Here is a 115,343-nt window from a genome sequence, read left to right as displayed (position 1 = left end):
GAAACTGTTACGGCCTCATCGGCGCCAATGGAGCCGGTAAATCAACATTCTTGAAAATTTTGTCCGGTGAAATTGAATCAAACTCGGGAGAGGTGCACATCACCCCGGGCGAACGTATGGCCGTTTTGAAGCAAAACCACTTTGAATATGATGAGTATCCGGTTCTCGAAACGGTAATTATGGGTCATAGTCGTCTCTATGCCATTATGAAAGAAAAAGATACGCTGTATGCTAAAGCAGACTTCACTGAAGAAGACGGCCTGCGTGCAGGTGAGCTTGAAGGTGAATTTGCCGAGTTGAATGGCTGGGATGCTGAGCCGGATGCAGCGGCACTCCTGATCGGTCTGGGTATCGACCGTGACATGCACGATAAGAAAATGAATGAACTAAGTGGTAACGAAAAAGTTCGTGTCCTGCTTGCACAAGCATTGTTTGGTCGTCCAAACAACCTGTTGCTTGATGAGCCTACCAACCACTTGGATCTCGAATCCATTCAATGGCTTGAGAACTTCTTGATGGACTATGAAGGTACTGTTATTGTGGTATCCCATGACCGTCACTTCCTGAACAAAGTATGTACGCACATTGCGGATATCGACTTTGGTAAAATCCAGTTGTACGTAGGTAACTATGACTTCTGGTATGAATCCAGCCAATTGGCACTTGCATTACAACGTGATGCCAACAAGAAAAAAGAAGAGAAGATTAAAGAGCTTCAAGCCTTTATTCAACGTTTCTCTGCGAATGCCTCGAAATCGAAACAGGCAACTTCCCGGAAGAAACAACTCGACAAAATCACGTTGGATGACCTTCGTCCATCGAACCGTAAATATCCGTTTATCAACTTCAAACCTGAGCGTGAAGCCGGTAAACAATTGTTGACCGTAGATCGCATCAGCAAATCCATTGATGGGGTAAAAATGCTGAATGATATCAGCTTTGTCGTGAACAAAGGGGATAAAATCGCATTTGTTGGTCCAAACGGGAATGCCAAGTCACTGTTGTTTGATATTCTTATGGGTGAAACGGAATTGGATAGCGGCGAATACACTTGGGGTGTAACAACAACTCAAGCTTATTTCCCGAAAGACAACTCCAAATATTTTGACGGTGTAGACATGACTCTTGTGGATTGGCTCCGTCAATATTCCAAAGATCAGGATGAAACGTATCTGCGTGGATTCTTGGGACGTATGCTCTTCTCAGGTGAGGAATCCTTGAAAAAGGCAAGTGTACTCTCCGGGGGCGAGAAAGTTCGCTGTATGCTGGCGAAAATGATGCAGACTGGTGCTAACGCATTGATTCTGGATGAGCCTACGAACCACTTGGATCTCGAATCCATTACAGCGCTGAACAATGGTATGATTGATTTTGACGGCACCATGCTGTTCACTTCCCATGACCATCAGTTCATTCAAACCATTGCTAACCGGATTATCGAAATTACGCCGAATGGCATCATTGATCGCCAAATGAGCTATGACGAATATCTGGAAAGTGACGAAATCAAAGAACTTCGCAATAAAATGTATCCGGTAGAAGCTTAAACTAAGGATTATCTACGGCACATTATTATAGGAACACCAAAGAACCGCAAGCCTCTGTGAATAGGGGTTGCGGTTCTTTTTGTAATTCAATGGGTTTCTCTGCGGGTTTAAGACCTAAGATCCACCAGTACGGCGACGTTGGTTGTTAGGCTTCTTGTTGTTTTGACTCTTCATCGCTTTAGGTCCGCCTTCAAAGTAGGCGCTGGATTGGTTACCGGAATTTGCTTGTTCTTTCTTCTGCGCCAGCTTTTGGCGTATAGCATCCTGCAAACTGACCTTTTTCGGTTCGTTATTTTCGCTCATCGTTATTTCCCTCCCGGTCTTACAGTGAGCCGTCCAGATTGGACGGGATGTACCTATTTTATACGTTTTACAAAAGCCCTACAAGGGCAACCTGATAAAATGCTCAAAACCTTTGGTTTTACCCAGGCCAACATTTTTTCTCATTAACTACAGCCCTGCCGTCTGGCAACTTTGTTTCGGCTTGCCTACAGCAATGCAGCCTGGCAACACTGTTTCTGTAGACCCACACGCTCCGCATTTGTTAACATGGAAAAACCGTAATACGAAACGTTAAAGGGGTGTCGCCCGGTTTGAACGCTTATGAAGAAATTCGAAAAGGGGAGCGAGGAGCTTGGGTTAGTATTGCAGCCTATCTCGTCTTGTCCGCCTTTAAGCTGATCTGTGGATATTTATTTGCTTCCAGCGCCTTGCTGGCCGATGGTTTTAATAACCTTACGGATATTGTGGCATCCATTGCTGTATTGATCGGGCTTCGGATCTCCCAGAAACCACCTGATTCGGATCATGCCTATGGTCATTTCAGAGCGGAGACGGTTGCTGCCTTGGTGGCTTCATTTATTATGGCTATGGTTGGGCTGCAAGTATTGGTTGAAGCCGTTCGCTCCTGGTATGAAGGAGCCTTTGTTGCTCCAAATCTGTGGGCGGCAGCGGTGGCTGTAGTCTGTGCTGTGGTGATGTTAGGCGTATATCGTTACAATCACCGTCTGGCTAAACAAATTAATAGTCAGGCTCTGATGGCTGCGGCGAAAGATAATCGTTCGGATGCCTGGGTCAGCATAGGCGCTGCAATTGGAATTATAGGTGCGCAGTTTGGACTTCCATGGCTGGATAAAGTAGCTGCCATTGCTGTAGGTCTGTTGATCTGCAAAACGGCTTGGGAGATTTTCCGGGATTCTACACATCGTCTTACCGATGGATTTGACCAGAAGGAACTGACGGATCTCAGATCCTCAGTAGCACGCGTTCCCGGTGTTGAGATGATCAAGGATGTGAAGGCACGTGTGCATGGCAGTCATGTACTTGTGGACGTAGTCATTGAAGTGGACGGAGGCCTAAGCTTGATTGAAGGCCATCAGATCTGTGACCGTGTTGAAGAGCGGTTGAAGCGATCGCATAACATCATGCATGTACATGTACATGTGGAACCAAAGACGGAAGAAGTCACAAGGAACCCTTGAACAGGGAGTGAACATCTTGGAAAATGAAAAGAGGACAGCCGCGATTGTGCGTGCTGTCCTCTTTACTTATCATTAGAACGATTATACGATGTTACTGAATGGCAACGTGGATCCACGCTTTGCCTTTCCAAGTGTATACTTGTACCCACTCGCCGCCATCGAATCCATCAACCACTTCACCTGTTGTATCGATGACTTGGGAGCCTAATGCACCGATTGGTTTACCATTAGGTGCATCATAGAACCAAGTGCGCTCCAGAAGGTTCAGCAACATCGTTGGTGCCAGTACTTCATCGCCTGGTTTTACGAGTGGCTCTTCAAACATTTTGTCATCTGTAGTCGTAGCTGGCGTTTCAGTTGTAGTTGAAGTACCTTCTGCACCTGTAGTGTCTGTTGTTGTGCCTGTTACAGTCTCAGCAGTACCTTCTACTGTGTCTACAGCAGGTTTGTTCACTTCAACAGCTGGAGTTGTTGTGGTCGTTGGCGTTGTTGTAGCCTCAGTTCCTGTTTCCGGAGTTACCGTTCCAGTAACCGCTTCCTCAGCACCTGCAGCGGCAGCCATCGAACCCATCAACGTTAAAGCAGCAGCAAAACTTACGATTTTTTTCATTTTCTTTTCCTCCTCGGTTTGTTATGTAATTTGTTGTCCTGTGTTAAAAGTAACCAAGCAAGCTACCTTATGAATCACAAATTATAACAATATTTTCTTGCATTCTCCAGTGTCAACTGGCTCATATGTGGGTATATAGCAAGCCTGTAAATATCATACTTCGGTGGGATAAAACCGGGTTGGCTATCTCAAAAAGGTCCTGTTTTTTTTGGGATTCATACGAGAGCGGATTGGAATAAAGCAGAAGGGAGTGCAATACATAATATAGAAAAGTTGACCTATGCCTGAACGCACAAAAGCCAATCGGCTTGGAAGCACGATCGGCTTTTGTATGTATTCGTTAGTAAACACTCAGTCATTTCAGAGCCTGAGGTTATCGCATTCGGCTGCGTCCAGTAATCAGGGAGATTACGAACAGTACAACAAAGATGAAGAAGAGTACTTTCGCGATTGAAGCAGCTGCTTCAACAATACCGAAGAATCCAAAAATACCTGCTACCAGTGCAATAATTAGAAATAATACAGACCATTTCAACATAAGTATTCATCCTTTCGTATAAATGATTGTGCAGTGAGTTGTGTTCACCTCACCGCCTTGTGTAGTCTAACTTTAACCGGGTGCTAACCGCTTGAAACATTGGTTTTTTTTCCAAGCGAGGGCATATATGAAGGGATATATAATATTGTTTCGTCCGGGAAATCGCCGGGTAACTATAGCAATAACAAACTGATGCACATATGGAAAGAGAGGTTCTTCTATGATCTATCAAATTAGCGTGGCCCTGATTGCAGTGGCATTTGCAGTACTGGTTTTCTTTTTAATTCGTACCTTGAAATCCGCTCAGGGTTCTTTGGACAATGTCTCACAGACACTGCAGGAGGTACAGAAAACCATTGATGAACTTAGTTATGAAGTGAAGCAGACGGTAAGGCATGCCAATGATATTACGGTGGATGTACAGCACAAAATGAAAAAAATTGATCCTGTTATGGAATCTGTTGAGAATCTGGGAGAAGTGTTGAACGAAGTGACGGCAGCAGCCAAACAAGTCTCCACAACGCTGATGGCGAAATTTCAGACTAAACGTAACAACGCTGAACAGACCAAACATGCTGAATCGGTTCATGTAACTGCACCGCCTGCTACATCAACGGATCGTACCCTGCAATCCTATGAAGCTACATATAATGGTGAAGCTAAGGGCGGGAAAAACTGGATGAAGTATATTGATGTTGCAGCGAATGTATGGCAACGGATGCGCAAGTAACATGACCGCTTTATAACCATGAAGAAGCCTTCAGAGCGGTGATGAACCTGATGAAAGGGTGAGAATCATGATGAAACTACTGCTTGTGATGTTTAGCGTAATTTCTCCCTTTTCCGTTCAACCGGCAGCGGTACCCGCTGCTCACGATATGCAATGGACGGTAATGGAAGAGAAGGCGTCAGAGGTAACTCTGGCTGTTGATCGATCCGAGACTTTCCAGCATTTTCGGACTCTGAATGGCATTTCTCTGGATGACACCATGGATGATTTGTTGGCCAACAAGGGCCAGCCGGGGCATAAGCAGGAAGATCCTTATCTGGGGTGTCCTGAATATCACTTTCATGATGTAAAGGTTGGTTTGTGTGAAGATACGGATGTTATTCAATATGTGCATATCGATGCATCTGAGAATCACATCATGTTAAACGGAAAGAGAATTGAGATGAATATTGAAGCGATCCATCATGCTCTCGGGAAACCTTATTATGTGGCAGAGGACGGAGAAGTGTTTCTCCGTGGAGACCAGGCTCTGAAAGTATATATGAAGTCAGGCTCTCAGCAGATTGAAGGCATTGATCTTTTTGATGACACAGTTTCCTAGGATTGGTTATTACCGAATCGTTTCAACCCCATATAGTATGGTTATATATTAAGTAGCTCGATACAGAAGATTAAATCAGAGGAGAGTGGAAACGATGAATTCAACCAATGAGCAAGCTTATGCAAAAGTGGTAGAAAACGGAGTCCAGGCGGTAGAAGCGGTGAAAGAATTGCAGATTACCGGATACCTTGCTGATCAAATCTTTGTTCTCGCCCATGAGAAGGATCGTACAGATCGAATTGCCGATACAGCAGATGCCAAAGAAATTGGCATAAAGGAAGAAGGCGTATTTGATTCCTTGGCGAATCTGTTCCGCTCACGTGGTGATGAACTCCGGGCCAAAATTGTTTCGATGGGCTTTACCGAAGCCGAAGCGGACTTCTACGAGAGTGAACTCGACAAAGGTAAAGTACTCGTTATTGCTAAAAAGAAAGATTAACCCGATATACGTTGCAAGTTGAAGTTTGCTGAACATAGACAAGCTTCTGAATCATTTATGTAAAATGCTTAATCAAAAACATAGATAAGGAATGGGGCTTTCCCCATTCCTTATCTATGTTTTTGCAAGTTTGGAAGCGGGATCAGGACGCTGCAAAAACAGGGTGGGTTGCGGGGAGAATCTCCAGCGATGGTGCCATTTACTGATAGAAGTTTTTTGTTTTTACGATTATAGTTATACTAGGAATTATTATGTCTACTGCCGTTTTGTATGCAAAATTTGTATAATCAACGTTTGTTTTAACCTAATAAGAATCGACAAACCCGGACGCCACAGATAAGGAGATATCAATGAGAATACTTATTGTTGACGACAATCCGACGAATGTCATTATCATTCGAGAAATTCTGAAAAAAGAAAACTATCGTGACATTGTAACGGCGAGTTCCGCCATGGAAATGTTTGAAGTGCTGGGAATTGGGGAGGAAAGCAACGAACTTCGTCCAAGACCGTCGGATATTGACCTGATTTTGCTAGATATGATGATGCCGGAGATGGATGGTATCGAAGCCTGCAGTATTGTGCAGAAATTTGAGAATCTGAAGGATATACCGATTATTATGGTGACTGCCATCGGAGATTCCAAGAAACTTGCCGAAGCATTGGATGCAGGGGCATCTGACTATGTGACCAAACCGATTAATAAAGTCGAACTGATGGCCAGAATTCGACTCGCACTTCGTTTGAAACAGGAGAAGGATTGGCACAAAGAGCGTGATCAACGTATTCAGGATGAGCTCAAGTTGGCAGCGATGGTCCAAAATGCTGTTTTAAGTCCGGCAATTAGGGACCCGCTGTTCCAAGTGCATGCCATCTATAAACCATCTTTTGAGCTTGCGGGTGATCTGTATTCTTGGTACCCACTTGGGGAAGGCCGTTACGGAGTTCTGCTGCTCGACATGATGGGACACGGGATATCTTCATCCCTGTTTACCATGTTTATCGCTTCTGTGTTAAAAGATACGGTTACCACTTATGTGGATCCAGAGAAGGTCATTCAAGAGTTGAACCGTCGTTTTAACCAGCTCCATCTGGAAAAACAATTGGTGCAGTATTATTTCACGGCAATTTATCTGGTCGTTGATACACGGATGAAGCGTATTGATTATGTTAATGCAGGGCATCCACCTGCTTTATTCTTCCGAAACGACGGCAGTGTCACCACATTTGACAGCGTCTGCTGTCCTGTTGGTTTATTTGACAAGATGGATATTGAACCACAAACGATCCATTACGAGGGTGACGGGCATATTGCACTATATACGGATGGATTATTGGAAGCTGTTCAGGGCGGGCAGGAAGAACAACATGAATTCCTGATCGAAAAACTGACCGGGTCACATCAGTGGAATGAAGCTGCCATGCAGGCCATGTTCTTTGACGACGAAATTCCCCAGGAGCGGGATGATGATAAATGTCTGGTCTGGATTACTTTGGATAAAGGGGCGGGGGATGAATGAAGATCAGGAATAAACTGCTGATTGGTTTTACCGCTCTGATGGCTATTTTGATCGTGCTCACGTTTGTGAGTTATGAACGGCTAAACAGCAGTAATAAACAGATTGATCAGATGTATCAGGAACGTTATCTCAAAGTAAGGTTCACTTCTGCTGTACGCGGAGAGGTCAATGATATTGCCAAAGTGCTGGCTAACTTGTTATTGAATCCGAACAATTCAATTAGTGCTGCTGAAGGTGACCTGAAGGAGATGAAGGATCGGGGGGATGGTTACCTCGTAGAAGTGAGAAACCGAGCAGACAGTGCACCTGAACATCAACTGGTGGATCGTGTGAATACTGCGTGGACTGCTTATACTTCCTATGCAACAAGACAGATCAACTTGATGTCCCAAAGCAGGGTAGAAGATGCGAATAACTACCGCAATGCAACAGGACTCGCGGTGCAAAAAGAAGCTGTGGATAGTTTGAATGCTCTTTCCCGTTATCAGGACCAAGAGATTGATGCCGAGATCAAAAACGCTAACGCAGCGTATACGAGAGCAGTACAGATCACGATAGGTATCATGATTGCGGGGTTGTTGCTTGCATTGGGTGTCATTATGTGGGTGCTGCCGAGTATCACACGGGGTCTGAACACGGTATCTATGATGATTACCAGCTTTGGTAAAGGGCGTTACCGAACCATTCGGCGCATACAGGTCAAATCAACCGATGAGATTGGTCAGATTGCCAGTGTGTTCAAGGATGTATCCAGTGATCTGGAAGAAAAACTGGAAATCGAGAGGGCTTATGTACAGGCTCAGCAGGATCAAAACTGGATGAGTTCGAATATCGCAAGAGTCCCGGAACTGCTTCGGGGGATTGGCTCCATTCGCCAAATTTCACAGATGTTTATCAGTGAGTTCACACCTGTGCTTGGCGCTCAGTTGGGTGTTGTCTATCTGATCGATGAGGAGAAACATCCCGACGAACTGAGACGTTACGGTGCATACGCATTTGAAGAGAACGAAGATGTTGGTAAAGAAATGTATCGCATCGGTGAAGGCTTGATTGGTCAAGCCGCGCTGGATATGACACCAATTATTCTGGAAAATACGCCTGAAGATTATGTGCATATTGGTTCAGCTTCAGGTTCAACACGTGCTGCGGGTATCATGATCTATCCTGTCGTGTTTGAAGATGAACTGATTGGTGTAGTTGAAATGGCTTCCTTTGAAGGTTTCAATGAACTTCACAAGCAGTTGTTCACACAACTGATTATGAACCTGGGCGTAATTTTGAACAACGTTCGACGTCGTTTGCGTGTGGAGGAGTTGCTGCGTGAATCCCAGGCACTGACTGAGGAACTGCAGGTTCAATCGGAAGAATTGCAGACACAGCAAGAAGAACTTCGTCGTTCCAATGAGAATCTGGAGGAGCAGACAGAGGCGCTTAAACGTTCCGAGGAATTGCTGCAGCGTCAGCAGGAAGAATTGGAGCATTTCAATACGGAACTCATTGCCAAGACGCGGGCGCTTGAAGAGCAGGTGCGTGAAGTTGAAGAGAAAAATGACGAAATTGAGAAAACGAAGACACAGTTGGAACAGCAAGCTACACAGCTGTCGATGACAAGCAAGTACAAGTCCGAATTTTTAGCGAATATGTCACATGAACTCCGTACACCATTGAACAGTCTGCTCATTTTGTCCCAGTTATTGTCGGAGAACAAGGGTGGGAATCTGACTGACAAACAGCAGGAATATGCGCAAACCATCTACATGTCGGGCGCCGATCTGCTGAAGATGATTGATGAGATTCTGGATCTGTCCAAGGTGGACGCAGGTAAGATGGATATCAATTATGAGACAGTTCGAATGGAAGAGCTGACCAGCTTTGTTCAGCAGAACTTCGGACCGATGGCGAATAAAAAGGAACTGAACTTGAATATCGATTTCGACAGCGATCTACCGGAATGGGTATACACCGACAGTCATCGCGTCAAACAGATTTTACGGAATTTGTTGTCGAACGCATTTAAGTTCACCAATCGAGGTTCGGTTAGTCTGATTGGACGACGAATGAAACCGGAAGAGCTGCCGGGTTATATGAACACCAATCAGGAATATCTCGGATTTAGTGTAAAAGACACCGGCATTGGTATTCCATCGGATAAGACGGATTTGATCTTTGAAGCGTTCCAGCAAGTAGACGGGACCACAAGCCGGAAATACGGTGGAACTGGCCTGGGATTGTCCATTAGCAGGGAGCTGGCACGTTTGCTTGGTGGCGCAATACAGGTGGAATCATCCGAAGGGGAAGGTAGCTGCTTTACCTTATACCTGCCGGATAATCATGAAGAGGAAGCCTTGGCAGAAGAAGGTGCTTCAAGAGAAGCGGCTGTATCCTCAGAGGATCTTTATGAACAGTCCATCGAAGCACGGACCATGCTTTCAAGTCATCAGTCCATTCTCTCTCCTGATCCGGAGCGTAGCGTGGGTAAAGATCTATCTCCTTCCCATACTCCAGATGTCACGCAGATCGAAGATGATCGGGAGAATATCATGGAAGGCGACAAAATCCTCCTCATCATTGAGGATGATGTGAACTTTGCACATATTTTGATGGATATGGCGAGAGGAAGAGGATTCAAAGCACTTGTTGCCCTACAAGGTGATAAAGGACTTGAAATGGCACGTCAATATTTGCCGGATGCCATTATCCTGGATATTCAATTGCCGGTAATGGATGGTTGGACCATTCTGGGCGAGCTGAAGAGCAGTTCGGCAACACGCCACATTCCGGTTCATGTGATTTCAGTTATTGATGATATGAAGCAAGGTCTGATGATGGGCGCCATTGCGTATCTGAAAAAACCTTCGAGCAAGGATTCACTGGATAAAGCATTCTCGCATATCAAATCATATACCGAGAATCAATTAAAACGACTGTTGATCGTCGAAGATGATGAGATTCAGCGTAAAGCCATTATAGAATTGATTGGTCATGATGATGTTGCAATCACTGCTGTATCGACAGGTAGTGAGGCGTTGAATGAATTACACAGCCAGCGTTATGACTGCATGGTACTGGATCTAATGTTAACGGATATGACCGGGTTTGAGTTGCTCGACCAGATTCGCGATGATGAATATCTGAACGATCTGCCGATTATAATTTATACAGGCAAAGAGCTGGATTCCAAGGAAGAAATGAAGCTGCGCAAATATGCGGAATCCATCATTATCAAAGATGTGAAGTCACCGGAACGTCTGCTGGATGAGACCACTTTGTTCCTGCATCGGGTAGAAGCCAATTTGCCGGAAGACAAGCGTCGAATCTTACAGAAACTACACAACAAAGAAACGTTGTTTGAAGGCAAAAAAATATTGCTTGTAGATGACGATATCCGTAACGTATTTGCCCTTTCAAGTGTCCTTGAAGGCTATCGGATGGATGTGACATTTGCGGAGAACGGCCGAGAGGCTTTGGAGATTTTGGACAAAAATCCTGAATTTGATCTGGTACTGATGGATATGATGATGCCAGAAATGGACGGTTATGAAGCAATGACACGAATCAGACAGATCCCGCAGTTTGAAAAGTTGCCGATTATTGCGCTCACGGCCAAAGCCATGAAAGAGGATCGCGGCAAATGTATTGAGGCCGGAGCATCTGATTATGTGAAAAAACCGATCCAGACAGATCAATTGTTATCCTTAATGCGCGTATGGTTGTATTCGTAAGTTCATTATTCGTATGTTGATTGTTTGGGTAATGAAAGACAATACGACGAATACGCAAGTAACAAATGAAGAAGTGGAGAGAACTTATGACACCGTGGGAACCTACCGAGACGGGGGCAGATTTGGTCCGTATGCCGCAAGATGAAGAACGTGAGCTGATCGAGATTGAGTTGCTGTTGGAAGGCATGCACCGTTTATATGGATATGATTTTAGAAACTATGCATTGCCATCCCTAAAACGAAGAATCTGGCATCATGCACATGCTGAAGGTGTTAAGAGCATATCCGGCTTGCAGGAGCGTGTTCTTCATGACCGTTCCGCGTTTGACCGTTTTGTACAGAACTTATCCATCCCTGTAACGGAAATGTTTCGAGATCCTTCGCTTTTCCGAATGTTTCGGGAACAGATTATTCCTATCCTGAGAACATACCCGTATATCCGAATATGGCATGCGGGATGCTCTACGGGAGAGGAAGTTTATTCCATGGCCATCATGTTGCATGAGGAAGGACTGTATGACAAGGCAAGAATCTACGCAACGGATATGAATGATCGCTCTTTGCAACAGGCCAAAGAAGGCGTATATGGTATTGAGAAAATGAAACTATTTACTACAAATTATTTGGAGGCAGGGGGTACCAGAGCCTTCTCCGAGTACTATACAGCGAAATATAATTCGGTGATATTTCATCCTTTTCTAAGGAAGAACATCATTTTCGCCGAGCACAACCTGGCAACAGACCGGTCATTTAACGAGTTTAATGTTATCTTTTGCCGTAATGTCATGATTTATTTTAATGATGAACTGCGGAACCATGTGCATGGGCTGTTTCATGAGAGCTTGAGCCACTTTGGTATTCTGGTTCTGGGGTCGAAAGAATCGATACATTTTACAGAGTTCAGTGATACCTATGAGCCGTTAGACCGGACCGAAAAAATATACCGGAAGATTAAATAGGGGGTTAGGGTTAGCCATGGGGCTCAATGAACCAATCCACATATTATTGGTAGATGACCGCCCTGAGAACTTGCTTGCTCTTGAAGCAGTTCTGGAATCGGAACAATATAAACTCGTTAAGGCAACTTCCGGAGAAGAGGCACTCCGCTGTCTGCTAAAAGACGAATTTGCGGTTATCGTTCTCGATGTGCAGATGCCTGGAATGGACGGAATTGAGACAGCAAAGTTAATTAAGGCACGGGACAAGTCCAAGGATGTGCCGATTATATTCATCTCTGCGAATAGTAGAGAAGCGGAGCACTTGTTTGCCGGATATTCAGCCGGGGCCATTGATTACATGGTTAAGCCATTTATTCCTCAGATTTTGAAATCCAAAATCGAGGGGTTTGTGGAGATGTTTATCACCAATAAACGTTTGAAGACACAGACCATGCTTCTTCACCAGAAGACACAGGAACTGGAGAAGATGAACCAACAACTCATTCAGGCCAAGGAAGAAGCAGAAATTGCAGCCAATGCAAAGACCGAGTTCCTGGCGATGATGAGTCATGAGATTCGTACACCGATGAACGGAGTTATCGGTATGGTTGATCTGCTGATGGAGACGGAACTGAGGGAAGATCAGAAGGAATATGCAGACATCGTTCGTCGCAGCGCGGATGCACTTGTCACGGTCATCAACGACATTCTTGATTTTACCAAGATGGAATCCGGCAAAATGGAACTTGAAGAGCATCCTTTTGAAATTGTCTCCTGTGTTCGGGAAGTGTTGGGATTGTTTGCTGCAGAAGCAGGCAAAAAGAACTTGGAACTGGATTATTTCCTGGAGGATTCTGTCCCTGAATTAATCTATGGAGATATGGCAAGGCTCCGTCAAGTTCTCTTAAATCTTATTGCAAATGCGATCAAATTTACCGATCAGGGTGGAGTGTATCTGATCGTGTCAGTTAAGGAAGAAAAGGATGGAGAAATGGCATTGGAGTTTGCCGTTAAAGACACCGGGATAGGTATCGCTTCAGACAAAGTTGATCGCCTGTTCCAGCCGTTTTCCCAGCTGGATACATCCATGACACGTAAATACGGTGGAACTGGCTTAGGACTGGCAATATGCAAGACTCTGGTTGAAATGATGGGTGGACAGATCTATCTGGATACAACAGAGCAACGGGGAGCAACGTTTGTATTTACAATTCAGGCGAAACGTTATGTAGAAACTGAACTGATCCAGAGGAACGGGGAAGAGAAGCCAACGGATGTGAAAAATGAGAATAAATATCCTACGGTATTAATCGTGGATGATCATCCTATTAACCAGAAGTTGATGGCGATTATGCTCGGTAAGCTTGGGTTGCTCTCAGACATTGCTGAAGATGGGCAGAGCGCACTCGATATGGTAAACGGCAGCCGTTATCCCTATGACTATGTGTTTATGGATCTGCAGATGCCTGTGATGGACGGTTTGGAATGCACACGGCGGATTCGAGAGAGCCTGTCCCAGTCTGATCAGCCAATCATTATAGCCATGACTGCTAACGTGATGGAAGGTATTCAGCAGCGCTGTATTGCTGCCGGCATGGATGATTATATTAGTAAACCGGTGAAAATGGGCAATGTGAAACAGAAAATAGCCCAGTTTCAGAAACAACGACAAATGTTAGATCCAGGCCCTTCAGCCATGAATCAGGCCAATTGAAACATTTTCCAAACTTCTTTCTGTTTCACTCGTGCTGAAGTTGGGTTATTAGGTAAGGAAACCATTGATCAGGAGAGAGATGTCTAATGAATACAAATAAAAATGAAAAATTCAATGCAAGAACTGAAACACAGGACGGCGTATGCACGGTGTATCTGACTGGCGAACTGGATTTGTCGGTTGCTCCTGACTTCCGCTTGGTGATGGAGCCGCTCGTGGATAACAAGGAACAGGATCTTGTGATCAACATGAAAGAATTGAAGTATATCGATAGTACAGGGATTGGTATCCTGTTATCTGTTCTGAAGGCAAGACATGGAATGGAAGCTCGCTTTGAAGTACAGGAAGTTCCTGCGCAGATTCAGAAACTTTTTGATATGACGGGCATTGCCAAATTCTTTGTCACACAGAAGAATTCCCAATAGGAAAGGATCGAAAAAGGAATGAATGCAGAAGTTCAAAGAGTCACCCTTAATTTACCTGCGACAGCTGATTACGTTGATATTGTAAGACTCAATCTCTATGGAGTAGCATCCAAAATGGGATTTTCTTATGAAGACATTGAGGATATGAAAGTTGCTGTATCCGAGGCCTGTAACAACTCTGTATTGTATGCCTACTCACACGAAGGCGGCATGGTTGAAGTTGTATTCGAAGTGGATGGCGAAACATTGTCCATTATTGTCAAGGACGAAGGTGCCAGCTTCGAGAACATGAACCCTGCTGTGTCACGTGCCGGTCTACACGACAAAGAACTGACGGAAGCACAGATTGGCGGACTTGGGTTCTACCTGATGCAAGCCTTGATGGACGATGTCAGTGTGGAAAGTGAGACGGGCAAAGGTACGAAAGTAGTACTCGTAAAACGTCTTGCAAGAAGTGAGGAGAAAGTATGAATGAAAAAGTGACTCCCCCAGAGTCCATGTCTGAAGCTATAGGTTTGATCTGGGAATACCAGCAGACCCAAGATAATGAAATTGCAACAGTTCTCATCCGTAAGTATGAACCAATGGTAAAGATGGCAGCAGGTAAAATCGCTCGGAATCGCCCCGATCTATACGAAGACTTGTATCAGACCGGGCAGATGGCTTTGATTCGTTTGCTTAAGCAATACGATATTAATCTAGGTATTCCGTTTGAACCTTATGCCATGAAGAGCATGATCGGTCATATGAAAAACTACTTGCGCGATAAATCCTGGTATATTCAGGTGCCCCGGAGGATTAAGGAAAAGGGAGCACTTGTGCAACATGCCATTGATGAGTTAACCGTTAAGCTGGAGCGCTCACCCGGTGTGAACGAAATTGCTGAATACCTTGATTTGACTGCAGAAGAGACGATTGAAGTTCTGGCTGGTCGGGAATGTTACCACTATGTATCACTGGATTCTCCTTTATCTCAGGATGACAGTGCAGCAACATTGGGTGAACTGATCAGTGCAGATGTTAATGACTATGATTCGGTCGAAAAACGGATGGACTTGCAACAGGCATTGGGACAATTGAAGGAACAAGAGCAGCAGGTACTTATTCTAGCATTCCAGGATGGCCAATCTCAGCGGGCAATTGCCCAGAAGCTTGGTGTTTCACAGATGAGTGTATCTCGTATTCAGAAGCGAGCTACAGAGAAATTGAAACAGATTATGTCTAATGCTTCAATGTTATGAAAAATGGAACCCTAATGTTGTTGAGTACGGCATAAAGAAGGACACGTCATTGCACTGAAATGCATACGTGTCCTTTTTGGGATCAAAAAGATGGGTATGTAATGAAGAACATGAGTGCAGGAGTGGATAAAGTGATTGTGAACCAAATCAAGTTGGAAGCTCGCCGTGACAAGTTATCTTGCTCGGACCATTGGCAATGGTGGGATTGGGTTGCACCTGACACCGATAGCATGAACGATGCTTTGGAGGAGCTGACAGAGGCGTTTCCGGATATGCGATATTGGCTTTATAAAATTCCGGAAGTCGAATCGAATTATTTGTCCGTCCGTTTCGTGAATGGTAAAGAACCAGTCATATTTGGTTCATTGTTGTATGCGATCAAGAATGAGAGAGATGACAAAAGAAAAGATAATCAGATGTTCTTTTATGTCGATCGTAATAACCTGGTTACCTTGAATATGGATGACAATACACGAGGTATTATGAAGACGGATGAACGTGCCCATATGTTACAGCAATGTAGTGAGGCCAGGGACGGGATGTTTGTACTTTTTCGAGCTATACTGCATTACTACCATGTGGGAATGGATCATTTTGAGATGAACCTGCGTGATCTGGAACGGAAGATGGAATCTCGCAATGCCCGCACCTTGATGGACCAGATTCTCGCCGCTCGATTTGAATTATTGTATTGGAGTAATCTGTTCATCCCTTACTCGGAACTGATGGCTGCTTCACATGAGGCTTACCTTGATGAAATAAATGAAAATCGATATTTCCAGCAGCTCCAACATCGAGTAGAGCGAATGGAACGTTTGTTTAGTCACTACGAGAAAGAGATCGATACGTTAATCTCCATTGATAATGCAATCTCCGGTGTACGTGGCAATGAGATCATGAAGACGCTGACCATTGTCACTGCTGTGTTCATACCTGCCACGGCAGCTGGCGCGATATGGGGGATGAACTTTGAGAACCTGCCCTTTATCGACAAATCATGGGGAGTTGTACTGGTCCTTGTTGTCATTATCTTAAGCATGATCAGCATGTATGTATGGCTGATGATGAAAGGCTGGACAGGAGATCTGCTCAAAGTGAAATCCTCACAGCCTTCAGCTGAAGAGACAGAGAAAAAAGGAGCTACGGAAAAACGTAAGGGATAGCCTACTATTGGTTAGTCCTCTTAGTTTTTGTAATCTTCAATATAACCAAGCAAGTCAGCGATATATTGGCCCACAATCGGCATATTCACGAATTGGCTGAGAATGAATGCCAGCAAACCGAGAACAACAAAGGTACCCACAGTCAGACCGAGACCTCGTGCCATGCCCGCTGTGAAATTGGTAATAATCCGCTTTTTGGGACTGCTGTAATTCTCAATAATATCCTTGATCTGTGCTCTCTCCAGACTGTCTGCAATCTGGTCCAGACGGGTGTTCAATCGCTTTACCTCATGACGCAATTCAAACGGATGCTCGCTTGTATCATACTGCTGTGCCGGTGTTCCTCCCGTAATTGGAGTATTACCGTTAATTGTAACTTTACTCATGTTATTCGTCCTCCTCAACTCGCATTGGATAAAAAATAGCCAGCTGGAGTGCAGCTGGCTATTGGTCACTCGATCTGTATCGCCTTACAGGCTAGTCGAGTTAAGTTCTTTGCGTGCATCTTCCTTCGCTTCAATGGAAGCGGCAGCCACTTCATCAGATGCACGGGATGCTTCGTTAGCCACATCAGCGGATGCTTTTCTCACAGAGTCCATTACATCATTGCGGCCTTGATTTACCGTTTTTGCAATGTCGGAAGTTTTGGAAGAGACCGTTTTAGCCAGTTCAGAGGCTTTGTCACCTACAACAGTTGCCACTTCTTTGGTGCGGTCAGTAACGATGCCCACTTTCTCGGAAAGGTCACCACGCAATTCACGTCCCGGTTTAGGCGCAAAGAGTAGTGCTGCTGCAGCTCCAAGTAAACCCCCGATGAAAATACCTTTTGCGAAAGTCGAACCCGTCTGTACAGGATATTGCTCTTCTGCTTTATTCATGTCTAATCACTCCTTCTTCAAATTAAGAAACAAATACGAAACAACGAACACCTTGTTGCCCGAATCAGGCAGCCTGTCTTAGCAGTCTGGACACAAGCCCCAGCAAGAAAACAAAGAGCGCTGTACCAATGATAGCAGGGATAATGGCAAAGTTACCGATAACTGGTCCCCAGTTACCAAGCAAAAGTGCTCCCAGCCAGGCTCCGGCAAATCCGGCAATCATTGCACCGATTATGCCTCCAGGCATGTTGTGACCGGCAAGTGCATCTCCGATCAAACCGATGATGACAGCCATCACAATGCTGATAATGATGCCCCACATAACAACCGCCTCCTTTAAACTTGATGTAGGATGTTGTCTGTTCGCGTTTGCTTACTTCGTATATAAACCCCGTGCAACCCTGTGAAACAATAAAGATGAGGATGAATGAACTGGAAATCAGAGGAATTCATTCTTTAGCGGCTTTGTTTAATGCCCTTAACCATGCAGAAGATCCATGCCAATCCAGCGGCAAATCCGGTAAATACATCCGTAGGATAATGAACGCCCAACATGATGCGGCTGAGGCCAATCAACAAAATAAAAATGATACCGCATAGGACAGGAAGCCACGCACCAGAAGATGTATGTCGCTGTTGCTCAATGGCCCAGATCACAAAGAGCATGCCGTAGAAGCCCATGGAGATCATGGCATGTCCGCTGGGAAAGCTGTACCCGTGAACGACCAGCAGATGATCCAGTTCAGGTCGGCTTCGTCTGAAAAATTCTTTCAATAACGTGTTCAGAATCCACATCATGGCAAAACTTCCCGTGATCGCATATCCATATATAATAAACCTTGGGCTGCGTTGTATGAAGAAAAGAAGAGCAAAACCTCCTGCAGCCACAGCAGAGATTTTGAATGAGCCCAGTGCGGTTATGAATGCAGTGTAAGGGAATAGATGAAGACGTGAATCTGAATTCAGATAAAATAATTGTTGAATTTCATCATCCAGACGAATAATAACTTCAGCACCCAACCAGGCACCCAGACCTGCCAAGATGAATACGACCGATGCGCTAAGGGCCAGACCAGCCAAACCCCAGTTGAGGAGTGGACGTAACAACGTGCCGGGAGTTGAACTGAATGAGTCTGTTGAATACGTTTTGCGCTGCATAATGAGTTTCTCCTTCAGTTATTGTAGTAGATGAACATAGATGATAAAGCTATACCCGAAATGCCTGTCGAAAAAACTGTAAAAACGTCGCTTTTGTACTATACTATTTAAGATATCCCATGCGGCGTCGTGACGCAAAGCAGAGATGAAATCGGGAGCACAAAGGAGAGAACTCGCATGGAGAGTGCCTTGTTAATTAAAGAATACCGTGCAGGCGTCATGGAATGCGCCCATTACGGACACATAAGTATTACGGATGAGTATGGCCGAATCGTATACTCGGCTGGTGACCCTCATTTTAGAGCGTTCACTCGTTCATCTGCCAAACCTTTTCAAGCCATTCCAGGTATTCGGGCAGGAATTGCCAGTCACTATGGCCTATCATCACAGGAGATCGCCATTATGTCCTCTTCGCATCGTTCGGAACCGGAACACATTCGGGTGCTGGAGCAGTTATCCGGTAAGATCGGATTGGGAGAAGAATGCCTGATCTGTGCACCAAGCTATCCGCTTAATGAAGAAAGCCGTAATCAATGGATACGTGGACAAGGGGAGAAACGCCGCATCTTGCATAACTGCTCCGGAAAACATCTGGGAATTCTGGGGTACAGTCAGATGAAGCAGGTTGATCTGGTCAGTTACGCTGAACCGGATCATCCGGTACAACGTGAAATTCTTGAAACCTTTGCTGACCTGGCAGGTATTGAGGAAAAAGAGATTGAGCTTGGGACGGATGGCTGCGGCTTTCCGGTATTTTCTTTGCCGTTGTCGGCATTGTCGAACGCTTATCTGAAGCTCGCCTGTCCGGATCTTATCGCTGATTCTTCCACAAGAACAGCTGTAGAGACCATAACATCAGCTATGAATGAATATCCGTTAATGGTAGGTGGCACGGAGCGTGTAGATTCAGTGCTGCTGGAAGATGATAACATTGTAGCGAAAGGTGGATTCAAAGGGGTATTCGGTTTTGGTCTGAAAAAAGAACGATTGGGAATCACCTTCAAGGTCCTTGATGGTTCTGAGGAAGAGTGGGCCTTTATTACCCAATCCATCCTGAAACAGATTGGTTACTCCAATGAGAGAACCATTGCGCGATTGGCTGAAGTATTCCCTTCGGACATCCGAAATGATGCGGGTACCCTTGTAGGTCATGCAGATAGTGAGTTCATTCTTCACTCACTTGAAGATAGCGTATAACCTTAAGAAGGGGCGTGATTAGAGTTGCCGGACCCCGGGTAAAGATGACATACCAACTGGTATTCATCTATACAATTCATATACACGCACGGACTGCCGCGGTAATGTGGCAGCTCTAAACCCTTGGAGGTGGATGAACATGATTAAAGTGGTGACATCGGAAGAAAGGCACACGTCGGATCGAGGTTGGATACACAGTGAATTCAGCTTTTCCTTTGCGGATTATGATGATCCAAGCAATGCCCATTTTGGCTGTCTGTTGGCTCATAATGAAAACACGCTGATGCCGCAAGAAGGCTTTAAGAAACATCCACATCATGATCTTGAACTTGTCAGTTATGTCATATCAGGTACACTCAAACATACGGATAGTATGGGAACAGAGCAATTGCTTGAACCGGGTACGGTCCAGGTGATGAGTGCGGGTACGGGAGTGGAACATTCTGAGACCAATCCGTCAGCGGATGAACCGGTACGTTTCCTCCAGATGTGGTTTTTGCCATCGGAGCGTATGCTGAAACCATCCTATACGAATCGGAGAATAGAGCCGCAGGAGCATTTGAATCGTCTATGTCCGATTGTATCCGGGCAAGGGGGCGAGGGAAGCGAAGGCGCATTGCCTATTTCCCAGGATGTAACCTGTTACCTCTCCCATTTGGAGTCCGGGAAAAAGTTGATGTACCCGCAACACGAAGATCGACGGACACATCTTTTCCTGATCAGTGGGCATGTAGAGATTCATTGTTCGGATGGTAACTTCAACCTCAAGCCGGGCGATGCCGCACGAATTCGCAAAAGCTGTGATCTGCAAATCACGAGCACAGACAGTGAACCTGCCGAATTTGTTTTGGTTGACCTGCCTTAAGGATGGGATGTATTCCGTTAAGGATAGTCTGGAAATATAAATATGTGAAAAAGGACCTGTTCCCACGGTGATGTGGAAACAGGTCCTTTTTAGGCTTGCTTTTGAATAGGACTTCATATAGAAGTCACAAATGATCAAAAGCAACACTTTGCTAAGATTTACGAAGATTACCCAGTTCCGAAGCGACAGCTTCCACTTCAGAGATACTGAGATGTTCCTTGCTCAAAATCATTTCATACAGGTCAAACAGATCTTCATATTTCTCAAGTGGGAATGAAGAAGCTTGCATGGCGGCACCACTTGCCATACGAAGTTTGGTTTTGATCGCTTCAATCATATATTCCATATTGGCTGCTGTTGCTTGTGTTAAATCCATCGTTAAGTTCATCCCTTCCGTATCGGAAACTCTTGTTATTGTATCATGATTGGAAGCGCTCAGGCTAATGCTTTTGCGAGGAAACCAAGCATCGGTTACAATGATGGATACAACAACAGGATTTCATGGAAACCTGAGTGTACTGGAGGGAATACAGCTTGGCAGCGTATAAGCGAGAAATGGTTCGCCATCAAGGAAGGGAAGTCCGTAAAGGCGTGCCTGCAGAGAATTTGATCTTATTTTTCAAAAACATCGTTCAACTTCATTCTCCAGCTGAAATCACGTTTGTCTGCATCGGTACTGATCGTTCCACCGGGGATGCTCTGGGTCCACTGACAGGAAGTTTACTGCAAGAGAGCGGAATGGAGAACGTTATTGGCACGCTGTCTTCCCCTTGTGATGCAGATACGCTGGAAAAGAAATTGGCACTTATTCCTGCACACCATGCCATCATAGCGATTGATGCATGTCTGGGTCCAAAGCAGGCGGTAGGTACATACTATCTCTCGAATAACCCACTCATTCCGGCCCAATCGGTCGGAGGCAAGCTACCTCCTGTTGGACAATACAGTGTAGCAGCTGTGGTTAATGCTAATGGACCAAGGCCCTATTCCATTTTGCAGATGACCTCGCTTCACCTGGTCATGGGGATGTCCCGAACGATTGCAGACGCCGCAATTGAAGCAGGGAAATGGAGACAAACGTTTCATTCATGATATGTAGGCTTAATAATATACAACCTGAATTATTTAATTCGCGCAGAGAGAGGGATTCATATGGAAAAAGTGATGTGTGATGGAACGACGATTTGTTATGCCGAACAAGGTAAGGGAGAAGCACTCATTTTGCTCCACGGATACTGTGGCAGTTCATCGTATTGGGATGAGGTCGTACCTGAACTGGCACGCAGCTATCGCTGTATCGTCCCCGATCTGCGTGGACACGGAAAAACAGATGCACCTGTAGGAAGTTATACCATCGAACAGATGGGCAACGATGTATTACAGTTGATGGATGAGTTGAATGTGGAAAAAGCGGTCCTTCTGGGACACTCGATGGGGGGATACATTACGCTCTCGATTGCACAGCGTCACCCGGAGCGTTTGAATGCATTTGGTCTGATTCATTCGACAGCCTATCCGGACAGTGAAGAAGCCAAGGAAAAACGCCTTCGTGCTGTATCCACCATTCAGACCGAAGGTATCGTGAATTTTGTAGATGGACTGGTTCCCGGACTTTTTGCACCGGAACATGTGGAATCGCTATCTACGCATGTAACACGTGTGAAGGAAATTGGTTACCAGACTGCTCCTCAAGGTGCTGTTGGTGCTGCACTTGCTATGCGAGAACGTCCGGATCGCCGCGATGTGTTATCGGCTACACCTTTACCTGTATTGCTGGTTGCGGGAGAGAAGGATGCTGTTATCCCGCCAGAACGTACATTTACAAGTGACAAGCCACATATCGTGCAAGCCGTGATTGCGGGTGCGGGTCATATGAGCATGTATGAAGCTCCTGAAGAATTAATTCAGGTCATTAAACAATTTATGGCTGGATTATCGAAGTAATTGATGAAGTAATTTATGTTGATTTCATTAGGGCGTGTCTGAAAACTCCGAAGGAAGTAGATTTTACTGAATTTTCGTTCCAAGCAAGGAAGTTTTCCGCAGGCGTGCCGGGGCACGTCAAGGGGAAGTGACGCAGCATGGGGCGAAAAGGCGGTAAAAGATGCACTTCAGCGAGTTTTGAGACACGTCCTAGAATATAGTTTGGTTTCTGGATGATTCAACCTCTTGTGGAGGAGGAGTTACCAGTTCCATTTCAACCGAGCCCCTGCCACGTCCCTTTGGGATAGGCAGGGGTTTAGTGTGTTCATGGCCAGAGCAAAGACACGCGTGTCTTGTTTTTGGCTTTTTGTCATGGCATGAATTAAAATAAATATAAAGGAACGATATGAGAACGATTGGATGTATAGGGTCGAATGATGAGGGGGCATACAGCATGTTCAGAAAAGATTATCTGCTCCGCATGATGGAGGAAATGACTGAAGCAATAGGCAAAGTGTTCACGCTCAAACAGCAACGTAAGCACACCGAGGCATTGTCTGAACTGGATGAGCTGATGCGCAGGCAGTTTGGGTTGAATTTATCTCTACTGAACTCATTGCCAGCGGAGGATGTTATTGAAATGTTCCGTTTTCGCGGAATGATTGAGGTAGACAATCTGCAGCAGGCCGCGAGGCTGATTGAAGAAGAGGCTTACATTTATCAAGAGAAGGCCAAAGTGGAAGGCATAGATGATCAGGAGAGAATGGACGCAGAGGATGAGGCTGTCATTCGATTGATGAGATCACTTCATTTTTACCTGTATGCATTGAATCATGGCGCTAATCCCAAGTTGTTGGACGCACCGGAACGGGTGGAGGGTGTGTTGGGGCTTACGAAAGAATATGAACTTCCTGCCCGGACTGAAAGACAGCTTGCCCTCTATCGTGAACAACAAGGACGTTACGACCAGGCAGAGAACAGTTGGTATCGATTGCTCCAGCTTGGTGATGAATTCCCGATGAGCTACCGAGATGATGTACAGGCGTTCTATGAAAGGTTGAGCCAACTCACGGATGAACAACTGGAGCAGGGCGGTCTGCCACGGAACGAAGTTGAAGAGGGACTAGCTGAACTAAGTCGTCAAGAGATGAACTCATAAAATATGGATTGGATCAAGGCTTGTTACATGCCTTTACTTGGAGAGGGAACGGAATTGTGGTATGGTAACGGTTGACCAAACCAAACCGAAAGTGAGATGTACCCCGTGGATTCATTGCGAAAGCTTATACAAGACATCTTTGAACAGAATTCGCTGATTACAGCGACCTGGAGCCAGCTGCGCAGACGGGACAATGTCTCGTATACCAAAGTGCAAGTCAAGCCGGTGACACTGAAGAATCAGCTGCATTATCAATTTGCATTTCATTATAACAACAAAGTGCTGCACGAGAATTTGACTCCGGCTGAAGCGGCTGAGCGCATGACTTTGTTATGCGAAGAGACGTTTCGTCAAGGCCTGCTCTGTACGACCGAGGCAGACTATCAAATTTTGATCAGCAAAAAATATAAAGTATCCATTCTTACCAAATCTGCTTCCAAAACTGCAGTGGATCTGTCGCATAATCGCAAGAAGCAATATGTATTGGAAGAGGGAGTACCCGTATCGTTCCTCGTTGAACTTGGTATTATGAACGAAGAAGGTCGTGTGCTGGCCCGTAAATATGACAAGTTCAGACAGATCAACCGTTTCCTCGAAATGGTGCAGGATGTCATTCCACATCTGCCGGAAGGACGTCCACTGACCATCGTTGACTTTGGTTGTGGCAAGTCTTATCTGACATTTGCGTTATATCATTATCTGTCTGTACAACAACGTCGTTCACTCAAGATTATTGGGTTGGACTTGAAGGCAGATGTAATTGAACACTGTAATGATCTGGCTAATCGATTGCATTATGGCGATCTGAAGTTTCTGGTTGGAGACATCGCGGACTACGATGAATTGAATGAAGTGGATATGGTTGTCACACTGCATGCCTGTGATACAGCTACCGATGCTGCTTTGGAGAAGGCAGTTCGTTGGGGAGCTTCTGTTATTTTGTCTGTTCCTTGCTGTCAGCATGAACTGTTTGATCAAGTAGAGGCCTCCGTGATGAATCCGTTGTTGTCCCATGGCATCCTCAAGGAACGTTTTTCTGCACTGGCTACGGATGGGATTCGTGCCAAGTTGCTTGATCTGATGGGATACAAGACACAATTGCTTGAATTCATCGATATGGAGAATACGCCTAAAAACATATTGATTCGTGCTGTTCGCGGTCAGGCTGGCGAAGTGACGGAGATGTGGAATGAATATACGGCTTTCCGTGATTTCATTCATGCCGATCCATATTTGGAGCGGGCTTGTGCCGATTTGCTTCCTGGCGATGGCAAGCAGGCCAACGGGAAATCAAAATCGAGCAAAGAAACCGTTCAAGATTCCGCAAATTGCGACCTTTGCTGAGTGTGCCAACGCCTATACAGGGACATACTACAGTTAGGGTCTCTGAATGTAAACTTCAATAGAGTGCACATACTTCGTAGCAAGCAACATCATAACTGTCAGATGTATATTAGGCAGAAGGACCCGTTATCGGGATCTTCTGTCTTTTTGTTATGCATATGGAGCGGTGGAAGGAAGGAGGGAGGGTGGAGATGAAGAATAGGAGAATGGATAAGGGAGTTCTAAGGTATAGACGAGGGTATGAGGCGAACGAGTTAATGGTGGAACAGGCGTTTGACGGGTCTCGCCATGCAGAGGGTACAGAATATGTAGATAACAGGGACTTATGTAATGGGGGCAAGAGGGACGGTAGAGATAGTAAGGGCAGTAGGGACAGTACATATAATAGGGAAGATACATACAACAAAGATGATACATATGGAGCTATCCAGACCGAAGTGTCAGGGAGTTTTTCTCAAAGTTTGAGGTGTAAACGTTATTCAGGATCGGGGTGGACTGTTGGGTCAGGCATACTCTCCATTGTCTTGCTGCTTGCAGGATGTCTGAGTGGGGGACTGTATTATTCGGCCGATCTGTACCCTGTCCTTTTGATCGCAGCAGGAAGCATATTGATCATGTTTTTTCTTTTCCTTGTAGGTATTTGTCCACAGAAGGCGAGTGAACGAATACCCGTGTCATTGGTACAGGGTCAGTGGAACATTGAACAAATCATTGAAAAAATATTTCGATTTCCGGGAATGTTGCGGGTATTGTGGCCGCTGGGGATGATGACATGTTTTGGGCTACATGCATGGGCAGGCTCGGTGAGTAAACAGGGCAGCATGGATGAGATGCTGCGGTGGAGCCTGCTTGTGCTGTTCACCCTGCTCACTGCAATACTGGCTGCGCGCACGGATGGTGCGCGTTGGTTAGCCTGCGGTTGGCAGATAGCGGGCGGCTTGCTTGTGCTCAGCGGCATCTTTGCCGTGTGCGGGATATTGCCGCTGCCCTTCGGGGTGATGCGGACTGCTGACCCCGAGATCAGCTCCGCCGGAGCAAGGCTCGGCGGATTATTGCAGTACCCGAATGCGTACGGTGCTATTGTTGGCATGTACGCATTGGAGCGGCTGACAGCCGCCGCGCGAGTCATAGCCCGGCCTGTGCCGGCGGGGCGACTCATCGCGGCAGTGCTGCCGCTCATGCCCGCGCAAGCCGCGCTCCTGCTGAGCGAGTCGCGCGGCGCTTGGCTGGCGACCGGCTGCGCCGCGGTCGCCGCCTTTGCTTTGCAGCGGCGAGGTGCCCGCCTGCCGCTGCTACTGGCCATGGCCGCGCCACTGGCGTGCGCGGCCTGGCTGTACCGCCAGCTGGCTGCTGCTCAGCTGGCTCCTGCACCCGTGCCCGGCCTGCTGGCACTGGCCGGGGCATGGGCAGCTGCGCTGCTCGGCACGCTGCTGCTGTGCCGTCTGTGGCACAGCGGCGCCGCCAAGGCTCCGCGCGCCGCTGCTTTGACGGCCATCGTGCTGGCGGGAGCCGCCGCTGCACTCATGGCCGTGGCCTCCACCGCCGATCGCCTAGCGGCAGGTGTCGGCACTGGGGTGTCCCGCCTACAGATGTGGCGGGACGCCCTCCAGCTGTGGACCGAGGCCGCATGGCTCGGCCACGGGGGAGACACATGGCGCAACATGTTTCGCGCCATTCAATCCTCGCCTTATGTTGGAGGCGAGGTCCACAACGGCCTGCTCGATCTTGCCCTGGACACGGGCATGATCGGCATCGTGCTTGTCGCAGGGTGGTTTCTCCTCACCCTGCGAAGCATCTTTTATTTTGCACCACAGCTCTTTCCATCCGTGCTTGTTTTTGGCCTGCATGGGGCGATGGACTTTGACTGGAGCTTCACATTATCTTGGATGCTCTTCATCTGGCTCGGTGCTTGGGCAGTCGCATTGAAGACGGAAACAGAGGGGGTCCAGCGATCCGGCGTAACTGTGAAATACACTCCCTTCAGATTCAAACTGAGATCTAAATCCAGATCTCTTTTCTTGCGATATTTACCAACCCAATCCCGTCCAGCTACTGTCCCGATGCGTTCCTTCTTTCATATTCTTCAGCGAGTAACTGCTCGGCTAATAAGGGTATCCACAGTGATGATCATCCTTTTCTGGCTTGGTGGAACAGTCTGGCTGACCTCCCGATATGCCGTAGCAGAAGTGCAGTACCGTCAGGCGATGTCTGAACCGGATGGCAATCCAGCACAGAAGGTGCATCTTATGGTTGCTTTTCAATCGAATCCGAATCGACCCGATATGGTGATATTCCTTGCACGATCTCTCCCGGGACGAGAAGCAGAATCACTTCTTTTGAACAGCTTGTCCCATTCCCCGATGCACCCTCAGATTTACATCGAACTGGGACGATTGGCAGCCCAATTCGGCGAAGGACAGCAGGCTGGGGAATATTTTGAACAAGCGATTGCATTGAATCGGTATGATGGTATTGGCCAATCCGTGGCTTTGTATTGGATGGAGCAGGCAGCGAGGCGGGAATGGAAGGCAGGATTCACGGATCGAGCCCGACAGACTGCCGCCGCTGGTGTCCAGATGTATGAACGGTATCAACTGCTGGCTGAGGAAGTGGAAGCAGGAAACGTTCGCAATGATCGTCGTTTTGTACTGGAAGAACATGCTCCAGGTTATGGAGAGAACCTGCGTAGGCTTGCTTCGGGTTCTTCTCCTCCGTTTACTCCAGAGTTGACCAAGCGGAGCCCTTAAATCACTGCTGGATCTTGACGTTTACCCATGCGATATAATGTTGGATGTCAGCGTCTAAAAAGTCTGGGAGTCCAAGCTGGCTGCTCCTTGCGGAGGGTATGCGATTTTCTAAGGAACACAGGACGTCTTATTTGGCCTCTAGCTCCTCTTTTTAAATTGTAAGGAACATCAGACACGTTATTTCCCGAAACTCCTAACAAAAACATTATAAAAGGCCAAAAATCCCGAGATAACGTGTCTCAGATTCCTTAGATTTCTAAAATTGCTTCAAATCCTTGAATAAGACGCCTCAGATTCGTTACCACTCGTGGGCTTGAGCATGAAAAATTACTCGGTGTTTATGTTCATACTCCCAGCTTATATTCATGCCCACCTGGAGGTCGGCTCCATGCTCTGCTCCAACCGCAAGGGGTCGCCCTCGAATCCCACCTAGAGTGAAGCTTTACATCGGAAAGAGAAAATCGCATTTTTGTTGTCTCTATCGCTTACTCGTACGTGAAGGACACTTTAACATCACACGTTAAGGACACAGTGCCCTTGACTGTTCCTAACATGTTCAGATTCGCTTTAGCTTTGCTGCGTCTTTCAGTAGGTTTGAAGACACACCTACCTGCCTCATTTTGCATTCCTACAGACGATAACCGCCAAATGCGTGCTGAAACGCATCTTTTAATGGTTCAACATCTACTTCCCACATCGCGGCGATCTCTGCACTGACATCCGTGTTCCACCACTCACATAATTTCTTGCGGTTGTCGCGATTCTCCCCAATCCAGAGCAGATTTGTGATCACCTTACCGTAATAATATTCTTCTGCCTGCTTCATCCGTTCGGGAGAGACATATACTTTTAGCCTTTTGGCTGTCCGGTACAATTCCTTGCTGCATGCTCTTCGAATTCCTCTGGCGGAAGGAAGGTTTTGACCGGATTGCGTATGTTTGACCGGCGGAGAACCGGGTATTGACTTGTGTGACATCTTCTCACGCTCCTCTCCCCATACCATATGCGGACTGCTGCGAACGGGACACTATCCCAACCTCGTGAAGTAGCAACGTCCACAGCCCTGTGATAAAATAGGGACGAACATCCATGGTGCGGAGGGGCACCGCCAATCAGGATGGAGAAAGAGGGTTGAGATGGACTTTATTCATAACCTTGTTGGCCAATTGTTCGATTGGATTCAAAGTCTTGGGTACTTTGGAATCATGCTTGGATTAATGTTGGAAGTTATCCCGAGCGAAATTGTGCTGGCGTATGGAGGTTTTCTCGTTTCACAAGGTAATATCAACTTTTTCGGTGCTATGATTTTTGGTACGGTGGGCGGTGTGATTGCCCAGTTATTTATCTACTGGATTGGCCGTTATGGCGGCAGACCTGTGCTTGAACGCTATGGGAAATACATACTCATCCAGAAAAAACACATCGACCATTCCGAGGAGTGGTTCCGCAAGTATGGTACAGGTGTCATTTTCACGGCGCGTTTTGTTCCGGTGGTAAGACATGCAATCTCCATCCCGGCTGGCATCACGAAAATGCACACAGGCAAATTCATCTTGCTTACTACACTCGCTGTTATACCTTGGACTGCATTGTTTATATATTTAGGGATGATTCTTGGAGACCAATGGAAGCATATTGATGAGAAAGCGGCACCATATGTTATGCCTATTTTGCTTGTCGCTCTCGCCCTTATGATCGTTTATGTACTTATTAAATGGATGAATGCTCGTAAAAAGAAAGGAAGTGTCTAGTCATGGGTAAACCCAACTTGTCTCACAAATTCGGTAAAGGTCTGCCACCGAAGGATTTTATTGAAAGTATGACCAAGAACCAAAGTGAATTCCAGGCCAATTATGATAGCTTTACTTGGTCGAACGAAGAGGATCGTGAGTTTTTTGAGAGTCTGAACCATCGCGATGATCTGCGTGTGTTAATTCTGGCTGCTGACTGGTGCGGGGATGTTGTCCGTAATATTCCGGTTGTGTTCCAGGCGCTTGAAATCTCAGGAATCCCAACTGAAGTTTTGATCATGGAGAACCATCCTGAAGTGATGGATGAGTTCCTGACGATGGGTGGCCGTTCCGTGCCAGTCGTTATTTTTGCAGATACAGGTGGACATGTGTTGGGTCAGTGGGGACCACGTCCGCAGCATGTCCAGGAAGTCATGATTGAATTCAAACGCCTTAATCCAGATCGTGAAGCAGCAGATTATCAAGAAAATTTGGCTGTGGCGCGTCAAGAGATTGGTAAACGTTATGGGGAAGGAACGGAGTCACATGCGGCCATTATCCGTGAGCTGCGTGAACTGATTTCGGGTTACTAAACCGATATGCTTAACATTCGTACGTTTACACTAGGCCCGCTTCAGACCAATGCGTATCTCCTACAAGGAGATGATCTGGGCAAAGCCGTCATTATCGATCCAGGCATGAATCCAGGGCCGCTGCTTAAGGCGATCCAAGACTTGGAGATTGAAGCCATTCTCCTCACTCATGCTCACTTTGATCATATGGGCGGGGTAGATGAGATCCGTAAATTGAAGGGATGTCCCGTTTATCTTCATGACTTGGAGAGCGACTGGCTTACCACCCCGAAATTAAATGGATCTTTGAATTGGCCGCAGGCGACACCACCGCTTTCGACAGATCCTGCTGAATATGCCATGGACGAAGGGCAGAAGCTGAATCTGATTGGTCATACGTTTAAAGTGTTCCATACACCTGGACATTCACCAGGCAGTATAAGTTTGCTTTGTGATAACGACCTGTTTGCCGGTGATGTGCTGTTCCGCATGGGTGTGGGCAGAACGGACCTGACAGGAGGGCGTGAACGGGATCTGATTGATTCAATCCAGAACAAGCTTTACACCTTTGCTGATGAAGTGAAAGTATATCCAGGTCATGGTCCAAAAACGACCATTGGTTATGAGAAACAGAACAATCCTTACGTGTCCGCAAGATAATCCGACATGATATGTGAAGAAAGTCTGGACAAGTGACAACTTTTTCATTAGAATAGCAATTAGTTGTTACAAGCGTTAAGGCATCATCTAACTGAAGCATTACCAAGAAACATCCAACCTCGCGAAGCACGCAGACTGTGGTCTATACCCGGTTTGCGTTCTTTTTTTGTTTTCAGCCCCTTTTTATCACAGAATTAGCCTTTTTTACGCTACATAGAGATGTAAGATGCGCTTCATCACAAGTCAGTTTGAGACCAATAGCAAGATAGCAACAAGCACAGATTGTTTAGAAATGATGAGTTTAAGAAAAATAGTATATAAGTTGAACTAATCATTTACACAATAACGGAGAGGACAGAAAAAAACTGAAAAAGCGAAGCTACAAGCTTTCTGCAAGAAAGCTACTTCGAAAGCATACACTTCGCCTAAAAGCTTTCTGAAAGAAAGCTGCATCGGAAGCATAAGCTATCCCCGGATTTTCCCTTTAAGAAAAGGGAATCAAAAAATCTGGGGATAACAGCGATTGGAAGGTTATTCTGTCATCCTAGTGTCAGTGTAAATAATCTTTAGTTCAACTTATATAGATCATGAGAGTGGGGAATATCAAAGTGGAGAAACCAAGAGTTATTCCGTTGAATCAGCGTGTCGAGCATCCGATCATTGAAGAAAACCGTCGTATATTGGAAAGTGGGAAAAGAGAACCGGGTACTGAGCGAGCTTTAATACATAACCCTAGCGTGGCCAATGAAATGATGAAGTCTCAGCAGAATATATGGACAAGCCGTGTTTTAAGAAACGGAGCCCGCAACCAACCATGGTTCGACAAGCTGCAAGATTACCGGAAACAAGTCTGATTGCCCGGGAAATTGTCGGGTTTTAATTTTTTTTGATTCCATTGAACGTTTCTGCAGAGCCTGTCGTATTAACTCCAGATTGAACGGGAAGCAGGTGATAATCATGATAAAGGCAGCTGAGCTTGAAGAGGTACGCAGAGCAGTATCGGGAGACGATAGCGCACTCGCAGCGTTGTTGCAACGTCACTACACGTTTGTGTATAAGTATCTTGTCAAAGTTACGATGGACGCTAACCTCGCAGAAGAGACGGTGCAGGATACGATGATTCGTTGTATGGAAAATATCCATCGATATGATGGCACGTCTGCCTTTTCATCATGGATGATCACCATTGCGACCCGCATCTATATCGATAAGACAAGACGTAAGAAGAGAGAACAGAACTGGCTTGCTCTCATCCGGGATCAGGCTGTACGTCGATTCCGCTGGCAGCTTGAGACTCGGAATGAAGAATGGACAGATGTCATGGATGCGATGACAAGACTGACACCCGAACATCGTGTTGCAGTGCTACTGAAGCATTATTATGGATACGGGTATGACGAGATCGGGGAAATGCTGGGTATTCCTGCGGGAACGGCGAAGTCACGCACAGCTTATGGTCTCCGTCAGTTAAGAAAGGAGCTGGAATAAGGATGAGCAGATCAGATGATGCACAAGAACAAGAAGTTGTAGAACGATTGCAGCAACACATGAAAGTGCTGGATGATGCATTTGAGCCGACAAGTATTCCTTCTTTGGGTGCACTTGAAGCCCAAGTCAGGGAACGGAGACAGATTAGACGTCGAGCCAATTGGATCGAGATGATATGTTTCTGGTTGGTTGGATTGCTTGCTATTACGTTCGGGGCATTATTGTTCGTATCTGCTCCAGCTCTATATTTGAGTATCCAGGCGCTTGGTACAGCAGTTGCCGTGATTTTAGTTGTGATCTGGGCAGGACGGCGTCGGAAGGAGGTTCATCATGAATAAAATGCATTATTCATTGGATGAAATTTCTCCACTATGGCTTATATTGCTTGGCATTTTCCTCCTGGTTCAAGGCACATGGATCTTTCAGGACGCACGCAGACGTGGACGTTTCCCTTGGTTATGGGGATTATGGGGAATCACCGGATTTCCCACGCCGCTCATTATTTACTGGTTTGTCGTGATTCGATCACAGCGCAAGCCAGGTGCACGAAATCAGAAATAACATCATTTTAAAAATGGAAAAAAAGATTTTGCACAAATATGTTGTTTAATTCTAGTATTCCTAGACATCGTTATTCTTTTCTAGTAGACTATACAAATAAATATTAATGATAGACTACCAGGAGGTTAGACGATGCTGCGATTAGGAGAGAAGGTTGTCATCGTCGCGGATGCGTTTGAGCAGAATCTTCCTGTGGGGGAATATGGTTTCATCATCGCTTATGACCGGAATCCGGACAATGCGTTCGATTACGTGCTTCGAGTGCCGCAGGTGAACCGGAACTTTTTTGTTCCATCCGGCGACGTCGATCTGGAAGAGGTTCTGCTGAAGCAGGAAGCTGAGCGGGTCGAGCGAGAAGCGTTGATAGATTACGCCCTTGCGACACACAATGAGAAGCTGTTTCATCATCTGATGAACGGAGATTTTCAAGCTGTGGAAGAGGAAGAGGAAACCGCGAACGATGTTATGTCACAGGCGGATTTTATAAAGCAGGTTAATCTGCGTGCATGGATTTAGAATTTTAAGAGTCGGCTGATGCCGGCTCTTTTTTATTTTATAAGTTTGATTTTAGCTTCCCGGAAGCCTGACAGGTCATTTGCATTGAATTGTCGAACTATCTCACCTATAATGAAAAAAGTTATCTTGAGACTTTAGCCCGTTAAACGAGCGATTCGTTTCAGGTCGTTTCGGGAATCAGAATGAATGAAGGAGGCATCCGCTAATGAGTATTTCGAATAATGACGTTCAGCATGTGGCCAAGCTGGCCCGGCTCAACTTGACTGCTGAAGAAGAACAGACCCTGACAGGTCAGCTGAACGCGATTTTAAAATATGCAGAAAAGCTGAATGAGCTGGATACAGAAGACATCGAGCCCACCACTCACGTTCTGCACGTAAGCAATGTTATGCGTGAAGATGAGACCAAAGAAAGCCTGTCGATTGAACAGGTGATGCGCAATGCACCGGAAGAAGAAGACGGGCAGTTTAAAGTGCCTGCAGTAATGGAATAACGGATAACCGGAAGGAGGACAAAAACTGTGAGTTTATTTGAACAATCGTTGCCTGAGTTACATAACAAGCTGCATGCCAAAGAGCTGTCGGTCAGCGATTTGGTGGATCAGGCGTATCAGAACATTGGCGCGCATGATGATAAAGTTAAGGCATATTTGGCACTGGATGAAGAACAAGCACGCGCTCGTGCACGTCAACTGGATGAACGTCTGGTTAGCGGCGAGGAGAAAGGTTTGCTTTTTGGTCTGCCTGTAGGTATTAAGGATAACATCGTTACAAACGGACTGCGCACGACGTGCGGTAGCCAATTCCTTCGTAATTTCGACCCGGTGTATGACGCGACAGTTGTCGAGAAATTGAAAGCTGCGGACACCGTAACTATTGGTAAACTCAACATGGACGAATTTGCCATGGGTGGCTCCAATGAGAATTCAAGTTTCTCCCCTGTACGTAATCCATGGGCACTTGATCGTGTTCCAGGAGGCTCCAGTGGTGGTTCTGCAGCAGCTGTGGCTGCGGGAGAAGCATACTTCACGCTTGGATCAGATACAGGTGGTTCTATCAGACAGCCTGCTTCATATTGCGGTGTTGTTGGATTAAAGCCGACGTACGGACTTGTTTCCCGCTTTGGATTGGTTGCATTTGCATCATCCTTGGATCAGATTGGACCTTTGACGAAAAATGTTGAAGATTCTGCTTATGTATTGCAAGCCATTGCTGGTTATGACGCCAAAGATTCGACATCTGCAAAAGTAGAAATTCCGGATTATTTGAGCGGACTGACAGGTGATGTCAAAGGACTTCGTATTGCTGTTCCGAAGGAATACATCGGTGAAGGCGTCGATCCACAAGTGAAAGAAACGGTTCTGGCTGCATTGAAAGTTCTTGAAGGACTCGGGGCAACATGGGAAGAAGTATCCCTTCCGCATACCGAATATGCGGTGGCTACGTATTACCTGCTGGCATCTTCAGAGGCTTCTTCAAACCTGGCTCGATTTGATGGTGTACGTTATGGCGTGCGTGCAGACAATCCGGACAACTTGCTGGATCTGTATCATCAGTCCCGCAGTCAAGGCTTTGGTCCCGAAGTGAAACGGCGTATCATGCTCGGAACGTATGCACTCAGCTCGGGTTACTATGATGCCTATTATCTGAAAGCACAGAAGGTACGTACATTGATCAAACAGGATTTCGACAATGTATTTGCCAAATATGATGTGATTATCGGACCAACTGCACCAACTACGGCGTTCAAACTGGGTTCACAGGTGGATGATCCACTTACAATGTACTTGAACGATATTCTAACGATTCCAGTCAATCTGGCTGGTGTACCTGCCGTTAGTATTCCATGTGGATTCTCGGATGGATTGCCTGTTGGCCTGCAGATTATCGGTAAAGCCTTTGATGAAACAACCGTATTGCGTGTAGCGCATGCGTTTGAACAAAATACAGAATTCCACAAGCAGCGTCCGCAGCTGTAGACTGCCCGGAACGGAGGAATATAGAAATGTCCGCATCTAAATATGAAACGGTCGTTGGACTTGAAGTCCACGTGGAGTTGCATACCAACTCCAAAATTTTCTGCGGCTGCTCCACAGCTTTTGGAGCTCCGCCGAACACGCATACCTGCCCGGTCTGTCTCGGACATCCGGGCGTACTGCCAGTACTGAATCGTCAGGCGGTAGACTACGCCATGAAGGCAGCGATGGCCCTGAATTGTACGATTGCTGATGTCAGCAAGTTTGACCGTAAAAACTACTTTTACCCCGATTCACCAAAAGCTTATCAGATCTCGCAATTCGATCAACCAATCGGTGAGAACGGCTGGATTGATATCGAAGTGAATGGTGAAACGAAACGAATCGGCATCACACGTCTTCACTTGGAGGAAGATGCAGGGAAGCTTACACATATCGATGGCGGATACGCGTCTTTGGTGGACTTTAACCGTGTTGGTACGCCACTCGTGGAGATTGTATCCGAACCTGAGATTTCTTCTCCGGAAGAAGCACGTGCGTATCTTGAAAAATTGCGTGCAATCATGCAGTACTGTGATGTATCGGACGTGAAGATGGAAGAAGGTTCACTGCGTTGTGACGCCAACATCAGTTTGCGTCCACATGGACAGGAGAAGTTGGGAACAAGAGCTGAGCTGAAAAACATGAACTCCTTCCGTGGTGTTCAACGTGGTCTCGAATATGAACAATATCGTCAGGCTGAAATTCTGGATGATGGCGGTGAAGTGGTTCAGGAGACACGTCGCTGGGACGAAGCTCAAGGAAAAACACTGTCGATGCGTGGTAAGGAACAGGCGCATGACTACCGTTATTTCCCGGACCCCGATCTCGTGAAGCTGCATATTGATGCAGCCTGGAAAGAGCGCATCAAGGCTACCATACCTGAGCTCCCAGACGAACGTAAAGCTCGTTACACGGCTGATTACGGATTGCCTAGCTATGATGCAGAGGTTATTACTTCATCCAAGGCTATAGCTGATCTTTTCGAAGATAGCTTGAAATTCACTCAGGATGCCAAATCCGTATCCAACTGGATCATGGGCGACTTGCTGGGTTACCTGAATACGAGCAATCTTGAGGTGACTCAGGTCCCACTGACAGGTCAGGGTTTGGGTGAGATGATCGGGCTGCTGGAGAAGGGCACCATTAACAGCAAAATCGCCAAAACGGTATTCAAGGAAATGCTGGAGAGCGGCAAGCTTCCACAGCAGATCGTTGAAGAGAAGGGTCTTGTGCAGATTAGTGATGAAGGCGCCATTCTTGCCATCGTTGAGCAGGTTGTAGCGAATAACCCTCAATCCGTGGAAGACTATAAAGCTGGTAAACAAAAAGCCATTGGCTTCCTTGTTGGTCAGGTTATGAAAGAAAGTAAAGGCAAGGCGAATCCTGCTTTAGCCAACCAACTGCTTGCAGATGTACTGAACCGCTAATCCTTCCGGTGAGGCCGGACAGAAAGAGGCTCGTCCCTGTGACAGCCTCTTTTTGGTATTGATAGATACAAATGTATTTCGGACGGGGGAACGGATATGAACATTCAACCATTGTCACTGAGTGATCTGGAGACGTTGGGACAGTTATGGAGACTACAACATGTAGCTTACCGATTGGAAGCCGAAATCATCGGATTCCAGGAGATTCCTCCTTTGATGGATACGATGGAGACACTGCGGGAATGTGGAGAGAGTTTTTATGGTTGTATCCATGATGACGGTGAGCTTATCGGGGCTGTTGCTGTAGCAGAGGAAGAGAAGAATACACTGACCATTACACGAATGATGGTGCACCCGGATCACTTTCGCAAGGGAATTGCGGCATCTTTGATGACGTATGTGTTGGAACAGCATGCGGATCTTCCACGTTATATCGTCTCCACAGGAACGCTGAATCAACCTGCAGTGAATCTGTACACCAAATTTGGTTTTAATCCCGTGGAGGTCACACAGATTGCACCTGGAGTGGAATTAACGACTTTTCACAAGAATAAACTTTAATAATATTAACAACTTGAGGAGGAATACCGACTTTGGGCGATCCCTGGTTCATTGATGAGTGGCACATTTTATTACGATTATTGCTGGCTATGCTGCTTGGAGGGCTCGTAGGCCTGGAGCGGGAACGGTCCAATCATGCTGCCGGTTTGCGTACCCATATCCTGGTATGTCTTGGCTCTGCACTGATTATGATGTTGTCTGTTTATGGCTTTAAAGATTTTGCTAATGAATTAAATGTAAGGATCGATCCAGCACGTCTGGCTACTGCTGTAATTACTGGTGTCGGATTCTTGGGAGCAGGGACAATTCTCTTCACGGGAAAATCCATTACCGGACTGACTACAGCAGCTTCAATCTGGGTTGTTGCAGCCATTGGGCTCGCAGCAGGTGCGGGATTCTTTTTTGCCTCTATTGTATCCACCGTCCTGGTATTACTTAATCTCTGGGTCTTTAACAAATTAGAGCTGAGGTATTTGCGAGGGAATAAACTGCATGTTGTTACACTTCATACCTTGTCTGAACCCGGTTTTCTCGAACAACTGTCTTCATGTATGGAGCAGGAAAAGATCAAAATTCGTAAAATCACTGTGAATGAACAAGACCTGGCTTATGCAGAGATGGTGTCGGTTGAACGTAAAATTGAGATTGTTTTACATGTTCAGGTACCGCATGATTTCCAAACGGTAGGCTTGGTATCCAAGTTAAGACAGTGGGAACACGTTACCAAGGTGTCGATCGAATAAATGAATTACAACCCTCCCCAGGCCAGTAGTGCCGGAGGGTTTTTGGTCATATCCATATTTCTTCCAGTTACTCTCCTTGCTCTTTAGGGTACTATCTAACCAAATGCATGAAGAGCGGAAGGTCAGATCAGAAGAGAGGAGTATGTTATGAAACGGAGACGTCAATTGAACAAAAAGAACCGTTCAGTCCAGGCCAAACCGGTCAGAAATCGGACTCACAAGTTTATTGCGGGATTTCTGAGTGCCATTATTCCTGGCCTGGGTCATATTTATCTGAGATTGTACATGAGAGGTTTGACCTTTATGCTGCTTGTTTTGCTTGATCTGTCAGCAGTATTGTACTTCTCATCCATTGGAATACAGATCAATGTGCCATTGCTCATCTTACTGGCTTTATGTATTCCTGTTATTTACTTTTACAATGTATATGATGTGTTGCAATCTGCAGATTGGGTCATGATGCGCAGACGTAGAGCTGTAACCCAGGCAACTTCGGACAAGCCGATATCCAATGAACGTTCTACGAGAGATGCAATGATGGTCTGGGAGAGAGGCATATCGTTTGGATTACTTCTGATTGTGGGAGGGTCTTTGATGGTGCTGTTTTTTCGCAAACCACGTTGGTTTCAAGAGATTCTCGCCATGTACGGCGGATATTCATTTGCGGTTCTCATGATCGTAGGCGGTTTGCTTCTGTTTGGTCGTGAGTTCTGGGTTATGTTGAACAAGAAAAAAATGTAGTGGAAACGATACAAGGAGGGAACGTGATGAACCGTAAAGTCCGGGTTGGCCGCTATACGGCTGCCGCCTTAATCATAGCGGTCGGTGTGCTGTTGATTTTGGATAAACGGTGGGGAACTGACTATGTATATGAGATGGTGGACTGGTGGCCATTTTTGCTCGTTGTTTTAGGTGTTGAATATATTGTGCTGTTCCTGTGGACACGCAGAAGAAACAAGGTGCAATCGGATAACCCGAGCAATCCTGATGAGCAAATCAAAGTACGCTTCAGACCCGATGCCAAAGGCATTCTAACCTCACTGATTTTGGCAGCTTCCGTATTTATCGTCACCGAGCAGGATCACTACATGCACTTATGGAATAGAGTGAGTCTAAATCTCGGAGCGGCATCCATGGACTACAGTCAAGCGGCAGGATATATGGAGGATAAGGGCACGATTCGTGTACCTGTTCGCATGGATACGTCGGATCTTGTGGTCGAAGGTGTCAACGGAGATATCTCGGTACAACGCGGAGATACGGATGAGATTGAAGTACGGACGGTGATCTGGGTAGATCAGACGACGGAAGTACAGGCAAAGGCCGTTGCAGCAGCCTCTTTTGTAGAGACCGATGGTACAAAAGTAATTTATATCAAGGCTACAGGCAAGACGTATGGAGACAATGAAAAAACGCAGCCACGTATGAATCTTACCATTACGATCCCGGATGATCGTCGTTTTAATCTGGATATTCGAACTTCCAATGGAGCCATATTATTAAACCGTCCGGAAGCCATTAGTACCATACTGGCCGAAACGGGTAACGGACGTATCCGGATTACCAATGCTGTTGGAGATATCTCAGGGAAAACGTTGAACGGAGATGTCATTGTAGCCAACGCCATCGGTAATGTGGATCTGGACAGTAACCGTGGCGACATGAAGGCTCGCGGTATTTCCGGCGATGTAGATCTTACTACACAAGTGGGAAGTATCAGTATTGCGGACTCCGTTGGTGAATTCACCGCAGAGACACGCAACGGCAATATTACGCTGGATGGAGCCAATCTGGGAATCAAAGCCCAATCGCTTAATGGCAGTATTAACATCATATCTACCAAAGTCGGAGGGGACTGGGATGTGTACAGTGCGGTGGGAGCCATTAACGTATTACTTCCTGATCGTGGAGACTACAGTCTTGCGGGTTCCAGCAGTTATGGAGATTTAAGTACGGATCTGCCGTTCAAAGTACAGAATAAAACCATAGAAGGCCAGCTCGGTGAGGGCGAGTACAGGGTGAAAATTGAAGGCAACAGTGATCTCACCATTCAGAGCAACCCGGCTGTATCTACGCCTGAAACAGTTACACCTGATTCTGAAGATACGGCTGAGAATCTGGAACAGACTACCGAGGACGGACCAAATTCCCAGGAGGATTCTACAGAGGTTCCTTGACTGCCGCGTTGACAATAAACTTGTAATCGCCGTACAATAAATGTACACTGGCAAGATTACACGGCATGAAAGATGGATTGTCGTTCTTAATGGCCGGGAATCAACTCTGAGCGAGGAGACAGTAACTTACTCTTCACCAGAGAATGAAAGGTAAGGCGGTGGGTTTTATGGCAACACGTGTCCAACATGCGTTGGAGCATCTGAAAACGACCGGTGTCCGTATTACACCCCAGCGTCATGCCATATTGAACTATCTGATGGAATCCATGGGGCATCCGACAGCCGATGAAATTTACCGAGCCCTTGAACCCCAATTTCCCAGTATGAGCGTGGCAACGGTATATAATAATTTGAAGATGTTTCTGGAAGCTGGCATGGTCCGGGAATTGACATACGGAGATAATTCAAGTCGCTTCGATGCCAATGTGACGGATCATTATCATGTTATCTGTGATCAATGCGGCAAGATTGAAGACTTCAGCTATCCTTCACTCAAAAGTGTAGAGCTTCAGGCGGAGTCTAGTACAGGATTCGAAGTACACGGTCACCGATTGGAAGTATATGGCGTTTGCAAAAGTTGCAGGGATTAAGAGAGTTGAATTACAATATTAACGTGCAGAATTCAGTATGGATTCTTCACGTTTTTTTTTAGCATTTATGCAAAAGGCTCATCTTTATAACAACTTATGCGCACATCCTTATGATCAGCATAATTAACGGAGGTAGACGTTTGGGTAGAAAACGCAGATATACACGTCAGAAGCGACGTTCATTTTGGCCCGGTTTTCTGGGGGCTTGTCTGATCGCCGGGGGGGCTTACTGGCTTATAACAAATGTATGGTTGAACCAGACCCATGAAGACCCCGACTGGGTAGGAAGAAGCCAGCCTATTTTTGTAGACGGGCAACTGATGGATGGAGACGCTCTGGGTACAGGAGATCAACTCAAGTTGCCTGTAGATGTGCTGCAAGAAGCGATTGATGCAGGCATACGTTATGAATCAGAATCGGGAGATATCATCATTGCCTCTCCTCAGCGAGTCCTTCATATGAAAGATGGAAGCACACAAGCAGAACTTAATCACAAAGATTATCCTATGACAGTTAAGCCTGAGGTTAAGGACGGAGAAGCCTATATTCCGCTCAAACCTTTGAAAGAGGTATATGGCATAACCGTACAGGAAGATTCAGTAACAGGTGCTGTGCTGCTGATGCGTGGAGGAGACATGATTCAGTATGCAGAGATTGATACATTATCATCCAAAGCGGACAAGACCGTGCCGTTATATAAACGTGGGGGAGAATCCTCACCAATCATTGCCGATATGGAAAAGGATGCAAGGGTACGTGTATGGCAGACGGGTGATAAACAGAGTTTTGTCCAACTCGATAATGGATATGCCGGATATGTAGATAATGATTATATTGTCCTCACCGAGAAAAAGAAGGTGGACTTGCCCAAGTATACGCTGACTGCAGCAGAGAAGAAGTGGCAGAATAAACCGGTAAATCTGGTTTGGGAAGCCGTGTACAATCGTCAGCCTGATGTGGGCTCTATCGGTAAAATGCCTGGTGTGAATGTGGTCAGCCCCACATGGTTTCATATTACGGATGGACAGGGCACTGTGAAAAGCAAGGGAAACCAAGCTTATGTGAACTGGGCTCACCGTTCGGGTATGGAAGTATGGGGCCTCATGGATAACAGCTTTGATCCGGACGTTACCAAAGAAGCTGTAGCTTCTTACGAGACACGCACGCATATTATTGAGCAGATGTTAGAGTATGCACAGACGTATCAACTGGATGGTATCAACATCGACTTTGAGAACGTGTATACCGATGACGGGCCGAATATTACGCAGTTTGTGCGCGAGATCAAGGCGATGGCTCGTATACATGGGTTGATGTTATCAATCGATGTAACACCAAAATCGAACAGTGAGATGTGGTCTGCCTTTCTGGATCGCCGTGCATTAGGTTCTTTTGCAGACTATGTTATTGTGATGGCTTATGATGAACATTGGGCGGCCAGTCCTAAGGCAGGTTCGGTAGCGTCTCTGCCTTGGACCGAGGCTTCCATGAGACGCATACTTGAGGAGGATGAAGTCCCTTCTAACAAGTTGATCATGGCTGTTCCGCTCTATACCCGGATATGGACGGAAGAGATGAATGATCAGGGTGAGGTTAAAGTGTCTTCCAAAGCGGTGGGCATGAATACCATTGTGGAGCTGATCCAAGAGAAGAAACTCAAACCTGAACTGGATCAGGCAAGTGGACAGAACTATGTGGAATATAAGGAAGACGGAGCTACCAAGAAAATATGGATCGAAGATGCCGTGTCCCTTCAGGCGCGTGTGGATTTGATTGCTTCGTTGAAGCTGGGCGGAGTAGCAGCATGGAATCGGAGTTTTGCTAATGCCTCTGCATGGGAGGTATTAAAGCAGGCTGGTTACCAGAAATAATTTACTCAGAACAGAGTGTCTGATTGCTTTAATTTATTTTCGCTAAGCTCAAAGTTTCTCCTTTGGTACCATCATACGTGCAGTCTACCGTTTTATTGGTCGTAGAATTTATAACATAATTTCATATCTTAGCTATTGATAACAGCAACAAGGGCTCACTTATAAGCCAAGTCCAAAAAAGGTCCGGTAAACATACCGGGCCTTTTTTTTGTTCTTCAATGAAATTAAGGGAAAAGACATTTAGCGGTTGGAGATCATTTCGTGCTAACCATCGGTTGGGGGAGCTTGTGTAGAAGGCGCTTTCAGTTGTTGACTGGTCATGTTGGCTTTATTGGGGTCCAGGGTGAGGATGGTATGACAGAACATACAACGATCCGTTTTGCCAAGCATTTTGGTTAACTTCCCGCATTCCGGACAGTCGACTTGTACTGCGCTGGTGGAGAGCATACCCGCCCAGAAATAAATGGCTAGACTGGCCATCATGGCAATCAGTCCGATGACGAGCCCTACAGCTGCGAATACCTTGCCTGCATGTCCCCAGAAAACAATCCCGGCTGTTCCCAGTATCATTAGGCCCATACCTAGCATGGTCAGTAGTAATCCCCAAGTGCGAAAAGCATTAATTTTTGCTGATTTAAAAATCATGAAAAATGCTCCTATCGTATGAGTAGTATTGGACCTGGAAAAGAAGGAAACTTCAGTCTGGATGTAGAATTACATTATAACTGACTTGGCGCTTATCTGCCATGAAATGTATGGAGGGAATCGTGGAATTAAAGAACCTTGCTTTTTTGTCCGAACAGTCGGAAGAGACAGGGGCAGTTGGGGCTATCGCTTATTCCCACCCGGGAGAGCGATTCCACGGCTCCCTAATTCAAGATTTCGAATTATTAGTACTTGTTGTTCATAATGATGATCAATTGAAGTCGGCGGTGGGACATTACAGATATGGTGATCTTCGTTATCAGATGATCTATGCAAGCCGTCATGAATTAAAGAGTAGTGTAGTTACCGGGAATCATAATAATCTCACCCAGTGTCTGATTGAAGGTGAGATTATCTGGGAAGCGGACAGCGCCCTAAGTGATTTGCGAGAAGAACTGTCTGCCTTTGGGGCAGAATTGCGTGAGCAGAAGCTGCTACATGAATTCACCAGTTTCTTGAGAATGTATGTGGAGGCCAAACGTCATATTCAGGAAGGTCATGTTGTAGACGCCTACTACAATGTATTAGAGGCTCTGGGGAACTGGGCAAGAATTGTATTGATTGAACAGGGGATATACCCGGATCATGCCGTCTGGACACATGTGCAGAATCTGGATCGCGCTTTATGGAAACTATATCAAGAGCTTACCGTAAGCTCGGAGACGCTGGAGCAGCGAGTGGAGCTTGTCCTGCTTGCCTGTGAGTTTTCCGTAATGTCCAAAATGAGTGAATGCTCAGAACTGCTGCTGCGTGTGTTAAGAAGTCGCAAGGAGCCGTGGAGCATGAATGAACTTGTTCATCATCCGCAGTTAAGATTTGTTCGAGAAGATCTGCCTTTGGTTATACGTAAGCTGGTCTTTCGTTCTATTGTAAAAGAATCGGCAGGATGGCCATCGATCGAAGGAGAAGGTAGGGAAATTCGGTATTGGATTGAGGCATAACCTCCTCCCGAAGCCTAACGCTATATTGATCACATAAGGGAGGGGAAACCTTCCTTTTTTGTTTGTTTAATAATTTATAAAAAGAGGTTGACTCTCATTCACGATATATGATACATTATATTTCGTTCCTCAAACGAGATTATCGCCAACAAACGATAAATTCTTCAGAGGAAAAGTGAAGAACTAAAGCTTCCAAAAAAAGAAATTAAAAAAAGTTCTTGACGAAAACAAACGAAATGTGTTACATTATTTAAGTCGCCGCCGAAACTTGGTAGAGACGAAAAAGAAGTAAAACAAATCGTGTTTGATCTTTGAAAACTGAACAACGAGTGAGTAAACATTCTGCTTGCAGAATGAACGCAAAAGTTTGAAACAAGCCTTGGCTTGAATCAACTGGAGCACAAATGAGATTTTTAATCTCGTCAGATTCAAAATGAGCTTATCGCTCTTTTCAATACTTTATTGGAGAGTTTGATCCTGGCTCAGGACGAACGCTGGCGGCATGCCTAATACATGCAAGTCGAGCGGAGTTGATAGGAAGCTTGCTTCCTTGATACTTAGCGGCGGACGGGTGAGTAACACGTAGGCAACCTGCCCTCAAGTTTGGGACAACTACCGGAAACGGTAGCTAATACCGAATAGTTGTTTTCTTCGCCTGAAGGAAACTGGAAAGACGGAGCAATCTGTCACTTGGGGATGGGCCTGCGGCGCATTAGCTAGTTGGTGGGGTAACGGCTCACCAAGGCGACGATGCGTAGCCGACCTGAGAGGGTGATCGGCCACACTGGGACTGAGACACGGCCCAGACTCCTACGGGAGGCAGCAGTAGGGAATCTTCCGCAATGGGCGAAAGCCTGACGGAGCAATGCCGCGTGAGTGATGAAGGTTTTCGGATCGTAAAGCTCTGTTGCCAGGGAAGAACGCTTGGGAGAGTAACTGCTCTCAAGGTGACGGTACCTGAGAAGAAAGCCCCGGCTAACTACGTGCCAGCAGCCGCGGTAATACGTAGGGGGCAAGCGTTGTCCGGAATTATTGGGCGTAAAGCGCGCGCAGGCGGTCATTTAAGTCTGGTGTTTAATCCCGGGGCTCAACCCCGGATCGCACTGGAAACTGGGTGACTTGAGTGCAGAAGAGGAGAGTGGAATTCCACGTGTAGCGGTGAAATGCGTAGATATGTGGAGGAACACCAGTGGCGAAGGCGACTCTCTGGGCTGTAACTGACGCTGAGGCGCGAAAGCGTGGGGAGCAAACAGGATTAGATACCCTGGTAGTCCACGCCGTAAACGATGAGTGCTAGGTGTTAGGGGTTTCGATACCCTTGGTGCCGAAGTTAACACATTAAGCACTCCGCCTGGGGAGTACGGTCGCAAGACTGAAACTCAAAGGAATTGACGGGGACCCGCACAAGCAGTGGAGTATGTGGTTTAATTCGAAGCAACGCGAAGAACCTTACCAGGTCTTGACATCTGAATGACCGGTACAGAGATGTACCTTTTCTTCGGAACATTCAAGACAGGTGGTGCATGGTTGTCGTCAGCTCGTGTCGTGAGATGTTGGGTTAAGTCCCGCAACGAGCGCAACCCTTATATTTAGTTGCCAGCACTTCGGGTGGGCACTCTAGATAGACTGCCGGTGACAAACCGGAGGAAGGTGGGGATGACGTCAAATCATCATGCCCCTTATGACCTGGGCTACACACGTACTACAATGGCCGGTACAACGGGCTGCGAAATCGCGAGATGGAGCCAATCCCAACAAAGCCGGTCTCAGTTCGGATTGCAGGCTGCAACTCGCCTGCATGAAGTCGGAATTGCTAGTAATCGCGGATCAGCATGCCGCGGTGAATACGTTCCCGGGTCTTGTACACACCGCCCGTCACACCACGAGAGTTTATAACACCCGAAGTCGGTGGGGTAACCGCAAGGAGCCAGCCGCCGAAGGTGGGATAGATGATTGGGGTGAAGTCGTAACAAGGTAGCCGTATCGGAAGGTGCGGCTGGATCACCTCCTTTCTATGGAGAATCGTTTCCTGCAACGGAAACATTCAAATATGCAGCTTAGCTGCAAAACACTCACTCGTTGTTCGGTTTTGAGAGCTCAAACTCTCAAACAGCTTGCTTTTGCATGGAGCTTGTTCTTTGAAAACTAGATATCGAAACGAAACAAACGCGAATTAGAACATTCCTTTAAGCTGATCTTGTGTAAACAAGTGAAGTGTATAAAGGTAGTTAAATTGCTTTTGTGATGGTATCGGGTGAGAGCGACTTTTGGATTTGGACGCAGTCCAAACCAAGGGAAGCGAGCGACCGAAACCGGAACAAAATGGTTAAGCTACTAAGAGCACACGGAGGATGCCTAGGCGCTAGGAGCCGATGAAGGACGTGGCGAACAACGAAACTGCCTCGGGGAGCTGTAAGCAAGCTTTGATCCGGGGGTGTCCGAATGGGGAAACCCAGCTGGGGTAATTTCCAGTTACTCACAACTGAATACATAGGTTGTGTAGAGGCATACCAGGGGAACTGAAACATCTAAGTACCCTGAGGAAGAGAAAACAATAGTGATTCCGTCAGTAGCGGCGAGCGAACGCGGAGAAGCCCAAACCAGAGAGCTTGCTCTTTGGGGTTGTGGGACGTCTCACATGGAGTTACAAAGGAACCGGTTAAGCGAAGAGGTCTGGAAAGGCCCGCCAAAGAAGGTAAAAGCCCTGTAATTGAAAGTCTGTTCCCTCCGAGACGGATCCCGAGTAGTGCGGGGCACGTGAAACCCCGTATGAATCCGGCAGGACCATCTGCCAAGGCTAAATACTTCCTAGCGACCGATAGTGAAGCAGTACCGTGAGGGAAAGGTGAAAAGCACCCCGGAAGGGGAGTGAAATAGAACCTGAAACCGTGTGCTTACAAAAAGTCAGAGCCCGTTTTAGGGGTGATGGCGTGCCTTTTGTAGAATGAACCGGCGAGTTACGTTCCCGTGCAAGGTTAAGGTGAAGAGCCGGAGCCGCAGCGAAAGCGAGTCTGAATAGGGCGACTTAGTACGTGGACGTAGACCCGAAACCGGGTGATCTACCCCTGTCCAGGGTGAAGGTGCGGTAACACGCACTGGAGGCCCGAACCCACGCATGTTGAAAAATGCGGGGATGAGGTGGGGGTAGCGGAGAAATTCCAATCGAACTCGGAGATAGCTGGTTCTCCCCGAAATAGCTTTAGGGCTAGCCTCGGAAAACAGAGTCGTGGAGGTAGAGCACTGATTGGGTGCGGGGCCCGCAAGGGTTACCAAGCTCAGTCAAACTCCGAATGCCATAGACTTACTTCCGGGAGTCAGACAGTGAGTGCTAAGATCCATTGTCAAAAGGGAAACAGCCCAGACCATCAGCTAAGGTCCCCAAGTGTGTGTTAAGTGGGAAAGGATGTGGAGTTGCACAGACAACCAGGATGTTGGCTTAGAAGCAGCCACCATTGAAAGAGTGCGTAATAGCTCACTGGTCGAGTGACTCTGCGCCGAAAATGTAACGGGGCTAAACACACCACCGAAGCTATGGCTTGATGCTTTGCATCAGGGGTAGGGGAGCGTTGTATAAGGGTTGAAGGTGTACCGTAAGGAGCGCTGGACATTATACAAGTGAGAATGCCGGTATGAGTAACGAAAAGATCAGTGAGAATCTGATCCGCCGAAAGCCTAAGGGTTCCTGAGGAAGGCTCGTCCGCTCAGGGTAAGTCGGGACCTAAGGCGAGGCCGAAAGGCGTAGTCGAAGGACAACAGGTCGAAATTCCTGTACCACCGTAAGCCGTTATGAGCAATGGGGGGACGCAGTAGGGTAGTGACGCGGACTGATGGATGTCCGTCTAAGCAGTAAGGCTGATGTGTAGGCAAATCCGCACATTGTAAGGCTGAGCTGTGATGGGGAGCGAAAATTGTAGTAGCGAAGGTCATGATCTCACACTGCCAAGAAAAGCCTCTAGCCAGGTGAAGGTGCCCGTACCGCAAACCGACACAGGTAGGCGAGAAGAGTATTCTAAGGCGCGCGGAAGAACTCTCGTTAAGGAACTCGGCAAAATGACCCCGTAACTTCGGGAGAAGGGGTGCCCCGGTAGTGTGAATAGCACGAGGGGGCCGCAGTGAAAAGGCCCAAGCGACTGTTTAGCAAAAACACAGGTCTGTGCGAAGCCGTAAGGCGAAGTATACGGGCTGACGCCTGCCCGGTGCTGGAAGGTTAAGGGGAGTGGTTAGGGAGCAATCCCGAAGCTGTGAACCGAAGCCCCAGTAAACGGCGGCCGTAACTATAACGGTCCTAAGGTAGCGAAATTCCTTGTCAGGTAAATTCTGACCCGCACGAATGGCGTAACGACTTGGGCGCTGTCTCAACGAGAGATCCGGTGAAATTTTAATACCTGTGAAGATGCAGGTTACCCGCGACAAGACGGAAAGACCCCATGGAGCTTTACTGCAGCTTGATATTGAATTTGGGTACGATCTGTACAGGATAGGTGGGAGCCTTTGAAGTGGGAGCGCAAGCTTCCATGGAGGCAACGTTGGGATACCACCCTGATCGTATCTAGGTTCTAACCTGGTACCGTAATCCGGTGCGGGGACAGTGTCAGGTGGGCAGTTTGACTGGGGCGGTCGCCTCCTAAAGAGTAACGGAGGCGCCCAAAGGTTCCCTCAGAATGGTTGGAAATCATTCGAAGAGTGCAAAGGCATAAGGGAGCTTGACTGCGAGACCTACAAGTCGAGCAGGGACGAAAGTCGGGCTTAGTGATCCGGTGGTACCGCATGGAAGGGCCATCGCTCAACGGATAAAAGCTACCCTGGGGATAACAGGCTTATCTCCCCCAAGAGTCCACATCGACGGGGAGGTTTGGCACCTCGATGTCGGCTCATCGCATCCTGGGGCTGAAGTAGGTCCCAAGGGTTGGGCTGTTCGCCCATTAAAGCGGTACGCGAGCTGGGTTCAGAACGTCGTGAGACAGTTCGGTCCCTATCTGTCGTGGGCGTAGGAAATTTGAGAGGAGCTGTCCTTAGTACGAGAGGACCGGGATGGACGTACCGCTGGTGTACCAGTTGTTCCGCCAGGAGCACCGCTGGGTAGCTATGTACGGACGGGATAAACGCTGAAAGCATCTAAGCGTGAAGCCCCCCTCAAGATGAGATTTCCCAGTATGTAAGACCCCTTGAAGACGACGAGGTAGATAGGCTGGGGGTGGAAGTGCAGCAATGCATGGAGCTGACCAGTACTAATCGGTCGAGGGCTTATCCAAATATGCAAGTTGTAATTCGCATGTTTCGTTTCGAATCTAGTTTTCAGAGAACGATCTCTGAAGCATATTCCCTGATAGCTCAGTTGGTAGAGCACTCGACTGTTAATCGAGTTGTCACAGGTTCGAGCCCTGTTCGGGGAGCCATATGGAGAGGTGTCCGAGCTGGCCGAAGGAGCACGATTGGAAATCGTGTAGGCGTCACAAGCGTCTCGAGGGTTCGAATCCCTCTCTCTCCGCCATAATATTAAGGCCCGTTGGTCAAGGGGTTAAGACACCTCCCTTTCACGGAGGTAACAGGGGTTCGAATCCCCTACGGGTCATAATAACTTCAAAAAAAGAAGTTGATTTTTACAACAAGATTATGGTATGATCATAAATGTGTTGTTTGGAGGCTTAGCTCAGCTGGGAGAGCATCTGCCTTACAAGCAGAGGGTCGGGGGTTCGATCCCCTCAGCCTCCACCATATAAACTTTATAACGACGCGGGGTGGAGCAGCCCGGTAGCTCGTCGGGCTCATAACCCGAAGGCCGCAGGTTCAAATCCTGCCCCCGCAATTATACTTTCCTTTGAGAAAGTGATCTGGAACCGTGGTGTAGTTGGCCTAACATGCCTGCCTGTCACGCAGGAGATCGCGGGTTCGAATCCCGTCGGTTCCGCCATTTAATCTTTACATGAGGCAAACTGTTCACTACATCTGCTGTATGGCACTGATGCCCTATATAAAGTGTAAGGAATTAAGATTAGACTTTATTATGGCTCGGTAGCTCAGTCGGTAGAGCAGAGGACTGAAAATCCTCGTGTCGGCGGTTCGATTCCGTCCCGAGCCACCATTTTCAAAACAATTTAATATGCCGGTGTAGCTCAACTGGTAGAGCAACTGACTTGTAATCAGTAGGTTGGGGGTTCAAGTCCTCTCGCCGGCACCATGTAATCCTGGAGGATTAGCGAAGTGGCCAAACGCATCAGACTGTAAATCTGCTCCCGTACGGGTTCGGTGGTTCGAATCCATCATCCTCCACCAGTTTTTAGGGGCATAGTTTAAAGGTAGAACAACGGTCTCCAAAACCGTTGGTGTGGGTTCAATTCCTGCTGCCCCTGCCAATTAACTTTTTAGATAATAACCTTTTGTGGCGATCGTGGCGAAGTGGTTAACGCACCGGTTTGTGGATCCGGCATTCGGGGGTTCAATTCCCCTCGATCGCCCCTTTGTTTTTTCATTTTTTATTGGGGATTAGCCAAGCGGTAAGGCAACGGACTTTGACTCCGTCATGCATAGGTTCAAATCCTATATCCCCAGCCATTATGCGGACGTGGCTCAGCGGTAGAGCATCGCCTTGCCAAGGCGAGGGTCGCGGGTTCGATTCCCGTCGTCCGCTCCAAAATATGGCGCCATAGCCAAGTGGTAAGGCACAGCTCTGCAAAAGCTTTATCCCCAGTTCGAATCTGGGTGGCGCCTCCAGCATATGCCGGCGTGGCGGAATGGCAGACGCGCTCGACTCAAAATCGAGTGGGAAACCGTGGAGGTTCGAGTCCTCTCGCCGGTATATTGAATAGCCCTACATGTTGCTTATGCAATGTGTAGGGCTATTTTTATTTTATATGAAACGATTTATGTGCAGTAAGAAAATCTAGAGTTAAAGATTGACGTATGATTATATAAAGTATATTGTAGATAAGTAAAGTCTTTAATGTGGAGGAGTGAAGTAGAGTGACTGATGGAAAAAATGTATCGGATACCGATCTGTTATTTGATCTTTCTGTATGGGAAGAGGCATGGAAGAATCGTCCGAGAAGTTCAAAATATAAGAAGAAAAGCGTCCCCTTTAATACAGAAGAAGCTTTTGAGCGGTGGGCCAGGGATTATCATGCACAGTCGTTCACCGAAGAAGGAAAGCAGCGTTCTGAACGCATTATGAGCTGGATTGAAAACCAGGGTGTGGAATTCGCAGGGTTATCCATTTTGGACATTGGAGCCGCTTCAGGCATATTTACCATTCCTTTTGCGGAAAAGGGAGCAAGTGTGACCGCAGTTGAGCCTTCGGAGTTGCTTGTCTCCCTTATGAAAGAGACGATACCTTCATCTTTGGAATCCAATATCGAAATTGTAAACGAACGATATGAAGAAATCTCCATTAAGGATAAGGGTTGGGAGAAGAAATATGACTTTGCATTTGCATCCATGTGTCCGGCGATGTCGGATTGGGAAACGATTGAGCAGGCAATTAATTGCGCCCGGAAGTATGTGTATATAAGTACTATGGCGGGACAGAAGGAACACACATTAATGGATGAACTTAAGGATGTACTGGGAGTAACTTCTTCATACATGGCCGGTGATATGGGGTATATCCAACAGTTGCTGTATTTGAAGGGTTATTCTTATACGATGATTATTACGAGAGAAGTTAACTCATTTGAAGTACCGGTGAAAGAGATTATCGAGCAGCTGCCAGAATGGCTTAATACGTATGAGTTCCCATCCGATGAAGATTCTCTCAGATTGGCTGAGAAGTACATTCGGGATACGTACAGGGATAGTACGGTGACCTTCTCACGTGGAGCAAGGTTTGGCAAAATTCTAATTCAACTTGAACAACCCAATATGAAAACAGTTCGCACTAAGGATAAGCGATAATTCGCGTAAGCTTGGCACGTGTACTGATAATCAGGAATTGAGACTGACAATGTAGTCTAACGTCTAAGATGACACTAGGAAGCATCGTACTACCAAACAAGAAGATGCACGTGTGAAACATATGAAGTTAAGATTGCAGAAGTGAAGTTGTAGGTGAAGGGAGCAGGTTATAAGCTCCCTCTTTTTTGAAGCCACTAATTCATCGACCGCTTTGAACCAGACCCTCGTTTATTTAGAGATGTTCGAGACAACGAAAAACAAAACACATACCTCGTTTTCAGAGATGATCTCTGAAGCATATTCCCTGTTATTTCAGTTGGTAGAGCACTCGATGGTTAATCGAGTTATCACAGGTCCGAGCCCTGTTCGGGGAGCCATATGAAGAGGTGTCCGAGCTGGCCGAAGGGGTACGACTTACAATCGTGCTCCTTTTCTAATTTCTGTTCGACACTTCTACTTTCTGCTTACGCTCCCGGTACTGGCCGGGGGTGATTCCTTCCCATTTACGGAATGATCGGATAAAGTTTTGCGGATTGTTGTACCGAAGTCGTGCTGCGATATCTTTAACGGTTAGATCACTCTCATCCAGCCATTTTTTAGCGATATTAAATCGGTACTTGGTCAGATATTCACTAAATGCACAGCCTGTCTCTTTGCGGAAAACACTACTTAAGTAGTTGGCATTGTAGTGAAGCTTAACAGCACATTCCTCAAGCGTCAGATCCTTATCATAATCTTGATGAATCATGGCAATCATTTTCTCAGATATATGTTGATACTGGGCATACTGTCTTGCTTTAAAAACCTGGATGATGGGCAAGATGACTTGATGGTTAAACCATTCCTCAACTTCAGCGGCGTACTGCAAACCATGAAGTTCATGAAACACTGATCCACGGCCCTGGTAGATCTGTCCGAGTCGTATGCCGGATTCCTGAGTCATTTGCAAAATATGCGTGAGTAGCCTCGTAAGAGTTACCTCATACTCCTCGGGTGTAACCTCCATACCAAAGATCACTTCAAGCAGTTGTTGCAGAAGAGCAGAGGCCTGGACTTCGTCCGCACTTTGAATAGCTTGGATCAATGAATATTCCAATGATTCCGGGTAGGTCATGGGCCAAGTGGGAGCGTAATGATCTATGTTCTCATATTGAAAAATAATGCCTGTTCCCAGCTTCATCCGATGCCTCAATGCTTCCATAGCTTCTGTGTAAGCTTGAGGGATGTGATATATAGAGCTGTGCGGCTGGCTGAATCCTATACTGACTTGAAGAGTTAGAATCTTATCCATCTGTTGTTGTAACTGGTCTGTTAATACATATAGTTGCTGTGAAAAAATAAACTGATCCTGTTCAACGGTCCCAATCACCGTGACTACTGTATGTTCCAGCACAATGGGAAGCAATTGTTGGTTATGCACAACCGTTTCCGCCAATATATTTTGAATAGCGAATAATAAGAGGTCACGATCACTAGCTCTATATTTTGTATGATTAACGAGATCGGCCTGTAATGTAATAACAGCAATTTGTTGCCATTCCCGAACCTGATGCGTGTAGCCATATTCATTCAAGGTGTCATGAAGAGTATGCACAGGGCTCCTGCCCTGGAACAGATTCATCATAAAATGAGTGCGAATCTGCAACAGATGCATATTAAGTGTGTTCTCTAATTGGGAGCGAGAGGCAGATAATTGTGAGACTCCTGCTCTAATCTGTTCGAACTCATCAGAAAATGGTGGTGATTGCTGAGCTAATGTTTTTCCTTCTTTGGACAGATGGTTGTCACCAAGTTGGGTTAAAAGTTTACGAATCGGGACATGCATTCGCTTGGAGCCGAGCCAGGCGAGTAATAATGAAAGTAAAAGTAAGAAGATACTGATATACAAGGTGTGTAAGCCGATATCGATATATTCTTGTGTCAGAATATTGGTAGGTGAGATTAGAACATATGTCCATCCTTTTAAGGTAGAAGGGCTATATGTCAGGGAATAATGTGTATCTGCGATCTTGACTTCCCGTTTTTCAAAGCCTGTTGAAAATGTAATGGGTGATAGTTTGGTTATGTTGTCTTCCGTATCCCGATCCTGTAATCCTAAGGCAGACAAAGGTTGTCCAATGTATACAGGATCGGGATGGACCAAAATACGTTGTTCCCGATTCAAGATGATCAGTCCTGAGGCAGCATTGCCTAAGAAGGCTTCTCCAAGTGTATTTTGCAAAGAGCATGCAGGAATTCCCGCAATCAGAGCAGCATCGGAAGACGTATTTAGATCCGGAATAGATCTCGCAAGGGCAATATGATAAATACAGCCTGTACCGGGTGAACGCTCATCATTACTGAACACCGATGAAGGGGAGAGCTGCCATCCAGAGGTTAGCGTATCCGATATCAATTCCTTCATGGGAAGAGCCAGCGGAAAATCCGTATTACGATATAATCCGGCATGATCAATAAGCCAATTCTGAGATTGATTCACCAGGGTAATATCCAGCATAGGTTCCCATGACCTCATATTCTTAAATTCACTCTGTAGTTTGTCGGCAAGCAAAGGCCCTTTCCCTTCCAGTGAAGAAGAAGCAGACAGGGAACGGAGAGTTACTGGGGAGCGAACGGCCTGATCAAGCATATAACTGACTGTAGCGAGTTTGTGCTCTACGTTGGATTGCATTTGTTCCAGCAACTGTCTGTTGGCCTGCGTACGATGCAGCTCAGTTTGGTTCGATGAATAGATAAATGCGGCAATTCCCGTTAACAAAATGGGCAGGGTGCTTAACAGGATTCCAAAGATGATCATTTTATGGAGATAGCTGATTGGTCGCACAGTCTCAGTTCCACCCCTGACATTAGAAATAGTAACACTTTCTATTTTAGTAAACGCTTACATATAGAACAATCTAAATTTTGTTTATTTGGATAAATAAGTAATTTCACGAGAGGGTATAGAAGTAGAGATAAGGGATTGCTGATAGATGATCTTGCAGAAACGGCTAGAGAAACGGCTTGGACTGACTATCCAACACGGAATCATGAGAAACGAAATTGCAGTGTGAACGTAAATAGAGACATGGACATCATTCTCTCTACAGGTCGATATCGGCTAAAGGGCAGCCTGAATACGGGTAATGGAAGGTATCTGGAGTGTTATTCAGCTTAGGTGGAACGTTGGTCTTATACAGGGACAGTCAAAGGTCCAACTAGATCCCCGACCTGAGTCTAGGATGAAAAACCGTCCACGGTCTGTTTTGAAAAGTCGCGGAATCCCCTAGAATAAGGACATAAGGTTAAACAAGAAACACGGAAACAAAAAAACAAGAAACAAACGAACAAATGACTCAACACATTAAAACGAACGAATGGAAAGGGCGGTGAACAACAATTATGAGATTGAATAAGGGAAATGGCTGGGCGATTGTATTGATTGCGCTGGGTGCACTACTCCTCTTCGGAAAGTTAACTCCACTTCTTGGACACTTAATGGGTTATCTGATTCCGGTCCTGATGATTGCACTGGGATACTACGGAGTTAAACGAGGGAATGTGATGCTTGGCTGGATTGTTCTCATCATCGGTATCATCTCACTGATGGGTAAACTGGCATGGTTGATCGGACCGATCATCGCGATCGGGTTAATCATCTTTGGTATCTCAATGCTAAGCAATAACCGCAGTCGTCGTGGTCGGTACTAAGTTTTCACGATTATGAAAAGGAGGGACAGAACATAATGAGTGTATTTCGTCGAATGCGGGATATTACCGTAGCCAATCTGAACGAACATTTGGAGCAAAGTCAGGATCCAGTCAAACTGATTGATCAGTTCCTGGTCTCGACCCGCCAAGACATCGGTGAAGCCGAGAAACTTCGTCATCAATATGCAAGCCATACCAGACAAATGAAACAACAAGCCGATCAGGCAGCAGGTATGGTGAACAAACGGGAAGAACAGGCTTCCATGGCTCTGAAAGCAGGGGAAGAACATCTCGCTAAGCTGGCCTTGCAGGAGAAAATCCTCCACGAGGAAAAAATGGAACAGTACAATGAATTGTATGCACAAAGTTATGCGGCATTACAGGAGCTGGATGAACAGATCGACCAGCTGAAGGTTGAATATCAGAATGTATACAGCAAACGTCAATATTACTACGCTCGTATGCAGACGATTCAGTTACAACAACGTATGAACCAGAGAGGCAATCACAACGGTCAGAATGTACCCCGTATGTTTAACCGACTGGATGACCAAGTCTCTGATCTCGAATATGAAGCACAAAGTCTCCGCGATATCCGGCGGATGAGTCAAGATGGTTCAGGAGTGACTGGCAGCATGTCATCCTCTACGCTGGATAAGGAACTGGAACGCTTAAGACAGAAATTGAACAATGACAGAAAGGAGTAGTCACATGAGTAAATTATACCGCTCGGCGCGTAATCGAATGCTAACAGGTTTGATCGGCGGCATTTCTGAAAATCTCGGATTGAGTACCACGCTGCTACGTATCATCTTCTTCATCAGTATTTTCGCTACGGGAGGTACATCATTGTTGATCTACTTCATCGCTGCATTGGTGGTACCAAAGGAATCCAACCACGTTGATCCATATGCTTATGATTCCAACGTAAGAGGATACAAGTAAACGAAAGGAGCAAGCACATGAGCAAATTATACCGCTCAACGCGTGACCGGATGTTAACCGGCTTGTGCGGCGGAATTTCCGAAACCATCGGAATGGATTCCACCCTGCTGCGTATCATCTTTGTTATCAGTATCTTCGTAACTGGCGGCACGTCGTTGTTAATATACTTTATTGCAGCACTGGTGGTACCAAAAGAGCCGTATCCGCCTTATGATCCATATGGCTACGGTCCGGGCCCAGGTCCTGGTCCTGGCAGAGGATACAACAACTATGATCACCAGCCACCAAGAGGTCCTTTTCAAAATAATCACAACCAACAAGGTCCTGGTAACTTCGGTCCCGGCCCTGGATACAACAGCAGACCTCAATCTGGTCCGCGTTCTTATGACAACAACGCCTACGGAGCAGGTGCACCACAAGAAAGTGAACTTGATTCCATGATGAAAGATATCGAGAAAAAAGCACTGAAAAAAGAAGTTGAAGAGCTTCGCCAAAAATTATCTCGTTACGAGAAGGGAGAAAAGTAAAATGGGAGTATTTAAACGGATTAAGGATATGACGAAAGCATCGGTAAATGATATGTTGGATAAAGTAGAGGACCCGATTGTAATGTTGAACCAGTACTTGCGTGATATGGAGGCTGAGATTCATGAGGCAGAGGTAACTGTTGCCAAACAAATGGCAAATGAGCGTCGCATGAAACAACGTTTGGATGAAGCGGAGCGTACTTCGGTACAACGTGAGTCCCAAGCAGAAGCTGCTCTGTCTAACGGTCAGGAAGAAGTGGCACGCAAATTGTTGGAAGAGAAAATCTACTTTGATCAAAAAATTACGGAGTACAGCGAACTGCATGCACAGTCCGAAGCACAAGCAAAAGATCTGTTGCAACAGTTGCATGATATGAAAGATGAGTTCTACAAAATGCGTAACAAACGTAATGAACTTGTATCCCGTGCACAAATGGCAAAAGCCAAAAAACAAATGTCTTCCATCAACAGCTTGCATTCGATCGAAAGTGGCGGCGCATCACTTGGATTCCACCGCATGGAAGAGAAAATCATGCAGCTGGAAGCTGAAGCTGACGTAGCTCGTGCACCTTATCGCAACACATCATCCACGTACACAAATCCTGTAGATGTGGAAAAACAGTTCAAAGTGGATCAGCAATTACAAGCCCTCAAAAACAAAATGGGCAATGGTTCCAAGAATGAAGCGAACGGAACTTCAAAAGAATAACTGTTCGCTTAGTGGACAATATGATATTCTATAAATCGTGTATAATGTACGGTTGGTAGAACAAAAGTTAAGCCATACAGGACTTCATTGCCTGGTATGGCTTTTCCGTTGAATAAAGAGAGATTAACTTACAGAGGAGGTGCGGCGGGGATGAATCAAAAGAGTAAATGGCTTGCAGTTGTCATTATGATCATTGGCATAATGATGTTATTGAATCAGAATATTAACTTGCTGACCGCTGCCGCACTGATTCTGTTAACGGTTGGAATGCTTCAAGTCCGCAATGGGGATACCCGCAAAGGTCATCGGTATCTTGGCATTGGTGCGGCACTGTTATTGCTGGATAATTTGATGATTGTATTTTTGATTGTACTGGCTTCTTTAGCTTACTTTTATTCAAAAAACAAAAAGATTCATCTGGACGAAGGCGTTATGAAGAAACAGAATTTCATGGCTCGGTACTACTGGGATCAATCATCCTGGACGTTACGTAGTATGAGTCTGTGGCATGCCATAGGTGAGGTTAACGCGGATCTGTCTCTCTCGATTCCGGAGGAGAAACAAACGATTGTGCTGCTGCAAGGAGTTATGGGTAATGTTCGCCTGACGCTACCAGAAGATTATGGTGTGGAGATTGAAGCATCGGTTCTTTTCGGCCGGATTAATCTTCTTGGAGAACAAGATAGCGGCATGATGAACAAATTAGTATGGAGAACACCTGGATATGAATCCAGTGAACATAAAGCAAAATTTGTCATTTCTTATATTGTTGGCGACCTAAGCATCAGTAATCCGTAGTAAAATAGATGAAGAGAAGGAGGAGACCCCGATGAAGACAAAACGACATACCGACATGGTAACCCGAAGTATGGGTGAAGGGATCCTCCTGGTTTTCATTGTACTTGCTGTTATTTTGTATGTATTGTATACATATGGTTATCTTGCTCCGTTTGCAGGCTGGCGTCATCTGATTCAATCGGGTCTGGCTCTATTGTTACTTCTGATTGGAATCGGAGCGGTCTTTGGGTTCTATCAGAGTTATCGGGTTAAACGCCGGCTTGAACTGCTGCGGGAAACACTTCTACTGTGGGAGAAGGGCTCTCTATCCCGCACTGTACCTGATCTGGGCGATGATGATGTGGGTCGTTTAAGTGAGCAACTCGGACGAATCGGAAAAAAGTGGGAAGATCAGGTATCTTCGCTCCAGCGATTATCTACTCATAATGCACAGCTTGCTGAACAATCCAGAATTACGGCTATTGTGGAAGAGCGGCAGCGGCTGGCACGGGAACTGCATGATGCGGTATCGCAGCAATTGTTCGCGATATCCATGACAGCAACGGCTGTTGGACGGAAGATGGAGAAGGATTTTGAACGTGCTCAGCGGCAGGTGGCTTTGATTGAGGAGATGGCTTCGGTAGCTCAGTCCGAGATGCGTGCGTTACTGTTACATCTGCGGCCAGTCTATCTGGAGGGTAAACATCTCGAACAAGGTCTGCGTGATCTGGTGATGGAACTGAAAACAAAAGTACCGATGGACATTGTGCTGGAAATGGACGAAGACATTGATCTGATCAAAGGCATCGAGAATCATCTGTTTCGAATCGTTCAGGAGGCTATGTCCAATACGTTACGGCATGCAAAGGCGGAAAAAATGGAGATACGGATCCAGCGCCGTACTGATGCGATCCGGGTATTGATTCGTGATGATGGGCAAGGCTTCGATCTGGATGAGAATAAACAAGCTTCCTACGGTCTGGCTAACATGCGTGAACGTGTTACGGAGATTGGCGGGGCCATACAATTTGTAACAGCGCCTGGTAAGGGAACGCGGATTGAGATTACGATACCTTTGATGAACGATGAAAGCGAGGAAGAACATGTCAATGGAACCGGAAGTCGAAACGGAGACGGAAACGTCGATCAAAGTATTGCTCGTGGATGATCATGAGATGGTACGTATTGGTCTTGCAGCGGTACTGGATACCGAAGATGGAATTGAAGTTGTTGGTGAAGCAGGTAGTGGAGAGGAAGGCATTCGGCTTGCACAGGAGTATAAGCCTGATGTTGTTCTAATGGACCTGGTTATGGAAGGCATGGATGGCATTGAGGCTACTCGTCAGGTACTTAAAATGTATCCGGAGTGCAAAGTCATCGTATTGACCAGTTACCTGGATGATGAAAAAATGTACCCTGTCATTGAAGCAGGCGCATTCAGTTATCTGTTGAAAACATCAAGAGCCAATGAAGTGGCAGATGCGATTCGCGCAGCAGCTCGTGGGCAATCCGTTCTGGAGTCACAGGTCGCTTCGAAAATGATGAATCGATTCCGGCAGCCACAGGCAGCAGCTCCTTTGCATGATGAGTTGACGGACCGGGAAATGGATGTACTCCGGTTGCTCGCAAAAGGTAAATCGAATCAGGACATCGCTGATGATCTGATCATTGGCATTAAGACAGTGAAATTCCATGTTACCAACCTACTGGCAAAATTGGGCGTAGACGACCGCACACAGGCTGCGATCTATGCTTATAAAAACGGACTTGCAGAGTAAGCAGGATCATATGCAATATCATAATCAAGCCAAAGAACCGTGCATTAATGTGCGGAAGTTATAGATAAGAGATGATTTATATATAAGTGTATGTTCAAAAAGATCGATTTTCAGTACCAAGAAGATGGGATAAAGCTAGAAATGGAGTAGCGGAGCGTAGATCGAGCTACGTGAGCAACCGCATGTTTCCAAAGGAAACATTCTTCGTAAGCCTCTACTTATTTCGGCTGAATTCCATATTCGATGTTGATGCCGCCGCTAGGCACCCTTCGTAATCAAAAGCGGACTTTTTGAACAACCTCTATAAGGATGAATGGAAAGCTCTGATCTGCCATGCATGTGGCGGGTGGGGCTTTTTTTGATGTGTTCAGAAGAAGTATAGCTAATGTGGGAAAGGGGCATGCTGTTGATAGATTAATAGAATGCAAGAATGAAAGGGGGATTCAAATGTTAAATCGTTGGATGACAGCAGGTATCTTGGCAATAGCAATCATTATTCTTATCGGTGTGACACAGGTATATGCAGAGAAGAACGAATCCAAAGCTGCCCAACTGGAACAACTAATCTATACAGCTGACAGCGTGATTGATAATGTTGATCGTCTGGTGATTAAATGGCAAGGAGAAGGCCGGGGAGATGCACAAGCACAAGCAGCATTACTGGCCAGTCACTTGGGACTGGAACAACCAGTACGGGTAAGCCAGACGGGCCATGATGTGTATCGCAGTGAAGTAGTACCAGTTGAGGCTACTGGTGGAGAAGCAGGCCTGTTGGTCAATGTCGTCGAGACAGGAGATAACGGTTACTACGCCATCGTACAACTTTCAGGGGATGCACACACGGATCGGAAGGCATTAATGACAGTACATGAACAGGTGGATCAACTGCTTGTAGACTCAGGGATGAAGGCAAACTGGAATATATCTGTGCAAGGTACGGCAGCTACTACTATTGAAGGTGATGCGAGTCAGCAGTTAGCACTCATCGAGAAAAGCCTGTCCAAAAATGTGGATATCGCCTCCATTGAACGTTATACGGATGTAGCCAGCGCAAGTGTCTCTTATAAGGCGGCTGAGCTGCCCCTATCGATCAAGAGTGGCTCGCACATGTTGAATATGCAACTCGCAGTTCACCAGGTTGGAGACGAGGTCGACAATCGAATTACAGTGGGGTTTCCGGTGATTACGATTGAATATTAAGGGATGAATTTTTCATGAATTGTGACCCAATATTGAGAATCTTTATCAGAAAAATGAGTTTGAAATAGTGCATCCATTCAGTTGATATGCTAAAATGGCATCACATCCAAGAAGGAACTTGCTGGTAATTGACAGTTGTATGTCGTGCATATATAACACCATTACATAGCTCGGGGAGAGCATGAAGGTTATCTTCCCGGAAGAAAGAGGAGCCCATGGTTGAAAAACAATCGCAAGATGAAGTACAGACACCAGGCGCAGTATTTTTCATTTTTGGAGCAACGGGTGATTTGGCCCGCCGGAAGCTGTTTCCGGCCATCTACAGTCTTTACCGTGAAGGCAAGCTTGCCGAAGACTTTGCGGTTATTGGCGTAGCACGTCGTCCGAGGTCCCCAGAAGAATTCCGGGAAGACATCTATGAATCCATTAAAGAGTTCTGCCGTTATCCAGCGGGGGAACCTGATGAGTGGAACGCTTTTGTCGATCATTTTGAATACAAAGCACTGGATATCAATAATGTGGAAGGATTCAAAGAGCTGCGTGCGCAGACGGAGCATCTGGAATCGAAGTTTAAAACGCCAGGGAATCGGCTGTTCTATCTGGCATTGGCACCTGAGCTGTTTGGCAGTGTCTCGTACAGTTTGCGGGACGGCGGTATGTTGGAAAGTCAGGGGTGGAACCGTTTGGTGATCGAAAAACCATTTGGTTATGATCTGCAATCGGCCGAACATCTGAATGAGCAGATTCGTGAGGTATTCCGTGAAGAGGAAATCTATCGGATTGATCATTATTTGGGCAAGGAAATGGTGCAAAATATCGAAGTGATCCGCTTCGGAAATGCTTTTTTTGAACCGCTGTGGAATAACAAACATATTGCCAACGTTCAGATTACGCTTGGTGAGACGGTAGGCGTGGAAGAACGTGGTGGTTATTATGATCACTCCGGTGCACTGCGTGACATGGGGCAGAATCATATGCTTCAGATGCTGACGATGATTGCGATGGAACCGCCGAGTCGCCTTTTTCCGGAGGATATTCGGGATGAGAAGGTGAAGGTATTACGCTCATTGCGAGCTTTTACTTCGGATGAGGAAGTGAGCAACAACGTTGTGAGGGGACAGTATGCCGAAGGGGAGTACCGTGGCAAGCAGCTTCCGGGGTATCGCCAGGAAGACAAGGTTGATCCACAGTCGAATACGGAGACTTATTTTGCAGCACGTGTATTCGTGGATAATTTCCGCTGGGCGGGTGTTCCATTCTACATTCGGACAGGCAAGCGTCTTCCGGTGAAAACAACCGAGATCGTAGTTGAGTTCAAGTCAATGCCAAACAACGTGTACCTTGGGAAAAAGTATAAATTGGAACCGAATCTGCTAGTCATTCGGGTGAATCCGATGGAAGGCATATATATCAAAATCAATGCCAAGAAACCAGGCTCGGATTCTGAGATTCAGCCGCTTGCGATGGATTTCTGTCAGAGCTGCATGATTGGAATTAACTCGCCTGAAGCGTATGAACGTCTGCTGCACGATGCAGCAGAGGGTGATTCTACGTACTTCACCCGTTGGGATGAAGTGGCAACAGCCTGGTCCTTTGTGGATCGGATCGCAGCAGCCTGGGGGCAGAATCAAGGAGAGCTTCATACGTACCCTGCTGGAACTTGGGGACCAGAAGCGACAGATAAGCTGCTGGAGCAGGACGGATTCCACTGGTGGCCGGTGAATGGTCAGGACGAGGACAGCGTGATCTGGCAAGTGAACGGTTAGGTTAAGGGAATTAACAACATAAACACCATGACTGAGCCTGGAGACTTCGCAATTTTGCGGTGTCCCCAGGCTTTTTAGCGGGTAAAAGGGAGGTATCCATCATAAGGAAATAAGTAATTTAAATTAAGTTGTTGACAAAAAGTAAGTATATAACTTATACTCAACACATGAGTTAAAGAGTTACGCAAATGACAAACTTCATCCGGGCAAACGTTTCGGATAAGTTATCATTCATGAGATAAAATGTAAACCAGTTGAAGGGGTTTGCGTCACAGAGAATCATGAAAAAAATATGCATAATATCTTTAATCTAAGAATACTATTTTGTATATATTGAATGGAGGAAAAAGAAAATGATGTTGGATGTAGGGTTGTTGTTGATTCGTTTGGTGATTGGATTGTCGTTCATGGCGCACGGGGCTCAAAAGCTGTTTGGTTGGTTCGGAGGTTACGGAATCAAGGGTACAGGCGGCTGGTTCGAGTCGATGGGCATGAAACCCGGTGCATTGGTGGCGTTACTGGCTGGACTCGCGGAATTTGGTGGCGGATTGCTGCTGGCTCTGGGTCTGCTCACACCGGTAGGTGGCATTCTGATTGCATTGACGATGGTCATTGCGATTGTGAAAGTCCATGGAGCGAACGGATACTGGTCCACACAGAACGGATTTGAATATAATCTCGCGATTCTGGTGGTTGGTGTAGCGCTGGCCCTGACCGGTGGCGGACAATACGCGCTGGATGCATTGATTTTCTAAACCCGATAACTAAAAATGAATGAGGAGTGCCTGGATGCCATGAAAATGGCTGAAGGGTGCTTTTTTTTTGCAAATGAAAGAGAAGAATCTGCGGTAGTAATCGGTTATTTTCGGTACAGATTATGGTACAATAGGAGAGTTGGGTTAAGAAGCAGTTCACGGTATACATGAAAGCACAGATTTGAGGAGGATGAACTCCATTGTAAATGTGTAAAATTAATCTAGTGTATGAATACCTCGTATGCAAAATGACCAGTGTACAATCAACCGGCTTTGCCGGATTGCATAAAGATTGAATGATGGACCGGCGATGCCGGATTAACGTGAATGAACGGACGAAAGGGATTAAACCTATGAGCAAAGCTGCAAATGATATTCTTCAACAGGAAGTGGACAAACGCCGGACGTTTGCCATTATCTCTCACCCGGATGCGGGTAAAACCACATTAACCGAGAAACTGTTGCTGTTCGGGGGCGCGATTCGCCTTGCGGGAACGGTAAAAGCTCGGAAAGCCAGCAAACACGCAACAAGTGACTGGATGGAAATTGAGAAACAACGGGGGATCTCGGTTACCTCTTCCGTAATGCAATTTGATTACCTGAACCATCGCGTTAACATTCTGGATACACCGGGTCACCAGGATTTCAGTGAAGATACGTATCGTACACTGACGGCTGCCGACAGCGCGGTGATGTTGATTGACGTGGCAAAAGGTGTCGAGGCACAAACGATCAAGTTGTTCCAGGTATGTGCGAAGCGTGGGATTCCAATCTTTACGTTTATCAACAAACTCGACCGTGAGGGTAAAAGCCCATTTGATCTGATGGAAGAACTTGAAAATGTACTGGGTATCCGTTCAGTTCCGATGAACTGGCCTATTGGTACAGGTCGCGAGCTATGCGGTGTGTATGACCGGATGAAAAATCAGGTGGAGTTGTTCCAAGGGGACGATCACTCGACAATTAAAGTTCAGAAAGTAAACGGTTATACAGATCCAATTATCCGTGAGATGGCAGGAGAATATCTGCATGATCAGTTAATTCAGGATCTGGAGCTTTTGGACGTTGCGGGAGATCCGTTTGATATGGAGAAGGTTCAACGCGGCGAATTGACCCCTATTTTCTTCGGTAGTGCGATTAACAATTTCGGCGTGCAGACCTTCCTGGAGAATTTCCTGGAACTGGCACCGAAGCCTGAACCACGCCGCAGTACGGCAGGAGAGATTCAGCCAACGAATGAGAAATTCAGCGGTTATGTATTCAAGATTCAAGCGAACATGAACCCGGCACACCGGGATCGTATTGCGTTCCTGCGTATTGTATCAGGCAAGTTCCAACGTGGAATGAGTGTGAAGCATACTCGTGTGGGTAAAGAGATCAAGCTGTCACAGCCACAGCAATTCCTGGCACAAGATCGGGATATTGTGGAAGAGGCGTATGCCGGCGATATTATCGGTTTGTTCGATCCGGGTATCTTCCGGATTGGCGATTCACTGAGCCAAGGCAGCGAGGTTATCTTTGAAGAGTTGCCAACGTTCTCGCCAGAGATTTTCGCTAAAGTTACCGTTAAAAATGCGTTGAAACATAAACAGTACCAAAAAGGAATTGATCAGTTGACGGAGGAAGGAACCATTCAGGTGTTCCAGACGGCAAGTTTCGACGAGACAATCCTCGGCGTAATTGGTCAACTACAGTTTGAGGTATTTGAATACCGGATGAAAGGTGAATATGGGGTAGACGTGCAATTGCAGCGTATGCCTTATCAGTTCGCTCGCTGGATCGTGGACGAGAATCTGGACCCAAGCAAATTCCGGATTAACTCTGCGCTTGTAAAAGACAAAAAAGGGAATTATGTGGTGCTCTTCGAAAATGAGTATGCCATGAGAACGGCTATGGATAAAAATCCTACTGCTAAATTCTTGGAGACTGCACCTTAAGTGACGGTCCACGTATTCTGTGGTAATCAGTTAATGTGTTAGTTAAACGTGACAAGTTCATGTGATGAGATAGAGCTTGTTAAAAATAAGATCCCTCCGCCAATTGGCGGAGGGATCTATTGCTATACACCTTACTGAGAGGCGGGTATGATCCAGCCGAATAAGGGAAAGCTTTCTTTTGCAGACAGAACAAACGGTGTGATGGTTACCTTACCCTCCAATGCTTCGATTAGCGAAGCGGTTGAACGGGAATGGTGTGCAGATGCTCCTGCGCGATTTGAATGAGTTCTTCCTGCTTGGCAGGTTCTGTGTTCTTCCAGATCATCTCGAAAATGGCGCCAAGTCCAGGTAATGCAGCTTCCGGTCCATCTACTGAACCTTCAATCATCTCCCGGAGCTGATCATCACTCTTGTCATGAACTTTATGAACAATCGCTTCACGCAGGCTTAATGTAATGGGCATCGCAATTCCCTCCTCGTATATTCGGCTGCTCTAATACTGTTCCCTGGGAAGCGCGAGCGCATTCAAGTTTATCAGGCTTTGTGGTATACTACGAAGGATTATTTACGTTAGCATGGGTATCCGTAATGATGCGTCATGCTGAAGTGCAGCGGGAGGTTAAGACCCTAATGGCCAAGAAACAGTATGCCGTAATTGGCATGGGACGGTTCGGATCAAGTGTTGCCAATGCACTGAGTGGCATGGGATTTGACGTGCTGGCAATTGATGCGGACGAGCAGCGGACACAGGAAATGTCCAATGTGGTGACCCATGCGGTATCGGCAGATTCAACAGATGAAGAAGCGCTGCGAGCGCTGGGCATACGGAATTTCGATGTTGTCGTTGTGGCAATTGGTGAAGATATACAGGCGAGTATTCTGACAACCTTGATATTGAAAGATATGGGTGTACCAGTGCTGATCGTAAAAGCTCAAAATGAGCTTCATGGTAAGGTGCTGCAGAAGATCGGGGCAGACAAGGTGATCTATCCTGAGCGGGATATGGGACTACGTGTAGCCCATCATCTGACCTCGCCGAATATACTCGATTATATTGAGTTGTCTGAGGATTACAGCATTCTGGAGATGAGAGCTTCCGAGCAAATGATCGGTAAGAACCTGATGGAATTAAACATCCGGGCACGTTTTGGGTGTAACGTGATGGCGATTCGCAGTGGGAATTCGATGAACATCTCGCCGTACGCGGAGGACCGAATCGAAGCTGGAGATGTGCTGATCATTGTGGGTCACAAGGATCATTTGACGAAAATGGAGCTTGCGTATCCGAAGTGATGGATGCAGATGGGAAGGATGGAAAGATGGATATTGTATCACCGCAAAATACACGTGTAAAAGAATGGGCACAGTTGCTGGAGAAAAAGCATCGTACCCGTCAACATAAATATATCATTGAGGGCATTCATCTGGTACAGGAAGCACTGCGTGCCGGAGCAGATCTGGAGTGCATCGTGTACGATGGAGAGCAAGGCGTACCTAGCGAACTCGCCGGGCTTGAGAACCCGCTACAGCGTGTGGAATGGGTTAGTGTATCTCCTGCCGTTATCGCCAAATGTACGGATACAATGACACCGCAGCCTGTATTCGCAATTGTGCGTAAAGGCAGTGAACCACTGGAAAGCCTAATGACCGGAGCTCGTGGGCTTGTTGTGGTGCTGGACGGAGTGCAAGACCCGGGTAATGTGGGGACGATCATCCGTAGTGCGGACGCAGCTGGAGCAGCGGGGGTTGTACTTGGTGCTGGCTGTGCTGATGTATATAACCCGAAGACGATTCGCTCGACGATGGGGTCATTGTTTCATCTGCCCATTGTGGAGGGCCAGTTGGAATCCTTGCTTCCCGAAGCGAAGGCCGCGGGCGTGAAGCTGGTAAGTACTTCTTTGCAGGCAGAGCATTCATGTTATAGTTATGATTTTACGCAGTCGGTATGGCTTGTCATTGGTAACGAAGGCAAAGGCATCTCGGATGCTACGGCACGTTTGGTAGATGATGCGATTACGATCCCGATGCAGGGGCAGGCAGAGTCGCTTAACGCCGCAATGGCGGCAACGATTCTGTTATTTGAGGCGATGAGACAGCGGATGTTTAACTAACTAATAATTCCTGTCCAATTTAAAATTAACTGTCCCTAACTAAAATTAACTTTCCCCCAAATACCAAAGGCTGGAACCTGGTTGCCGCTTTTCTCGGGCCATGTTTCCAGTCTTTTTGTCTTTCTCTTTGAAGCACCACAGCAGGGATTTTCCATTCAAATCCCGAATAGGTGATATAGTTTCTATTTCTTAAGCTGATGGGCAGGTGTTCATTTTGGAAATGAATAATGGAAAAGGAAACACTCTCTTTAGGGAATTTATGACTTGGGCTGGGGAAAAGGGCTGGGACATAATGAGTAAATCCGGTTCGCAGCTACATTTAAACAGCGGCATTACTTCAAGATATAAAGGACTTCCAGATGAATATTTAGAATTTCTAAATGTAGTTGAAAAATGCGTTGCACCGGATGAGCAAACCTGGTTTATTTGTGAGGCTGAGTTTAACAATAGCACGGAGACCGCATTCCAATGGAATGAATTTGAAATGCTTAGTTTGGAGGCAGCAGAGGGTGATTCTATTTGGCAGTCAGAGATAACGGCCTGGTGGGATCATCACTTGCCGATCGTAATGTCTGTGAAAGATGGATATTCCTTCTATGCCATTGACTTAACAACCGACAATGGAGCTATTGTCCGTGGATGTGAACCTGAATTTGAAGAGGTTGAAAAGGTATCCGATTCGTTTGGAGAATTTCTGGCATGGATGATGTCGAATTCAGTTTAGCGTAGCTAGGAAAGGTTGATGGTTATACTTGTGGCCAGCGGCCTGATATTAGATTATTCAATGAAAGAACTTATGAAACGTATAGGAATTCTTAACTTATGATATAAAAATAGTTTATATAGCGTGATTTATTCACATTTAAGTATGTTCCAAGCTTATTTTATATATATAAAATAATTCTTTACTGTTCGTTCTAGAAATGATATGCTAACAGCAAGTTAGATCTAACTGTTTTTTTGCATAATAAAGAACGATCGTTCTCAAAACTAAAATTACACTAATCTAAAGAATATGAGGGAGAGAATATGATGAAATACACAGTGATTACAGGAGCAAGTTCAGGAATTGGATATGAAACAGCATTGGCATTTGCAACACGGGGTAAAAACTTGATTTTGGTAGCTAGAAGATTGGATAAGTTGGAAGAGCTTAAATCGACTATTCAGGGCATCGACCCTAAAGTAAATGTTATCGTTCATACAAGCGACTTGTCTGTTACCGCAGAGGCGTACACGCTATATAACGATTTGAAGGAATATGAAATTGAGACTTGGATCAATAATGCAGGGCTTGGAGAAGGCTCGTTCATTGCTGAACAGAATTTGGATAAAGTGGAGACCATGCTGCGTGTTAACATCGAATCTTTGACCATTCTCTCTACATTGTATGTGCGAGATTATGCGAATGTCGAAGGTACTCAATTGATTAACGTCTCATCCGCACTTGGATATGCGATTGCTGTAGGCAGTGTTGCTTATTCTGCATCGAAATACTATGTTAGTGCCTTCACAGAAGGTCTTGCCAAAGAACTGGAACTGAAAGGTGCAAAACTAAAAGCGAAGATCCTGGCACCAGCGATCACGGAAACAGAATTTGTACAAAAATCAATAGATGCTGAAGGATTTGATTACAAAGCGAATATGTCCAAATACCACACGGCCAAAGAAATGGCTGGATTTATGGTAGATCTCTATGATTCCAATGAAGTGGTTGTAGGGATTGTAGATCAGAACTATGATTTTCAGCTGACAGGTGCAATCTACCCAGTGATTTCAGAATTGAATTAATACAGCAGAATCTATAGGATACATTTACAAAATCCCAAATAAGAAGAGGAGTACAATCCATTGGAAAAGATATGGAGTAAAACAAAGATTGGCAACATGGAATTGCCTCATCGACTAGCGATGGCACCTATGACACGCAGTCGAGCACAAGAAGATGGTACACCTGGAGAGTTGGCGGCACTTTATTATGCTCAGCGTGCAACGATGGGACTTCTGATTACGGAAGGAACACAACCATCTGATGATGGACAGGGATACTTGTGGTCACCTGGCATCTACACCGATAAGCATATTGAAGGATGGAAAAAGGTAACGGATGCGGTGCATGAAGCTGGCGGATATGTATATATCCAATTAATGCATGCGGGTCGCATGTCACATCCAGATAATACCCCGCATCATCGTCAACCGGTTGCTCCATCTGCAATCGCACCGGGTGTAGAAATGTTTACGGCTACAGGGATGCAGGATATCCCCGTTCCCCGGGAATTGAGTCAGGAGGATATTCAAACGACCATTGTCGATTTCCGAAAAGCAGCCGCCGCAGCGATCGAAGCAGGGGCGGATGGCGTTGAGATTCATGGGGCTAACGGATACTTAATCAATCAATTTTTAGGAGAAAATTCGAATACACGCACAGATGAGTATGGCGGATCTATTGAAAATCGTGCTCGCTTTGCGATTGAAGTAACCAAAGCCATCGTGGAGGAAATAGGGGCAGAACGAACAGGCTTCCGTATCTCACCAGGGACACCGCTGGGTGGAATTCAAGATGGCGAACAAGGTCCTGATCTGTATCGCTACCTTGTAAAAGAATTAGCTCAATTGGATTTGGCTTACCTTCATGTTATGCATCTTGGAGATGAGAACCTACTCCAAGACATTCGTTCGATCTGGCAAAATCCATTGCTGGTCAATCGGGCTGGAAGAACGTTGGATGATCTCAGTGTCGATTTAGATCGTGGTCTCGCTGATGTGGTACCTGTAGGTGTATGGTCCTTAGCTAATCCAGATTTGGTGGAACGACTTCAACAAAGTGCGCCACTGAATGAAGCAGATCCGACAACATTCTTTGGATTGGGAAGTAAGGGCTACACGGATTATCCTACGTTGGAAGAATTAAAGTCACAACAGGGGCTACACTAGCACAAAGTATGGAACATGGCGTACAACTGAACACTGCGCGCCATGTTCCTAACATAAGTTGAACTAATCATTTTACACGATAACAGCGAATGGAAGGTTGTTCTGTCATCGTAGTGTCAGTGTAAATAATCTTGAGTTCAACTTTTATAGTCTACAAGCAAAGGAAGAGGATAAATGATGAGAGCAGCTCAAATACAGAAATACTCCAAAAAAATCCAAGTGGAAATCAATAATATTGAGATACCTCAGATTCATAGCCGTGAGGTCCTTGTCAAAGTGAAAGCTGCAGGTGTAAATCCGCTGGATATCTTGAATATGAATGGCAGTGTTCGGATGATTGCCGACTATAAGTTACCTCTAACTTTAGGGAATGAATTATCGGGTGTCATTGAAGCCGTCGGTGATGATGTTTTGAAATTTAAAGTGGGTGATAAGGTTTATACCAGGTTGCCACTGAATAAAATTGGTGCTTTTGCTGAATACGCCGCTGTGCATGAGGATGCCTTATCCATAATGCCTGAAAATCTGTCTTTTATCGAAGCTGCTGCGGTACCCCTTACTGCCTTGACCGCATATCAAGCATTGCATGATGTACTCCGAGCTGAACCGAATAAAAAGTTGTTTATTCCTGGCGGAACTGGTGGATTCGGTGCGATGGCCATCCCGATTGCCAAGTCCATGGGGCTAACGGTGATTACAAGTGGCAGTGAACGGGGCAGAGCACGTAGTTTATCCATTGGAGCAGATCAATTCATTGATTATAAGACCGAGCAGTATGCTGATATTCTGTCCGATATTGATTATGTGATCGACACCTTGGGTGCGGACGAGATCAAAGCTGAACTGAGCATTTTGAAACCACAGGGCAAATTAGTCTCTTTGAAGGCAGGACCCAATTATCGCTTTGCACTGGACAGTCAATTCCCGTTGTGGAAAAGAGCATTGTTTGGTCTCGTAGGTGCACGCCTGGATTCTTTAGCGCGTAAGAATCAAAATGAATATCGTTTTTTATTTGTGCACTCCAGTGGAGTTCAATTGCAAGAGATTACAGCTTTTGTAGAAAAAGAAGACATTAAACCTTCGATCGATTCTACGTATACGTTTGATGACATTGAAAAGGCATTGATTAAAGTATCCACGGGTCACTCCCAGGGCAAAGTCATTGTTACCTTTTAAAGGCTCGTTAAGATGATGCTCATGCTATTCAATGTTCGTTTTCTGAACAGGAGGGAAGCCAATGGCGAGAAGCAAAGAGTTCGAAGAGTCTGTTGTACTGGATAAAGCGATGAGACTTTTTTGGGAACAAGGCTATGAGAAGACATCTATGACGGATCTGGTTAATCATATGGGAATTCATCGTAAAAGTTTGTATGACACATTTGGTGACAAACACACCTTATTTCTAAAGACAGTAGATCTGTATGATCACAAAATCAGCTCAGCCCTTGCAGCAGGCGTAAAGCGTTCTCAAACGGCAACGGAAGCACTTCAGTTTATATTTCTTTCTTTAATTCATGGAGAGGAATCTCCAGCATCAGGCTGCTTTATTGTCAATTCGACGGTAGAATTGGCGGCACGCGATGACGACATGAACCACCGGTCGACGGAGATGTTTGCAAATACGGAGAAACTAATCAAGGACATTATTGTGTGGGGACAGCAAGAAGGTGAATTCACAACGGAGTACAACGCCGAGGTATTGGCGGAATATCTGCATAACGTTAGCATTGGGTTAAGGGGGATGGCCAAGACTTCGATGACCAAGGAAAAACTTCTTCGTATAGCGATGCTATCCACGGATTTCATACTAAGGTAGTCTATTTTTTTTACATTAAAAGAATGTTCGTTCTAATATGGGTGTTCCAGATGAAACATATTTTATAGAAAAGAGAGGCAGGTAACGATATGAGAAAGACAGTTCTAATCACAGGGGTATCGGGTGGGATCGGTAAAGAGTTAGCGGATCGGTTTGCCAAAGGTGGACATCATATTGTGCTGGTAGCACGAAGTGAGGGTAAAATACAGGATCTAGCTCAGGAGTATCAGAAAAAGTATGGCATTCAGGCGACGGTTATTGCCAAAGATGTAGCGGCACCTGGGGTACCACAGGAGATTTATCATGAGCTGAAGGAAAAGGGCATTGTTGTTGACTATCTTATCAACAATGCAGGTTTCGGTCTGTTCGGGACGTTTATGGAAACGGATATGGAACAAGAAGTTAATATGATTGACGTGAATATCAAGGCTTTAACCATCATGACAAAGCTATTCTTGCCGGATATGATCCAACGTGGGCACGGCGGCGTGATGAATGTGGCTTCGTTGGTAGGTTTTTTCCCTGGACCGATGATGTCGGTATATTATGCAACAAAGGCATATGTGCTATCGTTCACCGAGGCACTGGAGAATGAAGTAAGCGGAACGGGCGTTACGGTGACCGCACTGTGCCCAGGCCTGACATCTACCGGATTTGTGGATCGTTCGGGTATGGGTGTCTCGAAGATGTTGCAGGGCCCAATTATGGAAGCCGGACAGGTGGCCGAAGAAGGGTATCGAGGCTTCTTACGTGGCAAGACGTTAATTATGCCTGGTGCTCGAAACCGATTCATCGCGTTTATACCTCGGTTGTTGCCGCGTAAGATGATGACTCGCATGATAAGATCCTCCCAAGACAAGACAGGACATTAAACAATTGTAGAGGATAAATCAGATCTTTCCCAATTCGATCGTTTCATGTTGTTCTTCATCGGGCCTTCTACGACAAACATACACAAATACAGGAGGGAAACTGAAAGGCACAAATTGAATTTTCTCTATCTCAAATGACTCAGCTAATTGTTTCTTCATATGAAGTGAGTACTGATATAACACTAAGGTGCCTCCAGGTCGGAGCGCTGTATGGATCTGTGACAGGATGTTTTGTCTCATTTCTCTGGAAAAATTAAAAAAGGGCAGTCCGCAGATGATGCTATCCAACTGATGAATATGTTCTTGATTAATCCTTTTTAATAGATAGGAAGCATTCGAATGGAACATGAATTCAGGATATGTTTTCTTCAGATTACTTCTCATTTTGGGGTCCCTTTCAAATAAAAACACGGTTGCAGATTTCGGTAAATGTGCTCTCATGAGACGTGTGACGGCCCCTGTTCCTGGCCCCAGCTCAGCCATGGTTCTAACCTCATCCCATCGTACAGACTGGACGATTTTACGGGCTAGACATTTGGAACTGGGCAGGAGACTGCCTACTCGTTTGGGATTCCTCAGAAATCCTTGCAGGAAAAGAAGTGGTTCCGATGTTTTCATCGCGGTATCCTCCATGGTTGAATTCATTGATGGTTCACTTGATGTTGGAAGGCAAGCTTAGTTGGAATATAAATACGTTACGCGTATGTTTTAGTGTTAAAGTCCCCTGATGTAAATCCGCAATGTTTCTCGCAATAGAAAGTCCCAGACCAGATCCTGATTGAATACCTTCGCTATTCCTCGAATAATCCACCTTATAAAAGCGATCAAACAGTCTGTTTTTTTGTTCTATCGTTAGTGGTATGCCTTTATTCTCTACTTCAATGGTAACGTGATTATGCTGCACCCTCATTCGGACATAAATCGTGCCCGGTTTAAAGGAATACTTTAGTGCATTCATGAGGAGATTGTCGATGGCTCGAGCGATCTTATCACTATCCAGGGAAACCATGATTGGAGCATTACCGAGTGTTTTTTCAATAAGAATCCCATGCTCCTGAGCTAAAGGTTCGAATTCAAACAACAATTGGTCCAATAGCTGACAGAGGTCAACATTTTTCAAATCCAATTGGGTGTTTACTTCGTTAAGACGTGTGTATTCAAATAAATCATCAAGTAACTTCTTCAAATGCGTTGCTTTGTTATAGGTGTTTTGAATGAAGCGGTCATACTCTGCTTTGTCTTGAAAGGATTCTGTTCTTAGTAGCTCAATATATCCAATTATGCTAGTAAGCGGTGTACGCAGGTCATGTGAGATGCCAGTGATCATATCCATCTTGGATTGCTCCAATTCACGTTCTTTGGCAATCTGTTGCTTTAACTGTTCTGTCATGTGATTAATATTGGAAGCGACTCGCCCAAGTTCATCTTCTCGATCAACGGGCACCCTGTAATTCAGATTTCCTTCGGATATGATTTGAAGCCCTTGCTCTAATGTAATGAGATCTCTCACAATTTTTCGTGTGAAAAACAAAAAAATTAACGTGAAAATTACGATGAAGATTGGTGTTAGAACGTAAGGAAAAATGTAGAGAAGCGAAGGCCAATTAAATCTTTCACTAATTTTTGCGGCACCTATGATTAACATATTATTTACACCCACAGAGCCAACAAACGAAATCAATAAACTGATCAACATTTGATATAGGATGTTAATCTGTATCTTTTTTTTAAACTGTGGTAATCGTTTAATCAATTTTATATCCCACTCCCCATACCGTTTTAATGTACTGAGGTTCCCGCGGATTTACTTCCAATTTCTCTCGCAGGTTACGAATGTGAACCATCACCGTATTATCCGAATACCCGTAAGGCTCTTTCCATACGGTTTCGTAAATTTTCTCGGAGCTAAATACTTGTCCAGGATGGCTGGCAAGCAACACCAGAATGGAAAACTCTAATGGTGTAAGCGAAATGTCATTATCTTTGAGCTTCACGGAATGTTTACTTGTATCAATGACAAGGTCCTTGATTAAAATAAGTGAATTGGATTCTGGTTTCCCGATCAGTGTTTGACGTCGTAACTGAGCTTTAACGCGAGCAAGTAACTCTAATGGATTAAACGGTTTGACCATGTAATCATCGGCCCCGGTAGTCAGGCCCGTGATTTTATCAATGTCTTCTTCCTTGGCGGATAACATAATAATGGGAGTGGGTGATACTTCTCTTATTTTGAAGCAGGCTTTGATTCCATCCATAATGGGCATCATAACATCCAGAATAACGAGTTGAACCGATGTTGTTTTGATAATATTGAGGGCTTCCTCACCATTGGCTGCTTCAATGACATGATATCCTTCGTTACGTAAATAGACATGAATGACATCCCGGATATCGGGTTCATCATCAACAACGAGAACGGTATTCATAATTCAACACTCCTTAAAAATTAGGATAACATCAGTGTAAACGATAGTCTGGAATGTTTAAATTGTTTCCTTTTTTCGACAGACATAAACGAACGCAGGTGGGATATTCAAAGGCACTAATTCTATTTTTTCGATGATAAAGTGTTCGGATAATGTTTTTTTCATTTGAAGTGAATATTGAAAGGCGATGAATAATCCTCCAGGTTTGAGTGCCTTATAGATCTGGTCTACCAACGTATTTCTTAATTCAGGCTCAAAGTTGAAGAAGGGCAATCCGCTAAAAATGTAATCCAGCTGCTGAACGCCCTCTTGATTCATGGATTCTACCAATCGAGCGGCGTCTGGATAACAGGAGAACTCCGGGTATGCCGTCTTAAGAGTATTCCTCATCGTTTCGTTCATCTCAAACAACAACACCTTCGTTGAACCCTGCACCTCTTGTAGAATATAACGAGTGACAGCACCTGTACCCGATCCGAGCTCGGCGACTGCTTTGGCCTCTAGCCAAGAGGCTTGCTTCACCATTTTGTTGGCGAGAAACCGGGAACTGGGTATGATGCTACCAACATGTTTAGGGCTTTGAAGAAAGCTTTTCAGAAATAAAATGGATTCATTGGAATTCATGATTGTGGTTCCTCCGTATATGTGATGGTCTGTTATCAAAACCAGTTAGAGATGTAATAATTGCAGCGTAGAAAGAATGGGACCGCCGAAGTAGATTCCCGCTGTAAAATATGTTATGGTCCATAACAAGGCACTGGAATAGGATATAAGAGCAAATTTTCTATACTGCACGCCACTGAGTCCCATCACCAAAGGGAGAACATATCGCACGATTGGAATGAACAAACCGATGCACATCGCCCAATTGCCACTCTTATTTAGAATCAGTTCAGCCTTGACAAAGTGTTTATGATGTTGAAATCTGTGTTTTATCTTGGTTCCAAATAACTTCCCTGCAAAATAAGCAAAGGTAATGGCCGTTAATAGTCCTGATAAAATACAGAAGTATGTGATCCATGAATTGATAACTCCTGTGTGGCTCAAAATGGCACCGCTGATAATCGTGATTTCATTTGGAATTGGAATCCCGAAAGGCCCCAATGAGAAGGCAAAATAAAAAATCAGATATCCATACTGATGAAGTAGCTCTAAGATCGTATTACTGATCATTGTTTTGCCTCCTCTCTTGTTGATATAGCAATCTTAATGAAAAAAACTAAGGAATTAATGAGCATAAATCTGAAGAAAATCTAAAGAATACATAAGCAAAGCCACACAACTACGTTAAAGAGAAAAAAGCCTTGCCAACGTACTGGCAAGACTTGAATAGGTGGACATACTCAGGAGCGGTGATCAAGTGATATGAATTTCTGAATATCAAATAAAGCTTGTCTCGAAAAGGAACTTATAAGTGAGCTCGAGTTGATTATCTATATCTTTATCTGCAAGGAAGAGGATGAGCATCAAAGAAGAGCCGAGACGTCATAATGACGACTCAGCTCTTTTTTATGTCCGATAAGCAAGGATTTTTTGAAATCAGATTATTGTAGGAAATAGAACCAGTTGAATTTTATACCAGCAACAATAAACAAAACAATCCATCCCCATAGAAACAGTAAACGTAAAGGTCGTGGAATCAGGAGATATTCTGAGTACAATTTGCTGAAAAGTTTCATTACAGTAGTGACCACCCCTGCTAAGTTACTCCCTTATATCCGCTCTCGCAAGAAAAAGAAGTAAGAAGATAAGATAACCAAGATCCCAATAAGTCTATATACCGTAGCGTAGGCCTCAAAGTTGCTTCTGGCGATTACAAATCCGATGATCGAAATAGATAATATCAAAAGACCAAAGGGAATCTTATAACTCAGACGAAAAACCTCCAGTTATATCAAAATTAGGTATATTATATCATGATACACACCAGAGGTCTTTTTTTGTATCAGATTCAGATATACCTACCCATTAAATAAATAAATCGAACGAAATAATACTGGCATGCCAATATATAGTGTAAGGAGGAAGGGGATGGATAATGAGTGAGCATGATGAGTACATAAAACTTGTAACGTTAATACGTGCGGGGCATGAAGAAGCATATGGAGATTTATATGAGAAAACAGTGAAGGGGGTATATCAAACTGTGCGATTTCTCATCAAGGACAAGTCTGACGCGGAGGATGTGGTACAGGAGATTTACATTCAGGCGTATCGATCATTGGCGCGATATGATGCGGAGCGTGCTTTTCGTCCCTGGTTAATGGGTGTGACGATGCGACAGGTTCAGAGTTATCGACGCAAAAGATTGATGCAGTTTCGGTTTGGCAAGCGGATCGAAAAATCTGACGTGGGACTAGAATATGATTTTTCCACTGATCTGGTCAACAAACTGGCAAATCGACCTCTGCTGGAACAGGTCCGCCGTTTGCCGTACAAGCTACAGCAGGTGGTTACACTTCATTATTTAAATGAATATACGCAAGAGGAGATTGCTGGCATATTGGCAATTCCGCTTGGAACTGTGAAATCGCGCATACATGCGGCGCTGGCGAAGTTGAGACAAAAAGAGAAGATGAATCCAAGATTGCGGGGAAAGGTGGAGGATCTGCATGAAACTCGATGAACAGTTGCGAACAGCCTACCAGGAAGAAACCAAAGACTGGTCCATATCTGCGAGTATTAAACACAAAATGATGGATAGTATTCGAAGTGATTCACACATCAGAAGATATCGAAAAAAATGGCTGGTCACGGGGCTCTTGGCTGCTGTACTCATTATTCCCACCGGTGCCTACGCAGGGTACACCTATCTCGCAGACGGAATATATGGTTCACAGGAAAACATCACAGCTATGGGGGGAACAGCTGAGGATTATATGAGGTTGGAAGCAAAGTTGCAGACGGCCAAGGCCCATTTCAGCGAAGAAGAATTTGTTCAATATATGGACTTGCTGAAGCAATTAGGGCAAATGGCCGTGAAGTATGCCGATTCTCAGGGCAATATGCATCCAGAGCAGTGGAGTACAGTGGAGCAGGAACGATATAACCTTCTTGCAGCTGAGCTGGAACCGTTTTTCGAGAAGCTGGAAGCTGTGAGTGTAGGGTCCTCCAAAAAACGGATGGACGAGGAGCAATTTTGGACGGAACAGTTGGAACAGGCAGAGAAGACATTTACCAAGGAACAATATCGTGAGTTCAAGTCTGTCTATGAACAAATGAAGAAATACAAAGTTATGGTGATGGACAAGGATGGAAGTATTCATGAGGAACGTTTGTCGGCGGAGCAGAAGGATGATTTAAACCAGCTAGAGAGACGCCTAATCCCCTATTTGAAACGGTTAGAGCTCAATTTGCGTTAATTCGGGTGAACTGTGAAAGTGGAGAAGAAGCGGAGAAGTGAATTTTTTCGCTTCGTTCTTGTTGTTGTGACTGTTACTTCCTCCCCTGCACCTTCAGCCGATACTGATGCGGCGTAGAGCCTGTGGCAGTACGGAATACTTTGCAAAAGTAGGAGGGGCTGGTCATACCGACACGGTGACCGATTTCGGGAACGGTGAGTGAGGAACGGGTGAGCAGCACACAGGCATGACGAATGCGGGTAGCTTGAGCATAAGTAACAATCGTGGTGCCAGTCGCTTTTTTAAATACATGAGATAGATGATAGGGGGACAGATGAAGTGTATCTGCGATATGCTCCAAACGAAAAGGCTCTTGGTAATGCTCCTCAATCCATTGCATGATGGCTTCGGCATGAGGGTGAAGAACGTTTGCACTGGACGAGAGTACATCTTGGGAGCGGTGTTGCTGCCCGTCCTGCCACAGATAGCGAAGTTGTGCGAGCAGATCCAATAAAAAGAGGCGTGTATCCTCCTCTATTTCATGAGGAAGCAGACCTGGATACGTATCTGCATATTGTTCCATTCGTTGAACGAGTGGGGATGTGGCAGCAAGTCGGATGGGCTGAATGGGGGATTGCTCTTCCAGCAGATCCTGTATGAAGTCGTGAGTAACAATAAATTGGGTCCAATGTGCCTTCAGTAGATCAAGTTCAACCATGAGTACATTTCGAATGAAAGGCTGCTGTCTGGATACCTGAATCTGGATGTGGTGCAATTGAAAAGGTCGAAAAATCATGAGCATACCGGGTTCAAGGGAGAAAACCTGACCTTCGGTTATCAACTGCCCATATCCTTCGTGAATATAGGTTATCTCCAGCTGCGAATGAGCATGGAACACTTCGCGAAACGTAGTGTTGGATGTCCGACGACAGGCCAGATTAAATTGTTCTCCCAGGATGATAGACATCATGAATGCCTCCCTTATCATGCGCAAGATAGTTTTATTTTAGCACAAGATGAACGCATAAAAGCGCTTTATTATTGTGTATTGTGAAGGGAATAAGGGAGGTATGCAACGATGTTAAAAGTAGCGATTATCGGAGCAGGTGCAATTAGTGGGGCACATATCTCAGCATATTTGGCATTCCCAGAGCGATGTCAGATTGTTGCTGTGGTCGATATGTACGTGGATAAGGCAGAGAAGCGAATTAACGAATATGGGCTGGAAGATGCACAAGCCGTTACGGATTACACAGAGTTACTTGCCCAAAACATTGATCTGGTATCAGTCTGTACGCCGCCGTATACACATGCTTCAATTGCGTGTGATTTCATGCAAGCAAGTGCGCATGTGTTGGTCGAAAAACCGATGGCCTCTTCCCTGGAGGAAGCGGATCTGATGTTGAGAGCAGCGCAAAAAAGTGGCAAGTTACTATCTGTAGTAGCACAGAATCGGTTTACAACACCGATGATGAAACTGAAAGGTGTGCTAGACAGTAAACGGATGGGCCCCATCGTACATGTGCAGGTTGATTCTTTCTGGTGGCGGGGTCACAATTATTATGATCTTTGGTGGCGCGGGACATGGGAAAAAGAAGGCGGAGGCTGCACCCTGAATCATGCAGTGCATCATATTGATGCCATGCTTTGGATGATGGGACCTCCAGTGGAATTGCAGGCCATGATGGCAAATACGGCACATGATAATGCCGAAGTTGAGGATATATCCATGGCGATGCTTCGCTTCCAGGAAGGGGCGCTTGGCATGATTACCAGTTCCGTCGTACATCACGGAGAGGAGCAGCAGTTAATTTTTCAGGGGAAAGAAGCCCGAGTATCTGCACCTTGGAAAGTGGTTGCTTCTACCGCGCGGAATAACGGATTTCCGGAACCCAATCAAGAGTTGGAACAGCAGATTCAGAAGCTCGCTGACGAATTACCGGATGTTATTCATGTCGGTCACGCTGGGCAAGTTGAGAATGTGTTAAACGCTATTGAGACAGGATCACCCCTTCTGGTGGATGGCCAAAGTGGCCGGAATACACTTGAACTGATTGTGGGTATCTATAAGTCGGCAAGTACGGGAGAAAAGGTTGTTTTTCCACTAGGGGCAGAAGATGCGTTTTACACAAGAGAAGGAATTATGCAACATGCCGTACACTTTTATGAAAAAAAGACGACGGTGGAGAACTTCGAGGATTCGAGTATTACGCTTGGGAGCAAGTTGAATTCGTAGTATTTTACGTGAAAAAGATGCTCCTCACATAAGTGAGAATGGGCATCTTTTTTTTGTACTAGATCCATTACACCTACCTCACGATAAAAAATTAATACACCCGGTTTTTCCATCCATTTAACTCGCAATCGCTTCAAGATAATAATCTCCATAGTCATGGATTGGATCAATAAAAAGAGGGAGAAAATGAAACGCTTTCGCAGTTAGCGGATTCACGTCATTTGAGAAACTTGGAGAAGAGGATGCAATGGATTGAAGAGCATTTCAAATATGAGATCAGATTGGACCAGATAGCGGCAGATGTTCACCTGCCCAAATCGTATGCTTACCGCATTTTCATCAAGACACAGGTAGTAGCATAACGGACTAGGTTAAGTCCAGAGGTTGAAGCAAGCCTATTTTCTCCCTGAGACAATAACACTTTTGATGAAAAAGAGTGGCAGACGTGCGGAATTTCAAGTGAATCGGATTTCCAGTTATTTCGCAAATCTGCGGAGATGACCCTGCTGCAGTATCGGCAACAATTTGAACGGAACAGCAAGCATTCATTTGGTTTGCAAAATAATAGCGTTATTACGTCTCTATACACATTTAGTATTTACCGTTTGAATTAAATAAATCCCGGCTGTGGATTGCACTAGCCAGTTGCTAAATGCCTTACTCCACCTCCGGGATTGCACATCGGTAACCTTCATGCTAAATAAACCTTAAGGATTCCTCAAGTTGTTACAGCCACTTATCAGCCCAACGTTCCACGGCGCTTAACGCTCTCCCCAGTTCCGTGCCTTTTCGTGACAACATATATTCAGTCCGAACTGGACGTTCCGTGACCACATGGCGAACCACAAGTCCTTCTTCCTCCAATTCCTTCATTCGCTCATTTAACACACGTTTGCTCAAGTCAGGGATATAAGCGTGAATCTCACTGAAGCGTTTGGGTTCCTCCATCAACGCATGGATAATGAGGGCTACCCATTTTCGGCCAATGATCTGATAAGATTGTTCCACTTTTGTACATATTTGCTTGGCATTCTCATCATCGCTCATGATTGTACTCCTTTGATTTAGTATTGCTTGTAATATCATTAGTATACTTATTGTAACCTACTTGTCCACAGGCCATATGTGTAAAATGTCACATACCAATTGTTCTTAATCTTACCACATAAAGCGTTATCATCAAATAAAAACCCTATAAACACTGGAGTTCACAGGTTCGACACGATTGTTGACGAATTGTGACGACAGGTGTAATATGGGTAACGTTAATTCAAATGGTTACAATTTATAACCTATAAACAGGTTGTGGAGAGAAGGAATGTTCCATGGTTGAATTCAGGTGCGCTATATAAACGGAGGCAAGGCGGGGAACACACCCACTTATTCCGTCTTTTGTCATGCTTGGATTTGAACATTTTGCAACATCATATACTATACTGCACAGATCACAGGAGGCACTCCAATGGATGCAATGACATTTGTCCTGTTCGGGGCAACAGGCGATTTAGCCAAACGCAAGATTTACCCTGCATTATATAACTTGTACATGGATCAGAAAATGCCGAAATCTTTCTCCGTTATCGGATTGGGACGACGTGAATTGTCGGATATGGACTTCCAGGCCAATGTTGAAAAGTCACTGCACGAATTCTCACGTCAGACGCCAGAAGAAGCATCTCAGGTTCGTGATTTCATTGGAGCTTTCCGTTATTGTTCTTTAAATAATACGAAGCTTGAAGATTACACCAAACTGTTGGAGTTGGTTCAACAGCGTGAACAAGAGCTTAACATTCCCGAAAACCGCATGTTCTACATGTCGGTGGCACCGGAATTCTTTGAGCCAATCGCATTAAACATTCAAGAAAGTGGCCTGGGTAACACCAAAGGCTGGAAGAAACTGATTATCGAAAAACCATTCGGACACGATCTGCAATCGGCTCGTGATCTGAACGAAAAACTGAGCAATACCTTTGCGGAAGAAGAGATCTATCGCATTGACCATTTCCTTGGTAAACCGATGGTTCAAAATATTGAGACGCTCACCTATGCAAATCCGGTAATTCAGGCGTTGTGGTCTAACCGTTATATTGCCAATGTACAAATCACGGCAAGTGAGACGGTGGGTGTTGAAGAACGTGCCGCGTATTACGACCAAAGCGGTGCCCTTCGTGACATGTTCCAGAACCATATGCTTCAGTTGCTGATGATGATTGGTTTGCATTTGCCAAAACGTTGCACACCGGAAGAAATTCAATTCAAAAAACAAAAAATTGCTGAAGCACTTCGTCCGTTGACGAAAGAAAATATCGCTTCTGAAGTTGTTCGTGCGCAATATGCAGCAGGTGACCTGCAAGGGACATCGGTTGTTGGATATTTGGACGAGCCTGGCATCCCAGCCGGATCTCAGAACGAGACTTATGTTGCCGCAAGACTTTGGATCGATGATCCGTTCTGGAGCGAGGTTCCATTTTATATCCGTACAGGTAAACGCCTGGCTGAGAAATCCACCAGAATCGTTGTTGAATTCAAGTCTCCACTCAAAACGGGGCATGAATCCGAGAATACAACGGAACCTAACCTGCTTACGATTGAAATTGGTCCGGGAGAAAGTATTTCCCTTCAATTAAATGCGAAGAATCCATTGAACCATGGTGAAGTGGAACCAATGCATATGACCTTCAACTCAGGTAAACGTAACATTCCTGAAGCCTACGAAAATCTGATCTTTGATGCGATGCGTGGAGATTCCACCTTCTTCGCTCACTGGAACGAAGTGGAGCTGGCTTGGCAATGGGTGCAACCGATTCAGGAAGCATTCGAAGCAGGCAGCGTGCCACTGGATACGTACAGCGCAGGTTCGCATGGACCTGAGTCAGCAGATCGCCTGACAGCAGCAGACGGCTACCGTTGGTGGTAAGTAAAACGGAAAGAGTGGGCATAAAAGAACACAATAGTAAAAACAACAGGACAATCCGTTCTGCTCACAAATAATCATTTGCACAAATCCAAATGCTTCTTCCAAGTCAGCAGGATATAGAACGAGATGTTTTATTACCTTAGAGCTTGAACTCAGAAGCGAGTTGGATCGAAGGTGAATTGTTGATATAACACAGTATCTATTACGAATTATACCGTTCCAATTTTGCATAAGCCCTTCCGGTTATGTTTGCCGGAAGGCCGTGAAAATTTTTGAATATAGATTAGCTGTTCAGTTTTGAAAATGGGTTGGCTTGAACGCTGCGAATGTAGTGTAGGGGACGAAATCGATTCTGTAGAAGCAAAGCGTTCGCCTTTATCCCCGGATTTTCTCCTATATAGGAGATTCAAAAAAAATCTGGGGGATAACAGCGATCAAAAGAACGATTCGTTACCGGAACGGTTACTTCGCCAAACGTTAAGCACTATTTTTAATATTGAGCGCACATGAAATTTAAACATTGTTCATAACAGGAGGATTTTGAAATGAAACTTGGACTTGTCGGATTAGGAAAAATGGGATTGAACCTGGGTAGAAACCTGATTGATCACAAACACGAAGTGGTTGCTTTTGACCTGAACGCTGAAGCAGTAAATGAAATGAAAGAATACGGCGCTGAAGGCGTATCTTCTTACGCAGAGATGGTGGCTTCGCTCGAATCCCCACGTGTATTGTGGATCATGGTTCCCCACAACGTGGTAGACGCTGTGCTGGCTGAAGTTAGCCCATTGTTGTCCAAAGGGGACATCATTATTGAAGCGGGTAACTCCCACTACAAAGAATCCATCCGTCGCTACGAAGAGATGAAAACTAAAGGCATTCACTACATGGATGCAGGTACATCTGGCGGTATGGAAGGCGCACGTAATGGAGCATGTTATATGATCGGTGGAGACCCGGAAGCTTGGGCCATCGTTGAACCGGCATTCAAAGATACTTCCGTGGAGAATGGCTACCTGTATGCTGGTAAAGCGGGCAGCGGTCACTTCCTCAAAATGGTTCACAATGGTATCGAGTACGGTATGATGGCATCCATCGGTGAAGGTTTTGACGTATTGGAGAAAAGTGGATTTGATTTCGACTTCGAACAAGTGGCTCGCGTATGGAACAACGGTTCCGTTATCCGCTCTTGGTTGATGGAGCTGACAGAACGTGCCTTCTCCAAAGATGCAAACCTCGATGAGATTAAAGGCGTAATGCACTCTTCCGGTGAAGGACGTTGGACGGTAGAAACGGCATTTGACCTTCAAACCGCTACACCGGTTATCGCGTTGTCCTTGCTGATGCGTTACCGTTCCCTGGAGACAGACACATTCACAGGTAAAGTGGTAGCAGCATTGCGTAATGAATTTGGCGGTCACGCTGTAGAGAAAAATTAATTTTATATATAACTGTTAACATATGATGAGAATCGGGTAATGACTTATATCGTGTTTACGAATTCATCAAGTGGAGGTAACATATCATGAAATTTTTCTTGGATACAGGGAATGTGGAAGAAATCAAACGGATCGAACGTCTGGGTCTGGTGGATGGAGTCACGACTAACCCGTCTTTGATTGCCAAAGAAGGTCGCGTATTTAAAGAAGTCATTCAGGAGATCTGTGGCGTTGTTAAAGGCCCGGTCAGTGCTGAAGTCATCGGTCTCAAAGCCGAGGATATGTTGAAGGAAGCTTATGAAATTGCAGAATGGGCACCAAATGTAGTCATTAAATTGCCGATGACCGAAGATGGGCTGTACGCTTGTCATGAGTTGACGCAAAAAGGGATTAAAACCAATGTTACGCTGATTTTCTCCGCAGCACAGGGCCTGATGGCGGCGAAAGCCGGTGCAACCTTCATCAGTCCATTCGTTGGTCGCTTGGATGATATTGCGGTGGATGGTATGAAATTGATTCGTGATCTGCGTCTTATTCTGGACATGTATGATCTGCCTTCCGAGATTATCGCAGCAAGCATTCGCAATATCAAACATGTAGAGGATGCAGCCCTTTCCGGTGCGCATATTGCCACCATTCCGGGTTCGCTTCTGCCGACACTTTGGAAACACCCACTGACGGACAGCGGAATTGAACGTTTCCTGAAAGACTGGGAATCTGTTCCGAAATAAAAGGATAGACATGGCCTGAATCTTTGGTTGGTCTGAACGTAAAACCTTTCGCCTTGCAGAGTAATCTGCGGGTGAAAGGTTTTTTTATCTCTGTTTATGTAGTTTCCGATTTCCTGTTAGTTTAGCCAATGAGGAGTACGAGGAGTACTTGTCCCTTTAATGTTGTTGTTACTTTCTATCCAGTGTCCACGTACTGTCCTTCTTTTTCGGGACAACGGTGCATAAGGTTAACATATAGCCTATAGCTCATCCCGTAGGGGAGGGACACTTCGATGATGAGAAGAAAATGGCGAAGCCGGAGACGCCGTAAGCCGCCAAGCGGCAAACGCAAAATGTGGTTAATCATTTTATTGGTCACCGCGTTTTGTTTGATGCAGGGCTTTGCTTATGTAGATAAGAAAATGAAGCCCCCCATCATGCACTTGGCCAAGATCAGAGTGAAGCAGATTGCGACCGAAGCGATCAACAAGGCAATTACAGCACAGGTTGCAGATGGCAAAACCAACGAAGGACTGATTGATTGGAAGACGGATACCGCCGGAAAAGTGTCCGGTTTTATGCTGAACTACAATGAGCATATGCGAATCACCGCAAGTACGATGAATATCGTGCAATCCACGCTGCAGAATGTACACATGTTAAAAGAAAAAATCCCGCTGGGGCAGGCGCTCGGCAGTCCGGTGCTGGCTTCATTTGGCCCGAGTATACCGGTTCGTATAGAGCCCCAGGGCGCTGTCAAAGTGGACCTGAACACCCGTCAGCAGAATGCGGGTATTAACATGATTTTGGTGGAAGTGTACATTCACATCATTGCTGAGGTCGCGGTCGTGGTGCCATTTGACATGGAGCCCGAAACGGTCGATACGGAGATCCCGATTTCCTACCTGCTGGTTGTCGGGGATGTGCCAATGTATTATTACGATAATCAGGGCAAGCCAGTGGGCAGTAACGGCAGTAATGCCCCAGCTATTGCGCTGCCATCAGGTCATACGGGTGTATCAAGCGATAATGGAGTAACTACGAATCCCCCTAGCCAGAACCAGCAACAGACGCCGTCAAACCCTTTGCAAGGGAATGAACTTGAAATTGAGCCGGATGATTTGCCTGATGTGAATGGGGGATTTCAGCTCAATAAGGACGCGCACCCATGATACACACAAATATCTAAAGCAAAGCGAAAAAGGGACCTCTATCTAAGAGGTCCCTTTTTCCAATACTTATCGTACTCTGAGCCGAAGAGAATCGACTTAATCCCGCCAATTTACAGGTTTGGGTCAAGACATGTGGTGTACTGCAAATTGCTTCCACGTACAGAGCATATCCTCGTCTCACTTACTTTTCTTGCTCTTTTTTTTGCGTTCATCCTGTTCCCAATGTTTCAGCTGTGGATAAGGATCGAACGACCATTCGTGCAGTCCGCTGTCCCGGTAGATCCCATAGTGCAGATGTGGAGGGAATTTGCCCTGTGTCCCAGGTTTCCCGTAACCTGAACTGCCAACCCAACCTACAACCTGACCAGGGATCACAACTTCACCAATGCGTGCACTTTTGTCAAAACCCGAGAGGTGGGCGTAATAGTGATAATGGTTGTTCAAATCCCGAATTCCGATGCGCCAGCCGCCAAACGGATTCCAGCCTTTGATTTCCACGACCCCGTAACAGGTACTGCGCACAGGCAGGCCATGCGGAGCAAAAATATCTGTTCCCTCATGAATGCGATAACCACCCCAGCTTCTTTTTGTCCCCCAGGTACTGCGATAGGAGTAGTTGGTTCCAAGCGGGACTGGAAAGGCATGTCCGAATAGATCCAGATTGTCAAAATGCTCATATAACTTCGCGAATTGCTGTATCCGTTGCACAGCACGGGAATTGTGATAATATTCCCACAAGGCAATGTTGAAGTCCTCTTGCTTGTTCCCGTAACCTTGAATAACAGAAGCCATGCTGTACAGCACATCCTGATCATTGTTGGCATCTGCTATACCGTCTCCTGAACCATCACGTCCATATCCTTTGAAAAAAAGAATGGATTCCGGATGTTGATCCGTCTCATCGGGATTTAGCCATCCTCTCCAGGCCGGAGGGGTCATGAAGATGCCCGTAAGCCGCTCCGGATGTTTGCGATCCTTCGGGTGTGCACGGGTAATCGTTCGTTCATACTGATCAATGGCAGCAAGCCTGTACCAGGGAATCTGGGTCATCTGACCGATGGTTTCATATAAATGGCGACGTGCAGCGAAAATTTCTGCGGGTTTTAACTCGGCAGCCTGTGGTTTGGGAGCGGCCTGGGCGGGTTCACTGTAAACTTCAACAGGCAAGAATGGGAGAAGCAGAGTACCTGCAAGTAATGTTTTGATCCAAAAGCGGTACGTGTGCCTGAAGGTCAAGCGTTGTTGCACTGGGAAGCAGCCCCTTTCCATTAGAATGATACAAGGTACCCGATGAACCAAGCTAAAGGTTAGCGTTCTTCAAAAGTTCTCATTTTATCCATGTAAGCTCTTGGGGGGGAATCGAATTATACAACTTGTCCATATCGGGCATGAATGCACAAGATGTGACAAATGGGGGTTTTTCCAGCGCTTTCATGGTATAATATGTTCCGAGCAACAGCCTAACTTCAGTAGAAAGAAGGTTTATGCATTGGCTAAACGTGTTAAAGAACCGAAGCCGGATTGGATTCGGATCAAATTGACAACCGGCGATAACTATCAGGAAATGAAAACGATGATGCGTTCCAAAACGCTGCATACGGTATGTGAGGAAGCGCGGTGTCCGAATATTTATGAATGCTGGGCCAATCGAACGGCCACTTTTATGATTTTGGGCGATATTTGCACAAGGGCATGCCGTTTTTGCGCGGTGAATACAGGCTTGCCAACGGAGCTTGATTTGCAGGAACCAGAACGTGTGGCTGAAGCAGCAGAGCAGATGAATCTGCAACACTGCGTAATTACAAGTGTAGCCCGTGACGATCTGAAAGACGGGGGAGCTACGATCTTTGCAGAGACGGTAAAGGCCGTGCGACGGCGGTTGCCATTGTGCAGCGTTGAAGTACTCATTCCAGACTTTCTGGGCGATCGGGAATCTTTGCAGATTGTAATGGATGCCAAACCGGACATCCTGAATCACAATATTGAGACGGTTGAACGGTTGTCAGACAAAGTACGTGCCAAGGCAAAATATAAACGTTCACTGGAATTGCTTGCTCGTGCCAAAGAAATGCAACCTAACATCCCAACGAAATCAAGCATTATGCTTGGTGTAGGTGAGGAATATAATGAAATTTTATCAACAATGGATGATCTTCGTGCGGTAAACTGTGATATTATGACGATTGGTCAATATTTGCAGCCATCGGAGAAACATCTGTATGTTGAAAAGTATTATCCGCCAGAGGAGTTTGCTGCATTGAAACAGGAAGGATTAAAACGTGGGTTCAGCCACGTCGAATCTGGCCCGATGGTACGCAGCTCTTACCATGCGCATGAACAGGTGAAATCGGCTACCAAACATGCTGAACAGGCGGCAACACACGCGTGATGGAGGATACCGGATTGGAAGAAGAAAAAAACACAGAACAGATTCAGGACCAACTTCAGGAACAGATCCAGGAGCCGGTTCAGGAATCGGTTGTTGAGTCAGTTGAAGAAAAGCCCAAAGAACCGGTCATTGTACAGATCGGCGGCAAAAATTATGAAATCGTCCAGAACCACAAAGAAGGCTGGAATCCAGAGGTTTTCCGTGATCGTTACAGTGAAGTGCTGGAGCGTTATGATTATATTATCGGAGACTGGGGTTATAGCCAGTTAAGGTTAAAAGGTTTTTACCGTGATAACCATCCGAAAGCGACAAAGGATTCCACGATCGCCAGTATGGTGGATTATATCAATGAATATTGTAACTTTGGCTGTGCGTACTTTGTGCTTCAGAAGAGCAAAGATCAGCCTCAAGCCAAAGCAAAAAGCGGTTCCTGAGAAGGACCGCTTTTTTGGTGTGTTTATTTTAGTCAAGAAATGCCGTGCGAACCCGGTTCCAGAATGGATAAGGGCGGAAACGCGCGAAACTGACCTTGTGACTGGATACCTGACAACGGACGGAGATCAGATCCTCCACCATCACATTCACATGATCAATGGTCATCAATAACCGCTGATCCTTGCGGGAGAAAATATCACAATGATGATGCTTGGGCAAAATAACCGGTGAACCAAGTGTCCGATAGACCCGGTTATTAATCGATGCAATCTCCGCAATCTGAATGGCCTCGATGGTTGGATGAACCATGGCACCGCCAAGGGCCTTGTTGTATGCGGTGCTGCCTGATGGCGTGGATACACAGATGCCATCCCCACGGAACATCTCAAATGTCACATCGTTAATATCAACCTGAGCCACGACGGTACCGTCTACACCTTTTAACGTAAATTCATTAAGGGCGATGTAAGAGGAATTCCCTGACTTTTTCCGAATCTCAAGCTCCAATAGCGGGTATTGTACAATGCGTGGTTTGAGACGTTCCGGATCTCCTTTGCCACTCATCAGCCTGACTAACTCGCGTAATTCTTCCTTCTTCCAATCGGCGTAAAAGCCGAGATGGCCTGTATGAACCCCAACAAAAGCAATATCCGGAATGCGGTCGATGAAATTGTGAAATGCCTGTAGCATCGTACCATCGCCCCCGATGGAGATAACAATCTCCGGCGATTCTGCATCCAGCTTGAACCCTTCTTCCTTCGCCAGCGCATGAAACTGCTGACTGAGATCAATCGATAACTGGTCTCCGCGGTCTTGAACATAGTATCTCAAGATGAAAGCTCCTTTGTGGTCATTATACTACCGATGATAATCAATTCCGCGAAAGAACACAACGTTTGGGCGCATATTCCGTTAAATATAGATGAATCGTTCACTTATTTTTGGCATGTCGTCTAGGCTTGAGAATGGAACTTAATATCGCAAGGAATAACAACAACACGATGAGGCTTACAAAAACAATCATTCCGGACAAAAAGATCAGTCCCCAGTCCGGTGTATATGTTGATAACGATGGGATGAAACCGGGCTCCATGAGAACGGGTGAAGAGGAACGCCCCATCATGGGTGTCCATAACAGCAGGACCAGCACAGGTGCGATTAGCGCATGAATCGCTCTGGCGAATAGAAATGGACCGTATCTCATGGGTGTGTTGCTAAGAACACTCATAATCTGTGCATGGACGGAAAATCCGCCCCAGGAGAGAACAAAGGCTGCTGCTGCTACTTTATAGACGAGTGGGATGGATGCCCCGGCACTCCCAGCCTCTTTGTTCCCCAGCGTTACTTCAAACAGCCCACCGACCAAGCTAGGAGATAAGGATGGAGGCAGTCCGCTATGTCGTAACAATTGCTCGGTTATCCCGTATAATCCGCCAAGCCAACCTGTCTGTACAAGCAGCTCCATCATGACCGAGAAGAATACAACCAGCCCTCCTACGATAATAATAAGGCGAAGGGATGAGGAGACTGCCTGGCGCAGCAGTTCACCGAATTCCCGTCCGTCAGCCTTTCTGGCTTCATGCATCGCATAGATGGCCCGTACCAGTCTGTTTCGAGGTGTCTCCTCCGATGGAGATGCAGAAGAGATGTCTGGCTGTGAGCCTTTTGCTGTACCCCCGTGAAAACGCATGAGCATACCCACCAGAAAAGCTGCAGCGTAATGGCTCGCAACCAATACTGGAGCGATGGCGACATTATGGAAGAACCCAACCGATACGGCTCCAATCATAAAGATCGGATCGGATGATGTCGTGAAGGCAACGAGCCGTTCTCCTTCTTCCCGGGTAACCAGCTTTTGTTCCCATAACTGGGCGGTCAGTTTTGCCCCTGTAGGATAACCGGATGCACAGCTCACGGCAAATACAAAACCACCGCTTCCGGGAACACGAAACAATGGACGCATCAGTGGATTCAGTAAGGTACCTAGAAAATGAACAATGCCAAAGCCGAGCAGCAGCTCGGACAGCACCAAAAAAGGAAAAAGGGAGGGAAACAATACGTCCCACCAGATGGACAGTCCGCGTACACCTGCATGCCAGGTTTCCGCTGGATACAAGACCATTAACACACAAAGGATCAGGAGAGCGAGTGTGACCAGGACATGGGTGAGTCGTTGTGAAGCAGCCATGAATTCTTCTCCTTTATTTTTGGAATGGTCGGTGTGCGGAAGTCTGTGATGTCTATTGCCATCAATATATGAAAAAAAGTGGACAAACAGTACAAAATTATACGTAGAAAGCGCTTGCAAAAGTGGCTGTGTTTTTGAGTGATGTATGCTAAAATGAGAAAAACGCCTGAACGTCACCTAATTGTCTCCAAGGTGGAATTCAATTCGGATGGAGTGATGATCATGAGTCTTGTCACCGGAATCCTGGTCTGTGCTTTTGTATATGTGATACGTGCCTCGCTGGTACGCTCTGAGGAAGAGGACTGGCGGAGTTATTAATGGAATATCTAGTGCGCCAACCTATGCGGTTGGCGCTTTTTTTTGTGTTATGTTTTGAAGAAGTCCTATATACAGATGGCAGGTTACATGTGCTGATGATTTCATGTTATATAGGACTTTTTGGTTTTTTTTGATAGAATGGAGATAAAGGCTTTTGGGGCCTGGATATTGTTACTGTTTTCACAATGTTCACGGAACGTGTAATATATGGCAAAATTCGACATCAGAAAGGGGAATCAGACGAATGAATCCCAGTTTGAGTATTTATGACAATCTTGGCGGTGAGAAAGGTGTTCGCGCACTGGTCGAGGCTTTCTATCCGATCGTTCAGCAGAATGAGCAGCTGGCTCCGCTTTTCCCGGAAGATATTCAGCCGGTCATCGACAAGCAGTATATGTTTTTGTCTCAGTTTTTTGGAGGACCAGGGCTGTTTTCCGAGGCGTTTGGACACCCGATGATGCGTGCCCGTCATATGCATTTTGAAGTGACGGTTGAACGGGCTGAGGCGTGGCTTGCGTGTATGGACCAAGCCTTAACACAGATCGGTGTGGAGGAGCCCTTGCATTCATTTATCCTGCAGCGTTTATCTGGGCCTGCACATCATTTTGTGAATACACCGTAGTTCCGAATATGATTATAAGCGTACGGGAGAGGGATGGAAGAGATTGGAATTAGAGCCGCTATATAAGGTGAAGGTGACCTGTCATTATTGCGAAACCGAGTATGAAACCTCTCGGGTAAGACCGAGTTTGAAAAGGCCCTACCGGACGGATTCGGATTTTTGTGCGTACTACAAGCTGGAGAATCCAGATTTTTATGTGGTTCGCATCTGTCCGCAGTGCGGGTTTGCCTCCACGGAGAACGCAACGGAGCATTTGAATGATGCTCAGCGCAAGGCTTTTAAGGAACAGGTCGGTAATCGCTGGGTAAAACGTGATTATAGCGGAGCACGGACACTGGACCAGGCGCTGGCTACGTACAAGCTTGCTTTGTTATGCGCACAGGTTATCCAGGAGAAAGATCGTGTCGTCGCTGGTCTGTTGCATCATATAGCTTGGTTGTATCGTTATATGGAAGACCATGCACAGGAACATCGTTTTCTTGAATTTAGCCTTGAAGCCTATGTGAAGGTGTTCGAACGTGAAGGAACGGGTGGCAATGAAGCCAAACTGTTGTATTTGCTCGGGGAATTGAACCGTAGGGTAGGACGGTTTAATGAAGCAGTGCAATGGTTCAGCAAGGTCATTCATGACAAGCGGATCACTGATGCGGCCATGATTCGTGCTTCAAGGGAACAGTGGGCTGTGCTGCGTGAGCAGATGATTTCAAGTAAGTTGGAACTCCCTGAAGAGATGCTGGAAACAGACAAAGAGGCTGCGAAGCGCAGCCCCCTCTAAGTTGATCTTGCATTAGTTACGGACAGGACGGTTGGATAACAAATAGTCACTGTCGTTGTCGATCACGGTCATGCTTGTATTACAGCAGGGAAAGACCAGTAATTTCTTTTTGCCTTCGCGAATGAGCACAAGCTCTTTTGGTTTGAGGGGGAGCAGCACGTTGCTTGCATGACAGTAGGGACATTGCTGTACATAGATGTCTCCCATCACAATATCGTAAGGCCAGCTGTTCTCAAATGGAATCATTCTTGTTCGCCTTCTGGTGCGGAAGGTTTGGAGGCTTCTTGTTTGGCGAGTTCCGCAATCTTCTGCATCAGGATATGTTGGGGCATGTGCATCAGGTGCTCCAAAGGTACGCCCAGGGATTCTGCTAATTTGACGGCTGTATCAGCCGATACTTGTAAAGGTTTCATACGTTTACCTCCTGAAAGTTACTATAAATACATGTTCAAAAAGTCTGGTTTTCAGTACCGAGAAGATGGAATGAAGCTAGAAATGGAGTAGCGGAGCGTAGGCAAACTACGTGAGCAACTACATTGTTTCCAAAGGAAACAACCTTCGTAAGCATCCGCTTATTTCGGCTGAATTTCATATTCGATGCTGATGATGCCGTTAGGCATGATTCGTAATCAAAAGTGGACTTTTTGAACAACCTCTGTAGCTATTTCTCTAGTATAGAGATATGGCTCACAGAAAACCAGTTTTTAATTCAATCCTAACCATCCAATTTATAGAGAGAGGTGCCTTATTAAATGAAAACGCCATTACACCCCGTATGGGATCTGGAGTCCATTTTTAGTGGAGGTTCTTCCTCCGAGACATTTGCTGCGTATCTGATTGAACTGGAAGAGGATGTACGTAAACTGCAACATCTGTTGAACGAAACACTTGCACCGACTTCATTAGAAGAGACGGCTGCATTTGATCCGATTTTGGAACTGCTGCAAAGCTGTTATATGCGCGTATCGGAAGGTTCTGCGTTTGTATCCTGCCTCTCATCGCAAAACCAGAAGGACAAAAAGGCAACGCAGCTTCAAGGCGCCATCAGTTCCCTTGGTGCGATGCTGAACGGCAGTAAATCGAAGTTCGATAATACACTCAGTCAGACATCAGATTCGGTGTGGGACGCTTGGATTGCTCGGGAAGATATTCAGCCGCTGGCATTTGTACTGAACGAGAGTCGCACGCTGGCTCGTGAGAAGCTGTCGCCTGAACTGGAAGGTCTTGCTCTGGATCTGGGTGTAGATGGTTACCATGGTTGGGGCAAATTCTACAACACGATCGTCAGCAAGGTGAACATTCCATTTGAGCAAGATGGGGAAACGGTGATGCTCTCCGCAGGACAGGCTGCCAACAAGCTGAGCGATAGTGATCGGAATGTACGTGAGACGGTATTCGCAAACTGGGAGCAGGCTTGGACCGATGTCGAAGATTTCTGCGCTGACACGCTGAATCACCTCGCGGGATTCCGTCTGAAGTTATATGAGAAACGTGGCTGGGATGATATCCTCAAAGAACCTCTGGCTATCAACCGGATGTCACGTCAGACACTGGATACGATGTGGGATGTGATTAATGGTGCCAAACCTGCGCTTGTTCAATATCTGGAGCGGAAGGCAGAACTGCTGGGGGTAGACAAGCTCAGCTGGAGCGACGTAGATGCACCTGTAGGTAAATCAAGTGGCAAAATCACTTACGATGAGGCAGCAATCAATATTGTTGAACAGTTTGCCAAGTTCAGTCCTAAACTTTCCTCGTTTGCAGAGATGGCTTTTGAGAAACGCTGGATCGAAGCAGAAGACCGTCCTGGCAAGCGTCCAGGCGGATTCTGTACGTCTTTGCCACTTAGCAAAGCAACCCGAATTTTCATGACCTTCTCTGGGACACCATCTAATGTGTCGACTCTTGCGCATGAACTTGGTCATGGTTATCATCAACACATTATGGAAGAGCTGCCTGCATTGAATCAACGTTATGCGATGAATGTGGCTGAGACAGCGTCCACGTTTGCTGAACTGATTGTAGCAGATGCCCTGGTGCAGGCGGCAACAGATGAGCAAGAGAAGCTGGCGTTGCTGGAAGACAAGATACAGAGAAGTGTAGCTTTCTTTATGAACATCCATGCCCGGTTCCTGTTTGAGAATCGTTTCTATGAACAACGCAAAAAAGGCCTGGTCAACGCGGATGAATTATCCAAATTAATGGTGGAGGCGCAGCAGGAAGCGTTCTGCGGTGTACTTGCATCAGATCATCCTCATTTCTGGGCATCCAAACTGCATTTCTATCTGACTGGTGTGCCATTCTATAATTTCCCATACACGTTCGGGTATATGTTCAGTGGGGGAATTTATGCAAGAGCGCAGCAGGAAGGTACAGCATTTGCAGATAAATATGATGATTTATTGCGGGATACAGGTCGTATGACGGTCGAAGAACTTGCTCAGAAACATCTGGGTACGGACCTGACACAACCGGAATTCTGGCAAAATGCTGCGGACTTGGTTATTGCCGATATTGAGCAGTTTCTACAGATGACGACGACCGAAAAATAGGTTGAATATAATAGGTTGAATATATCTGAAAGAGGCTGCAATCCCCTGTTAACAGACACGGGATTGCAGCCTCTTTTTGTACTGAGTCCTCATTTTCGATTCTCGAAGATTTTGTCGTAATTGAGTGAAAAAGCTCAGTTTAAGGGAGTGGAATGGCAATTAATTGTGCAAATAATAGTTAGAAATACCCAACTTTGACTTTGTTTGTTGAATGAGCGCATATGATGTCATATAATGAGTCGTAAGTCCTTGATGTATAGGACTATAAGCATATAAGGAGAGTGTTAATATGAAAATTGATGAGCTTTCATTAGCGAGGCAGTTGGATCTGGTATTCAAAGAACTTGATCATGAGTTATCAGGGTTAGATTCAGGGGTAGTTTTTGTGCAAATACGAAACAACGTAATTGGGAAATTCGGTATTCGACATAATCCGATAGCTGGACGAGATGGGCAGATGGATGTGGAGGAAGGGGGGCTAAACAAAACCCAGAGAACTTCTTTCCGGGCAATGGCACTGGAGACGTTGAAATTCAAACGCAATTGGACGCATGGCGAGATATCATACGACTTCACAGTAAGACAAGGTATGATTTTGGTAGATGCAACAATGGAATCTAATTACAATATGGCAAGCCTGATGATTCGTTACCCTAGAACCAATACATACAAGGATTCAGATATGGAGTCGACCTCCTAATTAGTTGCACAAGAGAAAGCGGCACTTCCGAAGAAGGCCGCTTTTACTTTTGGATTCTGCTTAGGCTCAAGCAATAATTACGAGCTTACGAACGACCCGATAATTGCTGCTCAGCGATTTGCACCAGACGTTTAGTGATGTATCCACCCAGAGAACCTGTCTCACGGGAAGTATAGTTACCGTAGTAACCATCTTGTGGAATAGTTACACCCAGCTCTTGAGCAGCTTCAATTTTCAATTGTTGCAATGCTGCTGTTGCTTGGGGAACGACCAGGTTGTTGGAGCGGCTACCGCTACCTTGGTTTTGACTTCCGTACATATGTGTCACCTCCTTATGGGTTGGTGATGTTAGTATGGTTAGAGAATAAGGAAATATACATGATATGGCGTAAGGGAAAATATGGATAACTATCAGTGCACAGGACACATAAAAAAGCCGACCCAATGCGGGTCGGCAAGTTGTATATTGATATCAAAATATAGGGTGATATGCGTAAAAGCAAAATAGAGGAGGATCAGCTCGTTTAGTCTGTAGGAGGTATAACCTCAATACGTGTAAATAACTCAACAGGCTGTTCCGGTTCCAAGCGGATCAACCCGGTTTGTTCATCCGATAAAGCCAAATTAGGTGCATCCGGGAGCCAAGTGTACGGTTCAATGCACAAAAACTGATCGGATTCACCTTTGGTAAAGAGAACCCAATGTTTGAAAAATGCTTCATCTGCTGAATATTTCAATGTATATCCATCTTGCCTGCGTAAGTAAGCCGTAGCCGGTTCACCTTCGGTAGCTTTCAACAGGGTATCCCAGTTACGTCCCTGCAAATTGATGCCTTCGTTAAGAGCAGACCATTCACCCAGGGACTCCAGTTCACCTGTCGGTAATTGTTCTTCATTCTGTCCGTATATTCCGGAAACAGGCAGTTGCAGTGTCCAGTCGGCAGGTTTGCCGTCTAACAAAAACCATGTATGATATCCCATCCCAAAAGGAGCAGGTGTTGAGCTCAGATTGGTGACTCGCAGACGCTGGCTAAATACAGCGTTTTGCAGACTGAACGTCATCTCAAGTTTCAGGGGAATCGGGAATTGAGCCATCCAATGCTCTTCATTTTCGGTCAGTAATTCAGTCGTAATTGCACAGCCGTCTTCATCTTCCTCAATGTCACTGACACACCAGGATTGGGTACGGTGGAGACCGTGAATATGGTTGTCATTCGCCGTGTTCTGATCGAACTGGTAACGAACGCCTTCATATTCGAATTGTCCACGATGAATGCGCCCTGGTGGAATCAGGAGAGGAACGCCAAAATGGTACGGCTTCTGCAGATAAAAGGCAAGATCGTCTTCATCCGGACGGCGGACGACATCTCTGTCCTGCACTAAATCGCGAATAGAAATAATATTATTTCCAAGACGCGGCAGCAGGGTGATTTCCAATTCACGGCTATGTAGGATATACGTGTCGTAACCATTCCATTGGCCTTTGGTCACTTGTTTCATATCGATGCTCCTTTTCCCACTTGAAATCTGTCTGCAAGCAGTTGTGATGAAGCTACTGCTGCAGGCGTGTCGTTGTGTACATGCCAGCTATTTCCTGCGCTATTTCGTGTGAAGCAGGCAACAGGATAAGCAATTCCATCATAACAGATTTTGATGTCTCGGGTAAAAAAGTTCAACTCATTTTGACATTCGCGCCTGTGCGCATTAAGATGGAACTCTGAAAGCATTTATTAGAATTGAATGACATGAAATCGATGACAGGGATAAGTAGGCCAAGAGAATCCTCTTCAGAAAGCCGGTGGTTGATGCGAACCGGTGTGAGCTCTTAACCGAATGGACCCTTGAGTGTAGGTTTGAACAGGTTAAGCCAGAGATGGGCTTGCCCCACTAGAGTCTGCCGTATAATCCACGTTACGGAACAATGAAGGCATTTCTTCGGCTTGACTTGATTCAGGGTCAGGAGCAATGGAAGAAAAGCGAATAAGGGTGGCACCACGGTCTCACGTCCCTTGCGGATGTGGGGCCTTTTTGCGTCCGCAGAGAATGGCAGGAGTTTTTTTTATATACAATCAGGGAGGCGTTATGTGTAATGAAAACAGTACTTTCAGGTATTCAGCCAAGCGGTAAGCTCACATTGGGCAACTATATTGGTGCTATCAAAAATTTTGTAAAACTCCAGCATGACTATCAATGTCATTTCATGGTGGTTGATCTTCATGCCATCACCGTGGCTCAGGAGCCAGCAGCATTGCGTGAACAGTCGGAAGCAGTAGCCGCACTGTTTATTGCAGCAGGTATTGATCCTTCGAAATCTAACGTATTTTTGCAATCCCATGTACCGCAGCACGCGGAATTGGGCTGGTTGATGACAACGCTGACCTCCATGGGTGAGCTTGAACGCATGACTCAGTTTAAGGATAAATCATCCGGTAAAGATTCCGTTGGTGCCGGACTGTTCGTGTATCCATCATTAATGGCGGCGGATATTTTGTTATACAATGCTGACCTTGTACCAGTAGGTGAGGATCAGAAGCAGCATCTGGAACTGACACGTGATCTGGCAGGACGTTTTAACCACCGTTATGGGGAGTACTTTACCATTCCAGATCCGTATATCCCACAGGTAGGTGCTCGGGTAATGTCACTTGATGATGCCTCTTCGAAAATGAGCAAAAGTAACCCTAATGCTGGCAGCTATATTGCCCTGCTGGATCCGCCGGATGTCATTCGCAAAAAAATCAGCCGTGCCACTACAGATTCGGGACGTGAAGTCGTATATGATCCGGCAAACAAACCGGAAGTCAGCAATCTGATGAGTATCTATGCTGAATGTGCAGGTATGACGCTTAAAGAAGTAGCTGAGCGTTATGAAGGCAAGATGTACGGTCCATTCAAAAAGGAACTGGCTGAAGTGGTTGTATCTGTGATTGAACCGCTACAACAACGATATAATGAGATTCGTGAATCTGGCGAATTGGCGGATGTTCTGGATACGTCAGCCCGTCGTGCAGAAGAAGTTGCTGCTCAAACGTTGGATGCAGTGAAAGAACGTATGGGATTTGTTCCGAGACGTAAACAGTAGTGCTGAACAAGATCTTCATATTTCATGGAATGAATAGTTAACATGAATAAAGAGGAGCCCTATTGAAGGACTCCTCTTTATTTGTGCGTTCATTATTGAACTATCAAATTGACCTGCTCAAGAAGTGGGCTCAGAAGCAGCCGAGCGAACTTCCTGACGTTCTTTTTTGGCACGAATCACAAATCCCCAGCCAATGTTGGCAATGGACAGGACAAACATCAGTGCAGCAAACCAACCGGAGTAGGAGATCATAATTGCTGAAACCGTTAACAAGATAATCGAAGAGAATGCGAACCATAAGGATAAGCCTTTACTCATTGGGAAAAACCTCCATCTACAAATTTAGTAAAACTCCGTATAACCTGTAGCCTACGAGCCATAATAATCTTGCAAGCTTGCAATTACATTACAGACACAGATTGAAGGGAGATTATAAATATGGCTCAAGGATCTCGTTCTAACAACTTGGTGGTACCTCAGGCAAATTCAGCACTGCAACAATTGAAAATCGAGGCTGCACAGGAACTGGGTGTAACTATCCCACAAGACGGTTACTATGGTAACTACACTTCCCGTGAAACAGGATCTTTGGGTGGATATATCACCAAACGTCTGGTACAAATCGCTGAGCAGTCTCTGGCTGGGTCTGGCAAATAATTTATTTTAACCAACAGCAACAAAACAGGATAAACAGAAAGCCCGGAGCGGAAACGCTCCGGGCTTTCTCGCGTATCAGTTCCTATGTCTGATTGTGCCTTGCCATGCTCACTTCGTCAAGGGCGTGCAGATAAAAGTTTTTTATCCATTTTCTCATCGCTTAACCAGCCTACATACGTATCAATCGTTTCAAAATTCCGATCCATCACAATTACAGCGACAAATGGATATTGTTTCCGGTGTCGATAACGTACATCTGCCCAGCGGACCTTGTAACCGGCAGGCAGTTCTTCAACCTCTGCCACCGCATAGGAGGTGAAATAGAGGAAGGCACTAACTTCCGGTGATTTGCGTGAAGCAGCAACGGCCGCATGAGTAGAAGACGAGGCGTGCAGACTCCATACCAGATTAGAACCATCCATTTTACCGATCACATAACTGCCGTCCTCAACTCGTTTAACCACATGCCAGCGGTTCCAGGATATCGTTGGAATGACGATGTATCTTGCCTGCTCTGGGCTGTTGTCGAGACGTCTTACTTTTCTGACCGCTTGTGCACGAGCAATCGTTCGCCATATATAATATAAACCGGTCAAACTATACAACGTAACGAAGAGTGGTGCAGGGGCGATCAGATCAAAGGCCCATAACAGGATAGCTATGACATGTGTAGTGAATAGAAACGGATCAAAAATATGAATGATGTTCCAGGCGATCCAGCGTTCCGTAAAAGGCCGGGCGGCTTGGGTTCCATAGGTGTTGAACAGATCGGTGAATACGTGAAAGCCTACGGCCACAGCGGTCCACGTGGCAACGTGTCCAATAGGGACACCAGGGAATATCAATGCAATGACGCCGGTGATGAGCAAAACCCATAACAGGAGAAATGGCAGAGAGTGTGACAAGCCCCGATGATTCCGAATGTAAAGCGAATTGCTTTTGAGACGTAACGCAGTATCGATGTCTGGGGCCTGAGAACCGGCGATCGTGCCAACCATTACCGCAGCTGCAAGCATGGGACTAGCCGCGACAACAGGATCGACATAAGCCAGACCGGCTAGACCAATCCCCATGACAAAATGTGTAGAGGTATCCATAAACGTCTCCTTTGTGTGGTGTATCGTTCTAAGGCATATTACTTCTCTATCTAGGTGATACCCATATATAGTGTATAATATCCGTCTGTCAGGATGCAAAACATCCCTAATTTCAAAGTTATGACAATTACCTGTGACATACCCAATAAATGTACGTAGTTTGTCAAACTATTTTGGCAGTTCCTATGATAAACTTTATATCGGATACAGTGAGAAAAATCGCCAGAGAACGTACGATACTATTCGAATGATATACAACGCTAAAATAATTTATGGGCATTGTTCCTTTTAACCGTTACAATAATATAGAATCTCATAAAAAGTAGGTTTCTTTGAATACATATGTCACAGTAGATGGATGAAGCGAAACAAACGTGATTTTAGGTTCACATATGTATGCGTATTCATAAGAGGAGATACAGAAGGGACGAGGAAGATGCTGAAAAAGTACAAATGGACATGGATGCTGCTCGGGCTCGTACTGATAATGGCTGTGTATCTGATGTGGGGCACCGTATTTGCCAGTAAGGAAAAATTACCCGAGATTCGTGAAATCCAATCCTTTTCTATGGAAAATGTAGATGGCAGTACGGTATCACTGGAGGATACTCAAGGGAAAGTCCGATTGTTCTACTTTTATTTCACCAGTTGTCCGGATGTCTGCCCTATTACGACCTTTACGTTATCTCAGGTGCAGGATCTGTTGAAAGAGGACGACACCTTCGGTAAAGATGTCTCATTTGTATCTATTTCATTCGACCCGAAAGTCGATACAAGAGAAAAGATTAAGACGTTTGCGGACCGCTTCCACGCGGATTATTCCGGATGGTACTTCTTGCGAGGGGATATGGACAAAACCAAACAGTTGGCCAGGGAATCATTCCAGATCCTGATCGATGGGGAGAGTAAGGATGATTTTGCCCATATGAACATGATTGGTCTGGTGGATGAGAACAACCAGCTGCGCAAGGTATATAACGCATTTAATACAGAGGACGTTGTGCCAGCTGTCATTGCCGAGGATATTCGCAATCTGATCAACGAATAACCATCTGATCATCATACTGTAAAGGCTGCCTTCAGGTTGGATATCAACCCAAAGGCAGCCTTTTGGTGTTTCATTTTAAAAGGAAGGATGTTCAGGGTATTGGATGTATGTCTCTAACCCGGCCTTTTCCAGCTGGGCAATGATATACTCATCAGGTGTTCCTTCCACACCCGCATATCCTCGTCGTGTATACATCTGTACTGCATCCGGGAAAGCATCTCGAAGTACACCTCTAATTTTTTTGCCGGAACTGTCATTATCCATAAATAAAAAGACTTCATCATAACCGACTTGCTTGCGCAGGGTCTCCAACTTGAGGGAATTAAGTGTTCCAAACGTACATAGAATGTTGATTTCGGGTCCAACCAAACGTTTCAGTTTGCTTCGGTCATTCTTACCTTCCACAATGACATGAATAGGCATGATATTCACCTCTTGTTCGAGAGCTTATGTCGACATTCCCCGGGAAATGTTGCAGCGAAAATCGACTGATTATATAAAATGGACTCCTTTCTTTACACTGTTCACCACGCGGATAGGAGCGCCTCTGATTTCTAAATTCTTTTCACGTACCTCAGGGTTTAATTTCTGATCAGGAGTGGCCGTTACGGTTACGGATCGTTCCTTCGATCGCTGTTGTCTCCAAATTTCTGATTAATTTTTTATAGGTTGAAATATGGAGACAAAGGCGAACGCTATCGCTTCTTCAAAATCGATTCCGTCCCCTTCACTACTTCCAATGATCATCCATACCCGATGACGGTATTCAAGAAAAAAATGAAATCTTAAAGACAGCGCTGATGATCCCTAGGCCGCTCCGTTCGTGTGTAAAACGTTAGTCCATTTTATATAGTTTAGCTGTAAATGGGGGAATGATGCAAAGCTAATGAAAATACTGGCCTAATTGATGCCATAACGGTAAGGAGACAGAGACTGATCGGAATTTAGTTTAATATAGTTTTGGGATCGGCAAGGGAAGCTTCACCTCTGCTTGTATAGTATGGAAGCAGTAGCATACCAATCATTAACAAAAGAAATGCGATGAAATAGGGTGATAACCCGACACGAAGTTGCCCGGCTGTGATGGGGCCGATGAAAGAGCCGATGGAGGTGGCGATGGATTGCAGCGAGAAAATGCGGCCCAACTTGCTTCCTCCGCTCAGACGGATAAATAGGGTTGCCATAGCTGGAAAGATGATGCCTTTGGACATCCCAAGTACAAATAATACGGTGGACAAGGGAACTTGCGGAATGGCTGCCATCACAAAAAAACACAAGGACATTAACAGCACGCCCACAACCAGACGCAGCTTGGGGGAATACCGGTTGAGAAATAACATGCTGAGTGTGAAGAGTGCCCCAATACTGATTACGGAAAATAAAAGGCCGGTAGACATGATGGACGATTGTCCTCCGCCCCGCAGGGGTAATTCGAAGAAGAGAATCCCTTGAGCACAGGCAATCACCAGAGGCAAGGCAAAGTATCGCCAGGACACCGGCAGGAATGCACTTGTGGCATCTGCTGGTGAAACGTCAGGTTTGGCAGGTTCAGTTACTCTCTCATGCTGCTTGATGATGCCACGGGGCATCGTCATGAAAGCAATGACACCTGTGAGAATAAGCAAATACCCCAAACCTGAGAATGTAGCAGAGAATCCCATGGAACCCACAATGATCGCACCGGCTGCGGGAGATACCACAGACGCAAGGGTATGTACTACCCCGTGACCTGACATATACTTCCCCTGTTTCACCGGATCGCTGGATAACTGTGCAAGCAGGGCGAGACATGCAGGAGACAGGAAGGCCAGTACAAAACCGCTGATGGAACGCAGCGCCAGCAGTTGCCATGGTGTCTGGACATAGGCTTGTAAGAGCAGGATCAATCCTGCTCCGAGCAGACTGAATACAATGTAGCGGCGACTGCCATGTTTATCGATTTGTGTTCCAGCAATCAGATTGCCAGGAAGATGCGTTAAGGAATAAATGCCCATCATCCAGCCAATGAAAGTAGGGGCGGCTCCCAGCGAGATGGCAAAAGGGGTCAGAATGGGATACTGGGCGTGCAGATCAAATACAGCAAGGAACAAAAACAGGTATAGCCAGATGGCCGTTTTCACATAAGCCCCTCCTTGTTAAGCGATGCATGTTCAAACTACAGGTCTTGAACGTGTTCCCCGTTCGCCCGGCAGAACCTCATGGTACTACTTGTACGCCCGGCGGGACGAACTTAGACCGTTTATTTTTAAGGGAGAGGGCTTAGCTGACAGCAGCTTCGGAAATCATGTATAATATTCGGGAGTGTTACGAATGAATTCTAATACGGAAGGTGTAGTCATGAACATAGAAGTAATCAAAGAGTTTGTGATGCAGAACTGGCTGGTGATCGTGGTTGCATTGATCATATTGTTCTTTGTTCTGAATGTGGTCAAAACCGTATTGAAATGGGCGATTGCCATCATCATTATTGCGGCTCTACTGATATACAGCGGCATCTCCATTGATCAGATCAAACAGACAGTGACAGACGTACAATCCAGCACGATGGACACATTGAAGAAGGAAGCAACCAGCATGATGCTTAAGGAGGCTTCCAAAGCGAAATACGTCAAAGGACAGGATGGAGCGTTCACCATCACAAGTCCCAATGTGGAGATTAAGGGCAGAACTCAATCGGATAAAGTTGATGTGACCTTCCGCGGAATTTCACTTGGCGAATGGAAACTCGACAATGAAACTATACGTACGTTTGTCGAACAGGCACAGGAGAACAAAACAGCACCAGCATCGTAGTAAAGGGGGAATCGGTACGTGCTGCAGAATTGGCTGGACAGCCTGAAGGAATTGAATGGCATCACGATTATGCTGCTGCTGATTGTGGCTGCTTCATTATTGCAGGGTTGGTCCAGAGGGGCTTCGCGTTCAGCAGGCAGACTCTTTGGGTTCCTGATGGATGGCATTATGGCGGTCATTGGTATTCTGTTGTCGATCGGTTTAACATTGTGGCTTGCACCATATGTACAGCAGTGGCTGTCTGAGTATGCTTCTGCCATGCCTAATCGTGAGTTGAACCGGTGGGAACAGATGTATTATACGTTGGTTACGGCGATTGCAGATTTTCCACTAATGCGGTTCGCTGTATTATTTGTATTAAGCTATGGACTCATCCGACTGATTCTCGGGTTTCTCTCTTCATTTATTTTTAGCAGCAGGCAGGGGTCAGCCGAGGAAAGTGCGCCTAAAGGTATGTTTAGTCGGTTGACGGGTGCATTAATTGGCACGATCATAGGCTCCGTCCGCGGAATGATTGTTATTGCAGTCTTGTTTATGATTGTCAGTCTTTATCCCGGGAGTATGTTCAGCCGATATGTGGAGGCGTCTCCGATCTATATGCAAGGGGCCAAATCGGTTATCGAACCGTTGTCTGGAACGTTTATCAAGGACAAGCTTCCCGTATTTACGCAGGCTGTGCAGAAGGAACTGGGCGGCATCCTGCAACGCAAATATGAAGTTATCGACCACAATATTCCGACGGACATTGAATCTGCAGCGAGTGAGATTGTTAAAGGCCAATCGACAGATGAAGCCAAAGCAAGAGCACTATACGACTGGGTAGGTTCACGTATTCAGTATGACTATGGTAAAGTGGATGACTATGAGCAAAAGGGCATATGGCATGAACAGAATCCACAGAATACATTTGATACACGCAAAGGCGTATGTATTGATTATGCCCGTCTCTATGCCGTGATGGCCCGTTCACAAGGACTTGAAGTCAAAGTTGTTACAGGACTTGGTTATAACGGCCAGGGAGGGTACGGTCCGCATGCGTGGAATGAGGTGTATTTGAGTGATTCCGAGAGCTGGGTTCCGCTTGACCCGACATGGGCGATCAGTGGAGACTGGTTTAATCCTCCGAATTTTGCCGACACCCATCTAAAGGATCAGTCAGCTTAACATTACAATGGACATGGGTCCGGAATATGACGACGTTGCCAGGTTATCATGCCGCGAAGAATCAGTTTGAGTGGTATGCATCAAGTCATGAAAGAGGTAGGATGGATGAAAAAGCATTCCAATGAGAAGGATGAACTTACAGACAAACGGCGCTTCAGTTACCGAATGAACGTATTTTTCTTCGCTTCCTTTGTTATTTTTAGCGTTATTATTGTACGCTTGGCCTTTTTGCAATTTGTGGAGGGCCCTGAACTTAGTCAGGAAGAAGCAAGTAACATTACCAAGGATGTACCGCTTCCTCCTGTGAGAGGCACGATCTATGATTCTACAGGTGAAGTGAAGCTGGCTTATTCCAAGCCCATTCAGTCTCTCTACCTGACACTGTATAAAAACTATGGGGATGTTGATGGGAAACCGAGTCCTAACATAGGGGAAGTGCAGGATATTGCAACCCGATTGCATGATGTATTTGAACAGTACAAGCTGAAGGATTCAGAGTCACTTACAGTGGAGAAAATTATTGAAGAGATGGACTTGAACTCCCGCAAAGCGAACGGTTTTATGCCGCGTCTGATCAAGAGTGATCTGTCCGAGGGAGAAGTCGCTTATTTCCTGCAACATAAGGATGAGTTCAAAGGTATTCAGATCGTCGAGGAGAGTGTACGATTCTACGATCCGGATACGGTAGCGGTTCAGACAATCGGTTATCTGAAGAAGTTCAGAAGTTCGAAGTCCTTGGACAAATACAAAGAGGTGGACGAGGCCAATAAAACGCAAACGGATCCGGGCCTGGTGTATACGGAAAATGAATTTGTAGGCTTTGATGGACTGGAACTGCAATATCAGGATGCTCTCCGCGGCAAAAGCGGATATACATCCGTTGATGTTGATTTGCGTAATTTGCCTGAAGGTGTGGCTGGTTCTACCCCGCCGCAGAAAGGTTACGACCTGATTTCCAGCATTAACAAGAACGTTCAGGTGAAAACAGAACAGGCCATCCTAGACCAGTTGAGTTGGCTTCATCGGAATCAGGTTTCCGGTCGATTGCATCCCAATGCCAAGACCGGATTTGCGGTTGCGATGGAAGTGGATACGGGGAAAATCGTATCTGCTGCCAGTATGCCAGATTATGATACCAACATCTGGAGAACAGGCAGTATCACAAATGATCAGTATGATGATATTAAATATGTGTATCAAAATGGTACGATTCGTTCATTCCCTCCGGATGACTCTAAAAAGCGAGCTGAGTCGATCGTGTTACTCGGTTCCACCATCAAACCGCTTAGTGTCTTGATCGGTTTGAAAGAAGGTTTCTTCACTACCAATACGGTTTATTCGGATAGAGGTTCAACGACCTTTGGTGGGGACAATCGCAGAGTGCAGAACTCATCAGGGCATGTGTATGGTGCAATGTATCCTCGTGATGCGATTCGTCATTCCTCGAACGTATTCATGATTGATGAGATTGGGAAGAAGATGTACTCAAAATACGGTGCGACCGGAATTGACAAATGGGATGAATACATGAAGCAGTTCGGCCTTGGGGTATCTACAGGGGTTGATCTGCCGAATGAATTCCTGGGCATACGGGATTACATGAACGACACGGAAAGCTCGTTGACTCGTCTCGTGTATGGTTCCTTTGGACAGCAGGGAAAATACACAACCATGCAGTTAGCACAGTACACGACAATGCTGGCAAACAAAGGAAAGCGGATGGAGCCACAACTGGTTAGAGAGTTCCGGGATTCGGAAGGCAACGTGGTCGAGAAAGTAAAACCGAAGGTACTCAGCACGGTGGAGTTTAACGATGCCTACTGGAATGAAGTACAACGAGGCATGGCAACCGAGGTATCTGCATTTAGCGGATTCCCTTATGACTTTGCTAGAAAAACAGGAACATCGACACAGGTAGTAGGCGGTAAACTGGTGGATAACGGTGTATTTATCGCCTATGCACCACGTAATAATCCAAAGCTTGCTGTCGCTGTGGTTATCCCCGAAGGGGGCTTTGGATCGAGCAGTGCGGCTCCGGTTGCACGTGCAATCTTCGATGCCTATGACGAGGAATTCGGTCTCGACGGTGTACCGAAAAAAGACAAAAATAAAGATTCAGAATCGGAATCAGGCACACAGTGATGTGAGGCATTGGTTACAGAGGGGACCCTTCGTGGGTCCTCTTTTTTGTTTTTACGTGGAGAATGGATCGTAAGGGTGGACTAATTAGTTGCATTAATATGTAACCATATGAGCTGTACCACGTTTATATAAGGGAAGGGGAAACGCGATCCGAAAAACGGGATAACGTTGATATGTCAGTGTTTACATTGGAATCGGTAGATTGGGTAGTGTAACGGTTCTGTTTACGAAAATGTAACCAAATATTGAAAGACTTGACAGCTAACCTTTGGTAGACTTGTATGAGAAAGGATTAAATATCGGATTGAACACGTTCACAAGACGGATTAAATATTTTATTTTTATAAAGGAACGGGAGAGGCTTAAAACATGTTTAACCGATTGAGGAAGAAACCCATGACTGAGGAAGATACACCCGTCAACAAGCCTTCCACCGCAAGGCTGAATTTGTTTTTTTTCGCGGCATTTGTCATATTCAGTATCCTTATTTTCAGGTTGGCCTTTGTACAGTTTGTGGAGGGTCCTGAACTGACGTATATGGAAACGAGTCGTAATACCAAGGATATTCCGCTCGCACCTGTTCGTGGTCCCATCTATGATGCGACAGGGGAAGTCGCGCTCGCTTATTCCGAACCTGTACAGTCCCTGTATGTGCTGTTATATGAGGATTATCGGAATGATGAACGTAGACAGGAAGCAGAGGAACTGGCTCACGATCTGGCGGCTGTGTTTAAGCAGTTTAATCCAGGGGACAAAGAGCAGCCGGATGCGGAAGAGATCATCAAACGATTGGATCTAGATTACCAGAAAACGTTCGGGTATGTGCCGAGGCTTGTGAAGTCGGATCTATCGACTAAAGAAATTGCTTTTTTCATGGAGAAAAAAGCAGAATATCCAGGCGTTATGGTGTTGGAAGAAAACATAAGAAAATATGACCCGGATGGCGTAGCGGTTCAGGTTGTGGGTTACACAAGAGAGTTCAAGCGAGCACCAGATTCCATTACCAAATATAAGGCCATCCGCGAGGGGGCAAGTACCCAGCGTGATCCTGGGCTTGTGTACCATGAAGAAGAGAAGGTTGGCTTCGATGGGCTGGAGCTTCAATATCAGGAAGCACTTCGTGGACGAAGCGGATATCAGTCCATTGATATTGACGCACGCAATCTTCCAGATGGAACGATGTTACAGACGCCACCAGAGAAAGGCTACAGTCTGGTTTCCACCATTAACAAGGAAATTCAGATGGCCGCACAAGAAGCAATAACGGACGAATTGCGAAGACTCCCTAAGGCAATTACCGGATACGCAGTAGCCATGGAAGTGGATACGGGGAATGTGGTGGCTATGGCAAGTATGCCGGATTATGATCCGAACGATTGGGATTATGACAAAATCAAATATGTATTCCGGAACGGAACCACCGAGTCGTTCCCACCGAATGATGCCAAGCCTAGTCGGGCGGAATCTGTTATACTTCTTGGATCAGTAATCAAGCCGCTAAGTGTGCTGATTGGATTGAAAGAGGGATTATTTACAGCAGGACAGACCTATCACGATCAGGGATATGCTATCTTGGGGAAAGATGGACGACAAGTGAAGAACTCACATTCTGCTTATAATGGTTCTATTACGGCGAGAAGAGCGATTGAGAAATCCTCAAATGCGTTTATGATCGACATGGTGGGTAAACGTTTGTTAAGCAAATATGGCTCGGATAAAGGAATTGATATCTGGGACAAACACATGAAGGAATTTGGCTTGGGTGTGTCCACTGGTGTAGATCTGCCTAATGAATTTCTGGGTAGGCTAGAATATAATAATAAAGACGAATCAGCTCTAACACGTTTGGCGTTTGCCTCGTTTGGACAGCAAGCCAAGTACACCACCATGCAACTTGCCCAATACACGACCATGCTTGCGAATAAGGGCAAACGGATGGAACCACATCTGGTGAAGGAAATTCGTGACGCGGATGGCAATGTGGTGAAAGAGATCAAACCTAAGGTGCTTAATGAAGTTGATTTTGCCGATGCGCACTGGAATGAAGTGCACAAAGGAATGGTTACCAAAGTAAGCTCATTTGACGGGTTCCCATACGATTATGCACGGAAAACAGGAACATCAGAGCAGGGGACAGGACCGAACAAAAAAGAGAATGGTGTATTTATTGCCTTTGCACCACGAGATAATCCGAAGCTTGCTGTAGCTGTTGTTGTACCGGAAGGTGGGTTCGGGTCAGTCAGTGCCTCGCCGATTGCACGGAAAATCTTCGATGCATATGATGAAGTGTATGGTCTCGATGGAACGCCAAAAGGTAAGAAAGACGAAGGAAAAGACAACGAGTAATGTAAAAGAAATGCGGCAGATGTAGCGCTTTTACATCACATCTAACAGGTTAATGAAGTGAACAATATATGAATTTGGACAGGCAGGGGAAATAATCCCTTGCCTTTTTTTTTGGCTTCGGATAAAATTTGCACAAGGGAAACATTATTAGTCTTGATTAAAACTTAATACCTTGTACAACAAAATTAGATGTAGACAAGTATTTTAGGAGAGGGAAAGGGGTCGGTTGAATTGTTAATGGTGAAAATGAGGAGTATTCAGAGGGGGGTCATTACGCTAGCGGCTCTGGTTCTGGTTGTTGTACTTACGGCATGTTCCAGTGATGCAGAGACGAGCAGTGGTGGCAAGCTTCAAGTAACCGCTACAACGGGAATGATCGCTGACGTAGCACGTGAGGTAGGCGGGGCATATGTTGATGTTACCGGGTTAATGGGCCCGGGAGTTGACCCCCACTTGTACAAGGCATCCCAAGGTGATATTCGCAAGCTGGAACAAGCAAAAGTCATTTTCTATAATGGACTGCATCTTGAAGGCAAAATGACAGATATTTTGGAGAAAATGTCCTCAAGCAAACTGGTTACTGCCGTTACAGAGACTATTCCAGTCGAGGAGCTACACTCAGGCAAAGATACAGGCGGCACCGAATATGACCCACACGTCTGGTTTAACGTCAGCCACTGGATGCATGCAGCAGAAGCCGTACGCGATACGCTCGTGGAGGCGGACCCGGACCATGCGGAAGAATACAAAGCTCAGGCAGAGGCGTATCTGGCGAAGCTCGAAGCACTGGATGCCGAGGTGCGCGAGAAGATTCTGGAGATTCCGGAAGCAAGCAGGGTATTGGTTACGGCGCATGATGCATTTGGATATTTTGGTCAGGCTTATGGCATGAAAGTGATGGGGCTTCAGGGCATCAGTACAGCAGCCGAATATGGGGCAAAAGATGTTAGCGAACTGCGGGATTATCTCGTAGATAACCATATCAAAGCAGTATTTGTTGAATCGAGTGTGCCTGCAAAAGCGATGGAAGCCATCATTGCCGGAGCAGCTCAAAAAGGACATACGGTCAGCATTGGTGGAGAACTGTTCTCGGATGCCATGGGGGCTGAGGGAACGGAAGAAGGCACATACATCGGTATGATTCGCCACAATGTTGAGACGATTGTAGAAGCCCTGAAATAATGAATCACATGAAGAGAGGAGTTAGAGGATTATGGAAGATATAACTTTATTGGAACAAACTCCTACGAAACTTAATAATAGTCACTTGCAGGGAACGCAGCCAACATCAGCTCCTCTTAGTGTGAGGGATCTGGCTGTTGCGTATCACAAAAAGCCGGTGCTTAGCAGCGTATCCTTCGATATTCCGGAAGGACAGCTAATCGGTATTCTTGGCCCAAATGGCGCAGGGAAATCAACACTGATCAAAGCCGTTCTGGGACTGGTACCGAAGATGCATGGAGAGGTTCGGATCTTCGGACAATCGTACAGGGAACAACGTCGCCGCATCGGTTATGTGCCCCAACGGGAATCGGTGGACTGGGATTTCCCTACGCATGCGCTTGATGTGGTGATGATGGGACGGTATGGTCATTTGGGCTGGTTCCGTCGTCCGGGGAAAAAGGAGCGGGACCTGGCGGCACACTGCCTGGAGCAAGTCGGCATGGGCGATTACATGTACCGCCAGATCAGTCAGCTGTCCGGTGGACAGCAGCAGCGTGTCTTTCTGGCGCGGGCACTTGTACAAGACGCAGATCTGTATTTCATGGATGAGCCATTTGCAGGTGTCGATGCCACCACAGAGAAAGCGATCATTTCGCTTATGGAACAGTTGAAGAAACAAGGCAAGACGGTACTGGTTGTTCACCATGATCTGGCGACAGTCGAGGAATATTTCGACCATGTGCTGCTGCTCAATGGACGACTGGTGGCAGGTGGGCCGACAAGTGAAGTATTTGTACCGGATACACTGCAAGAGACGTACGGAGGCCGGATTGCGATGATCGGAAGCCGGACGGAGAAAGGCCAGGTGTAGTGCATGTGGAACTGGATCGTTGCCATCTTATCTGACCCGAATACACGTTGGATATTGCTTGGCTGTCTGTTGTTGGGATTCAGTAGCGGAATTATTGGCTCCTTCACCTTTCTTCGTAAACAGAGCCTGATGGGGGACACCCTTGCTCATGCTGCTCTGCCTGGGATCTGTATCGCATTTATGTTGACGGAAACGAAGTCGGTCGGATTATTCCTGTTCGGTGCTCTGGTGGCTGGCATTGTCGCTACCTTCGGAATCTCGTGGATTACGCGCTACTCCCGAATCAAGCAGGATGCGGCGATGGGAATTGTGCTGACCGTATTTTTCGGGATTGGTGTAGTTATGCTGACGCGCATCCAGCATGGGGCGAGCGGAAGCCAAAGCGGACTCGATAAATATTTGTTTGGGCAGGCGGCATCCATGGTCATGACGGATGTGTATGTCATGGGAGGCGTATGTCTCGTATTACTGATTGCCTGTCTGGCCTGGTTCAAGGAATTTAAACTGGTGAGTTTTGACCCGGGATTTGCACGTGGTATGGGACTGCCAGTTGC

Annotated in this window: 113 protein-coding genes, 16 tRNA genes, 2 rRNA genes and 1 other annotated feature (2 of these 132 only partly in view); of the genes, 101 read left to right on the top strand and 30 right to left on the bottom strand. The window is 45.9% G+C overall.

The window, feature by feature from the left end:
* Positions 1-1,547 carry the 3' portion of an ABC-F family ATP-binding cassette domain-containing protein gene (locus QNO02_RS25705; protein ID WP_091038559.1) on the top strand. It extends 79 nt beyond the left edge of the window, so the window shows 1,547 of its 1,626 coding nt (coding positions 80-1,626); its start codon lies beyond the left edge, outside the window; its stop codon occupies positions 1,545-1,547.
* A 114-nt stretch (positions 1,548-1,661) separates the two neighbouring features.
* Here the strand turns inward: QNO02_RS25705 and QNO02_RS25700 are convergent, their stop codons facing one another.
* A complete protein-coding gene (locus QNO02_RS25700) occupies positions 1,662-1,850 on the bottom strand; it encodes a hypothetical protein (RefSeq protein WP_017692261.1) in 189 nt (62 codons plus the stop codon).
* Positions 1,851-2,140: 290 nt separating this feature from the next.
* On the opposite strand from QNO02_RS25700, the gene QNO02_RS25695 reads away from it, so the two are divergent.
* Positions 2,141-3,028, top strand: a complete 888-nt coding sequence (locus QNO02_RS25695) for a cation diffusion facilitator family transporter (protein WP_249913179.1) — start codon at positions 2,141-2,143, stop codon at positions 3,026-3,028.
* A 91-nt stretch (positions 3,029-3,119) separates the two neighbouring features.
* On the opposite strand, the gene QNO02_RS25690 is transcribed toward QNO02_RS25695, so the two are convergent.
* Positions 3,120-3,638: a hypothetical protein gene (locus tag QNO02_RS25690; RefSeq protein ID WP_091038561.1), complete on the bottom strand. Its 519-nt coding sequence runs from the start codon at positions 3,636-3,638 to the stop codon at positions 3,120-3,122.
* A 373-nt stretch (positions 3,639-4,011) separates the two neighbouring features.
* Complete coding sequence (locus QNO02_RS25685; protein ID WP_017692264.1) at positions 4,012-4,176, bottom strand: DUF1328 domain-containing protein; 165 nt, start codon at positions 4,174-4,176, stop codon at positions 4,012-4,014.
* 220 nt (positions 4,177-4,396) lie between these two features.
* On the opposite strand from QNO02_RS25685, the gene QNO02_RS25680 reads away from it, so the two are divergent.
* The 11 genes from QNO02_RS25680 (at position 4,397) to QNO02_RS25630 (ending at position 16,669) form a co-directional block, all read left to right on the top strand.
* Positions 4,397-4,906, top strand: a complete 510-nt coding sequence (locus QNO02_RS25680) for a DUF948 domain-containing protein (RefSeq protein WP_017692265.1) — start codon at positions 4,397-4,399, stop codon at positions 4,904-4,906.
* 67 nt (positions 4,907-4,973) lie between these two features.
* Positions 4,974-5,507 carry a hypothetical protein gene (locus QNO02_RS25675; protein ID WP_076328906.1) on the top strand — a complete coding sequence of 178 codons (534 nt, stop codon included), beginning with the start codon at positions 4,974-4,976 and terminating at the stop codon, positions 5,505-5,507.
* A gap of 94 nt (positions 5,508-5,601) precedes the next feature.
* Positions 5,602-5,946, top strand: a complete 345-nt coding sequence (locus QNO02_RS25670) for a YflT domain-containing protein (protein WP_017692267.1) — start codon at positions 5,602-5,604, stop codon at positions 5,944-5,946.
* Positions 5,947-6,296: 350 nt separating this feature from the next.
* Complete coding sequence (locus QNO02_RS25665; RefSeq protein ID WP_047841574.1) at positions 6,297-7,466, top strand: PP2C family protein-serine/threonine phosphatase; 1,170 nt, start codon at positions 6,297-6,299, stop codon at positions 7,464-7,466.
* The gene (locus tag QNO02_RS25660; RefSeq protein WP_091038562.1) at positions 7,463-11,188 is read left to right on the top strand and encodes a response regulator; all 3,726 of its coding nucleotides are present in this window, start codon (positions 7,463-7,465) and stop codon (positions 11,186-11,188) included. The genes QNO02_RS25665 and QNO02_RS25660 overlap by 4 nt, the downstream gene beginning before the upstream one ends.
* 86 nt (positions 11,189-11,274) lie before the next feature.
* On the top strand, positions 11,275-12,147 hold the full coding sequence (locus tag QNO02_RS25655) for a CheR family methyltransferase (protein WP_074096446.1): 873 nt from the start codon (positions 11,275-11,277) through the stop codon (positions 12,145-12,147).
* Positions 12,148-12,163: 16 nt separating this feature from the next.
* Entirely contained in the window at positions 12,164-13,840 is a 1,677-nt protein-coding gene (locus QNO02_RS25650; protein ID WP_091038563.1) for a response regulator, read from the top strand.
* Positions 13,841-13,926: 86 nt separating this feature from the next.
* A complete protein-coding gene (locus tag QNO02_RS25645) occupies positions 13,927-14,265 on the top strand; it encodes an STAS domain-containing protein (RefSeq protein WP_036606989.1) in 339 nt (112 codons plus the stop codon).
* An 18-nt stretch (positions 14,266-14,283) separates the two neighbouring features.
* Positions 14,284-14,736: an anti-sigma B factor RsbW gene (rsbW, locus tag QNO02_RS25640; protein ID WP_036606993.1), complete on the top strand. Its 453-nt coding sequence runs from the start codon at positions 14,284-14,286 to the stop codon at positions 14,734-14,736.
* Positions 14,733-15,506: a sigma-70 family RNA polymerase sigma factor gene (locus tag QNO02_RS25635; RefSeq protein ID WP_047841571.1), complete on the top strand. Its 774-nt coding sequence runs from the start codon at positions 14,733-14,735 to the stop codon at positions 15,504-15,506. Before rsbW ends, QNO02_RS25635 begins: the two co-directional genes overlap by 4 nt.
* Before the next feature lie 101 nt (positions 15,507-15,607).
* Entirely contained in the window at positions 15,608-16,669 is a 1,062-nt protein-coding gene (locus tag QNO02_RS25630) for a magnesium transporter CorA family protein (RefSeq protein WP_240768310.1), read from the top strand.
* 20 nt (positions 16,670-16,689) lie between these two features.
* On the opposite strand, the gene QNO02_RS25625 is transcribed toward QNO02_RS25630, so the two are convergent.
* From QNO02_RS25625 to QNO02_RS25610, 4 genes are all read right to left on the bottom strand, one after another.
* Positions 16,690-17,055 carry a DUF5665 domain-containing protein gene (locus QNO02_RS25625; protein ID WP_017692276.1) on the bottom strand — a complete coding sequence of 122 codons (366 nt, stop codon included), beginning with the start codon at positions 17,053-17,055 and terminating at the stop codon, positions 16,690-16,692.
* Between the two features lie 84 nt (positions 17,056-17,139).
* Positions 17,140-17,547 (bottom strand): YtxH domain-containing protein, encoded by a 408-nt coding sequence (locus QNO02_RS25620; protein ID WP_289390383.1) that lies wholly within the window; start codon positions 17,545-17,547, stop codon positions 17,140-17,142.
* A 64-nt stretch (positions 17,548-17,611) separates the two neighbouring features.
* Positions 17,612-17,869: a GlsB/YeaQ/YmgE family stress response membrane protein gene (locus tag QNO02_RS25615; protein ID WP_017692278.1), complete on the bottom strand. Its 258-nt coding sequence runs from the start codon at positions 17,867-17,869 to the stop codon at positions 17,612-17,614.
* Between the two features lie 134 nt (positions 17,870-18,003).
* Positions 18,004-18,705: a phosphatase PAP2 family protein gene (locus QNO02_RS25610; protein WP_289390382.1), complete on the bottom strand. Its 702-nt coding sequence runs from the start codon at positions 18,703-18,705 to the stop codon at positions 18,004-18,006.
* 177 nt (positions 18,706-18,882) lie between these two features.
* On the opposite strand from QNO02_RS25610, the gene QNO02_RS25605 reads away from it, so the two are divergent.
* Positions 18,883-19,902 carry an asparaginase gene (locus tag QNO02_RS25605; RefSeq protein ID WP_289390381.1) on the top strand — a complete coding sequence of 340 codons (1,020 nt, stop codon included), beginning with the start codon at positions 18,883-18,885 and terminating at the stop codon, positions 19,900-19,902.
* 139 nt (positions 19,903-20,041) lie between these two features.
* Positions 20,042-20,767, top strand: coding sequence for a pirin family protein (locus QNO02_RS25600; protein ID WP_036607001.1), 726 nt, complete (start codon positions 20,042-20,044; stop codon positions 20,765-20,767).
* Positions 20,768-20,918: 151 nt separating this feature from the next.
* On the opposite strand, the gene QNO02_RS25595 is transcribed toward QNO02_RS25600, so the two are convergent.
* On the bottom strand, positions 20,919-21,143 hold the full coding sequence (locus QNO02_RS25595) for a DUF1128 domain-containing protein (protein ID WP_017692283.1): 225 nt from the start codon (positions 21,141-21,143) through the stop codon (positions 20,919-20,921).
* A gap of 158 nt (positions 21,144-21,301) precedes the next feature.
* On the opposite strand from QNO02_RS25595, the gene yyaC reads away from it, so the two are divergent.
* The 5 genes from yyaC (at position 21,302) to QNO02_RS25570 (ending at position 27,940) form a co-directional block, all read left to right on the top strand.
* Positions 21,302-21,859: a spore protease YyaC gene (yyaC, locus tag QNO02_RS25590; RefSeq protein WP_091038572.1), complete on the top strand. Its 558-nt coding sequence runs from the start codon at positions 21,302-21,304 to the stop codon at positions 21,857-21,859.
* A 60-nt stretch (positions 21,860-21,919) separates the two neighbouring features.
* Entirely contained in the window at positions 21,920-22,711 is a 792-nt protein-coding gene (locus QNO02_RS25585; protein ID WP_091038573.1) for an alpha/beta fold hydrolase, read from the top strand.
* 433 nt (positions 22,712-23,144) lie between these two features.
* The gene (locus tag QNO02_RS25580; RefSeq protein WP_133387143.1) at positions 23,145-23,849 is read left to right on the top strand and encodes a DUF6483 family protein; all 705 of its coding nucleotides are present in this window, start codon (positions 23,145-23,147) and stop codon (positions 23,847-23,849) included.
* A gap of 96 nt (positions 23,850-23,945) precedes the next feature.
* Positions 23,946-25,193 (top strand): class I SAM-dependent methyltransferase, encoded by a 1,248-nt coding sequence (locus QNO02_RS25575; protein WP_051447021.1) that lies wholly within the window; start codon positions 23,946-23,948, stop codon positions 25,191-25,193.
* 191 nt (positions 25,194-25,384) lie between these two features.
* Complete coding sequence (locus QNO02_RS25570) at positions 25,385-27,940, top strand: O-antigen ligase family protein (protein WP_289390380.1); 2,556 nt, start codon at positions 25,385-25,387, stop codon at positions 27,938-27,940.
* Between the two features lie 628 nt (positions 27,941-28,568).
* On the opposite strand, the gene QNO02_RS25565 is transcribed toward QNO02_RS25570, so the two are convergent.
* Positions 28,569-28,916, bottom strand: coding sequence for a dehydrogenase (locus QNO02_RS25565; RefSeq protein ID WP_074096436.1), 348 nt, complete (start codon positions 28,914-28,916; stop codon positions 28,569-28,571).
* A gap of 160 nt (positions 28,917-29,076) precedes the next feature.
* Between QNO02_RS25565 and uptA the strand changes: the two genes are divergently transcribed.
* The 17 genes from uptA to QNO02_RS25480 all read left to right on the top strand — a co-directional run bounded on the left by uptA (position 29,077) and on the right by QNO02_RS25480 (position 42,853).
* Positions 29,077-29,691 (top strand): undecaprenyl phosphate transporter UptA, encoded by a 615-nt coding sequence (uptA, locus tag QNO02_RS25560; RefSeq protein ID WP_091019353.1) that lies wholly within the window; start codon positions 29,077-29,079, stop codon positions 29,689-29,691.
* A gap of 2 nt (positions 29,692-29,693) precedes the next feature.
* The gene (locus QNO02_RS25555) at positions 29,694-30,263 is read left to right on the top strand and encodes a thioredoxin family protein (protein WP_017692292.1); all 570 of its coding nucleotides are present in this window, start codon (positions 29,694-29,696) and stop codon (positions 30,261-30,263) included.
* A gap of 6 nt (positions 30,264-30,269) precedes the next feature.
* Positions 30,270-30,902 carry an MBL fold metallo-hydrolase gene (locus QNO02_RS25550; RefSeq protein ID WP_289390376.1) on the top strand — a complete coding sequence of 211 codons (633 nt, stop codon included), beginning with the start codon at positions 30,270-30,272 and terminating at the stop codon, positions 30,900-30,902.
* A gap of 608 nt (positions 30,903-31,510) precedes the next feature.
* On the top strand, positions 31,511-31,756 hold the full coding sequence (locus tag QNO02_RS25545) for a hypothetical protein (RefSeq protein ID WP_091038578.1): 246 nt from the start codon (positions 31,511-31,513) through the stop codon (positions 31,754-31,756).
* Positions 31,757-31,859: 103 nt separating this feature from the next.
* Entirely contained in the window at positions 31,860-32,390 is a 531-nt protein-coding gene (gene sigY, locus QNO02_RS25540) for an RNA polymerase sigma factor SigY (protein ID WP_091038580.1), read from the top strand.
* 2 nt (positions 32,391-32,392) lie between these two features.
* Complete coding sequence (locus tag QNO02_RS25535; RefSeq protein WP_289390374.1) at positions 32,393-32,728, top strand: YxlC family protein; 336 nt, start codon at positions 32,393-32,395, stop codon at positions 32,726-32,728.
* Entirely contained in the window at positions 32,721-32,951 is a 231-nt protein-coding gene (locus QNO02_RS25530) for a sigmaY antisigma factor component (RefSeq protein WP_289390373.1), read from the top strand. The genes QNO02_RS25535 and QNO02_RS25530 overlap by 8 nt, the downstream gene beginning before the upstream one ends.
* Before the next feature lie 132 nt (positions 32,952-33,083).
* Positions 33,084-33,467 carry a hypothetical protein gene (locus QNO02_RS25525; protein ID WP_024631336.1) on the top strand — a complete coding sequence of 128 codons (384 nt, stop codon included), beginning with the start codon at positions 33,084-33,086 and terminating at the stop codon, positions 33,465-33,467.
* 205 nt (positions 33,468-33,672) lie between these two features.
* Complete coding sequence (gene gatC / locus QNO02_RS25520; RefSeq protein WP_036607033.1) at positions 33,673-33,960, top strand: Asp-tRNA(Asn)/Glu-tRNA(Gln) amidotransferase subunit GatC; 288 nt, start codon at positions 33,673-33,675, stop codon at positions 33,958-33,960.
* A 27-nt stretch (positions 33,961-33,987) separates the two neighbouring features.
* The gene (gene gatA / locus QNO02_RS25515) at positions 33,988-35,445 is read left to right on the top strand and encodes an Asp-tRNA(Asn)/Glu-tRNA(Gln) amidotransferase subunit GatA (protein WP_289390369.1); all 1,458 of its coding nucleotides are present in this window, start codon (positions 33,988-33,990) and stop codon (positions 35,443-35,445) included.
* A 26-nt stretch (positions 35,446-35,471) separates the two neighbouring features.
* Positions 35,472-36,911 carry an Asp-tRNA(Asn)/Glu-tRNA(Gln) amidotransferase subunit GatB gene (gene gatB, locus QNO02_RS25510; protein ID WP_062836483.1) on the top strand — a complete coding sequence of 480 codons (1,440 nt, stop codon included), beginning with the start codon at positions 35,472-35,474 and terminating at the stop codon, positions 36,909-36,911.
* A 96-nt stretch (positions 36,912-37,007) separates the two neighbouring features.
* A complete protein-coding gene (locus tag QNO02_RS25505; RefSeq protein WP_249913170.1) occupies positions 37,008-37,472 on the top strand; it encodes a GNAT family N-acetyltransferase in 465 nt (154 codons plus the stop codon).
* A gap of 32 nt (positions 37,473-37,504) precedes the next feature.
* Positions 37,505-38,215 (top strand): MgtC/SapB family protein, encoded by a 711-nt coding sequence (locus QNO02_RS25500; protein WP_017692302.1) that lies wholly within the window; start codon positions 37,505-37,507, stop codon positions 38,213-38,215.
* A gap of 147 nt (positions 38,216-38,362) precedes the next feature.
* On the top strand, positions 38,363-38,956 hold the full coding sequence (locus tag QNO02_RS25495; protein WP_289390366.1) for a hypothetical protein: 594 nt from the start codon (positions 38,363-38,365) through the stop codon (positions 38,954-38,956).
* Positions 38,957-38,982: 26 nt separating this feature from the next.
* The gene (locus QNO02_RS25490) at positions 38,983-40,392 is read left to right on the top strand and encodes a DUF4097 family beta strand repeat-containing protein (RefSeq protein WP_133387134.1); all 1,410 of its coding nucleotides are present in this window, start codon (positions 38,983-38,985) and stop codon (positions 40,390-40,392) included.
* A 167-nt stretch (positions 40,393-40,559) separates the two neighbouring features.
* On the top strand, positions 40,560-40,982 hold the full coding sequence (gene perR / locus QNO02_RS25485; protein ID WP_026081471.1) for a peroxide-responsive transcriptional repressor PerR: 423 nt from the start codon (positions 40,560-40,562) through the stop codon (positions 40,980-40,982).
* A 110-nt stretch (positions 40,983-41,092) separates the two neighbouring features.
* Positions 41,093-42,853, top strand: a complete 1,761-nt coding sequence (locus tag QNO02_RS25480) for a glycosyl hydrolase family 18 protein (RefSeq protein ID WP_502921840.1) — start codon at positions 41,093-41,095, stop codon at positions 42,851-42,853.
* Positions 42,854-43,117: 264 nt separating this feature from the next.
* Here the strand turns inward: QNO02_RS25480 and QNO02_RS25475 are convergent, their stop codons facing one another.
* Positions 43,118-43,498, bottom strand: coding sequence for a DUF2614 family zinc ribbon-containing protein (locus QNO02_RS25475; protein WP_017692307.1), 381 nt, complete (start codon positions 43,496-43,498; stop codon positions 43,118-43,120).
* A 122-nt stretch (positions 43,499-43,620) separates the two neighbouring features.
* On the opposite strand from QNO02_RS25475, the gene QNO02_RS25470 reads away from it, so the two are divergent.
* From QNO02_RS25470 to QNO02_RS25375, 20 genes are all read left to right on the top strand, one after another.
* A complete protein-coding gene (locus QNO02_RS25470; RefSeq protein WP_289390363.1) occupies positions 43,621-44,499 on the top strand; it encodes a nucleotidyltransferase-like protein in 879 nt (292 codons plus the stop codon).
* Between the two features lie 459 nt (positions 44,500-44,958).
* Positions 44,959-46,511, top strand: a 16S ribosomal RNA gene (locus QNO02_RS25465).
* Positions 46,512-46,823: 312 nt separating this feature from the next.
* A 23S ribosomal RNA gene (locus QNO02_RS25460) occupies positions 46,824-49,751 on the top strand.
* The 16S and 23S rRNA genes sit together here with 15 tRNA genes alongside, the layout of an rRNA operon.
* A gap of 68 nt (positions 49,752-49,819) precedes the next feature.
* A tRNA-Asn gene (locus QNO02_RS25455) sits at positions 49,820-49,895 on the top strand.
* 3 nt (positions 49,896-49,898) lie between these two features.
* Positions 49,899-49,990, top strand: a tRNA-Ser gene (locus tag QNO02_RS25450).
* 9 nt (positions 49,991-49,999) lie between these two features.
* Positions 50,000-50,071, top strand: a tRNA-Glu gene (locus tag QNO02_RS25445).
* A 67-nt stretch (positions 50,072-50,138) separates the two neighbouring features.
* Positions 50,139-50,214: transfer RNA gene (locus QNO02_RS25440), tRNA-Val, on the top strand.
* A 17-nt stretch (positions 50,215-50,231) separates the two neighbouring features.
* Positions 50,232-50,305, top strand: a tRNA-Met gene (locus QNO02_RS25435).
* 27 nt (positions 50,306-50,332) lie between these two features.
* Positions 50,333-50,410 (top strand) — tRNA-Asp (locus QNO02_RS25430).
* Positions 50,411-50,505: 95 nt separating this feature from the next.
* A tRNA-Phe gene (locus tag QNO02_RS25425) sits at positions 50,506-50,581 on the top strand.
* A gap of 20 nt (positions 50,582-50,601) precedes the next feature.
* A tRNA-Thr gene (locus tag QNO02_RS25420) sits at positions 50,602-50,677 on the top strand.
* A 9-nt stretch (positions 50,678-50,686) separates the two neighbouring features.
* A tRNA-Tyr gene (locus QNO02_RS25415) sits at positions 50,687-50,772 on the top strand.
* A 6-nt stretch (positions 50,773-50,778) separates the two neighbouring features.
* A tRNA-Trp gene (locus QNO02_RS25410) sits at positions 50,779-50,852 on the top strand.
* 29 nt (positions 50,853-50,881) lie between these two features.
* A tRNA-His gene (locus QNO02_RS25405) sits at positions 50,882-50,954 on the top strand.
* Positions 50,955-50,976: 22 nt separating this feature from the next.
* Positions 50,977-51,051: transfer RNA gene (locus QNO02_RS25400), tRNA-Gln, on the top strand.
* 4 nt (positions 51,052-51,055) lie between these two features.
* Positions 51,056-51,130 (top strand) — tRNA-Gly (locus tag QNO02_RS25395).
* A gap of 6 nt (positions 51,131-51,136) precedes the next feature.
* Positions 51,137-51,210: transfer RNA gene (locus tag QNO02_RS25390), tRNA-Cys, on the top strand.
* A 6-nt stretch (positions 51,211-51,216) separates the two neighbouring features.
* Positions 51,217-51,295: transfer RNA gene (locus tag QNO02_RS25385), tRNA-Leu, on the top strand.
* Positions 51,296-51,459: 164 nt separating this feature from the next.
* A complete protein-coding gene (locus tag QNO02_RS25380; RefSeq protein ID WP_289390362.1) occupies positions 51,460-52,386 on the top strand; it encodes a class I SAM-dependent methyltransferase in 927 nt (308 codons plus the stop codon).
* Positions 52,387-52,687: 301 nt separating this feature from the next.
* Positions 52,688-52,763: transfer RNA gene (locus QNO02_RS25375), tRNA-Asn, on the top strand.
* 56 nt (positions 52,764-52,819) lie between these two features.
* On the opposite strand, the gene QNO02_RS25370 is transcribed toward QNO02_RS25375, so the two are convergent.
* Complete coding sequence (locus QNO02_RS25370) at positions 52,820-55,210, bottom strand: helix-turn-helix domain-containing protein (RefSeq protein ID WP_289390361.1); 2,391 nt, start codon at positions 55,208-55,210, stop codon at positions 52,820-52,822.
* 557 nt (positions 55,211-55,767) lie between these two features.
* On the opposite strand from QNO02_RS25370, the gene QNO02_RS25365 reads away from it, so the two are divergent.
* The 12 genes from QNO02_RS25365 (at position 55,768) to QNO02_RS25310 (ending at position 66,470) form a co-directional block, all read left to right on the top strand.
* Positions 55,768-56,076: a LiaF transmembrane domain-containing protein gene (locus tag QNO02_RS25365; RefSeq protein WP_017692311.1), complete on the top strand. Its 309-nt coding sequence runs from the start codon at positions 55,768-55,770 to the stop codon at positions 56,074-56,076.
* A 35-nt stretch (positions 56,077-56,111) separates the two neighbouring features.
* Positions 56,112-56,783 (top strand): PspA/IM30 family protein, encoded by a 672-nt coding sequence (locus QNO02_RS25360; protein ID WP_091037978.1) that lies wholly within the window; start codon positions 56,112-56,114, stop codon positions 56,781-56,783.
* A gap of 4 nt (positions 56,784-56,787) precedes the next feature.
* A complete protein-coding gene (locus QNO02_RS25355; protein ID WP_017692313.1) occupies positions 56,788-57,021 on the top strand; it encodes a PspC domain-containing protein in 234 nt (77 codons plus the stop codon).
* A gap of 17 nt (positions 57,022-57,038) precedes the next feature.
* Positions 57,039-57,548, top strand: a complete 510-nt coding sequence (locus QNO02_RS25350; protein WP_091037976.1) for a PspC domain-containing protein — start codon at positions 57,039-57,041, stop codon at positions 57,546-57,548.
* Position 57,549: 1 nt separating this feature from the next.
* Positions 57,550-58,257 (top strand): PspA/IM30 family protein, encoded by a 708-nt coding sequence (locus QNO02_RS25345; RefSeq protein WP_017692315.1) that lies wholly within the window; start codon positions 57,550-57,552, stop codon positions 58,255-58,257.
* Positions 58,258-58,407: 150 nt separating this feature from the next.
* Complete coding sequence (liaF, locus tag QNO02_RS25340) at positions 58,408-59,055, top strand: cell wall-active antibiotics response protein LiaF (RefSeq protein ID WP_133387410.1); 648 nt, start codon at positions 58,408-58,410, stop codon at positions 59,053-59,055.
* Between the two features lie 31 nt (positions 59,056-59,086).
* Positions 59,087-60,202, top strand: a complete 1,116-nt coding sequence (locus tag QNO02_RS25335; RefSeq protein ID WP_091037970.1) for a sensor histidine kinase — start codon at positions 59,087-59,089, stop codon at positions 60,200-60,202.
* On the top strand, positions 60,144-60,812 hold the full coding sequence (locus QNO02_RS25330; protein WP_091020933.1) for a response regulator transcription factor: 669 nt from the start codon (positions 60,144-60,146) through the stop codon (positions 60,810-60,812). Before QNO02_RS25335 ends, QNO02_RS25330 begins: the two co-directional genes overlap by 59 nt.
* Positions 60,813-61,259: 447 nt before the next feature.
* Positions 61,260-62,012: a YwmB family TATA-box binding protein gene (locus tag QNO02_RS25325; protein WP_289390359.1), complete on the top strand. Its 753-nt coding sequence runs from the start codon at positions 61,260-61,262 to the stop codon at positions 62,010-62,012.
* Between the two features lie 215 nt (positions 62,013-62,227).
* Complete coding sequence (gene zwf, locus QNO02_RS25320; RefSeq protein ID WP_091037967.1) at positions 62,228-63,778, top strand: glucose-6-phosphate dehydrogenase; 1,551 nt, start codon at positions 62,228-62,230, stop codon at positions 63,776-63,778.
* A 356-nt stretch (positions 63,779-64,134) separates the two neighbouring features.
* On the top strand, positions 64,135-64,533 hold the full coding sequence (locus tag QNO02_RS25315; protein ID WP_053783291.1) for a DoxX family protein: 399 nt from the start codon (positions 64,135-64,137) through the stop codon (positions 64,531-64,533).
* Between the two features lie 353 nt (positions 64,534-64,886).
* Complete coding sequence (locus QNO02_RS25310) at positions 64,887-66,470, top strand: peptide chain release factor 3 (RefSeq protein ID WP_091037965.1); 1,584 nt, start codon at positions 64,887-64,889, stop codon at positions 66,468-66,470.
* Positions 66,471-66,699: 229 nt separating this feature from the next.
* On the opposite strand, the gene sspI is transcribed toward QNO02_RS25310, so the two are convergent.
* On the bottom strand, positions 66,700-66,933 hold the full coding sequence (sspI, locus tag QNO02_RS25305; RefSeq protein ID WP_036673259.1) for a small acid-soluble spore protein SspI: 234 nt from the start codon (positions 66,931-66,933) through the stop codon (positions 66,700-66,702).
* 128 nt (positions 66,934-67,061) lie between these two features.
* On the opposite strand from sspI, the gene QNO02_RS25300 reads away from it, so the two are divergent.
* The 8 genes from QNO02_RS25300 to QNO02_RS25265 all read left to right on the top strand — a co-directional run bounded on the left by QNO02_RS25300 (position 67,062) and on the right by QNO02_RS25265 (position 74,206).
* The gene (locus QNO02_RS25300; RefSeq protein ID WP_076211287.1) at positions 67,062-67,763 is read left to right on the top strand and encodes a potassium channel family protein; all 702 of its coding nucleotides are present in this window, start codon (positions 67,062-67,064) and stop codon (positions 67,761-67,763) included.
* A gap of 26 nt (positions 67,764-67,789) precedes the next feature.
* Positions 67,790-68,581, top strand: coding sequence for a TrmH family RNA methyltransferase (locus tag QNO02_RS25295; protein ID WP_289390357.1), 792 nt, complete (start codon positions 67,790-67,792; stop codon positions 68,579-68,581).
* Positions 68,582-68,801: 220 nt separating this feature from the next.
* A complete protein-coding gene (locus QNO02_RS25290) occupies positions 68,802-69,305 on the top strand; it encodes an SMI1/KNR4 family protein (protein ID WP_289390356.1) in 504 nt (167 codons plus the stop codon).
* A gap of 308 nt (positions 69,306-69,613) precedes the next feature.
* Complete coding sequence (locus QNO02_RS25285; protein ID WP_289392890.1) at positions 69,614-70,372, top strand: SDR family NAD(P)-dependent oxidoreductase; 759 nt, start codon at positions 69,614-69,616, stop codon at positions 70,370-70,372.
* A 60-nt stretch (positions 70,373-70,432) separates the two neighbouring features.
* The gene (locus tag QNO02_RS25280) at positions 70,433-71,518 is read left to right on the top strand and encodes an alkene reductase (protein ID WP_249912799.1); all 1,086 of its coding nucleotides are present in this window, start codon (positions 70,433-70,435) and stop codon (positions 71,516-71,518) included.
* A gap of 177 nt (positions 71,519-71,695) precedes the next feature.
* Complete coding sequence (locus QNO02_RS25275; protein ID WP_289392889.1) at positions 71,696-72,694, top strand: NADP-dependent oxidoreductase; 999 nt, start codon at positions 71,696-71,698, stop codon at positions 72,692-72,694.
* 61 nt (positions 72,695-72,755) lie between these two features.
* Positions 72,756-73,334 (top strand): TetR/AcrR family transcriptional regulator, encoded by a 579-nt coding sequence (locus tag QNO02_RS25270; protein WP_133387416.1) that lies wholly within the window; start codon positions 72,756-72,758, stop codon positions 73,332-73,334.
* Positions 73,335-73,423: 89 nt separating this feature from the next.
* A complete protein-coding gene (locus QNO02_RS25265) occupies positions 73,424-74,206 on the top strand; it encodes an SDR family NAD(P)-dependent oxidoreductase (protein ID WP_289390355.1) in 783 nt (260 codons plus the stop codon).
* 18 nt (positions 74,207-74,224) lie between these two features.
* Here the strand turns inward: QNO02_RS25265 and QNO02_RS25260 are convergent, their stop codons facing one another.
* Genes QNO02_RS25260 through QNO02_RS25240 form a run of 5 tightly spaced genes read right to left on the bottom strand, consistent with a single transcriptional unit; the run spans position 74,225 to position 77,805 of the window.
* Entirely contained in the window at positions 74,225-74,824 is a 600-nt protein-coding gene (locus QNO02_RS25260) for a class I SAM-dependent methyltransferase (protein ID WP_289390354.1), read from the bottom strand.
* 34 nt (positions 74,825-74,858) lie between these two features.
* The gene (locus tag QNO02_RS25255) at positions 74,859-75,902 is read right to left on the bottom strand and encodes a sensor histidine kinase (protein ID WP_289392887.1); all 1,044 of its coding nucleotides are present in this window, start codon (positions 75,900-75,902) and stop codon (positions 74,859-74,861) included.
* Positions 75,903-75,951: 49 nt separating this feature from the next.
* Positions 75,952-76,632 carry a response regulator gene (locus QNO02_RS25250; protein ID WP_289390352.1) on the bottom strand — a complete coding sequence of 227 codons (681 nt, stop codon included), beginning with the start codon at positions 76,630-76,632 and terminating at the stop codon, positions 75,952-75,954.
* Between the two features lie 57 nt (positions 76,633-76,689).
* The gene (locus QNO02_RS25245; protein ID WP_289390351.1) at positions 76,690-77,256 is read right to left on the bottom strand and encodes a class I SAM-dependent methyltransferase; all 567 of its coding nucleotides are present in this window, start codon (positions 77,254-77,256) and stop codon (positions 76,690-76,692) included.
* Positions 77,257-77,301: 45 nt separating this feature from the next.
* On the bottom strand, positions 77,302-77,805 hold the full coding sequence (locus QNO02_RS25240; RefSeq protein ID WP_133387421.1) for a DedA family protein: 504 nt from the start codon (positions 77,803-77,805) through the stop codon (positions 77,302-77,304).
* 865 nt (positions 77,806-78,670) lie between these two features.
* On the opposite strand from QNO02_RS25240, the gene QNO02_RS25235 reads away from it, so the two are divergent.
* Entirely contained in the window at positions 78,671-79,258 is a 588-nt protein-coding gene (locus QNO02_RS25235; RefSeq protein ID WP_289390350.1) for a sigma-70 family RNA polymerase sigma factor, read from the top strand.
* A complete protein-coding gene (locus QNO02_RS25230; RefSeq protein ID WP_133387423.1) occupies positions 79,245-79,994 on the top strand; it encodes a DUF3600 domain-containing protein in 750 nt (249 codons plus the stop codon). The genes QNO02_RS25235 and QNO02_RS25230 overlap by 14 nt, the downstream gene beginning before the upstream one ends.
* Positions 79,995-80,067: 73 nt before the next feature.
* On the opposite strand, the gene QNO02_RS25225 is transcribed toward QNO02_RS25230, so the two are convergent.
* The gene (locus QNO02_RS25225; RefSeq protein ID WP_289390348.1) at positions 80,068-80,943 is read right to left on the bottom strand and encodes an AraC family transcriptional regulator; all 876 of its coding nucleotides are present in this window, start codon (positions 80,941-80,943) and stop codon (positions 80,068-80,070) included.
* A 108-nt stretch (positions 80,944-81,051) separates the two neighbouring features.
* Between QNO02_RS25225 and QNO02_RS25220 the strand changes: the two genes are divergently transcribed.
* Complete coding sequence (locus QNO02_RS25220) at positions 81,052-82,209, top strand: Gfo/Idh/MocA family protein (RefSeq protein ID WP_289390347.1); 1,158 nt, start codon at positions 81,052-81,054, stop codon at positions 82,207-82,209.
* Between the two features lie 726 nt (positions 82,210-82,935).
* On the opposite strand, the gene QNO02_RS25215 is transcribed toward QNO02_RS25220, so the two are convergent.
* Positions 82,936-83,256 carry a winged helix-turn-helix transcriptional regulator gene (locus QNO02_RS25215; protein ID WP_036605715.1) on the bottom strand — a complete coding sequence of 107 codons (321 nt, stop codon included), beginning with the start codon at positions 83,254-83,256 and terminating at the stop codon, positions 82,936-82,938.
* A 415-nt stretch (positions 83,257-83,671) separates the two neighbouring features.
* Between QNO02_RS25215 and zwf (QNO02_RS25210) the strand changes: the two genes are divergently transcribed.
* From zwf (QNO02_RS25210) to yunB, 4 genes are all read left to right on the top strand, one after another.
* Positions 83,672-85,126: a glucose-6-phosphate dehydrogenase gene (gene zwf / locus QNO02_RS25210; RefSeq protein ID WP_249912807.1), complete on the top strand. Its 1,455-nt coding sequence runs from the start codon at positions 83,672-83,674 to the stop codon at positions 85,124-85,126.
* Between the two features lie 545 nt (positions 85,127-85,671).
* Positions 85,672-86,565 carry a phosphogluconate dehydrogenase (NAD(+)-dependent, decarboxylating) gene (gene gnd, locus QNO02_RS25205; protein WP_062838007.1) on the top strand — a complete coding sequence of 298 codons (894 nt, stop codon included), beginning with the start codon at positions 85,672-85,674 and terminating at the stop codon, positions 86,563-86,565.
* Positions 86,566-86,651: 86 nt separating this feature from the next.
* Positions 86,652-87,296 (top strand): fructose-6-phosphate aldolase, encoded by a 645-nt coding sequence (gene fsa / locus QNO02_RS25200; protein ID WP_249912808.1) that lies wholly within the window; start codon positions 86,652-86,654, stop codon positions 87,294-87,296.
* Between the two features lie 272 nt (positions 87,297-87,568).
* A complete protein-coding gene (yunB, locus tag QNO02_RS25195; RefSeq protein WP_091037929.1) occupies positions 87,569-88,447 on the top strand; it encodes a sporulation protein YunB in 879 nt (292 codons plus the stop codon).
* A gap of 177 nt (positions 88,448-88,624) precedes the next feature.
* Here the strand turns inward: yunB and QNO02_RS25190 are convergent, their stop codons facing one another.
* Positions 88,625-89,695 carry a M23 family metallopeptidase gene (locus QNO02_RS25190; RefSeq protein ID WP_289390346.1) on the bottom strand — a complete coding sequence of 357 codons (1,071 nt, stop codon included), beginning with the start codon at positions 89,693-89,695 and terminating at the stop codon, positions 88,625-88,627.
* A 241-nt stretch (positions 89,696-89,936) separates the two neighbouring features.
* Here QNO02_RS25190 and lipA point away from each other — a divergent pair, with 241 nt between their 5' ends.
* Complete coding sequence (lipA, locus tag QNO02_RS25185) at positions 89,937-90,836, top strand: lipoyl synthase (RefSeq protein ID WP_017692371.1); 900 nt, start codon at positions 89,937-89,939, stop codon at positions 90,834-90,836.
* Positions 90,837-90,850: 14 nt separating this feature from the next.
* Positions 90,851-91,270 (top strand): YutD family protein, encoded by a 420-nt coding sequence (locus QNO02_RS25180; RefSeq protein WP_240768331.1) that lies wholly within the window; start codon positions 90,851-90,853, stop codon positions 91,268-91,270.
* A 28-nt stretch (positions 91,271-91,298) separates the two neighbouring features.
* Here the strand turns inward: QNO02_RS25180 and QNO02_RS25175 are convergent, their stop codons facing one another.
* Both QNO02_RS25175 and spoVV read right to left on the bottom strand, forming a co-directional pair.
* On the bottom strand, positions 91,299-92,102 hold the full coding sequence (locus QNO02_RS25175) for an NAD kinase (RefSeq protein WP_036673293.1): 804 nt from the start codon (positions 92,100-92,102) through the stop codon (positions 91,299-91,301).
* 100 nt (positions 92,103-92,202) lie between these two features.
* Positions 92,203-93,459: a dipicolinic acid transporter SpoVV gene (gene spoVV / locus QNO02_RS25170; protein WP_289390343.1), complete on the bottom strand. Its 1,257-nt coding sequence runs from the start codon at positions 93,457-93,459 to the stop codon at positions 92,203-92,205.
* Between the two features lie 153 nt (positions 93,460-93,612).
* Between spoVV and QNO02_RS25165 the strand changes: the two genes are divergently transcribed.
* From QNO02_RS25165 to QNO02_RS25155, 3 genes are all read left to right on the top strand, one after another.
* The gene (locus QNO02_RS25165; RefSeq protein ID WP_155984997.1) at positions 93,613-93,777 is read left to right on the top strand and encodes a hypothetical protein; all 165 of its coding nucleotides are present in this window, start codon (positions 93,613-93,615) and stop codon (positions 93,775-93,777) included.
* Between the two features lie 244 nt (positions 93,778-94,021).
* Positions 94,022-94,399, top strand: coding sequence for a globin domain-containing protein (locus QNO02_RS25160; protein ID WP_036605723.1), 378 nt, complete (start codon positions 94,022-94,024; stop codon positions 94,397-94,399).
* Positions 94,400-94,442: 43 nt separating this feature from the next.
* Positions 94,443-95,174, top strand: coding sequence for a DUF2225 domain-containing protein (locus tag QNO02_RS25155; RefSeq protein ID WP_091037923.1), 732 nt, complete (start codon positions 94,443-94,445; stop codon positions 95,172-95,174).
* Between the two features lie 12 nt (positions 95,175-95,186).
* Here the strand turns inward: QNO02_RS25155 and QNO02_RS25150 are convergent, their stop codons facing one another.
* Entirely contained in the window at positions 95,187-95,420 is a 234-nt protein-coding gene (locus QNO02_RS25150) for a hypothetical protein (protein WP_091037922.1), read from the bottom strand.
* Positions 95,417-95,587: a YycC family protein gene (locus QNO02_RS25145; RefSeq protein ID WP_017692379.1), complete on the bottom strand. Its 171-nt coding sequence runs from the start codon at positions 95,585-95,587 to the stop codon at positions 95,417-95,419. Before QNO02_RS25145 ends, QNO02_RS25150 begins: the two co-directional genes overlap by 4 nt.
* Positions 95,588-95,926: 339 nt before the next feature.
* Between QNO02_RS25145 and QNO02_RS25140 the strand changes: the two genes are divergently transcribed.
* Together QNO02_RS25140 and QNO02_RS25135 are read left to right on the top strand one after the other, a co-directional pair.
* Positions 95,927-97,726: a M3 family oligoendopeptidase gene (locus tag QNO02_RS25140; RefSeq protein ID WP_289390342.1), complete on the top strand. Its 1,800-nt coding sequence runs from the start codon at positions 95,927-95,929 to the stop codon at positions 97,724-97,726.
* Positions 97,727-98,015: 289 nt separating this feature from the next.
* Positions 98,016-98,426 carry an O-methyltransferase gene (locus QNO02_RS25135; RefSeq protein ID WP_091037917.1) on the top strand — a complete coding sequence of 137 codons (411 nt, stop codon included), beginning with the start codon at positions 98,016-98,018 and terminating at the stop codon, positions 98,424-98,426.
* 85 nt (positions 98,427-98,511) lie between these two features.
* Here QNO02_RS25135 and QNO02_RS25130 read toward each other — a convergent pair whose 3' ends face one another.
* Together QNO02_RS25130 and QNO02_RS25125 are read right to left on the bottom strand one after the other, a co-directional pair.
* Complete coding sequence (locus tag QNO02_RS25130) at positions 98,512-98,745, bottom strand: alpha/beta-type small acid-soluble spore protein (RefSeq protein ID WP_047841310.1); 234 nt, start codon at positions 98,743-98,745, stop codon at positions 98,512-98,514.
* Between the two features lie 205 nt (positions 98,746-98,950).
* Positions 98,951-99,925 carry an aldose 1-epimerase gene (locus QNO02_RS25125; protein ID WP_036673298.1) on the bottom strand — a complete coding sequence of 325 codons (975 nt, stop codon included), beginning with the start codon at positions 99,923-99,925 and terminating at the stop codon, positions 98,951-98,953.
* 245 nt (positions 99,926-100,170) lie between these two features.
* Positions 100,171-100,438, top strand: a binding site (T-box leader).
* Positions 100,439-100,514: 76 nt separating this feature from the next.
* Here QNO02_RS25125 and trpS point away from each other — a divergent pair.
* Entirely contained in the window at positions 100,515-101,507 is a 993-nt protein-coding gene (gene trpS / locus QNO02_RS25120; RefSeq protein ID WP_036605729.1) for a tryptophan--tRNA ligase, read from the top strand.
* Between the two features lie 117 nt (positions 101,508-101,624).
* On the opposite strand, the gene QNO02_RS25115 is transcribed toward trpS, so the two are convergent.
* A complete protein-coding gene (locus QNO02_RS25115; RefSeq protein WP_249912812.1) occupies positions 101,625-101,825 on the bottom strand; it encodes a hypothetical protein in 201 nt (66 codons plus the stop codon).
* 120 nt (positions 101,826-101,945) lie between these two features.
* On the opposite strand from QNO02_RS25115, the gene QNO02_RS25110 reads away from it, so the two are divergent.
* Positions 101,946-102,164 carry an alpha/beta-type small acid-soluble spore protein gene (locus QNO02_RS25110; RefSeq protein ID WP_017692386.1) on the top strand — a complete coding sequence of 73 codons (219 nt, stop codon included), beginning with the start codon at positions 101,946-101,948 and terminating at the stop codon, positions 102,162-102,164.
* A 116-nt stretch (positions 102,165-102,280) separates the two neighbouring features.
* Here QNO02_RS25110 and QNO02_RS25105 read toward each other — a convergent pair whose 3' ends face one another.
* Positions 102,281-103,261: a metal-dependent hydrolase gene (locus tag QNO02_RS25105; RefSeq protein WP_036605731.1), complete on the bottom strand. Its 981-nt coding sequence runs from the start codon at positions 103,259-103,261 to the stop codon at positions 102,281-102,283.
* 436 nt (positions 103,262-103,697) lie between these two features.
* On the opposite strand from QNO02_RS25105, the gene QNO02_RS25100 reads away from it, so the two are divergent.
* Entirely contained in the window at positions 103,698-104,309 is a 612-nt protein-coding gene (locus QNO02_RS25100) for an SCO family protein (RefSeq protein WP_289390341.1), read from the top strand.
* 75 nt (positions 104,310-104,384) lie between these two features.
* On the opposite strand, the gene QNO02_RS25095 is transcribed toward QNO02_RS25100, so the two are convergent.
* Together QNO02_RS25095 and QNO02_RS25090 are read right to left on the bottom strand one after the other, a co-directional pair.
* Positions 104,385-104,732: a toprim domain-containing protein gene (locus QNO02_RS25095; RefSeq protein ID WP_062837991.1), complete on the bottom strand. Its 348-nt coding sequence runs from the start codon at positions 104,730-104,732 to the stop codon at positions 104,385-104,387.
* 521 nt (positions 104,733-105,253) lie between these two features.
* On the bottom strand, positions 105,254-106,429 hold the full coding sequence (locus QNO02_RS25090; protein WP_289390340.1) for an MFS transporter: 1,176 nt from the start codon (positions 106,427-106,429) through the stop codon (positions 105,254-105,256).
* Positions 106,430-106,619: 190 nt separating this feature from the next.
* Between QNO02_RS25090 and QNO02_RS25085 the strand changes: the two genes are divergently transcribed.
* From QNO02_RS25085 to QNO02_RS25055, 7 genes are all read left to right on the top strand, one after another.
* On the top strand, positions 106,620-107,102 hold the full coding sequence (locus QNO02_RS25085; protein ID WP_174806458.1) for an ATPase: 483 nt from the start codon (positions 106,620-106,622) through the stop codon (positions 107,100-107,102).
* A gap of 18 nt (positions 107,103-107,120) precedes the next feature.
* Entirely contained in the window at positions 107,121-108,266 is a 1,146-nt protein-coding gene (locus tag QNO02_RS25080; protein ID WP_249912814.1) for a transglutaminase domain-containing protein, read from the top strand.
* A 105-nt stretch (positions 108,267-108,371) separates the two neighbouring features.
* A complete protein-coding gene (locus QNO02_RS25075; RefSeq protein WP_091037911.1) occupies positions 108,372-110,408 on the top strand; it encodes a peptidoglycan D,D-transpeptidase FtsI family protein in 2,037 nt (678 codons plus the stop codon).
* Between the two features lie 396 nt (positions 110,409-110,804).
* Positions 110,805-112,754: a peptidoglycan D,D-transpeptidase FtsI family protein gene (locus tag QNO02_RS25070; RefSeq protein ID WP_249912815.1), complete on the top strand. Its 1,950-nt coding sequence runs from the start codon at positions 110,805-110,807 to the stop codon at positions 112,752-112,754.
* 237 nt (positions 112,755-112,991) lie between these two features.
* Positions 112,992-113,936, top strand: a complete 945-nt coding sequence (locus QNO02_RS25065) for a metal ABC transporter solute-binding protein, Zn/Mn family (protein WP_076328976.1) — start codon at positions 112,992-112,994, stop codon at positions 113,934-113,936.
* A gap of 31 nt (positions 113,937-113,967) precedes the next feature.
* Positions 113,968-114,789 carry a metal ABC transporter ATP-binding protein gene (locus QNO02_RS25060; RefSeq protein WP_289390339.1) on the top strand — a complete coding sequence of 274 codons (822 nt, stop codon included), beginning with the start codon at positions 113,968-113,970 and terminating at the stop codon, positions 114,787-114,789.
* Between the two features lie 3 nt (positions 114,790-114,792).
* Positions 114,793-115,343 carry the 5' portion of a metal ABC transporter permease gene (locus QNO02_RS25055; RefSeq protein WP_091037906.1) on the top strand. It continues 409 nt past the right edge of the window, so 551 of the gene's 960 nt are visible here — the first part of the coding sequence; it begins with the start codon at positions 114,793-114,795; its stop codon lies beyond the right edge, outside the window.

The organism is Paenibacillus sp. PK1-4R, from assembly GCF_030369595.1.
In the GTDB taxonomy this organism is placed as follows: domain Bacteria; phylum Bacillota; class Bacilli; order Paenibacillales; family Paenibacillaceae; genus Paenibacillus.
The sequence above is the reverse complement of the archived record's forward strand: the minus strand, read 5'-3'. Positions and strand labels throughout refer to the sequence as shown.

What these genes read in the sequence shown, in the direction of transcription:
- spoVV (WP_289390343.1), bottom strand. Translation starts at nt 93,459, where the DNA reads ATGGCTGCTTCACAACGACTCACCCATGTCCTGGTCACACTCGCTCTC.
- QNO02_RS25355 (WP_017692313.1), top strand. Translation starts at nt 56,788, where the DNA reads ATGAGTAAATTATACCGCTCGGCGCGTAATCGAATGCTAACAGGTTTG.
- QNO02_RS25645 (WP_036606989.1), top strand. Translation starts at nt 13,927, where the DNA reads ATGAATACAAATAAAAATGAAAAATTCAATGCAAGAACTGAAACACAG.
- gatC (WP_036607033.1), top strand. Translation starts at nt 33,673, where the DNA reads ATGAGTATTTCGAATAATGACGTTCAGCATGTGGCCAAGCTGGCCCGG.
- QNO02_RS25595 (WP_017692283.1), bottom strand. Translation starts at nt 21,143, where the DNA reads ATGGATTTAACACAAGCAACAGCAGCCAATATGGAATATATGATTGAA.
- QNO02_RS25535 (WP_289390374.1), top strand. Translation starts at nt 32,393, where the DNA reads ATGAGCAGATCAGATGATGCACAAGAACAAGAAGTTGTAGAACGATTG.
- QNO02_RS25650 (WP_091038563.1), top strand. Translation starts at nt 12,164, where the DNA reads ATGGGGCTCAATGAACCAATCCACATATTATTGGTAGATGACCGCCCT.
- rsbW (WP_036606993.1), top strand. Translation starts at nt 14,284, where the DNA reads ATGAATGCAGAAGTTCAAAGAGTCACCCTTAATTTACCTGCGACAGCT.
- sspI (WP_036673259.1), bottom strand. Translation starts at nt 66,933, where the DNA reads ATGCCCATTACATTAAGCCTGCGTGAAGCGATTGTTCATAAAGTTCAT.
- QNO02_RS25655 (WP_074096446.1), top strand. Translation starts at nt 11,275, where the DNA reads ATGACACCGTGGGAACCTACCGAGACGGGGGCAGATTTGGTCCGTATG.
- QNO02_RS25530 (WP_289390373.1), top strand. Translation starts at nt 32,721, where the DNA reads ATGAATAAAATGCATTATTCATTGGATGAAATTTCTCCACTATGGCTT.
- QNO02_RS25085 (WP_174806458.1), top strand. Translation starts at nt 106,620, where the DNA reads ATGAATTCTAATACGGAAGGTGTAGTCATGAACATAGAAGTAATCAAA.
- QNO02_RS25150 (WP_091037922.1), bottom strand. Translation starts at nt 95,420, where the DNA reads ATGATTCCATTTGAGAACAGCTGGCCTTACGATATTGTGATGGGAGAC.
- QNO02_RS25570 (WP_289390380.1), top strand. Translation starts at nt 25,385, where the DNA reads ATGAAGAATAGGAGAATGGATAAGGGAGTTCTAAGGTATAGACGAGGG.
- QNO02_RS25685 (WP_017692264.1), bottom strand. Translation starts at nt 4,176, where the DNA reads ATGTTGAAATGGTCTGTATTATTTCTAATTATTGCACTGGTAGCAGGT.
- yunB (WP_091037929.1), top strand. Translation starts at nt 87,569, where the DNA reads ATGATGAGAAGAAAATGGCGAAGCCGGAGACGCCGTAAGCCGCCAAGC.
- QNO02_RS25350 (WP_091037976.1), top strand. Translation starts at nt 57,039, where the DNA reads ATGAGCAAATTATACCGCTCAACGCGTGACCGGATGTTAACCGGCTTG.
- QNO02_RS25565 (WP_074096436.1), bottom strand. Translation starts at nt 28,916, where the DNA reads ATGTCACACAAGTCAATACCCGGTTCTCCGCCGGTCAAACATACGCAA.
- QNO02_RS25670 (WP_017692267.1), top strand. Translation starts at nt 5,602, where the DNA reads ATGAATTCAACCAATGAGCAAGCTTATGCAAAAGTGGTAGAAAACGGA.
- QNO02_RS25610 (WP_289390382.1), bottom strand. Translation starts at nt 18,705, where the DNA reads ATGCAGCGCAAAACGTATTCAACAGACTCATTCAGTTCAACTCCCGGC.
- QNO02_RS25525 (WP_024631336.1), top strand. Translation starts at nt 33,084, where the DNA reads ATGCTGCGATTAGGAGAGAAGGTTGTCATCGTCGCGGATGCGTTTGAG.
- QNO02_RS25125 (WP_036673298.1), bottom strand. Translation starts at nt 99,925, where the DNA reads ATGAAACAAGTGACCAAAGGCCAATGGAATGGTTACGACACGTATATC.
- QNO02_RS25220 (WP_289390347.1), top strand. Translation starts at nt 81,052, where the DNA reads ATGTTAAAAGTAGCGATTATCGGAGCAGGTGCAATTAGTGGGGCACAT.
- liaF (WP_133387410.1), top strand. Translation starts at nt 58,408, where the DNA reads ATGAATCAAAAGAGTAAATGGCTTGCAGTTGTCATTATGATCATTGGC.
- QNO02_RS25505 (WP_249913170.1), top strand. Translation starts at nt 37,008, where the DNA reads ATGAACATTCAACCATTGTCACTGAGTGATCTGGAGACGTTGGGACAG.
- QNO02_RS25250 (WP_289390352.1), bottom strand. Translation starts at nt 76,632, where the DNA reads ATGAATACCGTTCTCGTTGTTGATGATGAACCCGATATCCGGGATGTC.
- sigY (WP_091038580.1), top strand. Translation starts at nt 31,860, where the DNA reads ATGATAAAGGCAGCTGAGCTTGAAGAGGTACGCAGAGCAGTATCGGGA.
- QNO02_RS25495 (WP_289390366.1), top strand. Translation starts at nt 38,363, where the DNA reads ATGAAACGGAGACGTCAATTGAACAAAAAGAACCGTTCAGTCCAGGCC.
- gatB (WP_062836483.1), top strand. Translation starts at nt 35,472, where the DNA reads ATGTCCGCATCTAAATATGAAACGGTCGTTGGACTTGAAGTCCACGTG.
- QNO02_RS25330 (WP_091020933.1), top strand. Translation starts at nt 60,144, where the DNA reads ATGGAACCGGAAGTCGAAACGGAGACGGAAACGTCGATCAAAGTATTG.
- QNO02_RS25215 (WP_036605715.1), bottom strand. Translation starts at nt 83,256, where the DNA reads ATGAGCGATGATGAGAATGCCAAGCAAATATGTACAAAAGTGGAACAA.
- QNO02_RS25635 (WP_047841571.1), top strand. Translation starts at nt 14,733, where the DNA reads ATGAATGAAAAAGTGACTCCCCCAGAGTCCATGTCTGAAGCTATAGGT.
- QNO02_RS25700 (WP_017692261.1), bottom strand. Translation starts at nt 1,850, where the DNA reads ATGAGCGAAAATAACGAACCGAAAAAGGTCAGTTTGCAGGATGCTATA.
- QNO02_RS25270 (WP_133387416.1), top strand. Translation starts at nt 72,756, where the DNA reads ATGGCGAGAAGCAAAGAGTTCGAAGAGTCTGTTGTACTGGATAAAGCG.
- QNO02_RS25630 (WP_240768310.1), top strand. Translation starts at nt 15,608, where the DNA reads ATGAAGAACATGAGTGCAGGAGTGGATAAAGTGATTGTGAACCAAATC.
- QNO02_RS25665 (WP_047841574.1), top strand. Translation starts at nt 6,297, where the DNA reads ATGAGAATACTTATTGTTGACGACAATCCGACGAATGTCATTATCATT.
- QNO02_RS25235 (WP_289390350.1), top strand. Translation starts at nt 78,671, where the DNA reads ATGAGTGAGCATGATGAGTACATAAAACTTGTAACGTTAATACGTGCG.
- QNO02_RS25300 (WP_076211287.1), top strand. Translation starts at nt 67,062, where the DNA reads ATGCGTCATGCTGAAGTGCAGCGGGAGGTTAAGACCCTAATGGCCAAG.
- QNO02_RS25600 (WP_036607001.1), top strand. Translation starts at nt 20,042, where the DNA reads ATGATTAAAGTGGTGACATCGGAAGAAAGGCACACGTCGGATCGAGGT.
- QNO02_RS25360 (WP_091037978.1), top strand. Translation starts at nt 56,112, where the DNA reads ATGAGTGTATTTCGTCGAATGCGGGATATTACCGTAGCCAATCTGAAC.
- QNO02_RS25060 (WP_289390339.1), top strand. Translation starts at nt 113,968, where the DNA reads ATGGAAGATATAACTTTATTGGAACAAACTCCTACGAAACTTAATAAT.
- QNO02_RS25310 (WP_091037965.1), top strand. Translation starts at nt 64,887, where the DNA reads ATGAGCAAAGCTGCAAATGATATTCTTCAACAGGAAGTGGACAAACGC.
- QNO02_RS25260 (WP_289390354.1), bottom strand. Translation starts at nt 74,824, where the DNA reads ATGAAAACATCGGAACCACTTCTTTTCCTGCAAGGATTTCTGAGGAAT.
- QNO02_RS25675 (WP_076328906.1), top strand. Translation starts at nt 4,974, where the DNA reads ATGATGAAACTACTGCTTGTGATGTTTAGCGTAATTTCTCCCTTTTCC.
- QNO02_RS25365 (WP_017692311.1), top strand. Translation starts at nt 55,768, where the DNA reads ATGAGATTGAATAAGGGAAATGGCTGGGCGATTGTATTGATTGCGCTG.
- QNO02_RS25555 (WP_017692292.1), top strand. Translation starts at nt 29,694, where the DNA reads ATGGGTAAACCCAACTTGTCTCACAAATTCGGTAAAGGTCTGCCACCG.
- QNO02_RS25110 (WP_017692386.1), top strand. Translation starts at nt 101,946, where the DNA reads ATGGCTCAAGGATCTCGTTCTAACAACTTGGTGGTACCTCAGGCAAAT.
- QNO02_RS25290 (WP_289390356.1), top strand. Translation starts at nt 68,802, where the DNA reads ATGAATAATGGAAAAGGAAACACTCTCTTTAGGGAATTTATGACTTGG.
- QNO02_RS25130 (WP_047841310.1), bottom strand. Translation starts at nt 98,745, where the DNA reads ATGTACGGAAGTCAAAACCAAGGTAGCGGTAGCCGCTCCAACAACCTG.
- QNO02_RS25070 (WP_249912815.1), top strand. Translation starts at nt 110,805, where the DNA reads ATGACTGAGGAAGATACACCCGTCAACAAGCCTTCCACCGCAAGGCTG.
- QNO02_RS25100 (WP_289390341.1), top strand. Translation starts at nt 103,698, where the DNA reads ATGCTGAAAAAGTACAAATGGACATGGATGCTGCTCGGGCTCGTACTG.
- QNO02_RS25490 (WP_133387134.1), top strand. Translation starts at nt 38,983, where the DNA reads ATGAACCGTAAAGTCCGGGTTGGCCGCTATACGGCTGCCGCCTTAATC.
- QNO02_RS25475 (WP_017692307.1), bottom strand. Translation starts at nt 43,498, where the DNA reads ATGATTTTTAAATCAGCAAAAATTAATGCTTTTCGCACTTGGGGATTA.
- QNO02_RS25575 (WP_051447021.1), top strand. Translation starts at nt 23,946, where the DNA reads ATGTACCCCGTGGATTCATTGCGAAAGCTTATACAAGACATCTTTGAA.
- QNO02_RS25690 (WP_091038561.1), bottom strand. Translation starts at nt 3,638, where the DNA reads ATGAAAAAAATCGTAAGTTTTGCTGCTGCTTTAACGTTGATGGGTTCG.
- QNO02_RS25230 (WP_133387423.1), top strand. Translation starts at nt 79,245, where the DNA reads ATGAAACTCGATGAACAGTTGCGAACAGCCTACCAGGAAGAAACCAAA.
- QNO02_RS25255 (WP_289392887.1), bottom strand. Translation starts at nt 75,902, where the DNA reads ATGTTGATCAGTTTATTGATTTCGTTTGTTGGCTCTGTGGGTGTAAAT.
- QNO02_RS25580 (WP_133387143.1), top strand. Translation starts at nt 23,145, where the DNA reads ATGTTCAGAAAAGATTATCTGCTCCGCATGATGGAGGAAATGACTGAA.
- QNO02_RS25285 (WP_289392890.1), top strand. Translation starts at nt 69,614, where the DNA reads ATGAAATACACAGTGATTACAGGAGCAAGTTCAGGAATTGGATATGAA.
- QNO02_RS25225 (WP_289390348.1), bottom strand. Translation starts at nt 80,943, where the DNA reads ATGATGTCTATCATCCTGGGAGAACAATTTAATCTGGCCTGTCGTCGG.
- QNO02_RS25585 (WP_091038573.1), top strand. Translation starts at nt 21,920, where the DNA reads ATGGAAAAAGTGATGTGTGATGGAACGACGATTTGTTATGCCGAACAA.
- QNO02_RS25065 (WP_076328976.1), top strand. Translation starts at nt 112,992, where the DNA reads ATGGTGAAAATGAGGAGTATTCAGAGGGGGGTCATTACGCTAGCGGCT.
- gnd (WP_062838007.1), top strand. Translation starts at nt 85,672, where the DNA reads ATGAAACTTGGACTTGTCGGATTAGGAAAAATGGGATTGAACCTGGGT.
- QNO02_RS25335 (WP_091037970.1), top strand. Translation starts at nt 59,087, where the DNA reads ATGAAGACAAAACGACATACCGACATGGTAACCCGAAGTATGGGTGAA.
- QNO02_RS25620 (WP_289390383.1), bottom strand. Translation starts at nt 17,547, where the DNA reads ATGAATAAAGCAGAAGAGCAATATCCTGTACAGACGGGTTCGACTTTC.
- QNO02_RS25265 (WP_289390355.1), top strand. Translation starts at nt 73,424, where the DNA reads ATGAGAAAGACAGTTCTAATCACAGGGGTATCGGGTGGGATCGGTAAA.
- QNO02_RS25245 (WP_289390351.1), bottom strand. Translation starts at nt 77,256, where the DNA reads ATGAATTCCAATGAATCCATTTTATTTCTGAAAAGCTTTCTTCAAAGC.
- QNO02_RS25680 (WP_017692265.1), top strand. Translation starts at nt 4,397, where the DNA reads ATGATCTATCAAATTAGCGTGGCCCTGATTGCAGTGGCATTTGCAGTA.
- perR (WP_026081471.1), top strand. Translation starts at nt 40,560, where the DNA reads ATGGCAACACGTGTCCAACATGCGTTGGAGCATCTGAAAACGACCGGT.
- QNO02_RS25160 (WP_036605723.1), top strand. Translation starts at nt 94,022, where the DNA reads ATGAATCCCAGTTTGAGTATTTATGACAATCTTGGCGGTGAGAAAGGT.
- fsa (WP_249912808.1), top strand. Translation starts at nt 86,652, where the DNA reads ATGAAATTTTTCTTGGATACAGGGAATGTGGAAGAAATCAAACGGATC.
- zwf (WP_091037967.1), top strand. Translation starts at nt 62,228, where the DNA reads ATGGTTGAAAAACAATCGCAAGATGAAGTACAGACACCAGGCGCAGTA.
- QNO02_RS25105 (WP_036605731.1), bottom strand. Translation starts at nt 103,261, where the DNA reads ATGGATACCTCTACACATTTTGTCATGGGGATTGGTCTAGCCGGTCTG.
- uptA (WP_091019353.1), top strand. Translation starts at nt 29,077, where the DNA reads ATGGACTTTATTCATAACCTTGTTGGCCAATTGTTCGATTGGATTCAA.
- QNO02_RS25240 (WP_133387421.1), bottom strand. Translation starts at nt 77,805, where the DNA reads ATGATCAGTAATACGATCTTAGAGCTACTTCATCAGTATGGATATCTG.
- QNO02_RS25315 (WP_053783291.1), top strand. Translation starts at nt 64,135, where the DNA reads ATGTTGGATGTAGGGTTGTTGTTGATTCGTTTGGTGATTGGATTGTCG.
- QNO02_RS25275 (WP_289392889.1), top strand. Translation starts at nt 71,696, where the DNA reads ATGAGAGCAGCTCAAATACAGAAATACTCCAAAAAAATCCAAGTGGAA.
- QNO02_RS25075 (WP_091037911.1), top strand. Translation starts at nt 108,372, where the DNA reads ATGAAAAAGCATTCCAATGAGAAGGATGAACTTACAGACAAACGGCGC.
- QNO02_RS25480 (WP_502921840.1), top strand. Translation starts at nt 41,093, where the DNA reads ATGATCAGCATAATTAACGGAGGTAGACGTTTGGGTAGAAAACGCAGA.
- QNO02_RS25135 (WP_091037917.1), top strand. Translation starts at nt 98,016, where the DNA reads ATGAAAATTGATGAGCTTTCATTAGCGAGGCAGTTGGATCTGGTATTC.
- QNO02_RS25660 (WP_091038562.1), top strand. Translation starts at nt 7,463, where the DNA reads ATGAAGATCAGGAATAAACTGCTGATTGGTTTTACCGCTCTGATGGCT.
- QNO02_RS25115 (WP_249912812.1), bottom strand. Translation starts at nt 101,825, where the DNA reads ATGAGTAAAGGCTTATCCTTATGGTTCGCATTCTCTTCGATTATCTTG.
- zwf (WP_249912807.1), top strand. Translation starts at nt 83,672, where the DNA reads ATGGATGCAATGACATTTGTCCTGTTCGGGGCAACAGGCGATTTAGCC.
- QNO02_RS25325 (WP_289390359.1), top strand. Translation starts at nt 61,260, where the DNA reads ATGTTAAATCGTTGGATGACAGCAGGTATCTTGGCAATAGCAATCATT.
- QNO02_RS25095 (WP_062837991.1), bottom strand. Translation starts at nt 104,732, where the DNA reads ATGCCTATTCATGTCATTGTGGAAGGTAAGAATGACCGAAGCAAACTG.
- QNO02_RS25165 (WP_155984997.1), top strand. Translation starts at nt 93,613, where the DNA reads ATGAGAAAAACGCCTGAACGTCACCTAATTGTCTCCAAGGTGGAATTC.
- QNO02_RS25615 (WP_017692278.1), bottom strand. Translation starts at nt 17,869, where the DNA reads ATGTGGGGCATCATTATCAGCATTGTGATGGCTGTCATCATCGGTTTG.
- QNO02_RS25605 (WP_289390381.1), top strand. Translation starts at nt 18,883, where the DNA reads ATGGAGAGTGCCTTGTTAATTAAAGAATACCGTGCAGGCGTCATGGAA.
- trpS (WP_036605729.1), top strand. Translation starts at nt 100,515, where the DNA reads ATGAAAACAGTACTTTCAGGTATTCAGCCAAGCGGTAAGCTCACATTG.
- QNO02_RS25550 (WP_289390376.1), top strand. Translation starts at nt 30,270, where the DNA reads ATGCTTAACATTCGTACGTTTACACTAGGCCCGCTTCAGACCAATGCG.
- QNO02_RS25140 (WP_289390342.1), top strand. Translation starts at nt 95,927, where the DNA reads ATGAAAACGCCATTACACCCCGTATGGGATCTGGAGTCCATTTTTAGT.
- QNO02_RS25345 (WP_017692315.1), top strand. Translation starts at nt 57,550, where the DNA reads ATGGGAGTATTTAAACGGATTAAGGATATGACGAAAGCATCGGTAAAT.
- QNO02_RS25145 (WP_017692379.1), bottom strand. Translation starts at nt 95,587, where the DNA reads ATGAAACCTTTACAAGTATCGGCTGATACAGCCGTCAAATTAGCAGAA.
- QNO02_RS25625 (WP_017692276.1), bottom strand. Translation starts at nt 17,055, where the DNA reads ATGAGTAAAGTTACAATTAACGGTAATACTCCAATTACGGGAGGAACA.
- QNO02_RS25295 (WP_289390357.1), top strand. Translation starts at nt 67,790, where the DNA reads ATGGATATTGTATCACCGCAAAATACACGTGTAAAAGAATGGGCACAG.